Source organism: Moheibacter stercoris (assembly GCF_040545805.1).
GTDB classification, from domain to species: Bacteria; Bacteroidota; Bacteroidia; order Flavobacteriales; family Weeksellaceae; genus Moheibacter; species Moheibacter stercoris.
In genome coordinates this window covers 57,672-173,014 of sequence record NZ_JBEPMO010000004.1, presented here as the reverse complement: position 1 = coordinate 173,014, position 115,343 = coordinate 57,672, and the positions used below count along the sequence as shown (strand labels likewise).

General features: G+C 35.4%; 109 protein-coding genes and 4 tRNA genes (2 of these 113 cut by a window edge). 43 read left to right on the top strand and 70 right to left on the bottom strand.

What is annotated here, in order from left to right; genetic code table 11:
* The 5 genes from radA to panC all read right to left on the bottom strand — a co-directional run.
* Positions 1 to 1,291: the 5' portion of a DNA repair protein RadA gene (gene radA, locus ABID46_RS05270; RefSeq protein ID WP_354507803.1), read on the bottom strand. 65 nt of this gene lie to the left of the window's left edge; only the first 1,291 of its 1,356 coding nucleotides appear in the window; it begins with the start codon at positions 1,289 to 1,291; the stop codon falls past the left edge of the window.
* Between the two features lie 13 nt (positions 1,292 to 1,304).
* Complete coding sequence (locus ABID46_RS05265) at positions 1,305 to 1,757, bottom strand: DUF4442 domain-containing protein (protein ID WP_354507801.1); 453 nt, start codon at positions 1,755 to 1,757, stop codon at positions 1,305 to 1,307.
* Between the two features lie 127 nt (positions 1,758 to 1,884).
* Positions 1,885 to 2,868 carry a lysylphosphatidylglycerol synthase transmembrane domain-containing protein gene (locus ABID46_RS05260; RefSeq protein WP_354507799.1) on the bottom strand — a complete coding sequence of 328 codons (984 nt, stop codon included), beginning with the start codon at positions 2,866 to 2,868 and terminating at the stop codon, positions 1,885 to 1,887.
* Between the two features lie 3 nt (positions 2,869 to 2,871).
* Positions 2,872 to 3,222: an aspartate 1-decarboxylase gene (panD, locus tag ABID46_RS05255; protein WP_354507797.1), complete on the bottom strand. Its 351-nt coding sequence runs from the start codon at positions 3,220 to 3,222 to the stop codon at positions 2,872 to 2,874.
* A gap of 49 nt (positions 3,223 to 3,271) precedes the next feature.
* Positions 3,272 to 4,114: a pantoate--beta-alanine ligase gene (gene panC / locus ABID46_RS05250; protein WP_354507795.1), complete on the bottom strand. Its 843-nt coding sequence runs from the start codon at positions 4,112 to 4,114 to the stop codon at positions 3,272 to 3,274.
* Positions 4,115 to 4,224: 110 nt separating this feature from the next.
* Here panC and ABID46_RS05245 point away from each other — a divergent pair, with 110 nt between their 5' ends.
* Genes ABID46_RS05245 through glmS form a run of 3 tightly spaced genes read left to right on the top strand, consistent with a single transcriptional unit; the run spans position 4,225 to position 8,535 of the window.
* Positions 4,225 to 5,040 (top strand): glycogen/starch synthase, encoded by an 816-nt coding sequence (locus ABID46_RS05245; protein WP_354507793.1) that lies wholly within the window; start codon positions 4,225 to 4,227, stop codon positions 5,038 to 5,040.
* 12 nt (positions 5,041 to 5,052) lie between these two features.
* The gene (locus tag ABID46_RS05240; protein ID WP_354507791.1) at positions 5,053 to 6,681 is read left to right on the top strand and encodes a DUF4270 domain-containing protein; all 1,629 of its coding nucleotides are present in this window, start codon (positions 5,053 to 5,055) and stop codon (positions 6,679 to 6,681) included.
* 6 nt (positions 6,682 to 6,687) lie between these two features.
* Positions 6,688 to 8,535 carry a glutamine--fructose-6-phosphate transaminase (isomerizing) gene (gene glmS, locus ABID46_RS05235; protein ID WP_354507789.1) on the top strand — a complete coding sequence of 616 codons (1,848 nt, stop codon included), beginning with the start codon at positions 6,688 to 6,690 and terminating at the stop codon, positions 8,533 to 8,535.
* Positions 8,536 to 8,552: 17 nt separating this feature from the next.
* On the opposite strand, the gene ABID46_RS05230 is transcribed toward glmS, so the two are convergent.
* Both ABID46_RS05230 and ABID46_RS05225 read right to left on the bottom strand, forming a co-directional pair.
* Positions 8,553 to 10,178, bottom strand: a complete 1,626-nt coding sequence (locus ABID46_RS05230) for an Ig-like domain-containing domain (RefSeq protein WP_354507787.1) — start codon at positions 10,176 to 10,178, stop codon at positions 8,553 to 8,555.
* A gap of 147 nt (positions 10,179 to 10,325) precedes the next feature.
* Positions 10,326 to 13,712 (bottom strand): M36 family metallopeptidase, encoded by a 3,387-nt coding sequence (locus ABID46_RS05225; RefSeq protein ID WP_354507785.1) that lies wholly within the window; start codon positions 13,710 to 13,712, stop codon positions 10,326 to 10,328.
* Between the two features lie 864 nt (positions 13,713 to 14,576).
* Here ABID46_RS05225 and ABID46_RS05220 point away from each other — a divergent pair.
* The 3 genes from ABID46_RS05220 to ABID46_RS05210 all read left to right on the top strand — a co-directional run bounded on the left by ABID46_RS05220 (position 14,577) and on the right by ABID46_RS05210 (position 14,989).
* A tRNA-Cys gene (locus tag ABID46_RS05220) sits at positions 14,577 to 14,647 on the top strand.
* A 13-nt stretch (positions 14,648 to 14,660) separates the two neighbouring features.
* A tRNA-His gene (locus ABID46_RS05215) sits at positions 14,661 to 14,734 on the top strand.
* A 27-nt stretch (positions 14,735 to 14,761) separates the two neighbouring features.
* Positions 14,762 to 14,989 (top strand): hypothetical protein, encoded by a 228-nt coding sequence (locus tag ABID46_RS05210; protein WP_354507783.1) that lies wholly within the window; start codon positions 14,762 to 14,764, stop codon positions 14,987 to 14,989.
* A gap of 35 nt (positions 14,990 to 15,024) precedes the next feature.
* On the opposite strand, the gene ABID46_RS05205 is transcribed toward ABID46_RS05210, so the two are convergent.
* The 7 genes from ABID46_RS05205 to ABID46_RS05175 form a co-directional block, all read right to left on the bottom strand.
* Positions 15,025 to 15,324, bottom strand: coding sequence for a hypothetical protein (locus tag ABID46_RS05205; RefSeq protein ID WP_354507781.1), 300 nt, complete (start codon positions 15,322 to 15,324; stop codon positions 15,025 to 15,027).
* 159 nt (positions 15,325 to 15,483) lie between these two features.
* Positions 15,484 to 16,032 (bottom strand): hypothetical protein, encoded by a 549-nt coding sequence (locus ABID46_RS05200; RefSeq protein WP_354507779.1) that lies wholly within the window; start codon positions 16,030 to 16,032, stop codon positions 15,484 to 15,486.
* A 178-nt stretch (positions 16,033 to 16,210) separates the two neighbouring features.
* Positions 16,211 to 17,287 carry a hypothetical protein gene (locus ABID46_RS05195; RefSeq protein ID WP_354507778.1) on the bottom strand — a complete coding sequence of 359 codons (1,077 nt, stop codon included), beginning with the start codon at positions 17,285 to 17,287 and terminating at the stop codon, positions 16,211 to 16,213.
* A gap of 180 nt (positions 17,288 to 17,467) precedes the next feature.
* Positions 17,468 to 17,596 carry a GIY-YIG nuclease family protein gene (locus ABID46_RS05190; RefSeq protein ID WP_354507776.1) on the bottom strand — a complete coding sequence of 43 codons (129 nt, stop codon included), beginning with the start codon at positions 17,594 to 17,596 and terminating at the stop codon, positions 17,468 to 17,470.
* An 860-nt stretch (positions 17,597 to 18,456) separates the two neighbouring features.
* Positions 18,457 to 18,530, bottom strand: a tRNA-Asn gene (locus tag ABID46_RS05185).
* A gap of 112 nt (positions 18,531 to 18,642) precedes the next feature.
* Entirely contained in the window at positions 18,643 to 19,227 is a 585-nt protein-coding gene (locus ABID46_RS05180; protein ID WP_354507774.1) for a hypothetical protein, read from the bottom strand.
* A 15-nt stretch (positions 19,228 to 19,242) separates the two neighbouring features.
* Complete coding sequence (locus ABID46_RS05175; protein ID WP_354507772.1) at positions 19,243 to 19,950, bottom strand: hypothetical protein; 708 nt, start codon at positions 19,948 to 19,950, stop codon at positions 19,243 to 19,245.
* A gap of 81 nt (positions 19,951 to 20,031) precedes the next feature.
* Here ABID46_RS05175 and ABID46_RS05170 point away from each other — a divergent pair, with 81 nt between their 5' ends.
* Positions 20,032 to 20,253, top strand: a complete 222-nt coding sequence (locus ABID46_RS05170; protein ID WP_354507770.1) for a helix-turn-helix domain-containing protein — start codon at positions 20,032 to 20,034, stop codon at positions 20,251 to 20,253.
* 173 nt (positions 20,254 to 20,426) lie between these two features.
* Here ABID46_RS05170 and ABID46_RS05165 read toward each other — a convergent pair whose 3' ends face one another.
* Together ABID46_RS05165 and ABID46_RS05160 are read right to left on the bottom strand one after the other, a co-directional pair.
* Positions 20,427 to 20,867 carry a JAB domain-containing protein gene (locus ABID46_RS05165; protein ID WP_354507769.1) on the bottom strand — a complete coding sequence of 147 codons (441 nt, stop codon included), beginning with the start codon at positions 20,865 to 20,867 and terminating at the stop codon, positions 20,427 to 20,429.
* 86 nt (positions 20,868 to 20,953) lie between these two features.
* Entirely contained in the window at positions 20,954 to 21,346 is a 393-nt protein-coding gene (locus ABID46_RS05160; protein ID WP_354507767.1) for a hypothetical protein, read from the bottom strand.
* A 301-nt stretch (positions 21,347 to 21,647) separates the two neighbouring features.
* Between ABID46_RS05160 and ABID46_RS05155 the strand changes: the two genes are divergently transcribed.
* A complete protein-coding gene (locus ABID46_RS05155; protein ID WP_354507766.1) occupies positions 21,648 to 23,366 on the top strand; it encodes an ATP-dependent nuclease in 1,719 nt (572 codons plus the stop codon).
* Positions 23,367 to 23,410: 44 nt separating this feature from the next.
* On the opposite strand, the gene ABID46_RS05150 is transcribed toward ABID46_RS05155, so the two are convergent.
* The 9 genes from ABID46_RS05150 to mutY all read right to left on the bottom strand — a co-directional run bounded on the left by ABID46_RS05150 (position 23,411) and on the right by mutY (position 33,258).
* A complete protein-coding gene (locus ABID46_RS05150; protein WP_435529321.1) occupies positions 23,411 to 24,451 on the bottom strand; it encodes a DUF3871 family protein in 1,041 nt (346 codons plus the stop codon).
* Positions 24,432 to 25,301 (bottom strand): AAA family ATPase, encoded by an 870-nt coding sequence (locus ABID46_RS05145; RefSeq protein WP_354507920.1) that lies wholly within the window; start codon positions 25,299 to 25,301, stop codon positions 24,432 to 24,434. The genes ABID46_RS05150 and ABID46_RS05145 overlap by 20 nt, the downstream gene beginning before the upstream one ends.
* Before the next feature lie 354 nt (positions 25,302 to 25,655).
* A complete protein-coding gene (locus ABID46_RS05140) occupies positions 25,656 to 28,127 on the bottom strand; it encodes a DEAD/DEAH box helicase (RefSeq protein ID WP_354507764.1) in 2,472 nt (823 codons plus the stop codon).
* A gap of 51 nt (positions 28,128 to 28,178) precedes the next feature.
* On the bottom strand, positions 28,179 to 29,396 hold the full coding sequence (locus ABID46_RS05135) for a site-specific integrase (protein ID WP_354507763.1): 1,218 nt from the start codon (positions 29,394 to 29,396) through the stop codon (positions 28,179 to 28,181).
* Between the two features lie 197 nt (positions 29,397 to 29,593).
* A tRNA-Asn gene (locus ABID46_RS05130) sits at positions 29,594 to 29,667 on the bottom strand.
* Positions 29,668 to 29,723: 56 nt separating this feature from the next.
* On the bottom strand, positions 29,724 to 31,061 hold the full coding sequence (rseP, locus tag ABID46_RS05125; RefSeq protein ID WP_354507762.1) for an RIP metalloprotease RseP: 1,338 nt from the start codon (positions 31,059 to 31,061) through the stop codon (positions 29,724 to 29,726).
* Between the two features lie 60 nt (positions 31,062 to 31,121).
* Positions 31,122 to 31,679: a gliding motility lipoprotein GldD gene (gene gldD / locus ABID46_RS05120; protein WP_354507761.1), complete on the bottom strand. Its 558-nt coding sequence runs from the start codon at positions 31,677 to 31,679 to the stop codon at positions 31,122 to 31,124.
* 15 nt (positions 31,680 to 31,694) lie between these two features.
* Positions 31,695 to 32,150 carry a single-stranded DNA-binding protein gene (locus tag ABID46_RS05115; protein ID WP_354507760.1) on the bottom strand — a complete coding sequence of 152 codons (456 nt, stop codon included), beginning with the start codon at positions 32,148 to 32,150 and terminating at the stop codon, positions 31,695 to 31,697.
* Between the two features lie 67 nt (positions 32,151 to 32,217).
* Entirely contained in the window at positions 32,218 to 33,258 is a 1,041-nt protein-coding gene (gene mutY, locus ABID46_RS05110) for an A/G-specific adenine glycosylase (RefSeq protein WP_354507759.1), read from the bottom strand.
* A gap of 98 nt (positions 33,259 to 33,356) precedes the next feature.
* Here mutY and ABID46_RS05105 point away from each other — a divergent pair, with 98 nt between their 5' ends.
* From ABID46_RS05105 to lepA, 5 genes are all read left to right on the top strand, one after another.
* On the top strand, positions 33,357 to 33,647 hold the full coding sequence (locus tag ABID46_RS05105; RefSeq protein ID WP_354507757.1) for an HU family DNA-binding protein: 291 nt from the start codon (positions 33,357 to 33,359) through the stop codon (positions 33,645 to 33,647).
* 197 nt (positions 33,648 to 33,844) lie between these two features.
* Positions 33,845 to 35,413 (top strand): Rne/Rng family ribonuclease, encoded by a 1,569-nt coding sequence (locus ABID46_RS05100; RefSeq protein ID WP_354507755.1) that lies wholly within the window; start codon positions 33,845 to 33,847, stop codon positions 35,411 to 35,413.
* Between the two features lie 76 nt (positions 35,414 to 35,489).
* Positions 35,490 to 36,149, top strand: a complete 660-nt coding sequence (locus ABID46_RS05095; protein WP_354507753.1) for a phosphatase PAP2 family protein — start codon at positions 35,490 to 35,492, stop codon at positions 36,147 to 36,149.
* Complete coding sequence (locus tag ABID46_RS05090) at positions 36,146 to 36,913, top strand: nitrilase family protein (protein ID WP_354507751.1); 768 nt, start codon at positions 36,146 to 36,148, stop codon at positions 36,911 to 36,913. Before ABID46_RS05095 ends, ABID46_RS05090 begins: the two co-directional genes overlap by 4 nt.
* Positions 36,914 to 36,985: 72 nt before the next feature.
* Positions 36,986 to 38,782 (top strand): translation elongation factor 4, encoded by a 1,797-nt coding sequence (gene lepA, locus ABID46_RS05085; protein WP_354507749.1) that lies wholly within the window; start codon positions 36,986 to 36,988, stop codon positions 38,780 to 38,782.
* A 66-nt stretch (positions 38,783 to 38,848) separates the two neighbouring features.
* Here the strand turns inward: lepA and ABID46_RS05080 are convergent, their stop codons facing one another.
* From ABID46_RS05080 to ABID46_RS05035, 10 genes are all read right to left on the bottom strand, one after another.
* Positions 38,849 to 39,757 carry a C-type lectin domain-containing protein gene (locus tag ABID46_RS05080; RefSeq protein WP_354507747.1) on the bottom strand — a complete coding sequence of 303 codons (909 nt, stop codon included), beginning with the start codon at positions 39,755 to 39,757 and terminating at the stop codon, positions 38,849 to 38,851.
* Between the two features lie 4 nt (positions 39,758 to 39,761).
* The gene (locus tag ABID46_RS05075) at positions 39,762 to 40,664 is read right to left on the bottom strand and encodes a C-type lectin domain-containing protein (protein WP_354507745.1); all 903 of its coding nucleotides are present in this window, start codon (positions 40,662 to 40,664) and stop codon (positions 39,762 to 39,764) included.
* A 3-nt stretch (positions 40,665 to 40,667) separates the two neighbouring features.
* A complete protein-coding gene (locus tag ABID46_RS05070; RefSeq protein ID WP_354507743.1) occupies positions 40,668 to 41,534 on the bottom strand; it encodes a C-type lectin domain-containing protein in 867 nt (288 codons plus the stop codon).
* Positions 41,535 to 41,700: 166 nt separating this feature from the next.
* Entirely contained in the window at positions 41,701 to 42,744 is a 1,044-nt protein-coding gene (gene thiL / locus ABID46_RS05065) for a thiamine-phosphate kinase (protein ID WP_354507741.1), read from the bottom strand.
* 2 nt (positions 42,745 to 42,746) lie between these two features.
* Positions 42,747 to 43,244, bottom strand: coding sequence for an acyl-CoA thioesterase (locus ABID46_RS05060; protein ID WP_354507739.1), 498 nt, complete (start codon positions 43,242 to 43,244; stop codon positions 42,747 to 42,749).
* A 97-nt stretch (positions 43,245 to 43,341) separates the two neighbouring features.
* On the bottom strand, positions 43,342 to 43,863 hold the full coding sequence (locus ABID46_RS05055) for a hypothetical protein (protein WP_354507737.1): 522 nt from the start codon (positions 43,861 to 43,863) through the stop codon (positions 43,342 to 43,344).
* 90 nt (positions 43,864 to 43,953) lie between these two features.
* The gene (locus ABID46_RS05050; protein WP_354507735.1) at positions 43,954 to 44,421 is read right to left on the bottom strand and encodes a regulatory protein RecX; all 468 of its coding nucleotides are present in this window, start codon (positions 44,419 to 44,421) and stop codon (positions 43,954 to 43,956) included.
* Positions 44,421 to 46,865, bottom strand: a complete 2,445-nt coding sequence (locus ABID46_RS05045; RefSeq protein ID WP_354507733.1) for a bifunctional UDP-N-acetylmuramoyl-tripeptide:D-alanyl-D-alanine ligase/alanine racemase — start codon at positions 46,863 to 46,865, stop codon at positions 44,421 to 44,423. The genes ABID46_RS05050 and ABID46_RS05045 overlap by 1 nt, the downstream gene beginning before the upstream one ends.
* The gene (locus ABID46_RS05040) at positions 46,862 to 47,479 is read right to left on the bottom strand and encodes a thymidine kinase (RefSeq protein ID WP_354507731.1); all 618 of its coding nucleotides are present in this window, start codon (positions 47,477 to 47,479) and stop codon (positions 46,862 to 46,864) included. Before ABID46_RS05040 ends, ABID46_RS05045 begins: the two co-directional genes overlap by 4 nt.
* A 44-nt stretch (positions 47,480 to 47,523) precedes the next feature.
* The gene (locus ABID46_RS05035; protein WP_354507729.1) at positions 47,524 to 48,312 is read right to left on the bottom strand and encodes a S1/P1 nuclease; all 789 of its coding nucleotides are present in this window, start codon (positions 48,310 to 48,312) and stop codon (positions 47,524 to 47,526) included.
* Between the two features lie 148 nt (positions 48,313 to 48,460).
* Between ABID46_RS05035 and ABID46_RS05030 the strand changes: the two genes are divergently transcribed.
* Positions 48,461 to 48,712, top strand: coding sequence for a hypothetical protein (locus ABID46_RS05030; RefSeq protein WP_354507727.1), 252 nt, complete (start codon positions 48,461 to 48,463; stop codon positions 48,710 to 48,712).
* Between the two features lie 15 nt (positions 48,713 to 48,727).
* Here ABID46_RS05030 and ABID46_RS05025 read toward each other — a convergent pair whose 3' ends face one another.
* Together ABID46_RS05025 and ABID46_RS05020 are read right to left on the bottom strand one after the other, a co-directional pair.
* The gene (locus ABID46_RS05025) at positions 48,728 to 50,401 is read right to left on the bottom strand and encodes a DUF6909 family protein (protein ID WP_354507726.1); all 1,674 of its coding nucleotides are present in this window, start codon (positions 50,399 to 50,401) and stop codon (positions 48,728 to 48,730) included.
* A 39-nt stretch (positions 50,402 to 50,440) separates the two neighbouring features.
* A complete protein-coding gene (locus ABID46_RS05020; protein ID WP_354507724.1) occupies positions 50,441 to 51,037 on the bottom strand; it encodes a DUF3109 family protein in 597 nt (198 codons plus the stop codon).
* A gap of 125 nt (positions 51,038 to 51,162) precedes the next feature.
* Here ABID46_RS05020 and ABID46_RS05015 point away from each other — a divergent pair, with 125 nt between their 5' ends.
* From ABID46_RS05015 to ABID46_RS05005, 3 genes are all read left to right on the top strand, one after another.
* The gene (locus ABID46_RS05015) at positions 51,163 to 51,927 is read left to right on the top strand and encodes an HNH endonuclease (RefSeq protein ID WP_354507722.1); all 765 of its coding nucleotides are present in this window, start codon (positions 51,163 to 51,165) and stop codon (positions 51,925 to 51,927) included.
* An 80-nt stretch (positions 51,928 to 52,007) separates the two neighbouring features.
* Complete coding sequence (locus tag ABID46_RS05010) at positions 52,008 to 52,484, top strand: Dps family protein (RefSeq protein ID WP_354507720.1); 477 nt, start codon at positions 52,008 to 52,010, stop codon at positions 52,482 to 52,484.
* A 62-nt stretch (positions 52,485 to 52,546) separates the two neighbouring features.
* The gene (locus ABID46_RS05005) at positions 52,547 to 54,289 is read left to right on the top strand and encodes a 1-deoxy-D-xylulose-5-phosphate synthase (RefSeq protein ID WP_354507718.1); all 1,743 of its coding nucleotides are present in this window, start codon (positions 52,547 to 52,549) and stop codon (positions 54,287 to 54,289) included.
* 441 nt (positions 54,290 to 54,730) lie between these two features.
* Here ABID46_RS05005 and ABID46_RS05000 read toward each other — a convergent pair whose 3' ends face one another.
* Positions 54,731 to 56,053, bottom strand: a complete 1,323-nt coding sequence (locus tag ABID46_RS05000; RefSeq protein ID WP_354507716.1) for a DUF4374 domain-containing protein — start codon at positions 56,051 to 56,053, stop codon at positions 54,731 to 54,733.
* A gap of 10 nt (positions 56,054 to 56,063) precedes the next feature.
* Positions 56,064 to 58,475 carry a TonB-dependent receptor gene (locus ABID46_RS04995; protein ID WP_354507714.1) on the bottom strand — a complete coding sequence of 804 codons (2,412 nt, stop codon included), beginning with the start codon at positions 58,473 to 58,475 and terminating at the stop codon, positions 56,064 to 56,066.
* A gap of 139 nt (positions 58,476 to 58,614) precedes the next feature.
* Here ABID46_RS04995 and ABID46_RS04990 point away from each other — a divergent pair, with 139 nt between their 5' ends.
* The 11 genes from ABID46_RS04990 to argH all read left to right on the top strand — a co-directional run bounded on the left by ABID46_RS04990 (position 58,615) and on the right by argH (position 71,101).
* Entirely contained in the window at positions 58,615 to 60,108 is a 1,494-nt protein-coding gene (locus ABID46_RS04990) for an ankyrin repeat domain-containing protein (protein ID WP_354507712.1), read from the top strand.
* A gap of 22 nt (positions 60,109 to 60,130) precedes the next feature.
* A complete protein-coding gene (locus ABID46_RS04985; protein ID WP_354507710.1) occupies positions 60,131 to 60,610 on the top strand; it encodes a DUF2271 domain-containing protein in 480 nt (159 codons plus the stop codon).
* 10 nt (positions 60,611 to 60,620) lie between these two features.
* Positions 60,621 to 62,816 (top strand): PepSY domain-containing protein, encoded by a 2,196-nt coding sequence (locus ABID46_RS04980; RefSeq protein WP_354507707.1) that lies wholly within the window; start codon positions 60,621 to 60,623, stop codon positions 62,814 to 62,816.
* Positions 62,817 to 62,826: 10 nt separating this feature from the next.
* The gene (locus ABID46_RS04975) at positions 62,827 to 63,819 is read left to right on the top strand and encodes an FAD:protein FMN transferase (protein ID WP_354507704.1); all 993 of its coding nucleotides are present in this window, start codon (positions 62,827 to 62,829) and stop codon (positions 63,817 to 63,819) included.
* A gap of 65 nt (positions 63,820 to 63,884) precedes the next feature.
* Positions 63,885 to 64,211 (top strand): iron-sulfur cluster assembly protein, encoded by a 327-nt coding sequence (locus ABID46_RS04970; protein ID WP_354507701.1) that lies wholly within the window; start codon positions 63,885 to 63,887, stop codon positions 64,209 to 64,211.
* 30 nt (positions 64,212 to 64,241) lie between these two features.
* Positions 64,242 to 65,180 (top strand): SPFH domain-containing protein, encoded by a 939-nt coding sequence (locus tag ABID46_RS04965; RefSeq protein WP_354507698.1) that lies wholly within the window; start codon positions 64,242 to 64,244, stop codon positions 65,178 to 65,180.
* Positions 65,181 to 65,249: 69 nt separating this feature from the next.
* Positions 65,250 to 65,894 (top strand): hypothetical protein, encoded by a 645-nt coding sequence (locus ABID46_RS04960; RefSeq protein WP_354507696.1) that lies wholly within the window; start codon positions 65,250 to 65,252, stop codon positions 65,892 to 65,894.
* A gap of 246 nt (positions 65,895 to 66,140) precedes the next feature.
* Positions 66,141 to 67,124: a T9SS type A sorting domain-containing protein gene (locus ABID46_RS04955; protein WP_354507693.1), complete on the top strand. Its 984-nt coding sequence runs from the start codon at positions 66,141 to 66,143 to the stop codon at positions 67,122 to 67,124.
* Positions 67,125 to 67,303: 179 nt separating this feature from the next.
* Complete coding sequence (locus tag ABID46_RS04950) at positions 67,304 to 67,723, top strand: Fur family transcriptional regulator (protein WP_354507691.1); 420 nt, start codon at positions 67,304 to 67,306, stop codon at positions 67,721 to 67,723.
* A gap of 61 nt (positions 67,724 to 67,784) precedes the next feature.
* Positions 67,785 to 69,740, top strand: coding sequence for a heavy metal translocating P-type ATPase (locus ABID46_RS04945; RefSeq protein ID WP_354507688.1), 1,956 nt, complete (start codon positions 67,785 to 67,787; stop codon positions 69,738 to 69,740).
* A gap of 77 nt (positions 69,741 to 69,817) precedes the next feature.
* Positions 69,818 to 71,101 carry an argininosuccinate lyase gene (gene argH / locus ABID46_RS04940; protein WP_354507685.1) on the top strand — a complete coding sequence of 428 codons (1,284 nt, stop codon included), beginning with the start codon at positions 69,818 to 69,820 and terminating at the stop codon, positions 71,099 to 71,101.
* Positions 71,102 to 71,153: 52 nt separating this feature from the next.
* Here the strand turns inward: argH and ABID46_RS04935 are convergent, their stop codons facing one another.
* A complete protein-coding gene (locus ABID46_RS04935; protein WP_354507682.1) occupies positions 71,154 to 72,074 on the bottom strand; it encodes a hypothetical protein in 921 nt (306 codons plus the stop codon).
* Entirely contained in the window at positions 72,071 to 72,565 is a 495-nt protein-coding gene (locus tag ABID46_RS04930) for an RNA polymerase sigma factor (RefSeq protein ID WP_354507680.1), read from the bottom strand. Before ABID46_RS04930 ends, ABID46_RS04935 begins: the two co-directional genes overlap by 4 nt.
* Positions 72,566 to 73,097: 532 nt before the next feature.
* Here ABID46_RS04930 and ABID46_RS04925 point away from each other — a divergent pair.
* From ABID46_RS04925 to ABID46_RS04900, 6 genes are all read left to right on the top strand, one after another.
* Entirely contained in the window at positions 73,098 to 75,860 is a 2,763-nt protein-coding gene (locus tag ABID46_RS04925; protein WP_354507677.1) for a bifunctional aconitate hydratase 2/2-methylisocitrate dehydratase, read from the top strand.
* A gap of 1,322 nt (positions 75,861 to 77,182) precedes the next feature.
* On the top strand, positions 77,183 to 77,680 hold the full coding sequence (locus ABID46_RS04920) for a DinB family protein (protein ID WP_354507674.1): 498 nt from the start codon (positions 77,183 to 77,185) through the stop codon (positions 77,678 to 77,680).
* A gap of 127 nt (positions 77,681 to 77,807) precedes the next feature.
* Positions 77,808 to 80,072: an aconitate hydratase gene (locus ABID46_RS04915; protein ID WP_354507672.1), complete on the top strand. Its 2,265-nt coding sequence runs from the start codon at positions 77,808 to 77,810 to the stop codon at positions 80,070 to 80,072.
* 1,101 nt (positions 80,073 to 81,173) lie between these two features.
* On the top strand, positions 81,174 to 81,617 hold the full coding sequence (locus ABID46_RS04910; protein WP_354507669.1) for a hypothetical protein: 444 nt from the start codon (positions 81,174 to 81,176) through the stop codon (positions 81,615 to 81,617).
* Positions 81,618 to 81,624: 7 nt separating this feature from the next.
* Complete coding sequence (locus ABID46_RS04905; RefSeq protein WP_354507667.1) at positions 81,625 to 82,050, top strand: WapI family immunity protein; 426 nt, start codon at positions 81,625 to 81,627, stop codon at positions 82,048 to 82,050.
* A gap of 240 nt (positions 82,051 to 82,290) precedes the next feature.
* Complete coding sequence (locus ABID46_RS04900) at positions 82,291 to 83,205, top strand: DUF6515 family protein (protein WP_354507665.1); 915 nt, start codon at positions 82,291 to 82,293, stop codon at positions 83,203 to 83,205.
* A 49-nt stretch (positions 83,206 to 83,254) separates the two neighbouring features.
* Here the strand turns inward: ABID46_RS04900 and ABID46_RS04895 are convergent, their stop codons facing one another.
* From ABID46_RS04895 to flxA, 27 genes are all read right to left on the bottom strand, one after another.
* Complete coding sequence (locus ABID46_RS04895; RefSeq protein WP_354507662.1) at positions 83,255 to 84,442, bottom strand: DUF2062 domain-containing protein; 1,188 nt, start codon at positions 84,440 to 84,442, stop codon at positions 83,255 to 83,257.
* Between the two features lie 9 nt (positions 84,443 to 84,451).
* Positions 84,452 to 84,916, bottom strand: coding sequence for a hypothetical protein (locus tag ABID46_RS04890; protein ID WP_354507659.1), 465 nt, complete (start codon positions 84,914 to 84,916; stop codon positions 84,452 to 84,454).
* 1 nt (position 84,917) lies between these two features.
* On the bottom strand, positions 84,918 to 85,289 hold the full coding sequence (locus ABID46_RS04885; RefSeq protein ID WP_354507657.1) for an ApeI family dehydratase: 372 nt from the start codon (positions 85,287 to 85,289) through the stop codon (positions 84,918 to 84,920).
* 9 nt (positions 85,290 to 85,298) lie between these two features.
* A complete protein-coding gene (locus ABID46_RS04880; RefSeq protein ID WP_354507655.1) occupies positions 85,299 to 85,904 on the bottom strand; it encodes a porin family protein in 606 nt (201 codons plus the stop codon).
* An 11-nt stretch (positions 85,905 to 85,915) separates the two neighbouring features.
* Positions 85,916 to 86,551: a flexirubin biosynthesis protein LolB2 gene (gene lolB2 / locus ABID46_RS04875; RefSeq protein WP_354507653.1), complete on the bottom strand. Its 636-nt coding sequence runs from the start codon at positions 86,549 to 86,551 to the stop codon at positions 85,916 to 85,918.
* Positions 86,529 to 87,167 (bottom strand): flexirubin biosynthesis/transport protein LolA2, encoded by a 639-nt coding sequence (lolA2, locus tag ABID46_RS04870; protein WP_354507651.1) that lies wholly within the window; start codon positions 87,165 to 87,167, stop codon positions 86,529 to 86,531. The genes lolB2 and lolA2 overlap by 23 nt, the downstream gene beginning before the upstream one ends.
* Complete coding sequence (locus ABID46_RS04865; protein ID WP_354507649.1) at positions 87,142 to 87,915, bottom strand: polysaccharide deacetylase family protein; 774 nt, start codon at positions 87,913 to 87,915, stop codon at positions 87,142 to 87,144. Before ABID46_RS04865 ends, lolA2 begins: the two co-directional genes overlap by 26 nt.
* A complete protein-coding gene (locus tag ABID46_RS04860) occupies positions 87,915 to 88,973 on the bottom strand; it encodes a beta-ketoacyl synthase N-terminal-like domain-containing protein (protein ID WP_354507647.1) in 1,059 nt (352 codons plus the stop codon). The genes ABID46_RS04865 and ABID46_RS04860 overlap by 1 nt, the downstream gene beginning before the upstream one ends.
* The gene (locus tag ABID46_RS04855; protein ID WP_354507645.1) at positions 88,970 to 90,163 is read right to left on the bottom strand and encodes a beta-ketoacyl-[acyl-carrier-protein] synthase family protein; all 1,194 of its coding nucleotides are present in this window, start codon (positions 90,161 to 90,163) and stop codon (positions 88,970 to 88,972) included. The genes ABID46_RS04860 and ABID46_RS04855 overlap by 4 nt, the downstream gene beginning before the upstream one ends.
* On the bottom strand, positions 90,163 to 90,420 hold the full coding sequence (locus ABID46_RS04850) for a phosphopantetheine-binding protein (RefSeq protein ID WP_354507643.1): 258 nt from the start codon (positions 90,418 to 90,420) through the stop codon (positions 90,163 to 90,165). Before ABID46_RS04850 ends, ABID46_RS04855 begins: the two co-directional genes overlap by 1 nt.
* Positions 90,421 to 90,425: 5 nt before the next feature.
* A complete protein-coding gene (locus ABID46_RS04845; protein WP_354507641.1) occupies positions 90,426 to 91,025 on the bottom strand; it encodes a 3-oxoacyl-ACP synthase in 600 nt (199 codons plus the stop codon).
* The gene (locus ABID46_RS04840) at positions 91,022 to 92,146 is read right to left on the bottom strand and encodes a beta-ketoacyl synthase N-terminal-like domain-containing protein (RefSeq protein ID WP_354507639.1); all 1,125 of its coding nucleotides are present in this window, start codon (positions 92,144 to 92,146) and stop codon (positions 91,022 to 91,024) included. Before ABID46_RS04840 ends, ABID46_RS04845 begins: the two co-directional genes overlap by 4 nt.
* Positions 92,143 to 92,553 (bottom strand): acyl-CoA thioesterase, encoded by a 411-nt coding sequence (locus ABID46_RS04835; protein ID WP_354507636.1) that lies wholly within the window; start codon positions 92,551 to 92,553, stop codon positions 92,143 to 92,145. The genes ABID46_RS04840 and ABID46_RS04835 overlap by 4 nt, the downstream gene beginning before the upstream one ends.
* Positions 92,553 to 93,842, bottom strand: a complete 1,290-nt coding sequence (locus tag ABID46_RS04830; protein ID WP_354507634.1) for an ABC transporter permease — start codon at positions 93,840 to 93,842, stop codon at positions 92,553 to 92,555. The genes ABID46_RS04835 and ABID46_RS04830 overlap by 1 nt, the downstream gene beginning before the upstream one ends.
* Positions 93,835 to 94,584: an ABC transporter ATP-binding protein gene (locus ABID46_RS04825; RefSeq protein WP_354507632.1), complete on the bottom strand. Its 750-nt coding sequence runs from the start codon at positions 94,582 to 94,584 to the stop codon at positions 93,835 to 93,837. The genes ABID46_RS04830 and ABID46_RS04825 overlap by 8 nt, the downstream gene beginning before the upstream one ends.
* A 63-nt stretch (positions 94,585 to 94,647) precedes the next feature.
* Complete coding sequence (gene darH, locus ABID46_RS04820) at positions 94,648 to 95,643, bottom strand: BtrH-related acyltransferase DarH (RefSeq protein WP_354507630.1); 996 nt, start codon at positions 95,641 to 95,643, stop codon at positions 94,648 to 94,650.
* Entirely contained in the window at positions 95,643 to 96,047 is a 405-nt protein-coding gene (DarG, locus tag ABID46_RS04815) for a flexirubin biosynthesis protein DarG (protein ID WP_354507628.1), read from the bottom strand. Before DarG ends, darH begins: the two co-directional genes overlap by 1 nt.
* A 21-nt stretch (positions 96,048 to 96,068) precedes the next feature.
* Positions 96,069 to 96,524 (bottom strand): ApeP family dehydratase, encoded by a 456-nt coding sequence (locus tag ABID46_RS04810; protein ID WP_354507626.1) that lies wholly within the window; start codon positions 96,522 to 96,524, stop codon positions 96,069 to 96,071.
* A 212-nt stretch (positions 96,525 to 96,736) separates the two neighbouring features.
* A complete protein-coding gene (gene darB / locus ABID46_RS04805) occupies positions 96,737 to 97,879 on the bottom strand; it encodes a dialkylresorcinol biosynthesis protein DarB (RefSeq protein WP_354507624.1) in 1,143 nt (380 codons plus the stop codon).
* An 11-nt stretch (positions 97,880 to 97,890) separates the two neighbouring features.
* On the bottom strand, positions 97,891 to 98,796 hold the full coding sequence (locus tag ABID46_RS04800) for a dialkylrecorsinol condensing enzyme DarA (RefSeq protein WP_354507622.1): 906 nt from the start codon (positions 98,794 to 98,796) through the stop codon (positions 97,891 to 97,893).
* Positions 98,797 to 98,916: 120 nt separating this feature from the next.
* On the bottom strand, positions 98,917 to 99,360 hold the full coding sequence (locus tag ABID46_RS04795) for a hotdog family protein (RefSeq protein WP_354507620.1): 444 nt from the start codon (positions 99,358 to 99,360) through the stop codon (positions 98,917 to 98,919).
* Positions 99,357 to 100,496: a dialkylresorcinol biosynthesis protein DarB gene (gene darB, locus ABID46_RS04790; RefSeq protein WP_354507618.1), complete on the bottom strand. Its 1,140-nt coding sequence runs from the start codon at positions 100,494 to 100,496 to the stop codon at positions 99,357 to 99,359. The genes ABID46_RS04795 and darB (ABID46_RS04790) overlap by 4 nt, the downstream gene beginning before the upstream one ends.
* Before the next feature lie 86 nt (positions 100,497 to 100,582).
* Entirely contained in the window at positions 100,583 to 101,452 is an 870-nt protein-coding gene (locus ABID46_RS04785; protein WP_354507616.1) for a lysophospholipid acyltransferase family protein, read from the bottom strand.
* A gap of 14 nt (positions 101,453 to 101,466) precedes the next feature.
* Positions 101,467 to 101,718: an acyl carrier protein gene (locus tag ABID46_RS04780; RefSeq protein ID WP_354507614.1), complete on the bottom strand. Its 252-nt coding sequence runs from the start codon at positions 101,716 to 101,718 to the stop codon at positions 101,467 to 101,469.
* Between the two features lie 9 nt (positions 101,719 to 101,727).
* Positions 101,728 to 102,948 carry a beta-ketoacyl-[acyl-carrier-protein] synthase family protein gene (locus tag ABID46_RS04775; protein WP_354507612.1) on the bottom strand — a complete coding sequence of 407 codons (1,221 nt, stop codon included), beginning with the start codon at positions 102,946 to 102,948 and terminating at the stop codon, positions 101,728 to 101,730.
* A gap of 18 nt (positions 102,949 to 102,966) precedes the next feature.
* Positions 102,967 to 103,707, bottom strand: a complete 741-nt coding sequence (gene flxB / locus ABID46_RS04770; protein ID WP_354507610.1) for a flexirubin biosynthesis SDR family reductase FlxB — start codon at positions 103,705 to 103,707, stop codon at positions 102,967 to 102,969.
* 8 nt (positions 103,708 to 103,715) lie between these two features.
* A complete protein-coding gene (gene flxA / locus ABID46_RS04765) occupies positions 103,716 to 105,233 on the bottom strand; it encodes a flexirubin biosynthesis tyrosine ammonia-lyase FlxA (RefSeq protein WP_354507608.1) in 1,518 nt (505 codons plus the stop codon).
* 81 nt (positions 105,234 to 105,314) lie between these two features.
* On the opposite strand from flxA, the gene ABID46_RS04760 reads away from it, so the two are divergent.
* The 4 genes from ABID46_RS04760 (at position 105,315) to ABID46_RS04745 (ending at position 110,115) form a co-directional block, all read left to right on the top strand.
* Positions 105,315 to 106,535 carry an NAD(P)/FAD-dependent oxidoreductase gene (locus ABID46_RS04760; RefSeq protein ID WP_354507606.1) on the top strand — a complete coding sequence of 407 codons (1,221 nt, stop codon included), beginning with the start codon at positions 105,315 to 105,317 and terminating at the stop codon, positions 106,533 to 106,535.
* Between the two features lie 65 nt (positions 106,536 to 106,600).
* A complete protein-coding gene (locus ABID46_RS04755; protein ID WP_354507604.1) occupies positions 106,601 to 108,199 on the top strand; it encodes a C45 family autoproteolytic acyltransferase/hydrolase in 1,599 nt (532 codons plus the stop codon).
* Between the two features lie 3 nt (positions 108,200 to 108,202).
* Entirely contained in the window at positions 108,203 to 109,507 is a 1,305-nt protein-coding gene (flxY, locus tag ABID46_RS04750; protein ID WP_354507602.1) for a flexirubin biosynthesis putative acyl-CoA ligase FlxY, read from the top strand.
* Between the two features lie 11 nt (positions 109,508 to 109,518).
* Entirely contained in the window at positions 109,519 to 110,115 is a 597-nt protein-coding gene (locus ABID46_RS04745; protein WP_354507600.1) for a hypothetical protein, read from the top strand.
* Between the two features lie 45 nt (positions 110,116 to 110,160).
* Here the strand turns inward: ABID46_RS04745 and ABID46_RS04740 are convergent, their stop codons facing one another.
* Positions 110,161 to 111,012 carry a hypothetical protein gene (locus ABID46_RS04740; RefSeq protein ID WP_354507598.1) on the bottom strand — a complete coding sequence of 284 codons (852 nt, stop codon included), beginning with the start codon at positions 111,010 to 111,012 and terminating at the stop codon, positions 110,161 to 110,163.
* 270 nt (positions 111,013 to 111,282) lie between these two features.
* Here ABID46_RS04740 and ABID46_RS04735 point away from each other — a divergent pair, with 270 nt between their 5' ends.
* The 3 genes from ABID46_RS04735 (at position 111,283) to ABID46_RS04725 (ending at position 113,461) form a co-directional block, all read left to right on the top strand.
* Complete coding sequence (locus ABID46_RS04735; protein ID WP_354507596.1) at positions 111,283 to 112,218, top strand: ribose-phosphate pyrophosphokinase; 936 nt, start codon at positions 111,283 to 111,285, stop codon at positions 112,216 to 112,218.
* 75 nt (positions 112,219 to 112,293) lie between these two features.
* On the top strand, positions 112,294 to 112,929 hold the full coding sequence (locus ABID46_RS04730) for a 50S ribosomal protein L25/general stress protein Ctc (protein ID WP_354507594.1): 636 nt from the start codon (positions 112,294 to 112,296) through the stop codon (positions 112,927 to 112,929).
* 91 nt (positions 112,930 to 113,020) lie between these two features.
* The gene (locus ABID46_RS04725) at positions 113,021 to 113,461 is read left to right on the top strand and encodes a nucleoside deaminase (RefSeq protein ID WP_354507592.1); all 441 of its coding nucleotides are present in this window, start codon (positions 113,021 to 113,023) and stop codon (positions 113,459 to 113,461) included.
* A 91-nt stretch (positions 113,462 to 113,552) separates the two neighbouring features.
* Here the strand turns inward: ABID46_RS04725 and ABID46_RS04720 are convergent, their stop codons facing one another.
* A complete protein-coding gene (locus ABID46_RS04720; protein ID WP_354507590.1) occupies positions 113,553 to 114,122 on the bottom strand; it encodes a transposase in 570 nt (189 codons plus the stop codon).
* Between the two features lie 46 nt (positions 114,123 to 114,168).
* Between ABID46_RS04720 and ABID46_RS04715 the strand changes: the two genes are divergently transcribed.
* Together ABID46_RS04715 and ABID46_RS04710 are read left to right on the top strand one after the other, a co-directional pair.
* Positions 114,169 to 114,651, top strand: coding sequence for a TlpA family protein disulfide reductase (locus ABID46_RS04715; RefSeq protein ID WP_354507588.1), 483 nt, complete (start codon positions 114,169 to 114,171; stop codon positions 114,649 to 114,651).
* Positions 114,652 to 114,787: 136 nt separating this feature from the next.
* Positions 114,788 to 115,343, top strand: the 5' end (the start) of a protein-coding gene (locus ABID46_RS04710; protein WP_354507586.1) for a C1 family peptidase. It continues 860 nt past the right edge of the window; only the first 556 of its 1,416 coding nucleotides appear in the window; it begins with the start codon at positions 114,788 to 114,790; its stop codon lies off the right edge, out of view.

Here is a 115,343-nt window from a genome sequence, read left to right as displayed (position 1 = left end):
AGGTTTTGATTTTGTTGTATTTCGACACGAAAATCACATCATACCCTAGTTTCTCTGCTTCCAAAATTCGTTGTTCCACACGATTCACCGCACGGATTTCTCCGCTCAATCCGACTTCACCTGCAAACAAACAATTATCGGGAAGACTTACATCCATATTGGAGGATAAAATCGCACAAATCACCGCCAAATCAATCGCGGGATCATCTACTCTGATTCCACCTGTGATATTCAAGAAAACATCTTTCGCGCCCAATTGGAATCCGGCACGTTTTTCCAAAACTGCCAACAACATATTCAATCGTTTGGTGTCAAATCCCGTAGCAGAACGTTGCGGCGTTCCATACACAGCCGAACTTACCAAAGCTTGAATTTCAATCAACATCGGACGAATTCCTTCCAAAGTTGCCGCAATGGCATTTCCGCTTAAATTTTCATCTTTTTTGGAAATCAATACTTCAGACGGATTTTTCACTTCTCGCAATCCGCTTCCTTGCATTTCGTAAATGCCCAATTCCGAAGTAGAACCAAAACGGTTTTTCTGAGATCGTAACAATCGGTAAATATGGTTTCGATCTCCTTCAAATTGCAAGACAACATCGACCATATGTTCCAAAATTTTCGGTCCGGCAATCACACCTTCTTTGGTGATATGCCCAATCAAAACAATTGGAATATTGGTTTCCTTGGCATATTTGATCAATTCCGCCGTGGTTTCTCTGATTTGAGAAATACTTCCAGGTGAAGATTCCACATATTGCGTATGCAATGTTTGAATCGAGTCAATCACCATCAATTGTGGCTGAATTTCTTGTGCGTGTTTGAATATTTTTTGGGTATTGGTTTCCGTTAACACAAAACATTGATCGGATTGGATTCCGATTCGTTCTGCGCGTAATTTGATTTGTGAAGCAGATTCCTCACCTGAAACATACAAGGTTTTGGTGGTTGTCAAGTGTAAAGCAACTTGTAGCATCAAGGTCGATTTTCCAACTCCAGGTTCACCTCCGACCAAAACAACCGATCCGTTGACAATTCCTCCACCCAAAACACGATTCAATTCTTCATTGAGTGTATTGATACGGGTTTCGCCCATTTCTGAGACATCTTTGATGTTCTGAATGCTGGCTTTTGCAGAAGGTTCCGATTTCCATGATTTCTTTTCATCGCCTTTGTCAAGCACTTCTTCTACGATGGTGTTCCATTCGCCACAATTCTTACATTGCCCCATCCATTGAGCCGTTTGGCTGCCACAGTTTTGACAGAAAAAAGATGTTTTGGTTTTTGCCATGATGTATTATTCTTTAAGCAATATTCTGATTTTTTAATCGGTTTGCAAGTTTTTCTTTGTAATATGATTTTGTAGAAATATATATTTTCTTTCGTATTTCGCAAAAGATGATGTCTCCAGCTTTGTTTGTAAGAAAAGTATGAACCTCAAAATCGATTTCGTTTTGAGTCGAAACCTCATGTTTGATTTGGTCAATTTGTTCTGGCGAAAATTCAAATTTCGCATACAAATCTTCCTTCGCAGGTCGTTTGAAATATACCTCTGCCGATTTATCCCAAATCACATATTCCTTTCCTAAAATTTGAACCAATTGAATCATGGGAATCGGGTCTACTGCCGAAAACATACTTCCGCCAAAAATAGTATTCATGTAGTTTCGGTTTTTCCAACTGATGCGAATTCTAACGGTTATTTTCGTTAAATCTTTGGATATGGAAATGATTTTGCCCGTACTACGTCGGTACATAGGCGAATAATTAAATCCATATTTGAACAAATTGCAAGGGGAAATATAGCGTTGAAGAAGCTCGAAGCTTTTCTTATAAATCGACATATTGCTTGGAAAGATTTTCTACTTTCAAAAGTAATGAAAATCAAGATTTGGATATTCTTGGCATGAAATAAAAAGCCAAAATTCCGAAAATTAAAATTGAAATGACTTGAGCGAAATACAACAGCAATCCAAAATAGTTACCGACCATTTTGCCTTCATCGCCCGATTGCCCATTGGAAATATACATAGCAGTAAAAGCTAAACTCATGACGTAGGGATATCCCAATCCGCCAACGGCAGGCAAAATCATGCCCAAAGCTCCGGCAACGATAAGGAAAAATCCTTCTGCTAATCCGAAATGGGAAGTCGCTGGAAATGCGAAAAACACCAAATAGGTCATGAAAAAATAGCAAGTCCAAATCGCGAAGGAATAGAAAATAAACAATCCTCGTTTTTTCAAATGCATGATGGATTGAACTCCAATTAAAATCCCTTTGATAAATTCAGCAATTTTCTGAAAGAAAGGCAATTTTTTTAATTGATTTCGGATGAGGTAAATTCCTGTGACCAAAACAATAAATGCTACTCCAGCATAAATAAATTTGTCATAGGATTTGCCTTCACTCATGGAGAGAAATGATGTTAAGGTGTCGGCATTGAAAAGGAAAGTGAGCAAAAAGAAAAATCCTAAAAACAAGACATCAATGACTCTTTCCAGAACCACAATCCCCAAAGATTTGTCCACTGGAACTTTTTCCATTTTGTACAAAGAGGTCGCACGCGCAATTTCACCACTTCGAGGAATCGTTAAATTCATGAAATAAGCAAAAGAAATCGCCCAGAAACCTGCTTTTGCAGAAAAAGGATGACCAATAGGTTCCGACAACAATTGCCAGCGCTTGGCTCTTAGCCAATACGAGAAAATACTAATCGCCATGGACAATAGAAACCAAAAATAATTGGCTTCGGAAGCCGCTTGTTTCAAAACTTGAAAATCGGTTTGCCTCAACGTAAGCCAAATGAAAATTGCAGCGAGTACAATGGCACAGACGCTGAATAAGATTTGTCTTAGCTTGGCCGTCATGATCTAGTCTAGACGGTTGGTTTTCTCATTTGGGAAAATAATCGTAGGCTTAAAATTCTTAGCCTCTTCAATTGTAGTAAGTCCGTAGCCGATGATAATAATGGTATCACCCACTTGAACTTTGCGAGCTGCTGGTCCGTTTAAGGTAATTTCTCCAGAACCTCTGGTTCCAGGAATGGTATATGTTTCAAATCGTTCACCATTTTGGATGTCGACAATCGAGACTTTTTCGCCAACGATCATATTGGCTGCGTCTAACAAATCTTCGTCAATGGTGATACTTCCAATATAATTTAGTTCAGCACCGGTAACTGTCACACGGTGAATTTTTGAACGGACAATTTCTATCATCATAATGGGTACAAATGTAAGGAGAATTTGGAAAAGAGGTGGTTGGAATTCTTTAATTCAATCTCAAGTTGTCAATCAATCGTATATCTCCAGCAAAGGCAGCGATGAATGCACGAATCTTTTGGTTCGGTTCGATATTGGTAACAGATTCCAAGGTTTTTTCATCGGCAATTTCAATGTATTCCAATTCTAGTTTGGTTTTGGCAAATTCTTCTTCTACCATTTTTTTGGTTGCTTCAACCGAATTGTTTTGTAGAAAATCTTTCGCTTTGAGTAGGATCTGATAAATTTTGGGGGATTCTTCCAACATTTCTTCTGTTAAACGTTTGTTTCGTGAACTCATCGCTAAACCATTTTCATCGCGTTTGATTTCGACTGGAACAATTTCCAATGGAATTTTATAATTTTCCACCATTTGTTGAATGATGCGTAATTGTTGAAAATCTTTTTCCCCAAAATAGGCATGATCGGGTTGGACAATTTCAAAAAATCGTTTCACAATGGTTCCCACTCCATCAAAATGCCCTGGTCGGAATTTCCCTTCCATTTGATTTTCCAATCCGTTGAAGTCATAGGAATTGGACTCCGCGCCATTTGGATACATCACCTCTACGCTTGGGAAAAAGACTGCATCAACTCCAGCGTCTTCCAATAAAGCAGCGTCTGCTTGTTCGGTGCGAGGATATTTTTCTAAATCTTCGAGATTGTTAAATTGAGTCGGATTGACAAATACACTGACAATTGTAAAGTCATTTTGTTTTTTGGACTCTTCAACAAGTGAAATATGTCCAGCATGCAGTGCGCCCATGGTTGGAACGAATCCAATCGTTTTGTTTTTGGCTTTCAACTCTGACAGAACTGATTGCATTTCGGTCAGATTTCTTAAAATTATCATTAAGTGGTGTTAAATAATTGACATTCGCTGCAAAAATACGATAACCAATAAATATCTGATAGAAAATTCGTATCTTTGTGCACTATTTCAAGTAATTAATGAGATTGAATATGGATGGAAAGCGCATATTATATGTAACGACCGAAATGATTCCCTACTTTCCTGAAACCCCTATGTCATTGCAAGCCTTGCGTATACCCAAAGCGATGAGCGATAAAGGCGCTGACGTAAGGATTTTCATGCCACGTTTTGGAGTTATCAATGAAAGAAGACATCAGCTTCATGAAGTAATTCGTTTATCGGGAATGAATTTAATCATCAATGACATGGACCAGCCTTTGATTATCAAAGTTGCGTCTGTGCCAAGTGAGAGATTACAAGTTTATTTCATCGACAATGAAGAGTACTTCAAACGCAAGCATGTTTATGCCGATAAAGATGGTTCTTTGTATGAAGACAATGACGAACGCGCTATTTTCTTTGCCAAAGGTGTTTTGGAAACTGTGAAAAAATTGAATTGGAAACCCGATGTGGTGCATGTGATGGGGTGGATGTCGAGTATGGTTCCTGCCTATTTGAAAGAATACTATGCAGATGATTCTTTCTTCAATGAAGCCAAAGTGGTTGTTTCTTTATTTGATGATGCTTTTGAAGGTGAATTGAATTCAGGAATTGCATCGAAATTAGCGTTCGATGGTATTAATGGCGAAATAGCTACTTATTTGGAAAAACCAAATTGTGAGGCTATGACCAAAGCAGCACTCGTTTATGCTGATGCCGCTGTAAAAGGAGAAGAAATCATTCCTGAATCCATCAATCAATATCTTCAAACCAAAAATATTCCTGTGATGGATTATTGTCCAATTGAGGGAGTAAGTGAAGCGTACAAGATTTTTTACGCTGAAGAATTAATGAATCAAAACTAGACCAAATATTACATGAAGAAATTATTCAATTTCGTTGCAACCATTTTTGTTTGCACAACAGCCATTTCTTTGTTTTCTTGTGAAGATGATATTTCTGACGTAGGAAGTGGATTGCTTGATACGGGATCAACCTCCAATGTTTATTATGTAGACTTGGTATCTTATAATACAAATTCTGACTCTTTGCGTTCAGATGAACGCGTTTTAATCAACGGGATTTTAGGTGTTTACGAAGAACCTGTTTTTGGTCGTACCAAAGCGAAATTTATATCTCAAGCAAGATTGGGAACCTTAAGCCCTGATTTTGGTACCAACCCTACGATTGATTCGGTTATTTTGCATATTCCAGTTTTCACAAAGGCTTTGGAAGATGCCGATGTTGATACAACTTATGTTTACGTAGGAATTGATGAATCACCAAGTGATACGGCTACAATGGTTATCAAACGTACCTATAAATTGGATTCGATTTATGGGAATACAGATTTGCCAATGACCTTAAAAGTGAGGGAAGTAAGTGAATATTTGTATTCTCAAGATTCAACCTATTATTCCAATCCAGCATTGGGTAATCCAAATTGTCCAAGCTGTCCGAACATCAATCAAATCGATGTTTTTCCAGATGTTTTGGGTTCAACTATCGTAAAGAAATCCATTACAACCTATGAGAGAAGAAAGAAATCGGAAGCAGAAAACATTCCACCGGTAACTTTACGAGTATTGTTGAGCAACGATTATTTCAAGACAAAATTTATTGACAATCAAAATTCAAGTGATTTATCCTCCCAAGCCACGTTCATTCGTAACTTCTTTAGAGGAATTGAATTAAGCATTGATGAAAATCAAGGGTTTATGTTCAATTTCAATCCGAATATGTTCATAACTATGAGTTATTCTCATGATGATACAAGTGACGATGCTGGTGAAAATCCTCCCAAATTGAAAGGTAGTTTTGCTTTAAGTTTTTCAAGTTATTGGGATACTGTCATTGGTCACAACGTACAGATTGCTCAATTTGAACATGCGAATAGAAGTAGCCAATTTACCAATGCTTATCAGAATCCAGATATGGTAAATGGAGCCTCTCGTTTGTATCTTTCTGGAATGGATGGAACAAAAACCATCATCAAATTGAATGCAGATCAATTGAATGAAATCAAAAACAAGGTTCAAAATAACGATTGGGCTATTGTTGGAGCAGAATTAATCTTTCATTTAGATGATTCGTATGGATTAAAAAAACCACCTTATTTATTTGGTTGGAATCAATACAAAGAGGGAACAAAATGGTTGAATAAAAACTTTTCAGATATCATGGTATTTGCTGGCGGATATCCAAACAACGTAACCTTCAACCCAAAATATAATTACAAAGACAACAACAAAATCTACACATTGAAAATCACAGATTATGTGAAGAGCTTGGTGGAGAGAAATGAAGTCTTTGAAGATGGACAAATTGTGGTTAGTTTAGGTAACTTCCTATTGGCACCATCTTCTGGCTATTCGAGTGTGTTGAATGGTATGGATCCTTTCTATAATGATCGTGCTTTCAATCCTCACAGAGTAGTTTTACATGGAAATGCGTCTGAGGACGATGCGAAAAAATTAAGATTAAAAGTTTACTACACAAAAAAATAAACCAATATGTGTGGAATCGTAGGATATTTAGGGTTTAGAGAAGCTTATCCCATCATTATAAATGGATTGAAAAGACTGGAATATCGTGGATATGATAGTGCAGGTCTTGTCGTGATGAACAACAATTCTTTTGGTTTGGTTAAAACCAAAGGGAAAGTATCTGAACTTGAAGAAAAATCTCAAAATATCAATGATGGTGCAACTGTTGGGATTGGACATACAAGATGGGCTACTCACGGAGTTCCAAACGATGTGAATTCACATCCGCATCTATCCAATGATGGAAATCTTGTGATTGTTCATAATGGAATTATTGAGAATTACGATTCCATCAAAACAGAATTGAAACAAAAAGGATTTGTATTCCATAGTGATACAGATACCGAAGTTTTGGTCAATCTAATCCAATACGTTAAAAACAGTGAAAATCTTTCTTTAACAGAAGCGGTTCGATATGCGTTAAATGAAGTAATCGGAGCTTATGCTATTGCTGTGATGGAAAAAGATCAACCCAATGAAATTGTGGTAGGTCGTTTGGGAAGTCCTTTGGCAATTGGAATTGGAGAAAATGAATTCTTCATTGCGTCAGATGCTTCACCGTTTTTACAGTTTACAAAAGATGCTGTTTATTTGGATGATGGCGAAATGGCTACCATTACTTTGGGTCAAGGAGTCGACGTTCGAAAAATCAAAGATAATTTACAAGTAATTCCTGCGGTTCAAGAATTGCAGATGAATTTAGAAGAAATCGAAAAAGGTGGTTTCGAACATTTCATGTTGAAAGAAATCTACGAACAACCCAAATCGATTCGTGATACGATGCGCGGTCGTTTATTGGTAGAAGAAGGTGTCATCAAAATGGCAGGAATCTGGGATCACCAAGAACGATTTTTAAACGCAAAACGTATTATCATTGTAGCTTGTGGTACTTCATACCATGCTGGTTTGGTTGCAGAATATTTAATTGAAGATTTGGCAAGAATTCCAGTGGAGGTTGAATACGCTTCGGAATTCCGTTATAGAAATCCGATTATCAACAAGCGCGATGTAGTCATTGCAATTTCCCAATCAGGTGAAACAGCCGATACGTTAGCTGCCTTGAAATTGGCCAAAGAAAAAGGAGCTTTCATTTACGGAATTAACAACGTTGTAGGTTCTTCTATTGCGCGTATTACCGATGCAGGTTCGTACACACACGCAGGTCCGGAAATCGGTGTTGCGTCCACTAAAGCATTTACTGCTCAGTTGACGATCCTTTCTTTGATTGCAATCAAATTAGGAAAACACAATGGAAACTTGAGTACGGAACGTTTCAATGCTTTAATTAGTGAATTGGATAGTATTCCTGAATTGGTTCAAGAAACCTTGGAAACAACTGCAGAGCAAGTAATTGAAGTTGCCGAAAAATACAAAGATGCACCAAATGCCTTGTATTTAGGACGTGGATACAATTTCCCATCGGCTTTGGAAGGAGCTTTGAAATTGAAAGAAATCTCTTACATCCACGCAGAAGGATATCCTGCTGCAGAAATGAAACATGGTCCAATCGCCTTGATTGATGAAAATATGCCTGTCGTTATCATTGCTACCAAAACAGGTCATTACGAAAAGGTTGTGAGCAACGCTCAAGAGATCAAAGCTAGAAAAGGTCAAATTATTGCCGTTGTGAACAAGGGAGATCAAGAAGTTCGTAAGATTGCGGATCACGTGATTGAAATCCCGAATTCATCAGAAGAATTTAGTCCAATCTTGGCTGCGATTCCATTGCAATTATTGTCGTATTATGTGGCTGTGAAACTTGGTCGAAATGTAGATCAACCACGTAACTTAGCGAAATCTGTTACAGTAGAATAAGATAAATTTATATAGAATTAAGGTAAATCCTCTTCCAGTTCGGTAGGGGATTTTTCTTTGGATTCAACTGGAGAATTTGATGGAATTACCCAAGTTTCTTCCATATCCCACATGGCTCTTGTGGTGATTTCGGTCGGATAAACATAGGAAGCTTCAGGTTGTTTTCGTTCAAAAAAGTTTCCAGTATCCCAATGTCCGTTTTCGTTTTCATCAACCAAGATTTTAAAGTAAAATTTCGCCGCAGGCAAATAATTGAATTCAAAATAGGAAGCAGTTGTATATTGTTCGTCCAATAAGACGTCGCGATCGTTGTACATCTGCAACCAAAAGGGATGATTGGGTTTGTTTTGGATGTTTAGTTTTAAATTTCCATAATCCGTTCTTGTACGAGTTTTGACTTCAAATTGAATCGTATCATTGGTTTTACCAAAAAAGTCAGTCAAAGCATCGGGCAATATGTTCACTTCGTATCGAGACTGAATTTCCATCGGGAAATCTAAGGTGATTTTTTGATCGTTTTTGCTGTTTTTGATCAATTTCGTAGGAATTCGAATGCTATCTTTCCAGACTTTTATTTTGGATGAATCCATGGAGATAATCGGATAATTCGTGGTCAACTGAACGGGTCTTCCTGGTGCGTATTCCAACTTTCCTTTGGTATCAATGTTTAATTTGTGCTTGATGGCATTCGAATAAACGACGGATATCGTATCAGATAATTCTTGGTTTTTCACCAAAAATTTCAATCGTTTGGAATTTTCTGAAATCGAATCAACACTTGGTTGAAACCAAAATTCAATTGAATCCGATTTGGGTTGATAGCTATACTTTGCCGAATTAAAATCCATATCCAAAGATTGAATATCTATTGTTTCAGGTTGGCCTTCAAATTTAAATCGGATGTGACCATAACCTTTCTGTTCTGCTTTTCCCACTTTGTAAGGAGGAAGTTGATCAAACAATTCAATGTTGTATTCTTGATTTTGGTTGAGATCAATGATTTCATCTACAAAACCAAATTTTTCTTTGCCAATATCAAACTGCATGTTTTGGGCAACATCATCAAATGCAATCATTTGGTATTTCCCAGGGCTTAAATAATTCAAATTGAATTCGCCATCGGCATTCACTTTCGAAACATAAAAGGGTTTGGATTTTAAGACCAAACTATCGGTATAAGCAGAATCTATTTTGAACAAAGCCACAATTAAATCTTCCGATTTTTTCTTTTGATTGGAAATATTTGCTTTCCCAGAAATTTTTAAAGAATCAATATAATCTCCTGTGGAAAATACGTATTGGAAATAGGGCAGTTTGTTCCCTTCATTGTTGTCTTGAATCGCATTCCCAAAATTGATGTTGTAAGTAGTATTGGGTTGTAATGCTTCATTGAATTTTACTCGCAAGGTTTTACTAGGTGAACCAATCGGCATAAAACTAGCAGAACTTTCCAAAGGAGGTGAGATCACAATGTTTTTGGTGTGTTCTTTCAAGATGATGTATTCATCAAATTCGATTTTGATTTCTTTCAAATTGGTCGGTACTTGTAAGGATAAGGTGTCGGGTTGAGCTCCCAAAAACTTTGGTGGATCCACATCTTTTGGTCCACCTGTTGGTGTTCCTTGACGTGCGCATCCAAACAATATAAGAAGACAAAATATAACCGAAAGTAATCGCATAATCTAAATCTGCTGCAAGTTAATCAATTTCTATTTTCTGAAATCATAAGATTGTCTCAAAAGAAAAAGGTCGCCTTGTTGAGACGACCTTTTCTATTTTAAATTTGCATTTTATTTTTTGATCAATTTTTTGGTGATGGTTTTGTCATCTCCAACAATTTGAATCACATATGTTCCAGTAGGCAAATGTTTCACTGAAATCGAATTTTCAGCATTCTTATTAGCCAATTTCACTTCTTGAACACGTTTTCCACTTCCATCCAAGATGATAATTTTTTGAATGGTTTCTTGTGATTTATTCGAAATAATCACAAGATCTGAAGCTGGATTCGGATACAAGGAAATCAAATCAGAGAAATTGAAATCTCCAACAGCCATTGTTTCCGTTACCACCAATTCAAACGAACAAGTAGATTGATTTCCTGCAGCATCTTCTACCGTAAAACTAATCGTATGTGTTCCCACACCTAAATTTGTTCCCACAGCAGGAGATTGTGTTTTGTTGCTTACATCCGAGCAATTGTCGACTGCTGTAACCTGACCGTTCGCCCAATAATCTGGTAAACTAAAAGTTTCACCTTGTGCTACTACCACAGTTGCATTATCAGGACATGTTATGTTTGGTCCAACACCATCGTTCACAATCACGTTAAATGAACAGATAGCTGTATTTCCATTTCCATCCTCAACTTTGAAAGTATTGGTTGTAGTTCCTACCGGGAATTCACTTCCAGAAGGTAAACCAGCAATTTGAGTGGTTGTTGGTTGAGGTGAATAAACCCCTTCAACTTCTACGTTGTCCAACCAAACACCTACACTACTAGACATACTGTCAGATCCCATTCTCCATCTAAACTGAACATCCTGACCATTTAAAGAAGAATTCAAATTGATTTCAACAGCAATGAATCCATTTGAATTACCCGACCATGCATTTCTTCCTTGGATAGGATTTCCCCAACCTGTAGATAATTGAGTAGTATAGCCACCGCTAACGAAAGTTCCGATATTGGTTATGTCTAACCATGATGTTCCATTGGTAGAATATTCCAACACGACTCCATCGTAACCTGATTCCACATTATAATTCAATCGGAATTTTAACTTAGCAGAATTACTTGCAATTTCATATTCTGGAGAAGTTAAAGACGATAAGCTTACAGAGCTTAAATTGGCAGCAAACACTGAATTTGGACTTGAATAAGATTGATTGCTTACTGTTCTCCAATTGTTGTTTGAACCTGAGTTGGTTTGCGTCGTCCATCCGTTTGGTAAATTTGGAGCAGAAACGCCATCGAAATTCTCACTATTTCCAGCTGGACATCCATCTAAACCTTGAGGCAATTCGTACGTGACAACTGCACTACAAGAGTTATTGGAAGTATTGACCAAAATATCCTCTTGGCATTCAATTGCCAAAGCAGCCGTTACTTCAATTGTGTCAGAAGCAGAAGAAGCTTCAGCGCAATCTGATGCTGTAATCGAATAGGTGATCGTATGAACTCCTACGCCCGCAACCTCTGGATTAAAGGTGTAGGTGCCATTTCCATTATCTGTTACACCAGGACCGCTATAGGTTCCACCCATTGGTGATCCTCCACCAGCAATAAAAGGTTCAGCTGAAGCACAAACGCTTCCTGGAGCGGTGAAACTTGCTACACCAGAAGGAGTGTCAAAGGCTTGTTGACCATCTTGAGCGCTGCTCGATGAACCTTGAGTTGCACTCACTCCTAATCCTCTTCTTGCAAACACATCCCAAATTAAGCATTGGTTTGCCCCATTATATAAAAGTTGATCGGCTTCTAAAATGGCATCTCGACCATCGACAAATCCAGGGCTACATGGCTGAAGTTTCAAACCTGTCATCACCAAATTCATGGCAATATTGTTTCCACCTGTTCCATTGTAAATGTCCGAATCAAATCCATACTCATCAATCAATGCCCAAGTTAAATCCCATAGCATAGCTGCCCAAACACTACCTACTCCATGTGGAATCGATTCGGTTTTAATGCTATTATAGGTATGAGGATTGATTGACATATTGGTCGAATAGCGATGTGTACGAATTCCGTTTCCATTTGGACCTTGGTTGAATAAGTAAGTTCCAATTGCTCTTGGTGTTTCTCCTTGGTCACCTTCTTTCATCGTGACCATCAATCCGAACCAATCGCTCCAACCTTCACCCATTTGTTCACTATTTTGCAAACAAGAAGTATTGCTTGGACCACCTGTTAAACGGTTGGAAATTCCATGTCCGTATTCGTGCATGATGACAAGATTGTCATAATCTCCGTCTTTATTTTGGCAAATGAACATTTGCATTCTCGGCAATTGTCCATCAGGTGGCGTATAAAAGTTCGCATTACAAGTTCCTTCCCCATCTTGGGCTTCGGCACGTACATAATCATTTCCTACACCGCCTTTTCCATAATTATTTTGTTGGAAATTTCCTCCAAGTTCTGTAAAACCATATTCGTAGAATATGTCATGAATGATGTTATTCCAATAGAATAAATTGGTAATTGCAGCTGATTCGTATTGATTGGCATTGGTGTAGTTTTGATCAAATGGATAATCAAACAACATGGAGCTTCCAGGATTGGGTTGAAATCCAGGATTGTTTCCATCTTCATAGGCATTGACATTGTTTCCTCGCGTAGTCGTGTACTCATTTCCTACGACTCCGTTGGTGTCATGCCATCCAAAAGGAGAAGCATTTGAGTTGACAACATCATCTTCGAAAATTAATTCACGATTTCCATAGTAGGGACTTTCCAAAGGCAAAGGGAAAACGTTATAAGCAGCCCCCAACAACATATTGGTTGGTTTTTCAGAAATTTTCGCTTTTACAGATGATTGTGGATGGTGGAAATGAACCATTTCGCCATCATGATGTTCATGTGCATGGCCAAAATTACATTCATTTTTCCAACTTACTTTGTTGACGATTTGTCCATTTTCAGCATTGATTTGAACGCTGTACCATTCGTCTTTTTGAGAAGCTTCAATCGAAAGATCCCAAACCAAAACCAAATTTCCATCTTCTTGTAGGAAATACATCAGACGAGCTGGGATTTCTGATTTTGAAATTCCGGCTGTTGATAATTTCATTTTACGATCCAATGAAAAATCTTGGTGGATAATTTGTAAAGATTGAGAAAGGGTATATCCCAAATGATTTGCAGCAGATTGAACTGCTTGTACAGCGGTAATTCTTGGATTTGGATCTGATTTGAATCCTCTTTTGGCAGTACTGTTGACAAATTTTGATTTAACAGAAGAAATAGTTCCTGAATTGCCAATATGAATCGAAGATTCCGTACCTATAATTTCCAAACCATTGAAAGTTTGACGAACATAAATGTGCTGTAATCCACTATTTTTACTGGAGTAAAAGTCGGTGAGTTCAAAGTTCAAATCTTCTTGCAATAAGATTTTTCCTTGCTCTGTATTGACCAATGCTTGGCGAACAAAGTCTTGATGGGGTCGATTCATTATCTGTGCAGATAAACCGGATCCTAAAATAAGTAATCCAACCCACTGGAGTCGTAATAAATTTTTTATCATGTATTCATGTTAATTAAGTTTTAAATATAGTAATTTTCATACATACGATTCACTTGAAGATAGGAAATGGATTAACTAGCATTGAGTTCTTTTGATAAATTGAAATTAATGAGAAGAAATTTTAACATAAAATTCTGTTCATGCATGAATTAGAAATCATTTAAAACAATCATCTTTGCAAACGAAATGACATTTAATCAGACATATCGCACTACTATGAATCTTTGTAAACAAGGATTTGATTGTATGAATTCAGTAGAATATCATACAGAACAAGGGCGCTATGAACTATTTTGATTAAAAGTTGTTCTGTAAAATTCTGAAATACGAATGAAAAGCGTCCGAAATATCCAATCGGACGCTTTTTTTTTGAAGAAAAATTAAAATAATTAACATGAAACATTGGACGAATTAGATTCAGGTCATTGTAAGCAATTAGAAGCCTATCAACTAGTTGCGAAAAAGTATAATTTTCTACGAAATGTGGACAGGAAAACTCATGTCTAAATCGAATTTAAATAATTGATAATCAATTAAATAAACTCAAAATTTATTTGGAAAATTCAAAAATAGGTTTCAATTTTGCATCATCAAATTTCAAGAATAAGTAAAGAAAAATGAACACAAGAAATTCACATATCCATAATAATTTACACAAGATGTATTGTATGCATATCTGTAAGGGGAAATCTATGTGGATTCGGGAGAGAAAGTAATGCGTTGAACTTGGTTTCAATGAAAGCATACAAAGCGTCTCCCAAAAGGAGGCGCTTTTTTTATGAGAAAATAACTGATAAGGTGGCTGAAAGTTAGGCGCCAGACTGCAAATCTGGATGATGTGGGTTCGAGTCCCACCCTTGTCTCAAAATTGAAAATGGTGGCATTAGTTTATAAGGTAAAACACCTTTCTGTGAAAAAGGAGAATAGGGTTCGAGTCCCGATGTACACCCAAATTGAAAATTAAAAAAGATTGAACTATGAAAGATTTTGTAGGCATTGTATTGATTGTTTTGGCAGCTATGATTTCAGAATCGATTCGTCAATCAAAACATGTAAAAAAGGAAAAAAGAATTGACAAAGAAGAAGTCTTGAAAACGGATTCTTCTCTTTCTAATTTCTCCAAGAGTCCAAAAACATTGGGAGAAACTTATCAGATTTTGTTGGATTCAACCAAAACGAAAAAGGATTTAGATGATCATTGGTAGAGGTGTACTCCCTTCAGTTAAGGGAGTTACACTGTCTAATTCAAAACAATGGATTTAGTATCTGGTTCTTTCTTAATTTCAATTCCTCTTACGCTGAAAAATGATAATTCAACTTTTGCGGTAAATTGAATTTCTTTTTCCTCCTGATTTTTCCCTATTGCATAAAAATAGGTAGTTCGATTAGAATTTCCTTTTGGAGAAAATACGGGATTAAAAGAACCCTCTTTAAAGGCTCCAGTACTAAAAAAGCTCGTCCTTTTAAAATGGACATATTGGATTCCATTTTTAGTGAAAAATGGCTTGATATAGTTTTTCAACGTCCATGCAATAGCCATTTTGTTAATTGTATAAAGACCAATTATTGCTGATACAACTACTAGTAGGGCAATTACTTAGAATTTCATTTAAATCTTTTCTATTTTGTCTTAATTTTTGCTAGGTCAATACAAGTAGCCTTATTTTTTTCTTTAAATCTGATGTCAGTATAAGATAGATCATTTAAAATTTCCTAAAAATATATTTTTCTCTTGATATAAAATTAGAAATGTCAAAATCATAAACACACCAAAATTAATTGGCTCGAAACCTTTATTTGTTTGATAGGCAAATGAAAAAGAAATTATTGTTATTAGAACGATATAACTATACTTGTTTAAAAGGAATTCAAAAAATTTTATAAAAACTGCTGAAAATAGTATGGACAAAAAAAGGATCTTAGATAAATAAATTCGTAAATCTAATTCATGAATCCCGAATTTATAAAATTCAAATAATAATAAAACTATTGAAATTGTTAATGTTTGAAAACCTATTAAATATTTAATTTTTTTAAACAAATAGTAAATCAATATTGAAAAAATTGACATAACAATAGATGCTTTTAAATTTAAATTGAATAAGTAAAATTCATTTATGATTCCATAATCACTTTCAATTTGAATTTTTTCAATACTTAAAAAATTTAAAAGAATAAAATCAAGTACAATTATAAATAAAAAGGCAAACAGATTGTTTATAAAAGAAATTAAACTTTGAATTTTCATTATCTTGTTGTTAAAGTTTACTTTGCTACCTCAGGAAATCGAAATCCAGTTCTTATTATTACGCGCATCTCCCAGCTGTTTTAGTTTCAGCTCGTCAAACTCCGTGGAAAGTCCGGTGTTAAAGATACCGGCACTTCCTATCGGCCTGCTACTTACTATCATTTTTCTTTTTTTCTGTTCATGAGATGGAGCCGGGACTCAGGGAGCCCAATATAGACTTCTCTATATATCCCAAATAACTTCTTGAAAAATATTCCAAAAGATAAATTTTAAAAAAAGCGTATTTTTTTAAATCCTCACCAAATTCATCTGGATATTTAATTAAGTAATTATTTTGTGAAACTTCATATAATTTTTTGTGAAACTTCATAGGGGAATCAAAGTCCATTGGATTAGTTTTATTTGTTAGAAGTTTGAATGCCTCCATTGTTAAACACATAGGAGTAAATAAGGGATTTGATAGGTTGCCTAAACTTATAATATTTTTATTTTTCCTAAATGTATAATTAATTATTGGCTCATCTGGATTAAATTGATTATTAAATACAATTATATTAAAATAAGGTTCTACTTCAGTTAAATTATAATTCAATTCTTTTTTAGTAATATCAACATAAAATTCAAATCCTATAAATAAATCTTCATTCACTTGTTTTATAAATCTGTAAACATTCTTTGTTGAATGTTCTTTACTAAATCTAAATTTATTAAATGTCAGTTCGCAAAGACTTTTTATATATTCTATCCAAATGGATTTATTGTATTTATCATTACGATTTTTAAGCACTCCAAAGTTTTCTAAATCATCTATTTTAGGTTCATTAAAAATTTTCAAATTAGAAAAATGATTATCATAATGTATCTTATAATAATTTTCATTTATGAAGAATTGATTTATACATTCAATATGTAAAAGTTTATATTGAAGAAAGAAATCAGAATACTGTTCACTATTAAAATAGGGTTGCTCATTTCGCATAACTTTAAAAAAAATCAAACTAGGAAAACCATCTTCTAAACCTTGTGTAATTTGAAAAATAGGCTGACTCGCTTCTATTGATTTTTTGATTACTTTCTCTACTACTTCAAAATTTATTTTGAAAGGAATATATTCTGCTGAATTATCAATAAAAGCTATTTTTCTATGATTTCTAATAGACTCCTTAGCCTCTTGAATTAAATCATTTTGGAAAAAGTATTTATTTTTTTCTAACTGATTTTGAAAATTTTCACTGAATTCTTTATTAAAAATCATATAACCTTATTTAGTATATTAATTATAATACAATTCCTCCTGTGGATTATAATTTGGTAAAATTGATGGATCAAAAAGTGGTGGCACAATCAATGGCATTACAACCTGCTACCGCACGATTGCATCGTGTGGTCAAATAACAGCCCCTCTCGCGTACGAAAAGTCAATGCGTGCTGTGGTTTAAATATAGCGTAAATAATTATTCTGATCTTTATTCAAATAAAACTCCATTCTGGTTTCAATATCTTCTGTAAACCCTATATAAAATCGATTCAATTTGTTTGAGTGTAAAATATAGACGAGAAACATTGCAATGGATTTAGGTTACTCCTAAAGTTACAAAAGATTTGTTTTAAATATACCTTTTATAGGATTCAGATTTGAAGTGTTTGAAACCTATGCCAACAAAAAAAGACAGCTGCTTTAGCTGTCTTTTTGCTCCCCCTCTTGGGCTCGAACCAACCCCGATAGCTATCGGGGCTCTGATTAACTATATTTGGATTTTAAATCATTTTTGTTGTCAATTAGTTTTTTTTGTTCAAACTCCATCACTAACTCTGAAACACTGCCCGTTCTGTTCATGAAATAGAGCTACACAACGGGTATTTTAATTAATTTTAATATTATATAGGTAGCCACTAATCCACATGAGGAGAAAAAAAAATATTTAGTGAATATACCTTCATTTATAGAATGATTTATTTTTAGTAATTCTTTATGTTTTCCAGATAAAAATATTAAGCAATAATGAAATATTGAGCTTATTAGAATTAGTATTAAATTGTAAATTAAAAAAGTGAAAAAACCTATCTTCGGATATTTAAAATCTAAATCGATCTTTAGTAATAACAATTTGGTTAAATAAACCAAAATCATAAATATAGTAAGAAAATTCTGTGATGTTAACAAAGACATAACTAACAACGAATTTACCCTCAATTTTCCCTCCTTATCCTTTAATTTATTAAGGCAATCCGCCCATATCCTATAATATAAATTCATAAAAATTAAAGATTATAGCCTCGCTACCGCGCTTCCGGTGAATCAACAATATCAAATGGCTTTAGTTTCATGTAAAAATGTAAACCAATATAATATCGAAATGGAGTGTAATAAGCTTTAAAAACCTATACAAACAAAAAAAGACAGCTGCTTTAGCTGTCTTTTTGCTCCCCCTCTTGGGCTCGAACCAAGGACCCTCTGATTAACAGTCAGATGCTCTAACCAACTGAGCTAAGGAGGAGTGTTCCGTAATTGGATTGCAAATATAGAAAGGATTAAATTGTGTATGCCTTTTTGTATGCCTTTGTTAAAGGATAATATTATTAAATAAGTTTCTTTAAATTTTAAAATTATTAAGATTTATTGCCTTCATAAAAGAGGAATATTTGGATAAATAAGATAAGACTTAAGCCAAATGTAGGGATTATGAAAATCAAATTAAGAATAGTAGTGCAAATTAGAGATTTGGTCCACTTGGATTTATAATCTTTTAAATTAATAGAATTTTCTTTATATAAAGTGAAATATTGACTTATTTTAATAATTGGATTAAAAAGGAAATGTATTATTAAAATTATAATAATCAATATTGTAGTAAACATAACTAAGAGCATAGCAATTTTAAAATATAAATTTGGACTAAATGGATTAATTTCATTTTCATTTAAGGACCTTCCAAATTTATATTCAAAAGCTATTTGATCTTGGTGTGCTCGCATTAAAGCTTGTTGTTTTTCTATACTACTAGTCACTCCCAGCAATTCTAGAAATTCTTCATTGCTTTCAAAAGTCATTTTATGAATTTCATTTAATTCTTTTGCTTTATTTATTTGTTGTATGGTCATAATAACCATACAAATACTAATATAAGCAATCAATAGTTTTTTAAAAGTTTTAACTATGGATTTAATTTTATTAGGGGAAATATTTAGCTTCATTTTTTTATGTTTATATTAGTTGTTTTCATCTAGAATTCTTAACCCAATATAATTGTTTTTTTGTTTTATAATTGCCTGGTTTTCTTCGTTGTATTTTAAATAATATGCAAAATGAATTATTCTATTTTTAATTAATAATATATTCATAGTACCAACCATTATTTTTTCTTCAGCCTCCATATTGTATTTTAATAAAAAAACCAGGGTATAAAAATTTTCATTTGTTTTATATGATTCTAATAGTATTGGTTTATCAAGCTCTAATTCACTTTCAACTTCCTTCATTTTTCCATTAACATAATCCCAGTTTTTACTAACAAAACCTTCATTATGAATATTAAAAATTTTTTGTAAGTCCTTAGAATTAGAAAATTTGTTTCTATAATTTTTTACACTATAGATTTTAAAATAATCACTGTCATTAAAGGTTTTGTAATTTTCTTCTTTATATGATATGTCATTTACAAATGCGGCTATAAGTTGATTACTTGGATGTTCATTAGACTCTAAGAAATCAATCAAATCAGAATGTTCATTATTGTAAATATTTTTGTATCCATTAAATTCTGGGATACATACATCAATATCACCAAATTGAACTCCATAAGTACATGGTTTTAGAACTTCTTCTACTATAGGAAAATCTTCCTCGAGATTTTTATTTTCAATACCATTATTACAGGAGAAGAAAAGAATAGTTAAAGCATATAAATTTGTTTTCATAGGATTATAATTTAGGTTGCCATTTATGGCATTAAGTTCAACAAAGATAAAACTTTACTTCACTTGTCAAATATGTCAAGTGTGGATAAGTCTGATATTTTAAAATCTGTAGGTCTAAAAATAAAGAAGTTAAGGGAAACAAAAGGACTGTCTCAGGTAGATTTAGTTGGTAAAATGCAAGGTAATATAGATACAACAAATATATCAAGAATTGAATCTGGTAGAACTAACCCAACTCTATACACCCTATATAGAATTGCAGAAGCTCTAGAAGTTAAAGTAAATGATTTAATTGAATATTAGACTTCCCTAATACTCTATAAGTAAATATTAATAATTGAAAAAGCTATTAGTATATATGTGGATTAATCATTAACATTAAATAAAATTTGTATTATATTATTAATATTTTGAATTACTTACATATAAATAAATTAATATTTTTTTAATAATTTGTTCTAAATTATATAGTTGGTTTATTTGGTAAGAATACCCTCTTTTAAAAAACTATAATATCCATTTTTTGAAACTATTAAGTGGTCTAGTAATTTTATGTTGAGTAAATTACAAGCTTCTTTAGTTGTTTTTGTAATTTCTAAATCATTTTTGCTAGGATTTAAATTTCCAGATGGATGGTTATGTATAAGTATAATTGCTGAGGAATTAGTTTTTAAAGCAATTGACAGAATAAGTCTTATATCAATAATAGTACTTGAAACACCTCCTTTTGAAAGATTGTAGATTCCTAAAATTGAGTTGTTATTATTTAGCAATATGATTTTGGCTTCCTCAAAAAGTTCAATGGTGTTTAAATTCCAATTTTTTAAAACAACAGAATATAAATCCTCAGTGTTTGAAATCTTAATTTTATTAAGTTTATTAGTTGAGTATGAAACTTGAATCTCTGATATTTTCATAAAAATAAAATATTAATAAAAAATCCGTCCACTTTTATAAACATCTATATATAGCAATATATGTTAGTGGACGGATTTAAATGTTTTTAAACAAATGAATGTTCTAAAGTTGAATTAGGTTTCATAATTGTGGAAGAAAACTCATTGCTATCTTTATTCTGTAGAGCACTAGGGGAATCTTGTGGCTCTGGTGAATAAACCCATCTATGAGCAAGAAGGATTTCTTCTCCTGTTTCTTCAATCACATATTCATAAGGTTCACTGTCAACTTTTATAATTGAACCTTCTAATTGGGTTCCAATCAATCCTTGACATGTAGTTTCATTAAATGTGGTTGGAATAGATGCTTTTTTGGCTGTTGCATAGAACATTCCTGTGGTTTTGGATTGGGTCATATCTATGCCACCTTGTAGCTCTAGTACAAAGAATGATGTACCATCATCTTTTAGTCTTTCTTTGTAGTTAACAATTGTTACCATTGGTTTAAAAATTTTTGAGTTAAACATTGTCCCAAACACAATAGAAGAAACAAGAAAAATAAAAGTTCAGCTATCACCTTGAATTTTATATTTCTGCCTGAAAAAAACTTTTCTATATTATTTGGGTATGGGGAAGTTCCCCATTTCTAGAATGGGTGGGGGTGGTTTATGATGGGGGTTTGTGTGAATATAATCCAAGAGTAATAAATTTTATAGAAAAATTAAAAGCTTAATAACCAATAACAAACTCAAATGTTAAATTGTATATTTGAAAGTTTGAAACTACTTAATAATACCTACTATGATATATAAGAATTTTACTATTGAGAATTTTAAAGGAATTGAGAATGTTACTATTAATCTAATTAAAGATGATTTAGTACTTCTTTTGGGGTTAAATGAATCTGGCAAAACAACTATCTTAAAAGCCATAGAGACTTTTGATTATTTAAATGATGTTGATGATGATAAATTCTTTAGGTCAATTAGAAACAAGTCTGATGTCAATTCAAATAATTCTGCTAAAATTACTGCCACAATTGAGCTAGATGAGAAAGTAACTATAGATGAGTTTAAGGGATTGATTAAAAGTGCAACAGATAAAGAAAAAGAAGTTCAAAACCTAGAAGCATTTTTACATGATATTAATAAAAATAAGCAAGTAGTCATATCAAGAATTATTCCTTTTAAAAAAGGAAATCCTCAAAAATACTATTATGAATTTGAAACAGAGCACCCTTACAAAACAAATAATTTTTCAAGAGTAATTGCACAAGAATTTGTTAGAAAATGCCCCTACATTATTTACTTTGAAGATTTTAAAGATAGAATCCCTGAGAAAATATTTACCTCTCGCACTAATGATGCATTTAATGAAGATTGGTATGATATTATAGATGGTCTGTTTTACAATACAAACAAAGAATATTCAATTGAGCAGTTTAAAAAGTTATACTCAAAATCTAACCCAAGAGAGAAGGATGCGATTACTGTATTGAAAAGAGTTAATAAAACATTGAATCAATCATTTTCAGATAAGTGGAAGGAGCTCTCAGGGGTTAAAGATATAGAAGAAACTGAATTAGCATATAATTCTTCACGAAGTTTTTTTGAGATATCAATAACAGATACTGATGGAACTACATTTTCTGTAGATGAAAGAAGCAAGGGGGCTTTATGGTATTTATCCTTTTTAATGAAAACAGAATTTAGAAGGAAAAAATTAAGAGTAAATTCAGGAAAGCCAATATTTTTGATTGATGAACCAGCCTCTAACTTGCATTCAACTGCACAACAAAATATGATTGGAGACTTTCAAAAACTTGTTGAAGATACTTCTGTAATTTATAGTACTCACAGCCAGTATTTAATATCTTTAGAGAATATCAAAACTACTTATATAGTAGAAAGGAAAGATGGAGATATTTCCAGTACTTTATGGTCTAACTTTATTAAGTCTAATCATTCAAACATAAGCTATTACCAACCTCTCGCAAATATCTTAAATATAATTCCAAATAATTTTGACATCCCTTGGAAAAAGGCTGTAATAACAGAGGGCCCATCAGATATGAATGTCCTCAATGTTATTTTTGATACTATTTGTAATAAAAAGAAAGACTTTGTTGTATATCCAGGAACTTCAGCTAATAATTTAGCCCCATTAATTTCTTTAAATTTGGGATGGGGTGCAGATTTTAAAGTATTGTTAGACTCAGATAAAGAAGGCAAAAAAGCCAAAGAAAGGTATCTCAAAGAATTTGACCTGCGAGAAGACCAAATAGCTGTTTTGCCCCTTCAAGACCATACAATAGAAAATTATTTTACTAAAGAGGAAAAATTAGCTATTTATAATTTAGCTTTTGATACAGTAAAGCAAGATAAAGTAAATAAAAAAGAGTTTGCTGGAATGTTCTCAATATTAAACCCCTCTAAAGAAAAGAAGAAAAAGCTCAAAAAAATTCTTGAGGATGATACTATTAAGAGATTTGAAGACTTATTTAGAATATTAAACTGCTGAAAACTTAATTAAAAAAGAACCCCAGTTTTACTGAGGTTCCAAACTCAACTCAAAAACCAATGATAATCAGAATTACCACTGATAGCTTTACCAATACCTTGATTGAATTCAAAAGCATTTAAGTTCCTTTCTAAAAAGGTATCAATGTAACTGCTCTTATTGGCTTGAGTGAATAAATTGTACACATTCCACAGATTGATATTTCCGCTTTCATCTTTACAAAAACTTTCATCCTGATAATAATCTTTAGCAATGGTATTAAAGTGCCCATCTGTAAACATTAACTCAGGAATTTCAGATTTCAGTTTCTTAGGCAAATGTTGATATAACCTAGCTCTACCAACTAAAGTAGCAAATTGGTGTTCTGTAAGAAATTGCTGTGATAGATCTTTCATCTGGTTCAGGTGAGTTTCAGCTTGGTAGCTTTGGATAATTTCCAAAACCTTAGCTTGTAATTCTTGGTAGGAACTTACCCTTAAGTCTTCTACAAATCCATCACTACTCACACATAAATTGCAACAAACCATATTCTGAAACCCAATGAAGAACTTGAACTTTTCAAAGGTCCTTCTATTGTACAGATTTTCCTGATTATAAGCTCTAACTCCTCCTATAGTTAGGGATAATTGATTTCCATTGATAGATTCAGAAATACTTGGAACCCTGATAATAAAAGCCATCCTCTCATAATAAATGGTTTTCTCGTGCTCTAATAGGTCTTTTGCCTGCTTATGGATTGCATCTGGAATCCTGCCTTTAATCTGATGAGAAACCCTGATTTCAGGTAGCTCTATGCTGTGATGAGGAAATGCTTTTGCAATGGAATTTTGAGCAATTTCAATAAATTCCTGATGTGCCAGAGTCTTTTCATTATCCTTTGAGAAAACAGGAATAATACAATCTTTCTTTAGGTGTAATAAATCCACTTCTTCTGTATTAGCTTCAATAAAAGGTTTTGATTTGAAAGGCTTCACATACTCTATGTTGTTAGATAGAGTAGGTTTATCTTGCACAGGGTGGAGTTCCATCATAGTAGTATTACTATCTATTATGTTGGGAGTTTTTTCAAATGTGATGCTGTCCATTTTGAGAAATGTTTTTAGGGTTAGTTAATTGAATGAGTAAAGCTTTTTTAGCTTCAAAGTCAGGTCTTAGAATATCCTGAAAATCTGGATATTTCTTATACAATTCCAATAGCTCTGCCATAGAATTACACTGCTGTATTTCTTCATAAACTTGCTCAGAAGTTACCTCTGCTACATCAGTTCCTGTGTTGCACCAATCCAAAATCCTTTTTCCTGTACCCTGATTAATCACAAATTCAGGTTTGCCCATAAATACCCCTGTTCTGTCTTTAGAAGAAGTAGCAAAGTGCTTAATATCCACATCAAATACAAGGGTAAACTCATAATCCAAACCATCTTTTTGAACTGCCTTCAATCCCACCTTTTCAGGAACAAACTTTCCATCCTTTTGATTCAGCACATAATCCTGCTTAGTTCTCATTGTAGCAATGATATGAGCATTGGATTGCAGGATTTTATCAGTAAATGCTTTTTGTCTTGGAGTAACTTTTGCCCAATTGGTAAAGCTATTTCCTGCTAGTTTACTGTGAAAGTCAAGCAGTTCATCCCAACAGTGAGAAATACTGTCAATAATAATTACTTCCATTCCTGCTTTTTCACATACATCTATTGCTTCAATGTATTTTTCAGGTGTAAAAGGTGGTGATAAGGTTAATACATTGTAATTTCCTAATTGTGCATATAAATCTGCACTTCCATTTTCTGTGTCTATAATGGCTACTTTTGTTAAGTCTCCATTTGAAAGTCCTTGTGCAAGTAGTAAACTTGAATAAGTTTTGCCTGCACCAGCAGGTGCTTGAAGAGCCATTTTTATTTTGGCTTTTTTTCTTTCTGATTGTCTTAGTTGCATAAAAAAATGTGTTTTAAAAATTTGATTTTTTAAAGAAAAAATAGGATATGTGCATAAAAAGCTATTAGCTATAAAATGCTGAATATTAGCGCGAAATGCTTGGAGAAGTCCTAAAAAAATTGTAGCTTTGTGCATCAATAATTTGATTCAAAATCTACAACGAAGTTGACCTCCTCCATAGTTCGTGCGTTGTAAAATCAGAAGATTTTTAAGGTTGGGAAGATTTATAAAGAAACCCTTATAAGAATTAGATAATACTCTATAGAGTAAAATATAAATGATGTAATAAATTGAAAGTACGTCCATTTTTTCTTTTATCCATATATAGAGTGAAATAAAGGTGGACGGATTAAATTAATTTTTATTTAAAATTGATTTTATAGTTTCAGTACCTTCTTCTATCATTTCAGTAGTAAAGAAACCTTCAGGGAAATCATAGTCAGGTTTTATAAGCCAATTAAAAACTTTATCTGGATTTGGTAATTCTTTAATTTTGGTAATTTTTTTAACTCTTTCTCTTTTACCTGTTGGTAGTCTATAAAGTTCAGTTTCAAAGAATAATTTTAAGATTAACTTATAAATTTCTTTTTTTTGAGATGTTAAAGTTTTGCCTTTAAATAGTTCTGAAAGATTCAGCATACCTATCATAATAGGATTTTCTTCTGTAGAGAAAAAATTTATCAAGTTTTTAAAATTCTCTTCTTCATTAAGAGGGATAAAATCTTCTGAGGGATCTTGAGATAAATAATTAATATTTTCTCCTTTTACTTGTAGAGAATTGATTGATTTTATCATTCTTTCTCTTAACACATTCAAATATTTAAAAGACTCAATATATGCCTTATTATATTGTGAATATTCTTTTGAATCAGAATTTAGTGAAAGAGAAATTGATTCAGATAAATAATTGCTTAGTAATTGGTTTGTTTCATTTATATCAGTGTAATTTTTTCTTTTATATTTTCTTACTAGATTTAACAATACAGCTTCAAATTGTTTTGATGTTTTGTCTTTTCCATTCTTTTTTATAGTTTTAAATTTGTCACCAACTTTAAAGAATATTTGGGTTTCTTTAAAAATAGTGTCTTTTAAAACCTTAAAATATAGTGGGTCATTTAGGTAGATAAAATAACTTTGATGAGTTTCTTCGTAGTAATATGTATTATAGAAGTTTATTAATTGGCTTTCCATATTATTTTCATCTAGAACTAAAACTTTTTTGGAAATTATAGTATTTAGAGTGCAGTTAATAAACTGATTGGTAATTGCGCTATATGTAATATAAGCTGATAAATCACCACCAAAGAATTGAAACTTATTTGCTAGATAAATTTCTCCATCCTCAAGAACAAATAATTTAAATTCAGGAAATTCTAGCCTTACTTTGTTTACTCTATTTGTATTTTGAACTAATTGAATTTCATTAATTACATTACCCTTTAATTCATTTGAATAAAATTCATATAGTAAATCTCTTTGCTTCGCTAGAGAATTATATTCTATTAGTTCTTTTGTGTCCTTTTGGTTACAAATATTTTCATAGACGTTCTTAAAAAAAGTAAATTTCTTCTTGTCATTAGAAAATGGTAAGGAAATATAATTAATTTTATCTGGTAGAGGGAGTAATAAATGAATTTCACCTTTTTTTCTTTGTCTTGCTAAAGCTTGAATTATGGAATTTATCCCATTTGAAAATATTCCATAAAAATTTTGAAATGGCATTTTTGCTCCATTTGGAGGAAATATAATTACAAATGCATGATTGTCTTTTTCAATACTAACTCCACTTTTGAAATTGGTACCAACATTACATAAATTTGGATTATATCTATTTTGAGGTGAAGTTTTTCCTTTTTTTGAATCTTTTATAAAATCTGAAGTACAATTATTGATTTTATCATATTTTTGGTATAGAAGTTTTCCAGCCCCTTCAGTCTTATTTTCAATTATTGAAAGTGATAGTGTTTTAGAGAAACATAGGATGTCAATTTCTTTATCCCTTTTAATTAAATCTTGAATTAAATTGACAAGTTCAGGTGTTTCATTGTTGAAAAATTGGGAGTTGCAGTAGTGAAGATTTAGATCACTTTGATTCTCTTTATTTCTAATTCTTAATGATTCAATAATTTGAATCTTGTCATCAGTTAATTCAGCAAGATATTCAATGACAATTTTTGAAGCTTCATTAAAAGTAGCACTTATTACATAGTTTTTATGTATTGAATTTTTCCATTTCCATAAATTGAATATATATTTCTCTTTAAAATTATGTATGGCATCATGTATTTCATCATAAATAAAGATTACTTTTTTATTTGTTTTTTGGCAAAAAGAAGATAATGTGTTAATATACTCTCTCTTTGCTTTAGAATTTATTAATGCATCATCACCTGGGTTCCCTAATAAACAATTCGCAGTTACTATGTGAATACTTTTTTCTAGATAATTAGGACATTTTTCAGTTCCTAATAATTCATATCTAAATATATCCTTCTCTTGAATATCTTGATTTATTAATTTTTGGTGATATTGTTCAATTAAGCTAACAAATGGGGAAACAATGAAAACTAAATAATCTTCATTTGATTTAAAATATTGCTTAACTATTTCAATTATTGAATAAGTTTTACCTTGTCCAACTGCTGCATTTATAACAATAGTGTTTTTGCTATCTAATTCTATAGAGGATAGAAGTTCTGTTGTAATAAATCCTTTTTCATCGGGTTTTATTATTTTCTTTGCATCAACTTTAAATTCTGGAAAATCTGTAGAGTTGATTTCTTTAAACTCAATTGGGTAATCTTCAAAAGGAGAATTTTTAAACATATAAAAAAAATAATCTGTGTTGTAAATTTAATACAACACAGAATTATAAATTTATTTATTATCAAGTTTATCTTTTAGAAATTGGAAGTGTTGACTTACTTTTTCTTGAACTACTTTCCCATAATATTCCTGAGTAATTGTAATCTTTGAATGACCTAAAAGTTCAGATACAATTTCCATAGGGATATCATTGTATAGTAATATAGTGCTAGCAAATGTTTTTCTAGCTACATGATGTGTCAGATTCTTTTCAATTCCAATAATGTCAGCAATTTCTTTTAAATAGGAATTGAATTTTTGATTGCTAATAATTGGTAAAAGAGTTTCACCATTGAGTTCTTGTTTGTATTTCTCAATTACCTTAATGCATTTTGGGAGTAGGGGAATTGAAATTTCTTTTTGAGTCTTTTCCCGAATCATTTTAACCCAATAATTACCATCAAAACCTTTAACAATATGTTTTTCTTGTAGAGTTGCCATTTCATTATATGCCAATCCTGTATAACAACAGAAAATAAACATTTGAGCTACATCATGTAATCTTTTCTGTTTAAAAACAAAATTCTCGAGTTTTGATAATTCATCTACAGATAAAAAAGTAATTTGATTTTTTACAGCTTTTGGCTTGTGTTCACTAAAGGGGAAAGAATCAATTATTTTAGATTCTACAGCTGTTTTAACTACTTTCTTTAATCTTTGTAAGGCTTTGTTAATGGTAATCTGTTTCTGAAGTTTAATAATCTTTAAATAGTATTCAAATTCTTGAATAAATTCCATGTCTACATCTTTTAATTGTAAATCACTTTGTTTATACTTCCAAAGAATAAAATCCTTTAAATCAGAAAATATATAGTTGAATTTATTCCATGTTGTTTGCTTTATTTCCACATCAATTAAACTTCTATATTTATCTAAGAAATTGGAATAATGAGAAATTATACCAATATTTTTTTTTGATGGTTTCCCAATATATTGGAAATAAATATCTTCTATAGATATAGAGTTTTCCTGAATTTGAAGAAACAAAAAAGCCTGATTAATCTTATTTTTAATCAAGCTTATTTTATTATTTATGGAAGTGTTTTCTTCATTTTTGGGTTTAGCTTTTTGAAGTTTACTATCCCAATTCTGGTGATTAATAAAAATTCCAGTAGATATTACTTTTCTTTTTCCTAAATAAGTAATTCTACATCTTAGTGGAGTTAATCCTTTTTTATTTGTTCTGCGTTTATCCAATATAAATAGGATATTCAAATTATTCTTATTCATAATAGATTGAAAATTTATGTATGCCTTTTAAAAAATTATGTAGTCCTTTTTGTGTACTTTTTTAAAGAAGCATAAAAAGAAAGTTTTAATATTTAGTAGCAAAAAATAGAGTTGAAAAGTAAAGGGATTTCCTTTTAATATGAGGGGTGTTAAATTAAAAAAGCACCTACATTTCTGTAAGTGCTTTTACCTTTTTGCTCCCCCTCTTGGGCTCGAACCAAGGACCCTCTGATTAACAGTCAGATGCTCTAACCAACTGAGCTAAGGAGGAGTGTTCCGTAATTGGATTGCAAATATAGAAAGGATTTTTTAACCTCCAAATATTTTTTACAAAAATTTATCGCTAATTAAATCCCAAATATCCTTACCGAAAATTAACGCCATCAAACTCAATAAGATAATCATTCCAAAAGTTTGAACAATTCCCATTGTTTTATCGTTTAATTTTCGTCCAGTGATCATTTCTGCTAGGGTAAAAAGGGCGTGGCCTCCGTCCAAACCTGGGATCGGAAGTAAATTTACAAACGCCAACCACATCGAAAACATCGCGGTGAAATTCCAAAAGAATCCCCAATCCCATGTCGATGGCAATTGCCTTGCGATTCCGATAGGACCTGCGACTTGTTTGTAAGCTTCCGTTTTAGGTTTGATCAATAATTTTAAGTTCTTGATGTTGTAATTCAAAATCGTAAAGGATTCTGTTATCGCAACAGGAATGGCTGACATCAAATTGAATTTTTCTGTGACAATGATGTCTTTATTTAGATTCGCACGATGGAATACGCCAATTTTTGCTGAGTCAGGAATATTTACTTCCACTAATTTCAATATACCTGCGCGCTCAACTTGCATGACCAATTTGTTGTTCTTGTTTTCTTGAATTTGAGCTGTGAAATTGGTAATATTTAACGGATTTTGGTTGATCGCTTTGATAATGTCTCCTGATTGTAAACCTGATGTTTTTGCGGCAGAATTATCCAAAACCGAATCAATCACAACACCATTGTGTTGAGGAAAAATAAAATTATTTCTTCCTTCTGTTGATAGAATTTGTTTGATTTGTTCATCTTGAATCTGCAATTTGACTTGCTGACCATTACGGTCTACTACAATTTCTTCACTCAACATTATATCCAACGTCAAACGATTGAATTGTTTTTGTTCTTTTCCATCAACAGTAAGAATTTTATCTCCATCTTGGAATCCAATTTCTTTTCCTAATTGACTAAAAACCAACCCATTTTCCTGGGCTTTGTCTACTGAAAGATAAGTCATTCCATTGGCTGTAAACATTATCGCATAAATAACCCAAGCCAAAATAACATTGACCGTTACACCACCCAACATGATGATCAAACGTTGCCAAGCTGGTTTGCTTCTAAACTCCCATGGTTTCGGTTCCGATTTCATTTGATCGGTGTCCATGCTTTCGTCGATCATTCCCGCAATTTTCACGTATCCGCCCAACGGTAACCATCCGATTCCGTAGGTTGTATCTCCAATTTTCTTTTTGAATAACGAGAAATAGGGGTCAAAGAATAAGTAGAACTTTTCTACTTTGGTTTTGAAATATTTGGCTGGGATGAAATGTCCTAATTCGTGAAGGGTAACTAAAATGGACAACATCAAAATCATTTGTCCAGCTTTTATGAAAAATTCTTCCATTTAATAAATTGTCTTCTAAAATTTAAGCTGCAAAAATACAATAATAAGTTGGTTCAGAAATTATTTCCAACGAAGGGTTTCAATTAAACGAACCACATCTCGTTTTAAATATTGAATCGCAGGTTGAAGGGAGTCATATTTGGGCTCTGTTGAGAAATAAACCGATCCACTGATGAAATTATTTGTGCTATCGGTTGCATGAAATTGTAGGTTAATCGCGGAATCTCCACCCAATTCAAACAAAGTTCCGTAGACCCTTTCCTCTTCAAACACGAACTCTTGTGGTGCAATATAGCTTGCTTTGGTCGTTTGTTCTTGCACGAACTTTTCGCTATCCTTGATTTTATTCACCAAATCTTCTTTACTATTTACGGGGAAATAGGTAATATATATATTGGCTTTCATTTTGGGATAATTCAACACAAACCAACAAGGTTTATTCTTTTCTTGAATTTGACTTTGATTGGATTGTTCAAATGTGAAAGAACAATCCGTTTTCAAAGATTCATACTTCGGTTCAGGGTATTCTAAACGTACTTGCCCCAAAGGTTTGATGGTATAATCTTCTTTGCACGAAATCAATAAAATCGTGAAGAGTATAAAAAAAAGGTATTTCATTTAGTGTTTCATCTATTAAAATGGCAAATCATCTGGTTCATCTGCAGAAGATGAAAATGAACTTGGCGTTTGCGTTGAAGGCTTCTCATTGGATTGTTGAAAAGATTGATTAGGCATTTCTCCAGATGAAGCTGACTTCGTGTTCAAAAATACAACTTCGTTGGCAATAATTTCAGTTGTATATCGATCTTGATTGGTGTTGTCTTGCCATTTACGGGTTTTAAGTTTTCCTTCAACGTAAACTTTGTCACCCTTTTTCAAGTATTTCCCACAAATTTCAGCCAATTTATTACGGACAACAATGTTGTGCCATTCCGTTTGGGTAACCTTTTCGCCAGTTTCTTTAGAAGTGTAGGATTCACTCGTAGCAATAGGAAATCTCCCAATGCTATTCATTTCATCGAATTGATGCATTTTTACTTCATCTCCTAAATTTCCGATTAAGATTACTTTGTTCATCGTTCCGTTCATGTCCCTGCTTATTTGAATTAGTCTAGGGTAAAGATACTAAAATCCTTGTTTCCTTTGGAAAGGAAAATTAATTCGGATATTCCGAATCCAAATATTTTTCCATGGGTTTCGGATATGGATATTGATGAATTTCTTCAATGGAAATAATTTCTGAATTGAATTCTTTCTGCAAACGAATGAATTCCTCTTGATCTACATTGGCCTTCCAGAAAGAAATATGCAATTTCTGATGGGACAAAAGATGAACTTCTTCCTTCATTAATCGAAAAGGTTTCGTTGTATTGAATTCTTGAAATTTGGAAGGAAAAGATTCTTCTGTAGGCAATTCGATAATCGGAAAATTATACAAATTCAACCAAACATCCTTTTCTGTTCTTTTTTTAATCAAAACTTGATCGCCGTTAGAAATATCCAAGAAATGCAAAAATCGATGCGTAACCTTCAGTTTTTTGGATTTGATGGGTAATTCAGAAACTTTCTTTTTAGCAAGTGCTTCACAAGATTGATTGACGGGACAATTCATGCAATCTGGATTGGTAGGTGTGCAAATCGTCGCACCCAGTTCCATAACAGCTTGATTGAAATCACCAGGTCGCTTTTGATCAATGATTTCTTTTCCCAAATTGAAAAAATAAGTTTTTGTTTTGGGTTGTGAAATATCTAACTCAATATTGAAATAACGCGCAAAAACTCGAAACACATTTCCATCTATTGCCGGAACAGGCTCATTAAAGGCGATAGAAGCAATGGCTGCAGCCGTATAATCTCCAATTCCTTTGAGTTTTTTTAATTCTAGAAAATTCGATGGAAATTCTCCATTTAATTCAGAATTTATGTAATTTGCGGTGAAATGTAGATTTCTTGCTCTTGAATAATAGCCTAGACCTTGCCAAAGTTTCAAAATCATTTGTTCGTCTGCTTCGGCCAAAGATTTTAAAGTAGGGTAATTCTCGACAAATCTGTTGTAGTAGCCAGTTCCCTGAGCGATACGTGTTTGTTGTAAAATGATTTCTGAGAGCCATATTTTATAGGGGTCAAATTGGTCTCTCCAAGGTAGATTTCGTTTGTTTTTATCAAACCAAATCAATATCAGGGAGTTAAAACTCATAAATATGATTAGAATTCTTTTTTTGTTTTAGGACAAATGTTATATTTGCAGCCGTTTCTTTTAATTAGCAAATTTAGCAACAATAATACATTTTAATTATGACGAAAGCAGAAATAGTGGGTAACATTTCTACTAAATTAGGTTTAGAAAAAAATGAAACCCAAAAAGTGGTAGAACACTTCATGGAGGAAGTGAAAAACTCATTAGAGGCAGGAGAAAACGTATATTTGAGAGGGTTTGGATCTTTCACCATTAAGAAAAGAGCAGCAAAGACTGGGAGAAATATTTCTAAGGGGACGTCTATTGTAATTCCTGCTCACCACGTACCGGCTTTTAAGCCAGCCAAAACTTTCATTGAAAGCGTTAAAACAAAAGTTAAAGTAAAATAAATTAATATGCCAAGCGGAAAAAAAAGAAAAAGACATAAGGTAGCTACGCACAAGCGTAAGAAAAGACGTAGATTAAACAGACACAAAAAGAAAAAATAAACTCTGTTTAATTTCTTTAAAAGACTTGCACTTTCCAGTTTTCAGAAAATTGGAAAGTGCTTTTGTTGTTTGTTTCATATTCGTTTAAGTATTCATTAATGAATAAAGAATTAGTTGTTTCTGGTGGGGAAGAGTTTGTCCAAATTGCTTTGTTGGAAGATGGACGTTTGATGGAGTTGCATCAGGAAAATGTTGATTCAAATTTTGCCGTAGGTGATATGTATTTGGGAAAAGTCAAAAAATTGGCCCCAAGTTTAAATGCCGCCTTCGTAGATATTGGATATTCAAAAGATGCATTTTTGCATTATCATGATTTAGGTCCTAATGTAAAATCTTTATTGGCCTATACCCAATTGGTTGGAAATGGAAAATTTAAATCGCCCAACTTAAAATCATTTCGAAAAGAAGAAATGATCCATAAAGATGGGACGATTGACAAAGTTTTGGCAGCGGGTGACAATGTTGTCATTCAAATTACCAAAGAACCTATCCATACCAAAGGACCTCGTATTACATCTGAAATTTCCATAGCAGGTAGATACCTTATTTTAAGCCCTTTCTCTGAAAAGGTTTCCGTTTCCCAAAAATTAAAATCCAAAGCAGAGCGTGATCGTTTGGTTTCTTTGGTGGAAAGCATCAAGCCAGAAGGTTTTGGGATTATTATTCGAACGGTTGCAGAAGGGAAAAAAGTAGCTGAATTACAAGCCGATTTGAATTATTTGATGAACAAATGGCAAACGGTTTTTAAAAATATCCAAAAGAAAAAGTCTCCTATTAAATTATTGAGTGAAATGGATCGTGCTTCGGCTATTTTGCGTGATAATTTTAACGAAGACTACACCAAAATCACCGTAGACGATGATGAATTGGCCGACGACATGACCGAATATTTGGATGTAATTGCTCCAGGGAAATCTGGATTGATCAAAGTTTCCAAAGATTCAGAAGTTCCTTTGTTTGAGCGTTTAGGAATTGAACGACAAATTAAATTTTCATTTGGTAAAAATGTCACCATTCCTCAGTCCAAAGGTGCTTATTTGGTGATAGAACATACAGAAGCTTTACATGTTATTGATGTAAACTCTGGAAATATTTCGCGAAATTCCAATAATCAAGAAGATTCGGCTTTGGCTGTCAATAAAATTGCAGCATCAGAAGTAGCGCGACAATTGCGTTTGCGTGATATGGGAGGAATCATTGTAGTGGATTTTATTGATATGACCAATAATGCCAATAAAATCGAATTATATGAGCATCTCAAAACCGAAATGCAAAAAGATCGTGCAAAACATAAAATTTTGCCTCCAAGTAAATTTGGTTTGATTCAAATTACACGTCAACGTGTACGACCTGAATTGAACATCAAAACCATGGAAGAGAATCCCAACGAAGAGGTCAATCAAGTGGAAGCACCAATTGTTTTGGTGGATAAAATGGATCAAATTTTACGAAATATTCTAGAGAAAAAAGGTCGAAAAATAGATTCAATTTCTTTGCATGTTCATCCATTTGTAGCTGCTTATTTGACAAAAGGTTTTAATAGTATCCAACTTAAATGGTTTATCAAACACAAAAAATGGATCAAAATTGTTCCGAGAGATTCGTATAAGTATTTGCAGTTCAATTTTTTGAATAAGAACAATACCTTGTACAATGAATCGAACTAAAGCAAACTTTGACTAAATTTGTATTATAAATTTTACCAAAATTGTTTTTTTCAGTTACTTTGCCACAAATATTAAAATGGACCAACAACAAGATTTAATAAAGAGGCTTTGGCCTTTCTTTTTATTATTTTTCGTGATAAACTTCACAGGCTTGTTGGCTATTGCCTATTTTGGTAAGGACGATTTACACTTGTATTTCAATGCAAGATTCCACAATTTAATTTTTGACGAATTCTTCAAATACTATACAGACGTTGCAACAACCTATGTGTTGATTGCAACGCTTTTGTTTATCATCTGGAAAAAATCTTGGCGACACTTTCTATTTTTAGGTGTTACCGCCTTATTTTCAAGTTTTGGTAGTTCGGCAATTAAGCGTTTGGTCTTCGAACACGGACATAGACCTACGCATTATTTTGAATTGAAGAATATTACGTTGCGTTTGGTAAATGGAGTCGAATCACAGATTCCCTATACCTTTCCTTCGGGTCATACTGTTTTAGCGGTTATTTTATGTTTTTATTTGTGTATGCAAACACAAAATAGAATTCTCCAATTTACCTTGGCTTCCTTAATGGGCTTGGTAGCAATTGGACGAGTTTATCTTTCCAAACATTTTGTCATTGATACGATAGGAGGAAGCTTTTTGGGATTATTTTTTGCTATCTTAGGGTATTATTTGATTTGGAATTGTTCCAATTCAAGCTTAGACCGTAAGATAATCCCAATAAAATGAAAAAGAATCTTTCTATAAGTGTAATTGAATTTGATATTGAGTGGGAAAATCCACAAGCCAATCTTGAATTTTTAGAGGATCAACTCGAATCCATCTCCACAGATCTTGTCATACTTCCTGAAATGTTTACCACAGGATTTTCGATGAATGCCGGAAAAATTGCAGAAGAGCCTTTTGGTAAAACCTATCAATGGATGAAATCCAAAGCTGTTCAAGGAAATTTTGCCATTTGCGGAAGCGTTTCGACCAAAGAAAATGAAAAGTTCTACAACCGAATGTATTTCGTGACACCAAACGAAACCAAAGTTTATGATAAGAAACATTTGTTCGGATACGGTAAAGAAACAGAAGCTTATTCGGCCGGAAATGAAATCATAACAGTAGAATATTTGGGATGGAAATTTCGATTGATTGTCTGTTATGATCTAAGATTTCCCGTTTGGTGTAGAAATTCCGATGAATATGATGCCTTGATTTGTGTAGCCAATTGGCCAGCCGTTCGTGTAGAGCCATGGAAAGCTTTGCTAAAAGTGCGTGCAATCGAAAACATGGCTTATGTCGTAGGAGTGAACCGAATTGGGACCGATGATTATGATTTAAAATACAATGGAAATTCCAAGGTATTTGATCCAGTTGGTGAGGAATTAAAACCAAAAAAATCTGCCCAGAGTCTACTCCAATTTGAAATTTCGAAAGAAATTATTGAAAACTACCGTAAGAATTATGGGTTTTTAAATGATCGAGATCAATTCGAACTGAAATAAATCTATTTCAAGCATTTATTCCTAGGATAAAAAAGCAAAAAATGATGTATTTTTGTTTTCTTATTTGAATCAATGAAGAACATCCGAAATTTTTGTATCATAGCGCATATTGACCATGGGAAAAGTACCTTGGCCGATCGATTATTGCAAATTACCAATACCGTAACTGAAAGAGAATTACAAAATCAGGTGTTAGATGATATGGATTTGGAACGTGAGAAAGGGATTACCATTAAATCTCACGCAATCCAAATGGAATACGAACACAATGGTGAAACCTATGTATTGAATTTGATTGACACTCCAGGTCACGTAGATTTTTCCTACGAAGTTTCTCGTTCAATTGCAGCTTGCGAAGGAGCATTGCTTATTGTAGATGCGGCTCAAAGTATTCAAGCTCAGACGATTTCAAATTTATATTTGGCTTTGGAGAATGACTTGGAAATCATTCCGGTTTTAAATAAAATTGATTTGCCAAGCGCCAATCCAGAAGAAGTAACGGACGATATCGTCGATCTTTTGGGCTGTGATCCAGAAGATGTTCTTCGAGTAAGTGGAAAAACAGGTGAAGGAGTTGAGCAACTCTTACACACCATCATTGAAAAAGTTCCGCCACCAGTTGGTGATCCTGAAGCTCCGCTTCAAGCCTTGATTTTTGACTCTGTGTACAATCCGTTTAGAGGAGTTGAAGCTTATTTCAAAGTTGTAAATGGAGAGATTAAAAAAGGTCAAGAGGTTCAATTCATGGCAACGGGTAAAAAATACCATGCCGATGAAGTGGGTACGTTGAAATTGAAACAAGTTGAGAAAAAATCGATTAAAACGGGTGATGTTGGATATATTATTTCGGGAATTAAAGAAGCAGTTGAAGTAAAAGTTGGGGATACGATCACGTCAGTTGAAAATCCCGCTATTTCTCCAATTGATGGATTTGAAGAAGTGAAACCGATGGTCTTTGCGGGTATTTATCCGGTTGATACAGAAGATTATGAAGATCTTCGTTTTTCGATTGAAAAATTAAGATTGAACGATGCTTCTCTGACATTTGAACCCGAATCTTCTGCAGCATTAGGTTTTGGTTTCCGTTGTGGATTCCTAGGAATGTTGCACTTAGAAATTATTCAAGAGCGTTTGGAACGTGAATTTGATATGAATGTGATCACAACCGTTCCCAATGTTTCTTATTATGCCTATACAGAAAAGCATCCTGATAAAAGGATTTTGGTTAACAATCCTTCTGAATTGCCAGATCCTTCTGGTTTGAATAGAGTGGAAGAGCCCTACATAAAAGCTTCCATCATTACAAAGTCTGATTTCGTTGGACAAGTCATGAATCTTTGTATTGAAAAAAGAGGAATCTTGAAAAATCAGAATTATTTGACACAACATCGTGTGGAATTGATTTTTGAATTGCCTTTGGCGGAAGTTGTATTTGATTTTTATGATCGATTAAAATCTATCTCAAAAGGATATGCATCTTTTGACTATCATCCGTTGGATATGCGCGCTTCTAAATTGGTGAAAGTTGATATTTTAATCAATGCAGAACCTGTTGATGCTCTTTCCGCTTTGATTCACGTAGATAATGCCTATGGAATTGGGAAAAAAATGTGTGAAAAATTAAAAGAATTGATCCCAAGACAGCAATTCGATATTCCAATCCAAGCTGCTATTGGAGCAAAGATCATCGCGCGTGAAACCATCAAAGCTTTGCGTAAAGACGTAACCGCAAAATGTTACGGTGGAGATATTTCTCGTAAACGTAAATTATTGGAAAAACAAAAAGCAGGGAAAAAGAAAATGCGTCAGATCGGACGTGTAGAAGTTCCACAATCTGCTTTCTTAGCTGTTTTGAAATTGAATGATTAGAAGTTCTATCGATATCTAATAAGAGGCTGTCTTTTGAGACAGCCTCTTATTTTATGAGAAGAATATTTATTGTTCAAATTCGATGATTATATCACGCCAAGGAGAACTCCATCCAGAATTGCTAAATTCGCAATCAATGTCATTCCATCTTCTTTCTGAATTTTGAGCTGCATTGATAACGTGTACACATCCTTCATTTCCACCTTGGTTATTGGGTTCTCCACTATTGAAAAAGTTTTCTGTATAACTTGAATTCCCCCAAAAAACTTTGGACTGTTCACCTGTAATCCACGTAAATTCGGTTGGGTTTCCAGAAAAGTTTACTTTGTTGTAGCCAATCCAAATCGAATTGGTAAGATTATAGCCAGTTCCTGAGTCGATAAGGTTGGTTTTCACCCAATTCCATTCAGCCAAAGAAGTGAAAGTTATCAGATAACCACCTCTTGATTTCGCTGCCTCGAAAGCTGTTTGCCAATCAAATCCTGTGCTTCCTCTAAAGGCGCAATACCAATGTCCATTTCCATTCCATTGTTTACAGCCATAACCATTTCCAGTTGTTCCACCTTGTCTAAAATGAATTCCATTATGAATAAATCCCGTTGAATTTCGAATTCCATCGGCGTTGTATCCCAAGTAATTTCTTAATTCTCCATTGGTGGTTACTTCAATGATTTCTCCTTGTTTGGAAGGAACCCATTGATTTACGTTCCAATAATAATAGCCAGGTTGTAATGCTGTTTGCTCGTTTCCATTCAATGTTGTGGTGTTGTATACAATCAATCCATCTGCTGGATTGGGAATGGTAATATTATCGGTTCTATTTTCCAAAGCAATTCTTGGCCCTAAAAATCCTTTATTTGGAACTGCAACGTCTAATAATGTGGAATTATCTGGATTATTCGTTCCGATTCCAACTTGAGAAAAACCTATTTGAACGCAAAATGATAGTGCAAATGCGAAGAGAGTTTTATACATATTCTTATTGGTTAAATTCAACAATTATGTGAGAAGTTAAAGCAGTACAAACTTGAGAGGTCCAAAGTCTATTTGCATTTTGACTTAGACTTGAAACCATTGTACATCTAGGATTGGCATTTGTTGAGGCAGCTTGGGGTTCGTTTGGTAAGAAATGAGATTGCGTAGATGCATTATTTGACCAATTATTTTCCCAAGTTTCATCTGTGATCCAACGGTATTTTGGCATTAAATTTCCTGGAGTTTGCAATTTAACATAACCCAACCATATTGAGTTATTCAAAATTGTTCCGCCCATATTGCTGGCATCATTGATGACGTTGTTTTTGACAAAATCCCATTCTGCATCAGAAACAATCGTAACGATGTAGCCGCCTATGTTTCTTACAGCATTAAAGGTTCTTTCAAAATCTTTGGTTTCTGAAGCTGTATAGGCGCAATAAGTATGGCCGTTTCCACCGTTGGAAATTTCCCACTTGACACATCTTTGTTTGGTGGCTGTTTCACCATTTGGAAGATTAAAACTATTGGGAGCACTAGCACCAATTCCCGTAGGGTCATATCCTAAAAACTCTTTGTTGATGTTTTGGATGATGGTTCCTTTTTCGACAATTCCCCCAAGCTTTTTCCATTCTTGATCGGTTTCACTCCAATAATAATATCCTGGGTCAACTTTGCCTGTTAAATTCGCATTGTAAACCAACAATCCATCTTGAGGTATTGTGACAATTGGATCAGTTAAGTTTTTGTCTATCAAATTTACAGATGATAAAACAATTCCTTTATTGTCTGCGTCGATTTGGAGTTCAGCAGATGGATCTTCATCCTCAGTAGGTACGTTGATGTAAACTTGTGCTTGTGCAATCCAACTAAGGAAGCACATGGCAAGAATGTATAAATTTTTCATTTTTTAATTATGAAATTCTACAATGATATAGTTAAATGGTTTACCGTTGATTTCAGATAAATTACAAGCATCGTTTTTCCAATCTCTATTAGAACTATCTGAAGTAGCACTAACATAAACACAGCCGGTAGCACCATTGGGTTCTCCCGTAGCGTAGTTTGCTTGGATAGTTGCCTCGTTGGACCAATTGATGGTAGATTTTTCTCCTGTCACCCATAAATATTCTCTCGAATTACCAGGTAATTGGATGGAATTATATCCTAACCAAACATTGTTTTCGGAATTCTCGGCAGTGCTAAGTAGGTTTGTTTTGATGAAATTCCATTCTGCTTCAGAAGTGATGGTGACCAAATATCCTTTTAAATATTTTGAGAAATTAAAGGCTTGTTCCCAATTCACAGGACCATCCATGGTATACCCACAATAGGTATGGGGAATAGCGCCATCATACGTGTCGGTAAATTGATAGCATTCTCTTTTGAGTGAAGTTGCACCGTAATAACTTAATTCGGTTAAAGCATACTCGTAATCACCAGATGGAACATACCCTAAACTTGAAGCAAAAATGTTTTCGGAAATATTCTGAACTAATTTCTCAGTTCTATTGTGAAATGGTTCCCACTTTTCATTGTTCCAATAATAATATCCAGAACTCATTTCGGCATTTTCAGTTGTATTGAAAATGAGTAAACCTTTTTTAGGTTCCGAAATGATAGATTTATCTCGTTCATGGGTTAAAGCAATTCTCGGAGCTAAAACACCCTTTTTACTATCCGACATGTCAATAGCTGCAGATGAATGAACAGGTTCTGTATTGATTCCTACCTGCGCATAGTTGAAGTATGACAGAATGATGATACATCCTAACAAAAAATCTTTCTCATACTAAATTAAATTTCCCCTATTAAATTTTATTTTAAGTGGTTTGTTTAGGTAGGCTAAATTACAAATAAACTTTATAAAGTTGGTATTGATATTGTTAAAAGTAGTTAAATAAATCTATCGTTAAATTCCTTTAAATGAATTATTTATTTGATTAAAAACTTGTCCATCCTTGAGCTGTTAAAGGAACAGCGGATTCACTGCCGTTTAAAATTAAATAATTGTCGGCATTTTGTTCAGTTGTATGACCAATCACTGTAAGATTTGGATTTCCTTTGATCTTAGGAAAGTCAGATTGAGAAATTGTAAACAACAATTCATAATCTTCTCCTCCATTTAAGGCACAAGTAATAGGGTTGATGCCAAATTCTTCCGCAGTTTTGATCACCATAGGATCCAAAGGAATTTTTTCCTCATAGATTTTAAATCCGTATCCGCTTTGTTTTGACAAGTGCAGAATTTCAGACGATAATCCATCCGAAACATCGATCATAGAAGTTGGTTTTACCTCTAATTCAGCCAATAATTCCACGATATGTTTCCCAGCTTCGGGTTTCAATTGTCTTCCAACAATGTATTCATATTCTTCCAAACTAGGTTGCATATTGGGATTGGCTTTGAATACTTCATTTTCTCGCTCTAACACTTGCAATCCTAAATAAGCTCCTCCTAAATCACCCGAAACCACCAACAAATCGTTGGCATTTGCACCGTTTCGGTAACATAAATCTTCCGTTTTAGCTTGTCCAATTGCTGTGATGCTCAAAACCAAACCTGATTGTGAAGAGGTAGTATCACCACCAACCAAATCAACATTGTATCTTTTGCATGCGATTTTAATTCCTTCGTAGATTTCTTCTATTGCCTCCAAAGAAAAACGATTGGAAACAGCAATGGAAACCAATATTTGCGTAGGAACAGCGTTCATCGCATAGATGTCGCTCAAATTAACTACGACTGACTTATAACCCAAATGTTTCAACGGAACATAGGCCAAATTAAAGTGAACCCCTTCTACCAACATATCGGTTGAAACGACGGTTTGTAGGCCATCAAAATTCAAGACTGCGGCATCATCTCCGACTCCTGTTTGAGTAGATTCTTGTGCGATTTGGATAGATTGAGTCAAATGATCAATTAAGCCAAATTCGCCCAATTTTTCCAATGAGGTTAAGGGATTTTCTTTATTGTCTAACATAGTTAAAATGTTTTTGGATCTATATTTTGGGGTTGTACCGGTAAATTTTTTAAATCGGAGTAGCTCAATAAACGTACCTTTTCAAGGTCAATGTTGGCATTGATTTTATCCAACATTTCTGTTGGAGGTGCCAATTTTTTTCGTTCGATCATCGAAAACCAAACACCAAAAACGCGAGAATAGGCGATATGGGTTCCTGTTTTTTTGTCGTATAAATTATGTTCGAATTGAAAAATATCTCCTTCTTGAGAATTACCAGTAACTTCGACACTGATGATGATTTCTTGTCCATCATGCGCTTCGCGGAAAAAAGAAAATTCTTCTCGTAAAATAGCGGGGCCAATTTTACTTTTGGCTAAATCAGCTAAGGTAATTCCGCAATGACGTAAAAATTCAATTCGAGCAAAACTCGTGAAATTCATATAAGAAGCATTTGCCAAATGCATATTGGCGTCCAAATCAGACCATCTTACTTTGGTCTCTGCATAAAAAGATTTCATTTCAAAAATTTAAGGGACAAAGATACAAACACTCCAACAAAAAAATCCGCCTAAATTGATTTAAGCGGATTTTGATCAGAATGAATATTCGATATTTTTATTGTTTGGTGTAAACAAACGTCAAATCTTTCTCAATTGTTTCTCCGTTTTCTTCATCTTCAGATGCTACGAAACCGTTTGTAACCGTAAAAGTTAAGGTATTTTCTGTTAAAGTCGCATTAAACGAAGCTCCTTCAGAAGTCATGGTTACTGTGTTTAAGTTTTGAACCCAAGTAAAGGGAGTTGTTTCGATTTCCTCAAAACACTCGCTAGTAATCCCTTCGTCTGTCAAGGTTAAATTCGCATAAGAATTGGATGTGCTAATTCCAGTTTGATTGGGTGAAAATGCCAATAATTCATTCTGATAACATGCCGTTTCGGCCATGAAATCTGTCGTAGAATTTCCATCACCATTGATATCATAAGGTTCAGCAATGGTCATTGCAGTCAATTTCCAATTTCCTACCAAAGATGTTAAACCTGTTTCTTCTTGATAAGAGTCATCTTCCCAAGGATCGCAAGAGTTCAAAAGGAAACTTCCCGAAACCAAAGCAAGACCTAAAATGATTGATTTTTTCATGTGTTAATGCAAAATTTGCCTAAAAATAAACCTTTTTAGGATATTATTGAGAATATTAACGTTTAATCTATCGAAATAGTATGACTTGGGTTATTTCTTAGAAACTTCCTCAATTAAATGAGATTCATATCCTTTTTGAAGCAGATAATTTCTGATTTTGACTTTCTTTTTGAAACTTTCTCGTTCGGATTGTAGTGATTCAGCTTTTTTCTGATAAAGTTTTTCGGCCGTTTCAAAATAATCATTGGGATCAATTTCTTTCAGTCCCATTTCAATCAATTTGGTAGGAATCATTCGTTTTTTCAATTCCATTTTGATTTTATTTTTCCCCCAATTTTTTTGATAGAATTTTCCTCTTGCGAAACTTTTGGCAAAACGTTCTTCGTTGAGAAATTTGTTTTGAATCAGATAAATGATGATTTGATCTCGAGCTTCTGGAATTAAGTTGAATTCACGAAGTTTATTGTCAACTTCCCATTGGCAACGGTCTTGATAAGCGCAATAGGAAGCGAGTTTTTCTTGGATTTCTTGAACGGTGAAACTTTTGTTCTTTTCCATCATTCTCTGTAATAAACCCTTTTGACACGTGAAGAAATAGACGTCAACACTTCATAAGGAATCGTGCCCATTGCCTCAGCGACATCCGTTATACTCGGATTTTCACCAAAAATAATGACTTCATCTCCTTCTTTGCACTTAATATTTGTCACGTCAACCATCAACATATCCATGCAAATGGTTCCAATGATTGACGCCAATTTTCCATTGATGTTGACTTTACCTGTTCCGTTGCCCAAAGTTCTTCTTACACCGTCTGCATAACCAACAGGTAATGTTGCAATTTTGGTTGTGGATGAAGCTTTGAATCGTCTGCCATAACTTACTGTTTCGCCTGATTGAATTTCAGAAATTCTTGAAATGACCGTTTTAAAGGTGACGACATTTTTTAGTTTCTTTTGGGTTTCCTTATCCTCAGAAATTCCATACATCCCAATTCCCAATCGAACCATATCGTATTGGTGTTCTGGGAAATGAATGATTCCTGGAGAATTGATCGCATGTTTGATGGGATGAAGGTTCAATCCTGCTGAAATCATTTCGTAGCCAGCATCAAATTGTTTCAATTGATGAAGCGTATAATCCCTTTCATCTGGCATATCGGCTGTTGCCAAATGGGTAAAGACAGATTGAATTTTGACTAATTTTTCATTTTTTAAAGATTCCATCAATTCTGGAATTTGTTCCAATCGAAATCCCAAACGATTCATTCCTGAATCAATTTTAATATGAATCGGATAGGCTTCGGTGATGGATTTTTCTTTGAGATGTTGGATGAACAATTCCAACACGCGCAAACTATAAATTTCGGGTTCTAGCTTATAATCAATAATCGCAGAATAGCTACTTTGTTCTGGATTCATCACAATAATCGGCAGTCTGATTCCTGCTTTTCGTAATTCTACTCCTTCGTCGGCATAGGCGGCTCCCAAATAATCAATGTTCTGATGTTCCAAAGTTTGCGCAACTTCAAAACTTCCCGTTCCATAGCTATTGGCTTTGATCATCGCCATCATTTTGGTTTCGGGTTTCAATTGAGATTTATAAAATTTCACATTGTCAATCAAAGCTTGGAGATTGATTTCCAAAACCGTGTCATGTGATTTCTTTTCTAAAAATGCTGAAATTTTTTCCAATTGAAATGGTCGTGCGCCTTTCAATAAAATGGCTTCATTGTGAACATTTTGGACGGATAATGTCTTCAGAAATTCATCGGTGGTCGCAAAAGTTCTCGCATTGGTTTGAAAAAGATGTTTATATGTAGGAATAAATTCTCCAATTAAAACCAAATCGTCAATTTCGTAGGCATTGACCAAATTGGCTACTTTTTGGTACAAAATATCTTTGTTTAAATTGCTTTGCAAAACATCGGTCAACACCAAACTTTTTCTGGGAAAGGATTGTTGCGCCAAAACATCCAAAGCAACTTTGACAGAATGCAAATCGGAATTAAAAGTGTCATTGATGACGATGCTATCTCGAATTGCTTCTTTGATTTCCAAACGCATTTCAATAGGCAATAAATTGGAGCAGTTTTCTACATAGTTTTCAATTGGTAAGCCCAAAGCATGAATGGATGTAAGAACAGTCAAAATATTTTCAAGAGAACCTTCATCTTGAAACGGAATATCTACGTTCAATGATTTGTCCTCAATCTTAATCTGAATGGTTTTTCCAGCAGAATTGGATTGGATGGATTGAATTTGAATCGAATCTGTTTCAGCATATCCAAACGAATACAATTCAACATTTGGAAACATCGCTTTTAATTCTTCTTGTTGAATACAATCGGAATTGAAAACTAAAGTTTTTACATTTTGAAATAATTTCAATTTTTCTTCGCGAATCGCCAATTTAGAATCGAAATTTTCCAAATGAGCAGTACCTAAATGGGTAAGAATTCCAATCGTTGGTTGAATGATATCTTCCAGGAGTTCCATTTCACCTTTTTTCGAAATTCCGGCTTCAAAAATTCCTAAAGTATGTTCGGAATTGATTTGTAAAATCGATAAAGGAACTCCTAATTGCGAATTATAACTTTTTGGACTTCGTACGATGTTGAAATCATTCCACAACAATTGGTTCAGCCATTCTTTGACAACGGTTTTCCCATTGCTTCCCGTGATTCCGATAATAGGTAAATCAAATTGATTTCGATGAAATTTCGCCCATTGCTGTAAAGCTTTCAAAGGAGATTTGACCTCTAAAATTACGGCATCATTTAGTTCTTCAACTAACTCAGAAACGACAAAAACTCGAATTCCTTTGTTGTAAGCATCTTGAATGTATTTATTTCCTAAGTTGTTTAGGGCAAAGAAGATTCCGTTTTGGGGTTGGAAAATGCTACGTGAGTCAAAATAAATTTCATTGATCTCACCCGTCGTATTTCCCTTAATGCTAGCTGAAATAATTTCTGCTAATTCTGTGATTTTATATGGTTTCAAATTTCTTTATTGGAATCTAAATTCTCGTTTAAATTTTCTTTCTTCAATTCATCAAAGAAAGCTGTTCGGCTCAAAGGTTCGTATTCATCTTTTTCACCTAACTCCACTAATTTATCACTTTTTATCTTTCGATGCGAATAATGAGCCAAGTTTCCGGTTTTGACACAAATCGCATGTACTTTTGTTACATATTCAGCCGTAGCCATTAAATAAGGCATCGGTCCAAAAGGTCTACCTTTGAAATCCATGTCCAATCCGGCAATGATTACGCGTTTTCCTTCATTGGCCAATTGATTGGCAACTTCAATGATTCCATCATCAAAAAATTGAGCCTCATCGATTCCCACCACCTCAGATTCTCCAGCCAAAATCAGAATGTTATAAGCCGATTCTACCGGTGTAGCGTTAACTGAATTTTGATTGTGCGAAACCACTTCTACTTCATCATACCTTGTATCCAAAGCAGGTTTGAAGATTTCTACTTTTTGTTTGGCGAATTTTGCACGATTGATTCGTCGAATTAATTCTTCTGTTTTGCCCGAAAACATGGAGCCACAGATTACTTCAATCCAACCACTTTGTTTGGTGTGATTAATGGTGTTCTCTAAAAACATAGAACAAATTTAGGGATTTTAAATCGAGAAAAAGGTATCGTTATTTAACCGAAAACTTCGTTTAAGACTTTGGCCAATCTTAATCCAGCTTTCAACAATTGTTCTTCCAAAATAGCCACATGATCATAGTTGTATTTGAACCATAATTGATCTCCAGGTTTAACAGTCGAATACAAATGTTCAGTCTTTAAATACGAATCATATAACCAATCTTCTAAACTTCCTTCAACCAATAATTTGTTGTATTTCTTATCGCGAAAATCCAAAACCTCCACATATTCGGTGTAGCTATAATTTTGGAATTCAATCAAATCAGAATCCCAAACTGCGTGAATGTTTGTTTTTTTGCGGAACCATTCCACTTCAATTTTATTTCCACCTAAATCTTCTTGTCTTCCAATGTGAAAAGGCTGGTGACCATCTGCCACTAAATGCAACAAGAAATATAGATTTTCCTGATTTTTTTGAAGCGAATTTTGTTTATGGTTTTTTAAATCTTCAATTATCAACTTTGTGCGCTTGTATAAATTTTGATCGGTTGAGTTTTCTAAGGATTGATCAAAAGCAGTTCTATCCATTCCTGCTTCAAAATTGACGAAATGCCAAGTATCAGCCATTTTCCAATCGGGATTTGACTTGATGAAGTCTGCCCAGTTTGACCAATAGGCCAAAGGTTGGTTTCCGACTAATTTTTTAATGTTTCGTTTTGCTTTACCTGTTAAATGATTTTCGGCAATTTCTGCAATGACTCTATGGCCAGTTGTTCCCCAAGCAGAAGCAACACTTGATGTTAAAATTGCAACGAAAACAACCAAAGATTTGATAAAATTCATGAGTGTAAAAATATGGCGCAAGGTACGTATTTAACAAAGGATTTTGATGTTTAAATCATCTGAAAAAGGTCAGTGTTTTGAACTCAGATTTTATTTGGTTATTTCAATTTGGCATAGTATTAGAAACTTAGCTTGAAAAATGTACGATATGAAAGCAATGTTAAAATATGGATGGTTGGTTTTTGCATTTATGATGTTTGCCTCATGTTCGGCTCATATCAAACGCCCTAAACCACCTAAACATCCGAAAGCAACACATGCGCGAGTTCATACAGGAGCTAAAGGTGTAAATAGTCATGCTCCAGGTCAAATTAAAAAAGTAACAGGCTCAAAATCGGCTCGTCCTTATGCACCTGGGCAATTGAAGAAAGGTCCAGTAAAACCGAATCATAGAAAATAAAAAAAAATATTGGGATTAAGCTCCCAATATTTTTTTCAATATCATTTTGGTGATGAGGTAAGTAGGCTTTACACCTGTTAGACCCAAACCACCCGAAGCTAGTGTGCTTCCTGTTTCTAACGGATTATCGGATGCGTAATACGCGTATAATACTTTTACGTCTGGTGAAATGTGATGGCGAATTTTGGAAGCGATTTGAATTGCCTTTTGGTAATGTCCACCTTCCATTTCCAATCCAATCGCAGACCAAGAGGAATCTTTGAAATATTCCAAAACATCTTTGTTCTGAAGCGATGTTCCCAATACGGTAATCATTGGACCTTCGTACACACCCAAACGACTTCCTTTGAAATCTTCTGCGGTTAATTCATTTTTGAAAACATAATTATCAGTTGGTCCTTCGATCACATGAGAAGTTGGAACCATGATGTCTCCTTTTTTTCCAGTCAAAATTCCGGCTTTTCCCATGATGGAAACCGAATGAACGTTCATCATTGTGGAAGTTCCTTTGGATTTATAAGGTTTCAACAATTCGTCCATCACCTCAAATGCTTGTTCCCCAAATGCATAATCCATCACGATTAATACATCTTCTGGAGCCGTCTTCAAAGTTGAAAATGCTGTATTTTTCAGGTCAACCTTTTTCAAATCGATGATTTGAATATCGATGTTTGTTCCTGATGTATCTGGAATGAAAATCATTCCATTGTTGATGGAATAATGAGAAACGGTATCGCGTAATTCTTTGTTTTTACTGGAAGAAAGATCTTTGTAAATGTCAAATTCATTGACATCTTTGAATTTCAACTTCATTGCATCAAATGCATACACCATGTTGGAAACACTATGCATATTGGCACTGATGATATGCAAAGGACGACTCATTAAACCATTTTCACTCAAGGTTTTTTTAATGGTGTTTGCCCATTTTTCGCCCACCATATGATGACCAATTCTTTCTCTCAAAATAGGTGAGAAGGTTATTTCTCTTCGTTTGAAACCAGTAAAATCTTGTTGGGAAGTTTGTCCCATCCAATAAATGATTTTGAAGAATTTTTCTTTGTCCGTTTCGGTACTGAAATACTTATAGGCGTTCACCGTTTCGTTGTATGTTCTACCTAAAATCGTCGAAAGATGCATCAAAGCTACATCTCGATCTTTGGTCGATAATTTCATGTCGCTCAAGGCAATTTCTTCAATTTTTTGCCAAACTCGACTCATCTTTTGGGTTTGCTTGTTGAAAGCACGTTCACGAATTTTGTCTGATTCGTTGTACAAAAAGGTTAAGTGAGTAAGGGTGTCATAAATTTCAGATCGACCTCTCGTTACCTCAATATTCATTTGGTCTTCATCTACTCGGTAACAAATTCTTCTTCTTTTGGGAGGAATAATCGGTTTGAATTTGGTGAAATCTACTCCCTCGTTGGAAGTGAAATGAATATAAGGAGTTTCGGTAATTCCGTCTGGTAAACGATCTAAAACATAGAACAATCCATCTAATTCCACTTTTTCAGGATCTGCCATTGACCCATAAATTTCGGGGTTCAATTGCAATAATAATTCTTGAATCATTTTTCCTGATTGCCCCGTTGGGCGATACGTTCCTCTATGGAACATATGTCTCATAGTGATGTATAATCGATCAATCGCGGTTGTGGATTGTCTTGCTCTTGTAACGTTTTGAATCATATAGTTAGAGTTAAGTTAAAAAATTGCGAATAGGAAGGTTTAGAAAAACCAACGTTTCTTTCCTTTATTCGCCTGATATTCTTGGTCGACTTTCAGCAATTCGTCGTACCATTCTTGTCCAAATTTGCGGATGAGTGCATCCTTTAAAAAATGAACCACATTTACTTTGAGTTCTTTTCCCAATGTACATGCATCTGAACAAATGTCCCATGCATGATAATTTACGGCGGTGAATTTTTTGTATTCTTTTAGTCGAATTGGATAAAGATGACAGGAAATAGGTTTTTTGTAATCTACCACACCATCTTCATATGCTTTTTCGATTCCGCATTTGGTAATGCCATTTTGGTCGAAAATAACATAGGCACATTCGCCTCCATTTACCAAAGTAGTTACCCAATCTCCATCTGAATCGCGTTCATATTTCCCATTTTTTTCAATGGCTTCAATGCCTTCAGGACGTAAATAAGGTTTGATATCTTCGTAAATATCATCTAATATGGGTAATTCATCTTCATTTAGTGGAGCGCCAGAATCCCCTTCCACACAGCATATTCCCTTACATTTGGAAAGATTGCATACAAACTCTTCGGACAGAACATCTTCAGAAATCAAAGTATCGCCAATCTGAAACATAAAATCTTGTTTTTATTGACGCACAAATATAAGTCCTTTTTATTAGGTTTTGTACCTTTGTTTTATTATTTCCACTAAAACTGGTTATAAATTTTCGTACAATTTAATTTATAAGGGGATAAATTATGGACAAAGAATTTAAAAGTTTTATTGGTGAAGAATGGAAAGAAGTGAATTTGGGATCGAAATACGTAAAAGATTATACGTTAGAGATTTCCAATTTTGGAAGGGTGAGGTCTTATACTCCAAAAAAAGGATTAAATCTTTTGGGAGGAGGAGATGTCAATGGGTATAAAGTCATTCGTTTGAAATTTTTTAAACCTAGAACCGAAGAAAACCAAAAACTTCTGGATACGTATTTAACCAATATTAGAAGCTTAAAAAAAGAATTGAAATTGGCAGAAAAAAATCAATCTGCCAAAGAATTTAACAAAATTCAAAAAGAACTAGAAAAAGTTCAAAAAGCAAAGGATAAATTTTTGCGCAAAGACAACAATGGTCGTGCAATCTATTATCAAGCTTTGGTTCATCGTCTGGTAGCAGAATATTTTTTGCCTACGCCAAAGGAAGATGAGAACATTGTGGCGCATCTTGACTTCATCAAAACCAACAACAAATTCAACAATTTGAAATGGATGAATCAAGAAGAAAACATGCAACATCAGCAGAAAAGTCCACATGTGATTTCGGATTACAAAAAGCGTAAAAACCGATTTTTCCCATCTGAGAAAAATTCAAAATTGACGGAAACCAAGGTGATGTATTTGAAAAAATTGTTGAATGAGGGCAAACCAATGAAACAATTGGTGCGCATGTTCAAAGTGACCGAAACACAAATTTTACGCATCAAAAGAGGAGAAAATTGGGGCAGAGTTAAAGCCTCTAAATAAGGATAAATGTCAGGCTTGAATTTCAGAGATTGGTGTAAATATTGTGTAACTTTATAGCAATAACTTAAATTTAGTCAATTATGAAATCTAAAATTGGAATCGGAACCAAAGACACCCAAGCCATCACAGATATATTGTCTCCTTTGTTGGCAGATGAGTTTGTTTTGTATTTGAAAACTCGAAATGCACATTGGAACGTAGAAGGGCCAGATTTTCATGCCGTTCACGTCTATTTTGAGCAGTTGTATACCGAGTTGGAAACAATCATAGACGAAGCGGCAGAAAGAATCCGTAAAATTGGTCATTATGCTCCTGCGACTTTCAAAGAATATTTGAAATTAACGCATTTATCTGAAAAGCAAATTGAGAAAAATGATAGCATGAGTTACATTAAAAATTTGCTGATGGATCATGAGTCAATCATTTTATATCTACGTGAAAGTTTGTCTTTGATTGCCGATAAATTTGAATATGATTATGGTACAGAAGATTACTTGACGTCTCTTTTGGAATACCATGAAAAAATGGCTTGGATGCTTCGTTCGCACCTAAAATAAAGGTAGAATTGGGAATAATTTGATTCTTTTTCAGAATTGATTCTTACTTTTACCCATTCAAAATGGAAGGATTATTAGACCACATCAATTCGACTAAGGATTTACGAGAAATTCCTAGAATTCAGTTGCCAAAATTAGCCAATGAACTTCGAGATTTCATTTTGGACACTTTGGCTGTAAAACCTGGTCATTTGGGTGCAAGTTTGGGCGTTATAGAATTGACTATAGCGCTTCACTATTTTTATAACACACCAGTAGATCAATTAATATGGGATGTGGGGCATCAATGTTATCCGCATAAAATCTTAACAGGTCGTAAAAATCAATTTGATTCTTTGCGACAAAAGGGAGGAATTTCTGGATTTCCTTCGATTATTGAAAGTGAATTTGATGCCTTTGGAACTGGTCATTCATCCACTTCCATTTCGGCTATTACCGGAATGGCAATTGCCGATCGATTGCAGGGGAAAACCAATCAACATATTGCTGTAATTGGTGATGCGTCGATTGCTTCGGGTATGGCATTCGAAGGACTAAATCATTTAGGAAGTACCGATTTGGATGTGCTCATCATTCTGAATGATAATTCGATTGGAATTGATCCTTCGGTTGGTGCGCTGAAAGAGCATTTCTTTGAATTGGAAACTGGATTGAATCATTCTTTCTTTGAAGATCTTGGGTTTCATTACAAAGGAGTTGTAGACGGACATGATTTTGACTCCTTGTTTCAATCTTTGGAAGAGTTAAAATCTTATCCTAAACCCAAAATTCTTCACATCAAAACCGTGAAAGGAAAAGGCTACGCCAATGCAGAGGCCGATCAAGTGAAATGGCATGCGCCAGGACTGTTTAACAAAGAAACAGGCGAAATTTCCTCCTCAAAAGGAACCAAAATTTCCTATCAAACAGTTTTTGGAGAAACGATTTCGCAATTGATGCGTAACAATCCAAAGATGGTGGCCATTACGCCCGCTATGTTAACCGGAAGCAATTTGATTCAAACGCAAAAAGAATTTCCAGAACGTGTTTTGGACATTGGTATCGCGGAACAACATGCGGTAACTTTGGCTGCTGGAATGGCGAAACAAGGAGTAATTCCGTATTTGGCAATTTATTCGACTTTTTTGCAAAGAGCCTACGATCAAGTGATTCATGATGTGGCATTGCAGAATTTACCGGTTGTTTTTTGCATCGATCGTGCAGGATTTGTGGGAAGCGATGGAGCAACGCATCATGGTATTTTGGATATTGCTTTTTTGAGATCCATTCCCAATATGGTCGTTGCAGCTCCGATGAATGAACAAGATTTTCAAAATCTATTGTATTCGGCGCAATTCGCTACAAGTCCAATTAGTATACGTTTCCCAAAAGGAAATACTGAAGTTGAGGCATTGAATTTGAACTTTCAATCAATTGAAATTGGAAAAGCGGAGGAATTGAATTCAGGAACGGAAGTTGCGATTTTGACGTTTGGAACTATTGGAACAAGAATTCAGAAGATTTTAAATGAACTGTATTCAGCCAAATTTGGACACTATAAATTTTTGTTTGCGAAACCTTTGGATACCGAAATGCTTCGTCAAATTTTCACTCAATATCAGACCATCATTACCTTAGAAGATGGTGTGTTGAAAGGCGGATTTGGGGATGCTGTTTTGGAATTTGCCAATGATGCGAATTTCAAAGGAAATATTATTCGTAAAGGATATCCAGACGAATTTTTGGAACATGCTACCGTAGAAGAATTAGAGGAAATGGTTGGATTGGATGAGGAATCCATTTACTCATTATTAAATTCTTTGTAACTTCATTAAATGAGGTTTAGTTGTTTTCTTGTTTTGTTATTGTTTCTTTCTTGTTCCAAATCAAAGAAATTCAATTCAGATTTATGGATGCAATATGAATCGGGAGTTCATGAGAAAAATCGAATTCGAATGCTAGACGATTTCGTATTGAATCACTTAAAACCATAGCATAGATTTGGTATGAATGCTTCGACTTATCGAGAGATTACTCAATTAATCGGGCAACCAGACTCTTATTTTACAACACATGGTTGACTAAATTTCTAGTAGAAGAAAAATTTGAATATAATCTAGATCCAAGTGGTTATGTTCATCTGGAAGTATATTTTAGTAAAGATTCCTTATTGCAAAAATGGGTTGTTGTCGAAACGGAATTTGAACCATAAAAAAAGGACAACATTTCTGTTGACCTAGTATCTATTTTGTTAAATGTTTTCTTGATTAGAACACACCAATGTAATGGTTTCCTGGTTGGTTAATCAATTTCGCACCTTTGGTCACTTCACCTGTTTCATTGTTGATGATGTAAATGTTTCCATCTTTTCCAACTGGTGTAACCGCAATGTAAACTTCATTTCCATCGACTACAAAACCTTGGTATTGTCCGAAATCTAAGTCAGCATCGTATTGAATTCCTTCCACTTTTTGAGCTGTTCTATTGTTTAAGTTAACTCGAGCGATAAAACCTTGGTCGTTTGCTGAGGTATATGTATACGCAACATACGCAATACCATTTCCAGCATATCTCCAAGCATCAACATAAGTTCCTTGAACGCCTAACGCCAAATCCAAACTAAATACGTAGTTATTGTCGTATTGGTTATCTGGAGTAATTCTCAAAATATGAGATCCGTTTGTTCCTCTTTGAGTCGCTTGATAAATCGCACCATCATTGGCTACGAAACTGTTGAAACTACGGTATCCGCTTGTATCACCATTGTCAACTGTAGAAGTAATAACGGTTGGATTTTCCAAAGACGGATAATCAACTACCACAGATTTTGAACCTAAACGAGTAAATCCTGATTCATTTTCTCCTGTTGCCGGATTGGTTTTACGCATCCAAGTTCCGATGATTAATTTGTTTCCTGCACTGTTTAAAGTAGGTGCGTCAAGACGGAAGATGTGGTGTCCAATTGCTTCCTCTTCTGGGGTTAAAGGAATTTCGTATTGTTTGTATCCAGAAATTAAAATATTCTGTAAATCCAAAGACAATACAGTTGCAGTTCCTCTTGTGTAGGCGTATTGATCTCCATTGGTCACAATTTGAGGAGTTGTAACGTTTACAGCAATTCCTGTTTTATCACCATCAAATAATTTATTCCATCTTGGAGAAGTTCCAGCATATTGTGAAATGTTTACAGTCGCTCCAGATTGAACGAAATTTGCTCCACCATTCACATCATAGGTCATAAACGTTCCACCGTTGGCTCCTGTATAGGAAATGTTGAATAATTTCGAACCATCAATTGAGGATTGCATACGAGCGGTACGATTGGACAAAACAGGAAATCCATTTTGATATACGTTGACAGAATAATTCGGATTCTTTGCATCTGCTTTGGAAATCGCATACACCATTGTTCCTCCGTTTCCATCTCCAGGAGTTTCTTGCATCAAAGCTCCAGCAACAGTAATCCATCGTCCGTCCACTGATGGAATTTCTGGATTGCTACCATTTCCATCATCGCTGCTACAGCTAGTGACAGCCAATGTTCCGGCAATCATTGCCAAACCTAAAATTGATTGAATATTTCTTTTCATCATTTGTGTATTAGAATTTATTTAGGATATAATTAAATTTCAAATAAAAAGCTCTTCCTGGTTTCTGAACTGCATAATTGTCAAATGCTTGTTCGTTGAAAATATTTCGTGCATCAAAACTGATGATGAACTGATTGTTGGGGAAGATGTAACTCAATCCAATGTCTTGAATGAATTGAGAAGGAGTTTCGGTACTATGTGATTTTAACCAAGTCGTTTTGAACGATTGTACAAATCCGAAATTATAATTCAAATTCAATCTGGCATTTTCTTGAATCAAATTGAAGAATGAATATTGTACGTTTCCATTGGCGGTAAAGAAAGGTTCGTTTGGCAATTGTTGGTTGTATCGTTCCAACTGATTTCCATGTTGATCATATTTAATTTTGTACAAGGAATTGAAACGTGACATGCTCAACAAGACGCTTAAATTTCTTCCATAATTGTACCCTAATTCTGCTTCAAATCCCACGGATTGCGTCTTGCCTAAATTTTCAAATGGCAAAGTTTGGATCGCATCATTGTTTCGGTCATTGATCTTACGAACGATTTTATCTTGGGTATTGCGTAAGAATCCAGAAGTTGAGAAAGAAACTTGGTGGTTGTGGATTTTATAAGGTCCAACTTTGAATCCTAAATTGAAATTCTTACTGATTTCTGGACGAATGGATGTGTTTTCCAAAATGTTTTCGCCCGGATTACCAAAAATTTCTGTTTCATTGGGCATACGAACGGCTCTTTCAGCAGATGCCAAAATCACAATATCATTTCCAAATAGATACGAGGCTGCCATTCCATATCCAGCGATTTCAGTTTTACTGGTTTCACGAATTTCTTCACGAATTTGATCACCACTTCCATTAATCAACAAAACTGGATCCATCTTTTGGATTCTTTGAATGTAGTATTTTCCAAATAGGTTTGCTTTGAATTTGTTGTCAAAAGCACGAAGTTCATAGGCTAAGGAAGAAATATGTTTGGATAAATCTCTAGTTCCTAAGAAATTTCGTTCTAGCAAAGGTTTCATATCATCACGTTGATCGCGATCCATGTCGAAATACATTGCATTCATCGAAATTTTATGATTTCGGTTGAACGAATAATCCAATCCAGTTCGCAAACTTATTGTTTGACGATTGATGTGATTCAAGGTTGGTGCTCCCTGCTGAGCTCCATTGGGTGTCAAAATTGGGTTTCCGTCCAATCCCAAAGCGATGTTTCCATCCCAATTGTAATTGTATTTTACGGTATCACTTACCAATTCTTTTGCATCACTGAAAACTCCATTAAAATTGAAATCCAATCCTTTCGTTAAAAAATTTCGCTTGCTATAGACTAAACCAACCACGTTCGCATCGGCTTCTGTATAACGACCTTTGTAAGGTTTGGTCATAAATTGCCCATGTTGAATTTCATTGTAATCGTGTGAATTATTGTAAGTTATCAAGAAATTGTCAGCCCAATCCACTTTAGTAAAGCCTAACTCAACTCGAGCACCATAGGATTCGTACGCATCATTAAAACGTTTGGCTTTAATTTTTTCTTGTCTACCGTTGGGTAAAATCGTATAAACGTGATCGCCCCAAACTTCATAATCATTGTCTGAATAATTATAAAAACCAGATAGTTTGGTTGTAAATCCCGATTCTGAACGATAAGTTCCAAATAAATTGGATTGAAAGGTATTAAAGGATCCATAGGAAACCGACGCATTCAAAGTATTTCTTGCACCTTCTTTCAAAATTACATTGATTGCTCCACCCAATGCATCGTCCGTTAAATGTGTCGGAACTACACCTTTGTACACTTCAATTCGTTCAATTAAGGCAGGCGGTATGCTATTCAAATTAAAAGAAGATCCATAGGTTGAAATGGGTAAACCGTCAATGAAAATTCGAACCGAACTTCCCGACATACCATTTAAATTATAATCAACTCTAGCCCCTAAACCTCCATTTTGTCTTATTCTAACTCCGACAGTTCTATCCAATAATTCATTGGTTTGAATGTTTCGTACAGCAGCATCTTTTGTTTCAATAACATTCATGGCAAATCCTTCACGTTCCTTTTTGGATTTAACCGAACGAACCACAATATTCGCTGCATCTAAATTTACGCTACTTATAGGTGAAAACTCGATATCAAAATTTTGATTGGGTTGAATCAACGAAATTGCAATTTCTTCTCTTTGATCAAATTTGCGAATCGTCAATTTGTAATCGCCAAATGGTAAATTGGTGAACTGATAAAAACCAGAAGAATTTGACGTAGTTGATTGACTAGTACTTTTGTTTTTAATACTAACGCGAACGGACTCTACTGGCGATCCAGTTTCATCGGTAATAATTCCCGACAATTGATTTTGAGCAATTAGTATTTGCGTTGAAAAGATGAGAATGAAGACTAAAAAAAGTCGAAACATTGTTAAAATTTTCAGCAAAAGTATCCCTTGTCTAGAATTAGTCCAAATAAAAATGAATAATATTTATCATGATTTTTTTTATCTAACAATTGGTAGATAGTACTAAATTTGCACTTAATTATATTTATTCTAAATAAAAATGAAGAGAATTTCCGTGATCAAAGCCTCCCTATTAAGCCTATCTATGTTTTCTATGAGTTTGTTTGGACAAAATAACTCAATGTTAAATGGCGAATTCTGGAAGCAAAATCCTTCTATTGAAATAATTAAAGGAGAGATTGCTAAGGGAAATAGTCCTTCTGAAGCAAATCGTGGAAACCATGATGTGGCAAGTATGGCTATTAATAACAATGCCTCACTTGAATCTATTTTGTTTTTGTTGAAACAAGAAGGAAATCCATTGGATAAAGTTACGCACGATGGTAGATATTATATTCATTGGGCAGCGAGCAAAGGAAATGTTGAGTTGGTAAACTATTTAATTCAGAATGGATCAACCATCGATAGAACAGATGATAAAGGAGCAACACCTCTTGCATTTGCTGCAGGAAATGGTCAGCTAAATCCAGCTGTTTATGAGTTATTCTTTAAAGCGGGGATCGATCCAAAACAGAAATATTACAATGGTGCTAATCTTTTATTGTTAGCCATTGGAGCAGATAAAGATTTGAAGTTTTCTGACTATTTACAATCAAAAGGTTTGAGTTTAAAAGATACCGATGATTTGGGGAGAACAACTTTTGACTATGCAGCTAGAAACGGAAATCTTGATGTTTTGAAAAAATTGGTTCAGAAAGGTGTTCAACCAACTGGTCATGCGTTGATTTTTGCTTCTCAAGGAACTCGTTCTCATGCCAACGGTTTAGACGTGTACCAATATTTAGTGGAAACGATGAAACTAGATCCTAAATCGCAAGGGGAAACAGGCGAAAACGTTTTATTTAATTTAGTTCGTAAAAAAGAGCAGGAAGCGATTATATCTTATTTTTTAGAAAAAGGTGTTGACGTAAATGCAGTCGATAATAATGGAACTTCAGCTTTTATGATGGCTTCTTCTACCAAAAACTTGGAATTGGTAAAATCCCTAGTTTCATCTGTGAAGGATATCAATCAAGTCAATAAAAATGGGGAATCCGCTTTGTTTTTTGCTGTTCAATCTAGTTCTCCCGAAATGATCCAGTTTTTAATCGATCAAGGAGCGAAAACTAATTTGGTTGGAAAAGATGGAAATCTTGCTGCTTATTTGGTTCAATCGTATCGTGCGCCACGTCCCAACGAAAACAATCAAGAATTCTTGCAAAAATTGGAATTGTTGAAAACAAACGGTGTTGATTTTGTTTCGGCTCAAAAAAATGGTTCGACTTTGTTGCATTTAGCTATCGCGAAAAACGATGTGAATTTATTCAAAGCATTGGAAAATTTAGGAATCAACATCAATGCACAAGATGAAGATGGTATGACGGTTTTGCATCGTGCAGCCATGATGGCAAAAGATGATTCTATCCTAAATTATTTAATCGGATTGGGAGCTGACAAAACAATTTTAACAGAATTTGATGAGTTGGCACATGATTTGGCAATGGAAAACGAATTTTTAAAGGATAACAATACAAATCTGGATTTTTTGAAATAAAAACTCCATAAAAATTATAACAATGAAATTAGTTAAAATCATATTTTTCTCTCTCTTTTTATTTGGAATTAGCACCCAAGCTTTTGGTCAAAATGCAAAATACAAATGCATGTTGCAAATGACCAATTATAAAGGTTTGGAAGCTTATGTGGCTGTTTCTTTGGTGGATTCCAAAGGAAAATACATCAAAACTTTGTACATGATGGGTCCAGACAAACAATGGTACAATGGGTTCAAAGAATGGGACAAACAATTGGGGAAAAAGAAAGAAAAATTGGATGGAATTACAGGAGCTTCTGTTGCTGCAGGTAATAGAGCCACTGCAACCTTTACCTTAAATGAATCTGATTTTGGGAAAGGTTACAAATTGCGATTTGAATCTTCTGTGGAAGACCAAAAATATTATGTAACCGATGTTGAAGTTCCGATGACCAAAGAGGGAATCACCCAAAAGGTTGAAGGAAACGGATACATCCGTTATGTGAAATTAAACAAAGTCTAGGACACTGCTTATGACACTATCCGTTTGGCGTTTGTCGCATTTAGCGTTAGCCGTGGTTTCCTGTCTTTTTCTTATAATGGCTTCCATCACGGGAGTCATTTTGGCTTTTGATCCCGTTAACGAAAAAATGCAACCTTACAAAGTTGACGGATTTGATACCATCACTTTGGCGCAATCTCTTCCTGTTTTGAAGGAAACTTATACGGAAATTGCCGAATTGAGTGTCGATCATAACCAATTTGTGACTTTAGATGGTTTTGACGAAGAAGGAAATAATTTCAAACAATTCATCGATCCTTTGACTGGGAAACAATTGGGTGAACCACAACCCAAATCGGAATTTATCAATTGGGTGACCGCTCTGCATCGATCTTTATTTTTAAAAGAAACGGGTCGATTTTTAATCGGTTTGGTCTCGTTTTTATTGATGCTGATCACCGTTTCGGGACTGATTCTCATCATCAAACGACAAAAGACGTTCAAAGCATTTTTTGGAAAAATTCAGAAGGATTCTTGGGCGCAATATTTCCATGTGGTTTCTGGGCGATTATTGCTAATTCCAGTATTCATCATAGCATTGACAGGAACGTATTTGTTTATGCTTCGTTTCGATTGGATTCCAACGCAGGAAATTCCTGAAGCCGAAATAGGCGAAATTGTTGATCGTTCGGAAGAACAAATTCCTTTGAAGGATTTTGCAGTTTTCCAAACCATACATTTATCAGAAGTTGAAAAAGTGGAATTTCCATTTTTTGAAGATCCTGAAGAATTTTACAAACTGAAATTAAAGGATCGTGAAATTGTATTGGACCAATTTACGGGTGAGATTCTAAGCGAAACCGAGTATCCGCAAACCAAAATATGGGAAGATTGGAGCATGGATTTGCATACAGGTCGTACCAATTCCATCTGGGCCATTATTTTGGGAATCGCTTCGCTGAATATCTTGTTTTTCATTTATTCAGGTTTTGCCATAACTTTAAAAAGAACCAAAACCAAAATCCGAAATAAATTCAAATCCGCCGAAGCAGAAGTAATCATTTTGGTAGGTTCAGAAAATGGTACAACCTTACATTTCGCTCAGAAATTTCATCAACAATTATTGGACAAAAAGGTGAAATCCTATTTAACCGAAATGGATAAATACGAAATCTATCCAGCGGCTCAAAAAATCATTGTGATGACTTCGACGCATGGTTTGGGAGACGCGCCATCCAATGCCTTGAAATTTGAAAAACTTCTAACGAAAAACCCGCAACCGCAAAATGTGAAATTTTACGTTGTCGGATTTGGATCTAAATCCTACGAAGATTTCGCTGGTTATGCGGTAAAAGTGGACAATTGGTTAAGCAATCAATCATGGGCAGAAAGAGAAATCGAAGTGTTCAAAATCCATGATAAATCGGTCAATGAATTCTTGAATTGGGTGAAACTATGGAATGAAAAGACCGAATTGGACATCACAACTTCAGCTTCTGTTTATCAGATGAAACAACCGAAATTGAATTCATTCAAAGTGGTATCGGTAGGAAATCCGAAAAAAAATGGCGATGTATTCCAAGTTTTACTGGATACTCGACAAAAATTTGAATCGGGCGATATTTTGGCTATTTATCCAGGAGAGGAGCAAAAAGAACGTTTCTATTCGATTTCCAAATCAGGAAAACAGATCAAATTGGTGGTGAAATTCCATGAATTTGGATTGGGTTCACAGTTTCTGAAAAATCTGAAACTAGGTCAAATTCTAAAAGGAAGAGTTTTGGACAATCCATCTTTTCATTTCCCTAAACAAGCATCAAAAGTTGTTTTAGTTGGAAATGGAACCGGAATTGCTCCCTATTTAGGAATGGTTGAGGATAATAAAAACAAAGTGGAAACGCATGTGTATTGCGGATTTAGATACAACAATGAAACCTCAAAATCTTATGCAGATTTTCTTTCAACCCAGAAAGAAAAAGGTCATTTGAAGGATTTCCAATTTGCCTTTTCGCGTGAAGAAAATAAATGCTACGTCATGGATTTGATCAGAAAAGATGCAAAGTTTTTTGGAGAATTATTGATCAATAAGGGTTCGATTATGATTTGTGGTTCGCTTGCTATGCAGCAAGATGTAGAAGCTGTTTTGAATGAAGTGACGATGCAATATGTTGGCAAACCGCTTCAAGAATTCAAAGATTTAGGTCAAATTCAAACCGATTGTTATTAAATCAATTCCTATGAAATATTTCTGGATGATATTCTTGATGTCCATTGGAATTCAAGCCCAAGTCAAAGAAAGTCGTGATACGATTTTAATGGGAAGTCGTTTTAGCATTACAATCATCGACGAAAATCTAGAAAAGGCCAATCAACATATCGATTTAATTATTTCTGAAATTGTCCGAATCGAAGAAGCAATTTCCGATTGGAAACCAAGTTCTCAAGTATCCAAAGTCAATCAAAACGCAGGAATTCAGCCCGTAAAAGTAGATGAAGAAGTTTTTAATTTAACCAAACGAGCCCTTTATTTTTCTGAAATTTCCGATGGTGCATTTGACATCAGTTTCGCGGCGATGGAAAAAATTTATGATTACCAAGAAGGTTGGATGGAGGAATTTCCATCGGATTCCATTCGGTTAAAAGCCATCGAAAAAGTTGGGTATCAAAACATCGTTTTAGACGAAGTAGAGCAAACAATTTTTTTGAAACTTCCTGGAATGAAAATCGGATTTGGAGCAACTGGAAAAGGATATGCGGCTGATAAAGCAAAAGAATTTGCCCAGAGTTTAGGCATCCAAGCAGGAATCATCAATGCCTCTGGCGATATGGCTACTTGGGGAATGAATCTGAATAATGAATTTTGGAAAATTGGCGTTCAAAATCCGAGGAAACCTCAAAAACCATTGGATATTTTAAAGGTTCAAAATGCTGCTATGACAACTTCTGGTTCCTATGAGAAATTTGTTTTAATAGGTGATAAAAGATATTCGCACATCATCAATCCCAAAACAGGAATTCCTGCAATAGGATTGATTTCCGTAACGGTTATTGGCCCCAACGCAGAATTTGCCAATGGATTGAGCACTTCTATGATGGTTTTGGGTATGGAAGAGGGTTTAAGAGTACTAAAGGAATTTCCAGCGTATGCTTCTTTGATGATGACAGACGAAGGGGAATTAAAGCGTTCTTCCAATTATCGAAAAGTTAAGCGTAGTTTAAAAAAGGATTAGTCTCCCCCATTTGAAATTCGATTTGATGGAAAATAATCATGTAAATTTGTAAAAAATATAGAATCATGGCATTATCAGAAAAAGATTTGGAAAACATGGGAGAAATGATGGTTCAGAAATTTAAAACCATTTATGATCCTGAAATTCCAGTTGATATATACGAATTAGGTTTAATTTACGATGCATTTGTTAACGCAGAGGGTCAAGCCAAAGTTTTGATGACGTTGACTTCACCGAATTGTCCCGTTGCAGAATCTTTGCCGAATGAAGTGAGAACGAAAGTGGAAGAAATTGAAGGAATCACGGAAGCAGAAGTAGAAATTACATTTGATCCACCATGGGATCGAGATATGATGAGCGAGGAAGCTAAGTTTGAATTGGGTATGTTGTAAAAAATTCCTAATTTTCAAAAAATTAAACTTATGAATCCATTTGAACTTTTATCCCAGTTTTCATCCGTAATCTATATCTTCTTCGGAATCTTCATTTTGAGTATTTTGGGATTGTTTTTTATTGTCAAGCAACAAACAGCTGTGGTAGTAGAACGATTCGGAAAATTTCAAAGTGTCCGAAATGCAGGATTTCAATTAAAAATTCCTATTGTTGATCGAATTGCAGGAAAGATTTCCTTAAAAGTTCAACAATTGGATGTGGTGGTAGAAACCAAAACGAAAGACGATGTATTTGTCAAGATGAAAGTTTCGGTGCAATACATGGTCATCAAAGACAAAGTATATGAAGCTTTTTATAAGTTAGACAATCCATATGCACAGATTACATCCTACGTATTTGATGTTGTTCGTGCTGAGGTTCCAAAATTGCGATTGGACGATGTATTTGAGAAGAAAGATGACATTGCAATTGCCGTAAACCGTGAAGTGCAAGAAGCGATGAATACCTATGGTTACGATATCATCAAAACCTTGGTTACAGACATTGATCCAGACGAACAGGTGAAACATGCGATGAACCGTATCAATGCTTCGGAACGTGAAAAAGTAGCCGCTCAATATGAAGGAGATGCTCAACGTATTTTAATCGTAGAAAAAGCCAAAGCTGAAGCAGAAAGTAAACGTTTACAAGGTCAAGGTATTGCCGATCAAAGACGTGAAATTGCGAGAGGATTAGAAGAATCTGTCAATGTATTGAACAAAGTCGGAATCAATTCTCAAGAAGCATCTGCTTTGATCGTGGTTACCCAACATTATGATACCCTTCAGTCAATTGGATCTTTGAATAAATCGAATTTAATCTTATTGCCAAATTCACCTCATGCTGCAGGTGATATGCTAAATAATATGATTACTTCTTTTGCGGCTGCCAATCAGATTGGTGAGGAAATGAAAAAAAATAAAGAGTAACCCAATCTTTCAATTTAAAATACTTATCAATCTTTTGAGTTTTGACTCGAAGGGATAAAAATAACCTACATGAAATTAAAATTATTCACTCTTTATTTGCTCTTTTTTGGGTCAATTCTTAGCGCTCAAGAAATACTAAAAACCAATAAAACTATAGACACATCAGTTCTGTCGAATGATTTAATGGATAAAATGGCGGAGGAAACATGTGAATGCGTTAAAAAACTAGATTTTTCAGGAATGCCTCAAAATCAGATTGAAATGAATTTAGGCATGTGTATCTTACAAAGTATTAGCTCGAATAAAATTGAAGTTGAAAATCAATTAGGTGCATTTTCTATTACCTCTATCATGACGGAAGAATTTGGGGAAAAAATGGGTTTGCAAATGCTTTCATTTTGTTCAGATTTTTTCATCAATAATTTTGCAGATGAGTATATGAATGAGCAATATTTTTCAGAGCTTTCAGTCGAATTGGGCAAAATTAAATCCATTGAAAAAAAACAGTTCAATACAGTAAATTTACAAATGTATGATGGCTCAATCCTGAAATTTATTTGGTTATGGGATTTCGAAGGATCTGAAATTTTGACTAAAAATCAATTCAAAAATAAATGGATTAACATAATTTATTCGACAATTGAATTGTACGATCCAGAAATAAAAAAATATATTCCTTATCGTGTAATTGAAGGGATGTCCTTTGGCGAATAATTCTTTCTCATACGATCAATTCATAGTCGTTTGAAATGGATAATGGAGAAATTCAAATTCATTTCTTGCATGGAATTATAAACAAAAAGGAACAAATTAGCAATACAAAAGGGATGAAGAGATTTGTTCCTTTTTTTTGTGCTTCCATTTTCATGAAATTATTATTTGGATTTATAATAGATTATTACTTAGTGTGTTTCAAATGAAATTTTTACTAAATTGTGTCTAAATTAAAATCTTATTTTTATGAAAAAACATTTATTCTATTTGTCTTTATTGTTGGGCGGTTCTATGAGTTTTGCTCAAATGGCTGAATCGAGTGTAGGAGCAACTTTTGACAGTTCTGTACCAGAAGTTGTGGTGGAAGGAGTACAAGAAGGAACTCTTTATTCCAATGGTCCATACTACAATGTAGAAGGAAGTCCAAACGTAAGTTTGTTGGAAAATTCAACTTTAGGTATGACAACTTTAGGAGCTGGGGCTTCAAATGCAACTGGATTTTTAGTGGCAGATGATTGGGAAGTAACAGAACCCGTAAGTGTAGAAAGTTTCCAATTTTATACCTATCAAACAGGTTCTACAACAGCTTCAACGATTAATTTTGTTTCTGTAACCATTTACGATGGTGAACCTGGAGCGGGAGGAAATATCATTTACGGAGATGAATTCGAAAACTTCTATGCAACATCCGATTTTACAGGTGCTTATAGAAGAGCGGAAACTTCGCCGAGCGACAACACAAGACCCATTATGATTGTTACAGCTGAAACTCCAGACTTAGTTTTGCAACCAGGAACTTATTGGATTGCTTTTAACTTTGGTGGAACATTAGCTTCTGGGCCTTGGGCTCCTCCAATTGCTATCTTAGGTGAATTGAATACAGGAAATGCAAAACAATTTAATCCTGATACAGCTTCTTGGGCTAACTTAGAAGATGGAGGGTCATTTACTCAACTAGGTTTGCCTTTTGAAGTAAACGGTGAAACATTAGCAGCAGTTAATGATATGTCTTCAAATTCTATCAAAATTTATCCAAACCCAGTGACCAATATGTTGAATATTTCTTCGAAAGGAAACATTCAAGATGTTAGCATTATGAACATGAGTGGACAAGTTGTCTTGAAGTCAACAGATTCACAAATTAATGTTAGTTCATTAGCGAAAGGAGCTTATTTGGTAAGAGCTACAGTTGACGGAAAAGTGAAAACAACTAAATTTGTCAAAAAATAATTGAATTTATTTCAGAGTAATGCCGAGTTCTAACTCGGCATTTTTTATTTCCATTTATAAGATTGAATTCTTTTAATTGAATAATTCAAGCAGAAAATTCTTTTTCTAACAAATTTTTGTGGATTGGAATTGCCTTTTCAAATCATTGCCAAAGGCCAAATTTTCACTAAATTTGAATCATGTCCAATTTACCCGAAAATATTCTAAAAAATCGAAATATTCTGCCAACTGCCATGCGTTTGTTGGTGTTGAAGAAATTTCAACAAACCGAACATGCTTTAAGTTTAACGGAATTAGAATCCGAATTGGATACTGCCGATAAAACAACGCTGTATCGAACCCTCAAAACTTTTGAGAAAAATAAATTGGTGCATAGCATCGAAGATGGTTCCGGAATTTCCAAATATGCATTGTGTGATTTGTCTTGCGAATGTCTTCCAGAACAAGCGCATATTCACTTTCATTGTATGAATTGTAACGAAACTTTTTGTGTGAAAGACCAGCCCATACCAAGCATTCAATTGACGAATTCTTTCAAAGTTTCCGAAGTGAATTTGATGCTAAAAGGAATTTGCGAAAATTGTCAGAAAAGAGCATGAAGTAAACTTTGCAATAGAATTGCAAACGATCTCTTCTAATTTTGGTGAAAAATCAATCATAATGGGAAATCAATGTTGCTCAACAGAAGATAAAATTCAATTAAAACAAAACCAAGAACATAATGATCACGATGGACATGATCACGACCATGGCGATGCCTCTTCGTTCAAAACCTATATTCCAGCAATTCTAAGCTTGGTGTTGTTATTGTCCGGAATCGCGATGGATTATTTTGATCAACCTGCCTTTTTTCAAAATGAAACCGTTCGAATTATTTGGTATACGATTGCTTATTTACCCGTGGCTTTTCCTGTGATCAAAGAAGCATTTCAAACCATTGCCAAAGGCGAATTTTTCACGGAATTTACCTTAATGACCGTTGCGACAATCGGTGCGTTCATTTTAGGCGAATATCCAGAAGGAGTTGCGGTAATGTTGTTTTATGCCGTTGGCGAACTTTTTCAAAATGCCGCAGTAGAAAAAGCGAAACGAAACATTCAAGCTCTATTAGACGTTCGTCCGGAAGAGGTAAACGTTTTTCGAAACAACCAATGGGAAGTAATTCATCCCGAAAAGGTGGAAATTGGAGAGAAAATTCAAATCAAAGTCGGCGAAAAAGTTCCTTTGGATGGCGTGATGTTATCTGAAGTTTCGAGTTTTAATACCGCTGCATTAACAGGTGAAAGTAAACCAACTTCGATTAAAAAAGACGAAACTGTTTTGGCAGGAATGCTCAATTTGGAGAAAGTGGTAGAAGTTCAGGTAACCAAAAAATTTGACGATAGTTCCTTGGCGAAAATCCTTCAATTGGTGCAAGAAGCCAATTCGCGAAAAGCGCCTACCGAATTATTCATCCGAAAGTTCGCCAAAATCTATACACCGATTGTCTTTGCTTTAGCCGTTCTAATTATCATTTTGCCGTATTTCTTTGTTCAAAATTATGAATTCAATACTTGGTTTTATCGTGCTTTGGTCTTTCTAGTGATATCTTGTCCGTGTGCTTTGGTGATTTCGATTCCGTTGGGCTATTTTGGAGGAATTGGCGCAGCATCACGAAACGGAATTTTAGTCAAAGGTTCTAATTTCTTAGATCTTTTGGCGAAAGTCAATACGATTGTGATGGACAAAACCGGAACTTTAACGGAAGGTGTTTTTGAAGTTCAAACCATTCAACCCAATGGAATTTCAGAATCGGAATTTTTGGAAACGGTTGCTGCTTTGGAGAAAAACTCTACGCATCCGATTGCCAAGGCGATTGTGGACTTTCATCCGACTAAAACTTCAGCTGAAAATGTAGAAGAAATTTCCGGCCACGGATTGAAAGGAAAGGTAAACGGAAAAGAAGTTCTGGCAGGAAATGGTAAACTGATGAAGAAATTTGGGATTTCCTATGATGCCCAAATCGATGAAATTGTGGAAAGCATTGTATTGGTAGGAATCGATGGGAAATTTGCAGGATATATCACGATTGCCGATAAAATCAAAGAAGATGCCGCCAATTCCATTCAACTGATGAAAGAAAATGGTGTGCAACAAACTTTGATGTTAAGTGGTGACAAAGACTCGATTGTTCAAAAAGTTGCAAAAGAATTGAACATTACAAATGCTTTCGGAGGATTATTGCCCGAAGGGAAAGTGGAAAAATTAGAAGAATTAAAACGAAATCCAGAAAATGTGATCGCTTTTGTAGGCGATGGAATCAACGATGCGCCAGTTTTGGCATTGGCCGATGTAGGAATCGCAATGGGCGGAATGGGTTCTGATGTCGCAATTGAAACAGCCGATGTCATTATTCAAACCGATCAACCTTCCAAAATTCCGATGGCGATGAAAATCGGTCGGAAAACCAAACAAATCGTCATTCAGAATATTGCCTTGGCATTTGGTGTAAAAGTTATTGTTTTGATTCTAGGTGCGGGCGGCTTGGCCACAATGTGGGAAGCGGTTTTCGCGGATGTGGGTGTTGCTTTCTTAGCGATTTTAAATGCAATTCGAATTCAGCGTATGAATTTCTAAATAAATAGTTGATTTCATTTTTTCCAAACCGAATTAGCCATTAAATTTGCCTAACACAAATTATACAAACTTCATTTATGAAAATCTGGGACAAAGGATTCTCCGTTAACGACAAAATCGAAAAATTTACTGTAGGAAAAGACCGAATTTTAGACGGTTATTTAGCGAAATACGATGCAATCGCATCAAAAGCGCAAGCCAATATGTTGGCCAAAGTTGGGATTATTTCCAATGAAGATAATGCGAAATTGCAAGTTGCACTAGACGAAATTTTGGTTTTAATCGACAATGGAAATTTCGAAATCGATGAATCTTACGAAGATATTCATTCCAAAATCGAAGCGGAATTGATCATCAAAACGGGCGATGCTGGAAAAATGATTCATACCGCTCGTTCGAGAAATGACCAAGTTTTGGTAGCGATTCAATTGTTTTTACGCGAATATTTGGGTGAAACCAAAGCCAAAATTTTGGAATTGATCGACATTATGGTTCAAAAAGCGGAAGAGCACCAAAACGATTTGATGCCTGGTTATACGCATTTCCAAGCCGCTATGCCAAGTAGTTTCGGGATGTGGTTTTCGGCTTATGCAGAAAATTTATTGTCGGACTTGTACTTCTTCGATGCAGCGTACAAAGTAGCTGACCAAAATCCGCTTGGTTCAGGTGCCGGATTTGGAACAAGTTTCCCAATTGACAGAAAAGCAACCACTGAAGAATTAGGATTTGGTGAAATGGCCGTAAGTGCGGTTGGAGCTCAAATGTTACGTGGAAAAACCGAAAAGTCGACTGCGGTTGCGATCTCAATGGTTTCGGGAACGCTTTCCAAAATGTCCTACGATTTGGTGATGTACAACAGCCAAGATATGGGCTTTGTGAAATTGCCGAAAGAAATGACCACTGGTTCGTCGATTATGCCGCATAAGAAAAATCCAGATGTTTTCGAATTGACACGTGCACATTGCAACCGTTTACAAGGATTACCCAACGATATTATTTTAACGATTAACAATCTTCCGTCAGGGTATCACCGTGATTTTCAGATTTTGAAAGAAATATTGTTCGAACCGATGGTTCAATTCAACGATATTTTGGATATATTGATTTTTGCTTTGCCGCAAATTCAAATCACCGACGGATTTATGGATCAAGAAAAATACGATTCCATTTATACGGTTGAAAACATCAACCATTTGTTGCAAACCGGAACTTCTTTCCGCGATGCATACAAAATTGTAGGAATTTCTGTGGACGATGGAACCTATGTTCCACACAAGGAATTCAAAACTTCTCACATTGGAAGTATTCACAATTTAGGATTGGAGGAAATCAAGGAAAAAATCAAACGATACAAAGGATAAAATTCTGAAATGAATTCAAACCTCACAGGTTTTCAAAACCTGTGAGGTTTTTTTATAACCCAAAATCCAAAGCAATTTGATCTTTTTTGGATAATATATATTCTTGAATTTGTTTACTTTCTCGACTATCTTTTTTGGATTCATTTCCTGAAAAATTCACTACAATAGAATCGTTTTCTTTTTCGAAGATAATCTGATTAGGATAAGCGATTTCTGAATTTTCAAATATTATTTTGCTGTCAGCTAATTCCTTAATTTGGTAAGGAATCAATTCTTTTTTGGTTTGAACTTCCAAATATTTTAAAGGTGAACCAACTTCATACGCAACCGATTTCTCCGCCATATTTCCCAATCTTCTAGCATCCATTTCTTTGTTTCTTAAAATATAATTCCCTTCTTTCTTTGCAGGCGTTTCACCACGAAAGGCAATGATTTCTTGTTGGGAATCTTGCATTTGAACTTTGGATTCTTTCGCCATCGCAGGAGCTGGTGCACTAATTTCCATTGCTTCCTCGTAAATAGGAGAAGGTTCAGGTTCAGAAACTGCTTTTAATTCTTGCAAAGGAGTATCCATTTTTTTGGATTTGATTTCCAAAGGTTCATTTTCAATAATATCAGGTGCAGTTGAATGCGTTTTTGTCGTGGCAATTTGATCTTTCTTTTCTTCCAATTGGTCCAAAATTTCCGTTGCAGCTTCAGGTGTCATTTCAACTTCTTCTAAAGCAATAGATGTTGAATTTACCGTTTGGTCTGGCGAATAATTTTGGTTGATGAGAATAAATCCGGCAAGTGAAATTCCCACAACCGCACAAGCTGCCACTGCATATTTCCAACCATTCGATTTCTTTTTGGAAATATTTGGTCGTTCATCCAATCGTTCTTCAATTCTATCCCAAATTAAATCGCGCGGTTTTTCATCCAAACCGTGTTGATTCTCTCGGAACAAATCTTCTATGGGATCATTTGTGCTCATGAGGATTGGGATTGATTAATTCCATATTCGTTCAACAATACTTTTAATTTCTCTTTGGCTAAATTCAATTGCGACTTCGAAGTTCCTTCAGAAATCCCCAATTGTTCAGCAATTTCGTTGTGTTTATATCCTTCAATTACATAAAGATTAAAAACAGTTCGACATCCGGTTGGTAAAAAGTCCAACAATTTCAAAATATCTTGCTCATACAAATTCTCCAAAGCCGAAGCTTCTTTCTGAGGTTGAATGTTCGATGTTTCCAAATAAATGGTAAAATCTTGCTTTTTACGAAGTTCCATTAAACATTCGTTGACAAAAATTCGTTGCATCCATCCTTCAAAATTTCCTTTTCCTTCGTAGGAATCGATATGATCAAATATTTTCAAAAATCCTTTCACCAGTACATCTTCTGCGAGTTCAACATTCTTCAAATACCGTTTGCATACACCAAAATAGCGTGCACTATACTTCTCGTATAGCTGTTTTTGCACAATCCGATCGCGGCGTTTGCAACCTTGTATGTAGTCCACTTCTTTCAGATGTTTCTTTTTTCTATTGTTAAAGATGCAACTTTTTTAGAAAGGGTTGGTTGAGTGGTAAAAAAAAATATTTATTCCTGGATTTGCGAGGGAAAACGACGAGGTACTTATTCTACCATCTCCTAATTGATTAGAAACGAATTGAATTGGTCATTTTTAAAAACACTAGAATAATTTGAATTTCAATTAAGAATCTTCATTGTCAAAATGATAAAATTTGAAGATTTTTTAGAGAATTTGCTAAATCTTTACATATAATTTTATAATGATTCTAAATTATTGAATAATAACTAAAAATGATTCGGCGATTTCCGTTATTTTTCTTTTGATTGATGTAATTTTGCGCCAAATTTCAACCGATTGAGTTTTATTGATTTAATCGATTATTAGAAAGACTTTCAGGGACTTATTCCAGAAAGTGTTTTTGAAATTAAATTTTTACGGTTGACCAATCAACCATTCATTTAAAAGTTTAGATAGAATTATGAGCCTTTATCAGGAATACATCAAAGAAATTGAAGAAAGAAAATTAGAAGGTTTACATCCGAAACCAATTGATAGCGCTGAATTACTAAGCGAAATTATTGCCCAAATCAAAGATACAAGCAATGTCTATCGACAAGATTCTTTAGAATTATTTATCTACAATACACTTCCAGGAACGACTTCCGCGGCATCAGCCAAAGCAGCGTTTTTGAAAGAAATCATTTTAGGACAAGAAGTAGTTGCTGAAATCACACCCGATTTTGCGTTTGAATTATTATCGCATATGAAAGGTGGACCATCTATTTCGGTTTTATTGGATTTGGCTTTGGGTGAAAATGCAGAAATCGCAACTCAAGCAGGAGAAGTTTTGAAAACCCAAGTTTTCTTATACGATGCCGATACGGCTCGTTTGAAAGCGGCTTATGAAGCAGGAAATGCAGTAGCAAAATCGATTTTAGAAAGCTATGCAAACGCAGAATTCTTCACCAAATTACCTGAAGTCCCTGCAGAAATAAAAGTCGTTACTTACATTGCCGCAGAAGGAGATATTTCAACCGATTTACTATCGCCAGGAAACCAAGCGCATTCTCGTTCTGACCGTGAATTGCACGGAAAATGTATGATTACTCCAGCTGCGCAAGAAGAAATCAAAGCTTTGCAAGCCCAACATCCAGATGCTTCTGTGATGTTAATCGCCGAAAAAGGAACAATGGGAGTTGGTTCTTCTCGTATGTCAGGAGTAAACAACGTAGCGCTTTGGACTGGTAAAAAAGCTAGTCCGTACATTCCATTTGTGAACATCGCACCAATCGTAGCAGGTACAAACGGAATTTCTCCAATTTTCTTAACGACAGTTGATGTGACCGGAGGAATTGGAATCGACTTGAAAAACTGGAAAAAGAAAGTTGACGAAAATGGAAATGTGGTATTGAACGAAAACGGTGATCCAATTTTGGAACAAGTTTATTCGGTTGAAACAGGAACTATTTTAACCATCAATACCCAAACCAAAAAATTATACAAAGGAGAAGAAGAATTGATCGATATCGCGCGTTCATTGACTCCTCAAAAAATGGAATTCATCAAAGCGGGTGGTTCCTATGCCATCGTATTTGGTAAGAAAATCCAAACATTTGCTGCAGAAACTTTAGGAATTCAAGCTCCAACAGTTTTTGCTCCAGCAAAAGAAGTTTCCATTGAAGGGCAAGGATTAACTGCAGTTGAGAAAATCTTCAACAAAAATGCGGTAGGCGTAACACCAGGTAAAGTTTTACACGCAGGATCTGACGTTCGAGTAAAAGTGAACATCGTAGGATCTCAAGATACAACCGGATTGATGACAGCGCAAGAATTGGAAGCAATGGCAGCGACTGTTATTTCTCCAACTGTCGATGGAGCTTATCAGTCTGGATGTCATACCGCATCGGTTTGGGACAAAAAAGCACAAGCCAACATCCCGAAATTGATGAAATTTATGAACGATTTCGGTGTGATTACCGCACGTGACCCAAAAGGGAATTATCACTCAATGACCGATGTAATCCACAAAGTATTGAACGATATCACCATCGATGAATGGGCAATCATCATCGGAGGAGATTCACATACACGTATGTCCAAAGGAGTTGCTTTTGGAGCAGATTCAGGAACCGTAGCTTTGGCTTTGGCAACTGGAGAAGCAGCAATGCCAATTCCAGAATCTGTAAAAGTGACGTTCAAAGGTCAGATGAAAGAACATATGGATTTCCGTGATGTAGTTCACGCTACCCAACAACAAATGTTGAAACAATTCGCAGGTGAAAACGTATTCCAAGGTCGTATCATCGAAGTTCACATCGGAACTTTATTGGCTGATCAAGCCTTTACGTTCACCGACTGGACAGCAGAAATGAAAGCAAAAGCTTCTATCTGTATTTCTCAAGACGAAACCTTGATTCAATCTTTGGAAATCGCGAAATCACGTATTCAAGTGATGATTGACAAAGGAATGGATAACCACAACCAAGTTCTTCAAGGATTGATTGACAAAGCAAACCAACGTATCGAGGAAATTAAATCAGGCGTAAAACCTGCTTTGCAACCCGATGCAAATGCAAAATATTACAAAGAAGTTGTCATCGATTTGGACATCATCGAAGAACCGATGATTGCCGATCCAGACGTACACAACGAAGACGTTTCAAAACGTTATACCCACGATACCATTCGTGAATTATCGTTCTACGGTGGCGACAAAAAAGTCGATTTAGGTTTCGTCGGATCTTGTATGGTGCACAAAGACGACTTGAAAATCGTTTCGCAAATGTTGAAAAACATTGAAGCCGAAAAAGGAGAAGTGAAATTCAACGCGCCATTGGTCGTTGCTGCGCCTACCTACAATATCATTGACGAATTGAAAGCCGAAGGAGATTGGGAAATGTTGCAAAAATATTCCGGATTTGAGTTCAGTGATTTGTTGCCAAAATCCGAAGCACGTACCCAATACGAAAACATTATGTACTTGGAGCGTCCCGGCTGTAACCTTTGTATGGGGAACCAGGAAAAAGCCGAAAAAGGTGACACCGTGATGGCGACTTCCACGCGTTTGTTCCAAGGTCGTGTGGTAGAAGACAGAGACGGTAAAAAAGGCGAATCCTTGTTGGCTTCCACGCCAGTAGTCGTTTTATCGGCTATTTTAGGTCGCATTCCAACGATGGACGAATATAAAAACGCCGTTGCAGGAATCAACTTGACGAAGTTCAAACCGATTTCAATGAATTAATCAAAAGATAAATAATACAATACAAAGAGGTCAATCATTCTGGTTGATCTCTTTTTTTATTGGGGCGACTCCCGTTGCGATTCATTGCGAGGAACGAAGCAATCTGTGGAATCATCGCAACGGGACCGCGCTGTCCGTTGCAAGTCCTCGTTCGCCAATAAATTTAGATATAACCAAAAATTTCGGGAGTGCTCACTGTGGGCTTTCCACTGCCATCGCTGCCGCGAGATTCCTTAAAATAAAATAAAACGGTTATTTCGTATTTAAACACAGATTATTATTCGACTTCTCCGAAGTCGGGAATCTGCATCTTTCTTATTCCTACAGCTATTTGACTTCTCCGAAGTCAAAATATAATGTTGGAAAATTTATGTTTATCCAATCCTCATCTCGGAGATATACTAAAGCCATTGCAATCCGAAGCCAATTTTAAATTTTATGATTATCAAATCCTCATCTCGGAGAGATGAAATAGCTGTAAAATTATATGATTAGGAAAAAGAGACTGTCTTTTGAGACAGCCTCATCGATTAAACCAAAATATCCAACGAATAAATTGAATGAATCACAGATTTTTATTCGACTTCTCCGAAGTCAATCTTAAATGTTGAATAGATTAAAAGGTTGATGATTTTACAATAATCCTAATCTCGGAGAGATGACAAAGCCATTGGAAAATTTAATGTGGTAAAAGCAATCTCTCCGAAGCCAATTTTAAATTTTATGATTATCAAAACCTCATCTCGGAGAGATGAAATAGCTGTAGAATTATATGATTAGGAAAAATCGACTTCAAAGAAGTCGTATCGATTCAACCAAAATATCCAACGAATAAATTGAATGAATCACAGATTTTTATTTGACTTCTCCGAAGTCAATCTTAAATGTTGAATAGATTAAAAGGTTGATGATTTTACAATAATCCTCATCTCGGAGATATACTAAAGCCATTGCAATCCGAAGCCAATTTTAAATTTTATGATTATCAAATCCTCATCTCGGAGAGATGAAATAGCTGTAGAATTATATGATTAGGAAAAATCGACTTCAAAGAAGTCGTATCGATTCAACCAAAATATCCAACGAATAAATTGAATGAATCACAGATTTTTATTCGACTTCTCCGAAGTCAATCTTAAATGTTGTAAATTTATGATTATCAAATCCTCATCTCGGAGAGATGAAATAGCTGTAGCGAAATAGGTTGTTTGAAAATACGACTTCAGAGAAGTCGTATACATTTAACTTTTTATGAAGAAAAAATTCATCTATTCTTCAAATACTTTTGCCTAACTTGGATTCAAAATCCAAAAAATAGAACAATGAGCATACAAAAAGCATTAGCGAGTGAAATTCATCACGAAACAGAAAACACCATTCGCATTTTAAAAGTCTTACCAGAAGATAAATGGGATTTCAAACCCCACGAAAAATCAATGACCTTAGGCGAATTGGCCAACCACGTTCTAGAACTACACGGATGGGTTTCTTTTGTATTTACCAAAGACACTTTTGATTTCCATACCGATTATATTCCCTCAAAATTCCAAACGGTAGCCGAAATGTTAGCGAAATTGGAAGAAATGAAAAACGAAAACTTAGCCGTAATTTCCAATTTATCCGAAGAAAATTATTTATCGAATTGGGCATTAAAATCTGGGGAACATACCATTATGGAAGCGCCTAAAGCAGCTGCTTATCGTTTCGTGATTACGAACCATTTAGTTCATCATAGAGGGCAATTAACGGTGTATTTGCGTATGTTAGATGTTCCACTTCCAGGGATTTATGGTCCATCGGCTGACGAAAAGCAATCTTAAAAAAATTAAAATTTCAATTCATTTAGAAAGAATTTAAATAAGCCTTCTTAACATTTAGCTAAGAATGAGAATTGGGAATATTGCGTAAATTGTATGTTTGTTTAACAACTTAAAGAATTTAAATACTATGGCATTTGATATAGAAATGATCAAAGGGGTTTACCAACAAATGAGAGAACGTGTGGACAAAGCACGTGAAGTGGTTGGTCGTCCTTTAACCTATTCAGAAAAGATTTTATACGCACATTTGTTCGATGGAATGGCTACACAAGCTTACCAAAGAGGAGAGTCTTATGTAGATTTTGCTCCAGACCGTGTAGCGATGCAAGATGCAACGGCTCAGATGGCTTTGTTGCAATTTATGCAAGCAGGAAAGACAAAAACAGCGGTTCCTTCAACCGTGCATTGTGATCACTTGATTCAAGCAAAAGTAGGAGCCAAAGCCGATTTGCAAGATGCCATCCATAAATCTTCTGAAGTTTTTAATTTCTTGGAATCGGTTTCCAACAAATATGGAATCGGATTCTGGCAACCCGGTGCAGGAATCATTCACCAAGTGGTGTTGGAAAATTATGCTTTCCCAGGTGGAATGATGATTGGTACCGACTCGCATACGCCTAACGCAGGTGGATTGGGAATGGTGGCCATCGGAGTGGGTGGAGCTGACGCGGTCGATGTGATGGCGGGAATGGCTTGGGAATTGAAAATGCCAAAATTAATTGGAGTGAAACTAACCGGAAAATTAAACGGTTGGTCTTCTCCTAAAGATGTCATATTGGAAGTTGCTGGTTTATTAACCGTGAAAGGTGGAACCGGTGCGATTGTCGAATATTTTGGTGATGGCGCGGAATCTCTTTCCGCTACCGGAAAAGGAACCATTTGTAATATGGGTGCAGAAATTGGTGCAACAACTTCGATTTTTGCCTATGACGATGCTTCCGAACGTTATTTGCGTTCAACCGATCGCAACGATGTAGCCGATGCTGCCAATGAATTAAGAGAGTATCTACGTTCCGATCAAGAAGTGTACAATGATCCAGAAAGATTCTATGACCAATTGATTACGATTGATTTGGATAAATTGGAACCAAGATTAAACGGTCCTTTCACGCCCGATTTGATGACGCCTGTTTCCAAAATGAAGGAAATTGCGGGAATCAATGGATGGCCAATGACGGTAGAATGGGGATTAATTGGTTCCTGTACGAATTCTTCTTACGAAGACCTTTCGAGAGCTTCTTCCATTGCCAAACAAGCGGTGGAAAAAGGATTAGAAACCAAAGCAAGTTTTGGAATCAATCCGGGATCGGAACAAGTTCGTTATACGGCGGAACGTGATGGAATTTTAAAACCTTTCAATGATCTCGATGCGGTCATTTTCACCAATGCCTGTGGACCTTGTATTGGGCAATGGGACAGAGAAGGAGCCGACAAAGAAGAAAAAAATACCATCGTGCATTCGTTTAACCGAAACTTTAAAAAACGTGCCGATGGAAATCCGAATACCTATGCATTTGTAACTTCACCCGAAATGGTGGCTGCGATTGCCATAGCAGGAAGATTGGATTTCAATCCGATGACCGATACATTGACCAATAAAAACGGAGAACAAGTCAAATTAGATCCGCCAGTGGGAGATGAACTTCCATCAAAAGGTTTTTCATACGAAGACAATGGATACCAAGAACCCGTTGCCGATGGGTCAAGCGTACAAGTTGTAGTAAAACCCGATTCGGAGCGTTTGCAATTATTGGAAAGTTTCCCTGCTTGGAGCGGTCAGAATATTATGGGCGCCAAATTATTGATCAAAGCATTTGGGAAATGTACAACCGACCATATTTCCATGGCGGGACCTTGGTTACGTTTCCGTGGTCATTTGGACAATATTTCCAATAATACCTTGACAGGTGCCGTAAATGCTTTCAACCAAGAAACAAATAAAGTATTGAATACCTTGACAGGCGAATACGGTGCTGTTCCAGATGTGGCGCGTGCGTACAAAGCCGCAGGTGTTCCAACGGTAGTCGTAGGTGACGAAAACTATGGGGAAGGTTCTTCCCGTGAACACGCAGCGATGCAGCCTCGTCATTTGGGAACAGTTGCGGTATTGGTTCGATCTTTTGCACGTATCCACGAAACCAATTTGAAAAAACAAGGAATGTTGGCGTTGACCTTTGCGGACAAAGCGGATTACGACAAGATTCAAGAAGCCGATACGTTTAACTTCATCGATTTAACCGAATTTGCACCTGGAAAACCTTTGACCATTGAATTGGTTCATGCCGATGGATCAAAAGATTTGATCAAAGCAAATCATACCTACAATGCTGCACAAATCGAATGGTTCAAAGCAGGTTCAGCCTTGAATTTGATTAAAAAACAACAAGCTTAGTAGTAAGTATTAAGTACAAAGTATCAAGTAGTAAGATTTGCTTGATATTAAATACAAAAACATTTATAAAATTGTAAATCCCGTTGGTGAAAGCCAGCGGGATTTTTTGTTTTAATACGTATATTGTTGCTATTTAGAACTTAACTAGCGCTCGTTTGAGCGATAGCGGAAACGAGTGTTAGAGTTAGAAAGCGTTTGCAACGCAAAATAAAATAGCATTATGCAAATTTATATAATTTTGAAAAGTCTGCGTTAAAGACTTAGTAAAAATAGACACGCGTTGCAAACGCGCGCCAGAGGGGGGCGGCTGGTGCAGCCTATGATAATTCACAAGCACAACAAGCATTTAGATCTACAAATAATGGTTCAGTTATAAAACCTCAATTATAATGAAAATTTACTATTATATATTTTATCAATTATATAAATTTTGGGAAATTGTATCAATTCCAAGATTCTGGAGTGATTATAAAGCTATCATATCAATTTGTGCAATAGAAATATGGCTGATAGCATCTGTTGTTAAATTTTTTTATATTGAATATTTTATAAACTTTTCTTATATATATTTATTGCCCTTAATTATTTATCTAGTGGTCTTTAATTTCACTTTATTTCATAAAAAAAAAGCTTGTAATAAATATTTTAATGAATTTGAAAAAATACCAAAATTTAAAAATATTATTGGAACTATTATAGTATGGTTATTAATAATAACCGTATTAATAGTTTACTTTTTGTCTTCATATAAATTACAAAATAGGTAGAGGGTAGTGTTGTAGGCTCCCTTTATTGACATAAAGGCAAATGATGGAGAAATTAAATAGAATTAACCAACTGAAATGGAACAGATTAGAAAAACATCATATAGTACAAGTAATTCTGTATCAAATGATTCAAAAATTCGAATCGATCTGCGTAGAAAACACATGCTTCTATGAAGCAAGAATTTGTAAGGATTAATAGAAAAAAAATATATTTGTCTGGTCTAATATTTTAGACAGATATGATAAAAGAATTGTTCTTTGTTGAATTGATATCACGGACGATGACGAAAGTAATTGGCTTGATTATACGCAAACAGGTTTAGATATTGTTGGATTGATTCCTGGATTTGGTGAAGTGGCTGATGGTATAAATGCTCTTATTTATCTTGGTAGAGGAGATTATCTTAATGCTTCTTTAAGCGCTGGAGCTATGATGCCATTTGCAGGCTATGCAGCCACTGGAGCTAAGTTTGCAAATAAGGCCGCTAATATGGGAGCTAAGTTGCCAGTAGGTAGAAGTGGTAATGTATTAGAAGAATTTACGAAGGGTGTTACTCGAAATACATCTACAACTATTAATGGAACCAAGTTTACAGGTCACGCACTTGACCAGATGCAGAATAGAGGGGTAATTTCACCTACTGCTGTTTTGGATGTAATTAAAAATCCAGGGAGAGTATTGGAGGGTAACACGCCAGACACTTCTGTGTTCTTAAGGGATAATTTAAAGGTAATTACAAATAAATCAGGTGATGTAATAAGCGTTATATGGCAATAGATTTAATATGATACTAAAAGGAGATATAGGGTATTTAGAACTTGAGGTTTTAACCAATAAAATATCGGGATCTGATGATTTTTGGGAAGAAAATTGGCTTTATACTTCTGTTAAAGGCAATTTTCCTGGATTTACAGCAAACTATGATTGTAACCTGCGAACGGACGATTTGAAAAGATGCTATAATGATGTTATAGGCTTGATAAATGGTATTACAAATAATGCAAAACTTACTACTTTGGAAGAAGGAATTGAACTTTCTTTTCAAAAAGATAAATTTGGGAGTATCCAAGTGAGCGGAAAGTTGACAGCTACAGATTTGACAAGATGTTGTTTAGAATTTACTTTTGTTACAGATATTCAGACTGTAATAAGTTTTAATTCCCAGCTTCACAAAATACTTATTGAATATCCGATTATAGGTAAACCGTAAAATTACAAAATCTCTCACTTGGGAGTGTGTTGTTTGTGTAGAACACAACACAAAATCAGCGGGATTTTCTATTTCGTCGATAAATTATTGCCAATCGTCGACACATAACTGATTTTTCTCATATTTTATAAAGTTTAGCACGGATTTGGTATTAGTTGGTTTAAGTTTCAAAAGAAGGTTTGTCAAATGAAAAATGGAAACACAAAACTTCGATGAACGAAACCATAAAATTTAGAAAAGATGAAAACATTTAAATTCTTTTTAGGCGCATTCACCATCATGGCGAGTTCAATTTTGGTCGATGCACAAGTTCGATCTACTGGAAATTCCAACAGAGGAAATTCAGACAAAGCGACCGTGACTCAAACACCAAGTCGTTCTACTCAAACTGCTCCTGTTAGAACTGCTCCTAATTCGAATTCATCTATTCGTAGCAATGATTCGTCTGTAAAGACGCAGCCTACAAGAACAACCCAACCGGCAGTAGCAACGCAGCCGACTCGTTCAACCAATAGCAATGTTCGTACAGAGCCAACTCGCGCAACGCAAGAAACAAGAAGCATTCGTTCTTCTGAAAATACAGTGAAACCAGTTCGTGCAACACAAAATGGGAATACTTCTCAGAGCGTACGTAACAATAGCACCAAATCAGAAGAAATCAGAACAGTTCGCGTAGAACAAGTGCCAAAAGCAGAAACCTTTGAGCGTAGATCGGTTCGATATGAAAACAATAACAACAATTCCGATGGTGTGATTTATTTGTCAAACAATCGTCGTGAGCATGTTCACAAAGTGAAATACAATCAACACGATTATTATATGGACAACGGGTATTACTATCAATGGTACAACAACAATTACCGTTTGATTCCAGCGCCAATCGGATTTAGAATGAGCTCTTTGCCATACGGATATCACAATATGTACATTGGAGGAACGAATTATTACTACTTCAATGGAACCTATTACAACTATTACGATAATTATTATCACGTAGTTCAGCCACCGATGGGAGCGATTGTATACGATTTACCGATGTATGCGCAAAGAATTTTCATCAACGGTCGTAAATACTACGAATACTTTGGAGTCGTTTACAAACGAATTCATTATTACGGAGAAAGAGTGTATCAAGTAGTTGGATACCTAAATTAGAATAGAAGTTTATAACATTACGTGAAAACCCGGCGATTGTCGGGTTTTTTTATATCGAATGAATTTTTTGCGTTTTCTTGGAACGAATTCCTAGCACCAAATAACTGATCAGTCCGAACAAAACAGCCGAAACACTAGCCAAAATTAAACTACCAACGAAATATTCAGCCAAATGAGTCGTGATGTATTCTTTGTAGGATTCGATGGCGTTCCATTGAAATTTGTTGAGTTTAGGCGTTCCCAAAAAGAAATTTCCAATGCTCAAAGAAGCATAAATAATCAATGGGATCATCGGTGGAATGCTAACATTGGAAAAGGCAAAAGCAATCAATTTGTTCAATCGTAAAACATAAGCCAAAAACAAAACAATCACGGTTTGAAATCCCCAAAGTGGCGCAATGCCAATGAAAACTCCTAACGCAACCGATAAGGATTTCTTCAAGTTCGAATCTTCGCTATGCAAAAGATCTTCTAAAAAAAAACGTTTGAAACCTTTCTCCTGGAACTTTCGGAAGTAATCTCTGGGTTTGATGTACAACAAGGTAATCAATACCAAATAGGTATTCAAAATGCTAATTCGTGTGAAATCTTTGAACGGTCTGAAATGCGAAACTCTTTCTGATTCGTCATACAAAACTTGGATCGGAACATTTTTGACCGGAATTCCTGCCCAAGCTGCTTTGACGATGACTTCAATTTCAAATTCAAATTTTCGGGTGAAATACTTGAGATTTTCCATTTGTTTAATCGGATACAAACGAAATCCCGATTGCGTATCACGCAATTTATTTCCCGTTTCAAACCAATACCAAAAAGTGGAAATTCGATTGCCGAAACTACTTTTTCCGGGAATTCCTTCTTGCTCCATATTTCGATCACCGATCAATAAAGCTTCACCATTTTCTTTGATTTCGTTGACAAAAACTTCGAAATCTTCTGGGAAATGTTGTCCATCGGAATCTATCGTAATGGTATTTTGGTATCCCAACTTCAAAGCTTCTTTGAATCCCGCACGTAGGGCCATTCCTTTTCCTTGATTTTTGGGAAAATGAATTTGATGAAGTTGACTAAATTTCTGAAGAATTTCGGGTGTTGAATCCGTTGAACCGTCGTTTACAATGATCACATCAGACGTATAAATCAATGTTTTCAGAATGACGCGTTCTAAGGTTTTTTCATTGTTATAAGTAGGAATGATTACGCAAGATTGGATAGTAGAGAGTAAATTTTCGTGCATCAATTCATTCTATTTTTTACCGGAAAATTCCGCAAAATAGCCATTGATCATTTTGACCAAATCTTTGTCCTGAATAGTGGGCAAAGCATCTTTGATAAATTTGCGATCAGATTCTATATGCGTATTGTACTTGAACATTTTGGGTAGGTTTTCTTGAACGCTTAAACGTATCAATCGAACTTCTACATTGTTGGGAGATTTTTTGATGGCATCATCGATCCATTTGATTCCCGATTTTACCTTGGCAGATCGTTTTGTCAAAGGCTCAAATCTTGCCAATAAAGTGATTCCAGCGCCCTTGTAGGCCATCATTTCAGCTTTGTCAGACGAAGTCGTACCATCAACTAATTCATAGAAAGCTTTGGCTTTTGCTTCAGATTCTGTAGCAGCTCTATAGGAGGTTCTGATTTCGGAATTTTGCGCGAAAATCAAATTTCCAGCAAGAAAAAATAGGACAAATAAAAATGGGTTCATGTTAGATGGTTTTATAAACACCTCCAAATTTCAATGCCGGATTTTCATCGATCAATACAGTGCTTTTGATGGAATAATCTCCATTTTCATCTGTATCGATAGCCAAATCAAATCGAACATCTTCATTTTGTTGAGGATTGATGATGGCCATAAACTTCACATTTCGTGCCATTTTCAACATCAATTTTTTCCCCAAATGTTCCTCTGATAATTCTTTGATGATTTGCATGGTACAAACCCCAGGTGTCACGGGGTGATTCGGGAAATGACCGTCAAATATAGAATGCTCCTTATCAATCTTCACCAAAACCGATAAGCCGTTTTCATTTGTATTGGATTCAAGTATTGTATAAAAATTGTTCAGGAGTTTCATGTTCTAATTTTATTTATTTAAATGGAATTTATAAGCGATACCAATTTGGAAAACTTGGTTCAAACGAGATTTCTCATCGTCCCAATTGATGAAATTCATCACATCTTGTAATCCTTGTTTGTATCGAGCTTCCAAAGTTAAGCCAAAGGGTAAATCATATCCCAATCCGCCTACCAAAGCAAAATCAAAAGGTTGTGGGTCGGACTCTCCTATGAAGTTTCCTTCATCGTCGTAAATATCATCTCCAACCCAATCTGAAAAAGTATCGTTTACCTTGAAATTGAATTCGGGTCCAGCCAAAAGATGGAATCCTTCAACCAGATATAATTTATTGATTACACCGATACTAAAATAGGTTAATTTCAAATCTTGATTGGAATTGTAGATGCCCTTAGAGCCTTGCATGGAAATTCCCATTTCGGGCTGTAAGGCATAGCGTTCAGAAAAATGAATGCCAAAAGCTACTCCTCCATAAGCACCCATGTACGAATCGCCTTCCACATCAGAAACATTGGCAAGGTTTAAACCCGCTTTGGGTCCAAGCCAAAGCTCAACTTGTGCATGAGAAATTCCAAAAATAAGAACTAGTAAGAAGGAGTAAAGTGATTTTTTCATATTGTTTTAGGTTATTGAATTGGTAGCAAATGTAAGAAAATTTTTATCGGCATATTTTCATGTTGGATATCAAAATTGGGCAAAATTTCTTCAGAGGAAATTAATTCTATGCGTGTTTTGAGTTTGTTTTTGGCGAAATGAATTTCGTTTAGTGAATCTTCTTTCAACTGATAATAAATGGCATTTTGACCTGCCAGAATGGTATTTCCGTTTGAAACAAAAGTTTTTAGGATCGGATTGTTTTCGGAAAAAATCATACTGAAATCCTTTTCCAATAAGTTGAGCAGCATTTTACGATTCAATTGTTCGATGGCATAATTCAATTCTAATTTTTGATTGATCAATTCAAAATCCAATAATTTTCCGCCAAATTCATTGATCATCGCAAAGCGAAAATGATTGAATCCTAATCGTTTGGCGACCATGATTCCACCAAATTGATTTCCAAAGGCTTCAATGGAAACTTTGAAGCTGGCTTCTTGAAAATCTTCCAAATAAGCTGGAGTATAAGTTGAAATGGAATTTTCCTGAACTTGAAAATTACGCGTATAGGTTGAACAAGAATTTAGGGAAAAGCCTAGAAAAAGAATGCATAACCCAAACCAAAAACGACGAAGGTTTGATTTATTTGAAACTAAATTTTTCATCGGAAATGCTTGCATTTTTCTTTTGATTTTTGAACTCAATCAAGGTATAATCCAAAGAAGGTTCAGTGGTTTTAATTTTTTTCAAAAGATAAGTTTTTCCGTCAAAAGTCAAGTCAATTTGTTTGATGTATTTTTTATAAGTCGCATCGGTAGGAACCATTTTCGCAATATAATCAGCACCCGATTTGGAATAGCTAATATTGAATTTGGTCTCATCCAAAACGCCTGAGCCATTCACAGTTCCCAACATAATTTTGTTTAAATCTTTCAACAATTTGCTTTTGGAAAGTTCGGTTTCTTTTTTCTTTCCATTGTCATTGACAAACATTTTTTCATGGTTGAAAATCACATAGTAGTGAAAAGGTGAACTATATTCCCAACGAATTTTGTTTTTGGATTTGAAATACAATTTCCCGCTTGATTTCACATCGTTTTCCATGAAATCCAAATGTTTGGTTTGGGTAAATTCGCTTTCCAAACTTGTCAAGCCTTTGGCGGTATTGTCGATGTTTTGTTTGAGGGATTTAATTTCAGTAGCAGACAATTGTGCTTGAACAAAATTTCCTACAAATAATAAGATAATCAGTAAACTAAACTTCCAAATAAGATTTTTCATCGAGCAATTCATTTAGACTCACAAAACTAAGGTTTTTGTTGGCAAGTTTTGTCAATAACTGTTCCAAAAGAGGTTGGATTCGTTCATGAGAATCATGCAACAGAATGATGCTTCCTGCTTGAACGTTTTGTTCAAGTTTTCGTACGATGGCATCTACATTCTTTTGCGCTGTATCAAAAGTTCGATGATTCCATCCAATGCTGGTCATTTTCGTTTGTTTAAGCGCTAAACCCAAATGAGGAGTCGTAATCCCGAAAGGAGGTCGAAACAATTTGGGTGTTTTGCCAATTATTTTTTGAATGACCAAATTGGTTGATTGAATCTCCTGAATCCATTGATTTTTGGATGAAAATCCGATCGTATTGCTATGCGAATAACTATGATTGCCAATTGTATGACCTTCTTCGAAAATTCTTTCTACCAAATACGGATATTTCTCTGCGTTTTTTCCGATTAAGAAAAAACTTGCTTTTGCTTGATGTTGTTTTAAGATGTCCAAAACCAATGGCGTATAAACCGGATGAGGTCCATCGTCAAATGTCAAGGCAATTTGGTTTCCGACTTTGTTTCCGCTATGAATGGATGAAACGAATAGGTTCCACCTTATTTGCGAGGAAGCAAGTGCGGTAAAAATTAAAAAAACTAAAAACAGTAAAAGGATGATGTACCAAGGAAATTCTAAATACCAAAAAACTCCTGTAAACAGAATGGCATCGAAAAGTAGAATGTAAAAAATTAACGTTCGCATTATTTTCGAAGGATAATGGCACTATGATTTTGTCCTCTTCTTTGGTTGTAAAGCAAGATGGTCTTGTATTCAGATCGGTTGATGTTATTCCAACGAAGATTTTTTGGAATCTCTTGACGATTCAAAATTTTCAGTCCAATTTCAACCGCGATGGATGTTACAGTGTCAAATTCTCCCAAAATATGTTTGTAGACAATTTGAGGTGTTTCCGCAAAACTTGTTTTGGAAAGAGTTTGATAGATTTCTTCATATTTGCTATCTCCATTGTTGCCCAAAATGACTCCATCAATATCTTGGATCTTTAAATTATTTTCTTTCAAAAATTCTTGCACGAATTGAGCAGGATTTTGGACATCAAAAGCTGTTTTGACAGCCGAAATTTTCCCTAAATACTGCTTAGGTTTTTCAACCGAAGCGACAAGAAATCCAGCGCCTTCTGAAACAATTTCACCATCAGAATTTGATTTTAAATCAATCGGAATTTGAAACCCTTCTTTTTTTAGCCATCCGTATTTGGACCAGAAATCGGTGGTTTTTTCTGATATTTCATCCAATCCTCCAATTAAAATCGTTTGATTGGGATGTTCGTTAAGATACAATTGTCCATCCAACAAGGCCGATTCAAACGAATTGGAATTGTTGGTATACGTCATATTGTAACCCTTGCAACCCAAAGCCAAAGCAACCGTTGCAGCCGCCATATTGTGTGTCGATTGGATAAAGGGAGTCGGATTTAACATTCCGCCTTCTTCGTTTTCCCAAAGTGCTTCGACAAATTTTTCGGAATCGCGTAAACAACCTTCGCCTGTTCCTGTAATTACCGCATCAATGGTTGGGTTTCCCGCTTGTGCAATCGCTTTTTGGGAAGCATAAACGGCCATCCGCATGCTTTTTCCCATTCTTCTCAATTGAAGCGCAGGAATGAATTCTTTGTAATCGGGATTGATGACTGGAATTCCATTTTCAGCATATTCGGTTATTTCTTCAAAAAAATAACCTTCTTCCGTCGTTTTTTGAATGCTTATGGAACATGCGCTATGGATGTAAATTTCTTTCATGATGGATGAGTGAAAATCAAACTGCTACAATTTCCTCCGAAACCTAAAGAATTGGATAAAACCGTTTGAATTTTTTTGGATTTTATTTCGGTTTGAGGAACTAAATCAAATTCTTTCATGGGCGTTTGAAAATTCAAATTGGCAAAAACCACTTGATTTTTTAGAGCCAATAATGAAAATACCGCCTCAACCGAACCAGCCGCAGCCAAGGTGTGACCTGTAAAAGCTTTGGTGGAACTAAAATCGGGAACTTGATCGAATACGCGTGAAATGGATTGACCTTCTGACAAATCATTATTGGGAGTTGCGGTTCCATGAGCATTGATGTAGTCAATATCGGAAGGATTTAGATTGGCAACTTCCAAAGCCGTTTGGATTGCCAAATAAGCTCCTTGACCATCATCGGACGATGCCGTTTGGTGAAAAGCATCGTTGGCATTTCCATATCCGGCTAAATAACCCAAAATATCTTTTGAGCCTGCTGATTTTTCTGATTCCAAAATAATGTAAGCCGCTGCTTCTCCTAAATTCAAACCTTTTCGGTTGTCGTCAAAAGGTTGGCAAAATTCATCGGAATAAATCATCAAAGAAGAAAATCCGTTGATGGTAAAGGCCGATAAACTATCGGTTCCGCCCACAACAACACGGTCCAAAATTCCTGCTTTGATCATGCGAGCGCCCAACATAATGGCATTAGCAGCCGAAGAGCAAGCAGTACTTATGGTCGTGATATAGTCCTTAATCCCTAAAATTTCGGCAATTTGTTCGGCATGAACTCCGCAATTTTGGGTTGGGATATAGTTCGTATGATTTTCGGTTTCTAAAAAGTCGAAATAGTATTTTTCGGTCGCATCCATTCCTCCGACGGTTGTCGCAGAAATGAATCCGGTTTTCAATCCATCGTTCAAATCAAGATTTGCATGAGAAATGGCTTCTTTCGCAGCTTTTAGGCCCAAAAGCGTACTTCTTGTGTAGGCATCTTTTGGGTTTAATCCCAATTCGGAATACAATTCTTCATTGGACAATAGAATTTCTCCTACCCATTTCTCTTGATGAATCAAAGGATCTTGGACCGAATATTTTTGAATGCCATGTTGATTATTCAACAAAGAATATTCGTTTTCCGGCACATTCTTTCCGATGGCCGAAACAATACCCATTCCGGTAATGGCGATCGGTTGATTTTTCATTAGATCGTACGGTGAGCTTCGATGTAATCTGCCATTGTTTGAACAGTTTCAAACACTTTACGTCCTTCTTTTGGGTCGGCCAATTTGATTCCGTATTGTTTGTCCAATAAAACGATCAATTCCAAAGCATCGATGGAATCCAATCCCAATCCGTCACCAAATAAAGGCGTATCGTCTTGTAAATCGTCTATGGTTATATCTTCCAAATTTAATTGGGTAATGATTTTCTCTTTTAATTCTTGTGTTAAAGCACTCATTTTTATCAGTATAAATTCGTTACGTTTTCTATTGTATGTTGGTTTTTTCCATTTTCACCAACTAAATAAACCACAGCATCTAAGTGGTTTTCTTCGACTTCCACCCAACCCATCAGTACTTTATCGGCTTTGTTTTCTTGCAAGAGCATTTCGCCATAAGGAACAAGGGTTTCCGGGGAAAACTTGTCAAATATAAGGAAAAGATTCTCACTAAATAATTGATGACGAATGCTTATTTCGCCCAAGGCAATATTGGGAAGTGTATAGACAAAAACCGCTGGACTCGCCATGGAATCTGCCGAATAGATAGAGTTTGCGTGTTTTTCGTCTGAAACCCAACTCGAATTCCGGTTGGACAAAACAATCGCGGTATTGGTTTGGTAAATCTTGATTTTTTTAGCCATCATTTCGACTGCTAGAAATGCTGTTTTGCACAACAAATCCATTTTGTGAAATTTCGGATAATTGGCATCTGAAAGTCGATAGATTTCTTTCAAAAATTCAGAAATGTTTTCTGCTGAATTTTCCAAAATCAATTCACCATCGCAAATGATTTGTACATTTGTTATTCGACAATAAGATTCTATGAAATTGGGCTTTTTCATGTTAATTTTTGAAAGATTGTTGCAATATTACTTCCGCCAAAACCAGCTGCAGTTTTCAAAAAAGCATTGATTTCTTGGGTTTTATTTTCTTGTATGATGTTGACCGGTTCTGAGGTTCCTTGGTTGTCAAATCCGTAGGATTTTATCAAGGTGTTGGTTCGAAGCGAATGAATGCCCATGATGATTTCCAAAATTCCACTCGTTCCTAAGGTATGACCAAAATAGCCCTTCAAACTATTGGTTGGAACTTCTAGTAAACTAGATCGCTGATAGGCGATGGATTCCATTTCGTCGTTGTACAAAGTGGCAGTTCCATGCGCCGAAATATAATCGATTTCAACTCCAGAATCTTCCATTGCTTTTTGGATGCTTCGATACAAACCTTCTCCCGTTCTCGAAGGTCCAGAAATATGGTTGGCATCGTTGTAATTTCCGCTTCCTAAAATTTTCACCGAATTTACCGCTGGATTTTTCGTCAAATAAACTGCGCCAATCGCTTCTCCTAAATTGATTCCAATTCGATCAGCATCAAAAGGTTTGCAAAAGGTTGAACTCACCGCTTGAAAGGATTCAAATCCCGAAACGATGAATTTGGACACTTCATCTGCGCCAATCACAATCGCATCTTCATAAACTCCTAATTGAATCCATCTTTTGGCATATTCAATCGCCAATGAACCCGAAATACAGGCATTGGAAACGATTTGAATTGGATTTGGAATTTGAAAATAAGATTCAATTTTCTGTGTCAAAGAAGTCAAATAGGCTCTTTCTCTCGGGAAATTTTGGTTTGGATTGTCCAAAACTGAAATATTTCCTTTGGTCGACGATAGAACAATCAAAGTTTTGTCAGAAATTTTAAGTTGATTGGATTCAAATAAATTCTTCAAACAAAGAATTATTAATTTTTCTAATCTTGTATAGGAATCGTCAAGGTTCAAATGAGAAAACCATTCGTCCTTTTCTTCTATGATGGCAGCGTAAAGTTCGTTTGAACTAAAATCTGAATTAGGATGTTTTTGGATGGCTGTTTTTCCTGATTTGATTTCATCAAAAGCCAATTGACTTCCGATTCCGAAAGGAGTAATCAAGGAATCTGCTGAAATGAAAACATCCGTCATAACAATTGATTTTTTCGTTTCCACTCTTCAAAAAAAGGCGGATAGGATAAAAATAATTCTCCTTTTTGATCGGTAAAAACCTGAATGGTTTCGCCTGTAGCCACCAATTTTCCTTCTTCATTAAAAATCTTGTAGGTGAAATGCAATTTCGAAGCCATTTCATCTACATAATTTGTTTCTATCCTTGCCCAATCTCCATGTTTCAATGGAAATTTATAATCCACGGTACATTTCACAATCGGCGCAAAAAGCCCTGCATGTTGAATGTCTTTATAGGAAATCCCAAACTCTTCGCCAAAAGCTTCCCGTCCGTCTTCCAAATAGGTCACATAATGCCCATGCCAAACAATTCCCAAAGGGTCTGTTTCGTTGAAGCGAACACGAAATTTTGAAGTATGAGTCAGCATTAAATCCAGTTGTTACGTTTGTTAATCCAAAGTGAAATCACAAATGTGATGACAAAAAACAAAAATAGAAAGAATAATTCCTTCGAAACGTCAAGAAGACTTCCGTTTCGAAGAATAATATCGTAAAATGCGGTAATCCCCCAATTCATAGGAGAGAAAACAGCAATCTTTTGCATGATTTCGGGCATCAAATAAACAGGAACCCAAATTCCACCCATAGCCGAAAGAATAATGGTGAAAATTGCTCCAAATGGCGCACTTTGTTCTTGGGTTTTCATGATGGTTCCAATTAAAATTCCCAATCCAATTGCGGCCAAAGAGGCAAAAAGTACAATGATGATCATAGGGAAAATTTTCATCCCAGGATTGAATGCAATTAGTCCTAATTTTGGAAAAAGGAATTTGGCAATCAACAACATCACTGTGAATTGAATCAAACAAATGATCAAATAGGTGATGATTTTACCCGATGCTATGGTTGCATACGAAACTGGACTGGTTCTGATGCGTATATTGGTTCCTAGATTTTTTTCTTTGACGATGTTGATTCCCAAAGGAACGATGATGAAGAAAATTCCAAACAAAATCCAAGCGGGAACATTGTGCTGAACCGTATTGGGCATAACAGCATTTTTTCCTTTTTGGGCTATGATTTCTTCGAATTGAATAGTCGCATCATGCATCATATTTTCATCAGTTTCGATTCCCATTTGATCTTCAAAAACCGAATAAATTTTTTTGGATTCAATTTTGGAAATTAATTTATCAATGTCATTTTTGACAGCAGATTTAAACGTCTCGCTCACTGCTGGATCAAAATAAAGTTTGATTTTGGAAGTTTCTGAGGTAGAAACTATTGATTCGGTTTGTGAACTGTCGGTTTCTTCCATTGAAAACTCAGACAAAATTTTCTCGACATTGGTGTTGATTTTTTCGTTGAGATTGTCCGATAAACCTTCTGGAATAATCAAAGCAATTTGGTATTTTCCATCGCTGACCAATTGTTGCGCAAGATTTTCATCGATCTTTTGTTCTTTCCATTGACTGATCAATTTCAAGTTGTCAGAATTGGAAATATTTTCTTCTACTGTTTCGCCAATTTCACCTTGATCGTTGTTGACCAAAACCAGTGACATAACCGTTTGGTGATTGTCTTGAAAAGTTGATTGTTGAATCAATGTAATCACAATTAGTAAAATGGCTGGCATGATGAATAAAATGCCCAATCCACCCCAATCGCGAAACAATAGCAGGATTTCTTTCTTGATGGAAGCTAGTAATTTATGCATCGTTTCTAATTTGATTTCCTGTTAATTCCAATAAAACTTCTTCCAAGTTTTGTGCACCTTCAACTTGATGAATTAAATTTTCTGGACTTCCTTCTGCCAAAATTTTTCCTTTGTCAATGATGGCAATTTGGGTACAGAAATTTTCCGCTTCGTTCAAATGGTGCGAGGTATAGACAATCGTGGTTCCTTTTTGGTTTAAATCATTTAAAATCGAAATGATGACCTCTTTGGATTGAATGTCAACCCCAACGGTGGGTTCGTCTAGAAATAAAATTTCGGGTTGATGAAGAATTCCTGTTAAAAGGTTGATTCGACGTTTCATTCCTCCTGAAAAGTCTTTGATAGGTCGATTTTTGTAATCCAAAAGGTTGACTTTTTCTAATCCTAATTCAATCCGTGACTTTAAATCATTTCCTTTCAAATTGTAAAGACTTCCAAAAAATGATAAATTTTCATAAGCCGTTAAAGTCGGATACAAAGCATATTCTTGAGGAACAACTCCGATTTTCTTTTGAATGGCAGATCGATTATCGCCATAATTCAATCCCGAAACCAATAATTTTCCAGAAGTCGGGGATAACAATCCACACATCATGGAAATGGAAGTTGTTTTGCCAGCACCATTGGGACCCAGTAAACCGAAAACTTCCCCTTTTTTGACATCTAAAGAAAAATCCTTGATGACAAAGGTTTTTTTATGGTCATACGACTTCGTTAGATTTTGGCATTCAATTGCATTCATTGGGAGCGAAAGTAAATAAAAGATTTGAAATCGATTTGGTTAAAGGATTTAGTAAGCTGATTTTTAAATGCTTTTTTTGAGTTTTTGAAAGAATTCTTTTTCACGATCTGCTAAGCGAGACAATTGGTCTGATAACTTCTCGTAGATGTTTTCTTCGCCGCTTCTGTTTTTGTACACTCTTGAAATGTTTAGTGCAAAATCACGCCATTCGTCTCCGATTTCCGTCATTTCTTTGGATAATTCCTTCAAGGAAGGATTGTTTAAAATTCGCGAAGATTCTTCTAAAAAGGCAGCATAAATAAAGCGAAATCCGCCTCCACCTGTTCCGATTTCCTCTTGCATTCTGATCAATTGACCCAGATAATGATTGGTTTTTTTGGTTCCAATCGATTTCGGCCAAGTTTTGATTTTTTTCGCTACCCATTTCATGGCTTTTACTCCAACAATCGGTACGGGCGCCAACATATCCTTACAGGTTTTTTTGATTCCCTTTTTGATAGCTTGTTCCCAATCGTATTGCGTAGGAACCGATTCTAAATAATACAAATGTCCTTTTGGAGGCAAAGCTCCTTGCGCAAAACGTACCTTTTCCAATTCTTTTTCGGTCAAAGAAGTTGTTTTGTCCATCACTGGATCACTGATGAGGTAATTTCCATTTTCCTTTCCAAAAACAACCAAGTTATGGGCATTGAAATGAAAACGATATTCGTCTGGAAAATACGTCAAATTGTACACACCCACTTGCAATCCAACGGGAATTCCTTGTGCTAACTTTTCGTCCAAAACTTTTTGAGCTTCTTGGTGCGATTTGAACTTTTTGTGCACGACTTTGATACCCAATTGTTTGGCGAATCTTCGAAAGATAAATCCGGGCATCGGTCTATAACTAAAGCCAGGAGCGAAATTAACTTTCAGAAATGGTAAGAAAACAAAAAACAAACCTGCTCCAATTCCAAAAACCATAGGTTCCGAAACTTTCACACCTTGATGGTTCATTAAATTGGAAATCACGCCATTTTCACAATGAGCGGATTGTTGGTGTTGAAAATCGATTTGCATTAATTGGGTTTATAATTTTTTAATTCCTCAACGGAAATATTAAATACGTCTGCGTATTTTATTAAAGTTTTGTTTGATAATTTTTGAAAACGCTTCGGATTGAAATGTCGTTTGACAAACCAACGATGAATGCCAACATAGGAAGCCAAAATAGGCAAATCCATACGATGCAATTCCATGAAATAGGCGATAGGACTTAGCTTTCCTTCGGCGATTTGCTTGTTGGTTTCTTGAACTCTTTCTTCAATCAAACGCATGGATTCGTCCAATGCAGCGGTTTTTACATCCCACCCCGAACTTTGGGTGGTTGTATAATTTCCGTTTTCATCGACTGCATAACAAAGTTCGTTTACTCCAACTTTGGCTAAACTACCTTCATCTTGTGGAACTTCGTCTTTTTTCATGGCTGATCGTTTGCGTTAAAATTACAAATCTCGTGTTTGAAGAATCAATTTCATTTCGGCGGAAAAAGCCAATTTTTCGTTGACTTTTGTTTCGGCTTTTACATTGCAAATTTTCAAATTTTCTGTGTCATACACAAGTTCCGTGGAAGTGGTTGTATGCAATTCATCTCCCAATTCAGGTTGAAATTTAATTTCCATCCAAGTGATATTGCTGATGAATCCAACAGAATCTTTTCCTTCACCCCAAAGATTTTCATTTGAATTTTTAAAAAAGAATTTCAAAAACACAAAACTACTTTGGGCTGCATTTTCCAATAAACCCAATTCCGAAAAAAATCCGTCGGTAAAAAAAAGACAACTTTCTTCAATTGTATATTGCGTTTCCGCTATCAAACCGTCCACCAAAAGAACTTTGTCGATACACAAAATCGGTTTTCTGTGCGGAATCAAATCTTGAATGTCTGGATAGTTTTCCATTTGCTTTTCTAACTTTATAGTGAACTTTGTGTTGGCTTTGTGAGCTTTGTGGTTTCAAATTAGACCATAGGAATTGACCACAAGGGGCACAAGGATTTTTCACAAAGTACACAACTTTTTCTCATTTTCTACGAAATGTTTAAAGTTCAATGTTATCCTAAATTTCTATCCAAACTGAACATCCATCCTCCATCCTCAATCTTCCAACTCTTTTAACACACTGTCAAAACTGCACAGGAATAGGCAAATCGTCCGCTTTCTGGAATACAAAGTAAGACTTTCTGACCTTTTTGCAATTTGCCTGATTTGATCAATTCGTCGGTTACAATGAAAATCGAAGCGGCACCGATATTTCCAACTTCTGACAAATTGTAATACCATTTTTCCACTGGGAAATCCAATCCAACAGCTGCGAATTCTTCTCTTAATCCGTCTTTGAAATAATTGGAAGAAATATGCGCCAAGACAAAATCCATATCGTTGGGGTCCAAGTTGTGTTTGTCAAAAGACGCTCTCAAAGATTGAGCTCCTTTTTTCAAAATATATTCGTCCAACAATCGCGTATCTTGTTTCAAAGCAAAAATGGATTGATTCAACCATTCGTCAGAAGAATATTCTGCCCAAGATTTCAAGCTTCCATCTTCTTGTTTTTCGCTTCCCGAATACATACAAGCTTCCAATTCGTGTGCATAGGAATAAAAATCAATGAATTCAATACGAAGATTCAATTGATTTTCTCTTGGTTTGTTTTCCAAAAGAAAGGCTCCAGAACCGTCAGAAAGCATCCAACGCAAGAATTCTCGTTTAAAAGCTACAATAGGTTTTTCTTCTAAAAGTTTTAAATTTTCTACCTCATGGTTGAATTTGTCTGCGGTCATCCAAGCAGAAAAGCGTTCCGAACCAGCTGCCACTGCATTGTTGACAGCTCCAGCTTTTACTGATAAATAGGCATAATTCAAGGCATTCATTCCTGAATTGCAAAGTCCCATCGAAGTATTGACTTCTATAGAATGGCTGGGTTTCAATACGCCATGTACCATGGAGGCATGAGAAGGTTGAATTTGGTCTGCAGAGGTAGTACCACAAGACAATAATTGCATATCTTCTTTGGTGAACTGGTCATCAAAAAGACCTTCCACTGCTTTGGCGGTAATTTCAGCATTGGTATGCGTGAAATTTCCATTTTTATCGAGTGCATAATAACGGGTTTTGATGCCGTTGTTGCGTAAAATTAGTGCTTTCGCTTTAGAGGGTTTACCGTTGACCAAACCTAAATAGTCTTCCATTTCATCATTCGACACAGGTCCATTGGGAAGATAAGTAGAGGATTTGGTGATATAAACTTCGTTGCTCATTTTATAAGTGATTAGATTCCTTGATAATATTTAATATCTCTTTTTCTTTTCCACCAAAAGATTGGTGTTGTAAGATTAAACAATAATAAAACAATTGGAGAAATTACCCAAATTGCTGCAAAAAGATAAAACGTATAGACTTTTAACCAGAATTTTCTTTGGTTCGGATTTCGCTTGATGATTCCCGAAAACACGGTAAACAAACGATTTCCTACTTTCTCAACTTTGATCAAGAAAGGGCGTATTTCCACTGCGCCATTGTCGACCAATTCTTTTTGCAGTCCATCATAATTTTCTTTCTGAGCATAAGGCAAAATGATGTTTCCATATTTGGATGCTCCATCTATTTCTTCGTCGGCAATTCCCGCTTTTGGCCATGGTTTTGGGGAGACTTTGTTTCCAGTTTGCAACCAATTCAAAATGGTAATCACACTTGTGTAATTGTCGTGACGGTCAACTAGCGCGATGTTTCCTACCAATTTTGCATTTAGTTCTTTGAAATAAACTTTTAATTTCTCTTGAGAAAGCATCCACATATTTCTTGTTCCAGATACCGTAATGATGGGTTTGCCAGAAAGCAATTTGGGTGCAAATGATGATTTCAGAAAACTTATGATGGGAATGGAAGGCGTTAAAAACCAAACCTGATACCCGAAAATGATTAAATCATAGTCTTTGTTAAAAATCTCATCGGAAGGCGGTTCCAATTCGACAGGTTCCATCAAATAAGATTCTGGAAAGGTGTCAAAAAAGACATCCTTGGACCAAGGAAACGGAAAAGGTTTTTTGGGTTGAATTTCGTAATAGGTAACGGTGAATTCTTCTTGTTTATCTCGAAATGGTTGTGTAATGTTTTTGACAATTTCCTCTAATTGACCCGTTTGGGAATAATAGGTTACGAGAATATTTTTCGCCATTTTTAAATCGATTTGAGATGTAAATTTACGTCAATCCAATAGTAAAAGCGTTTTGAATTGATTTGAATTTTAAATTTTATAAAGATTAAAAATAGAGAATTTTTATGGGAATATGATTATTTATTCGGTATCTCTTGCTATGATCGTTCTCATTTCGCCATGAGCGATACGTTTTCCATTTAAGAAAACGTCACCTGAAACCATTGTAACGCCCATTATTTGATTTAGAACGGTAATTCTAGTTTGAATTTCTTGTCCAACCAATGGCAATTCTAGTACATCAATATTTTTGATCGAACCAATATATCCAACAGGCGCAGGTTCATTTTTTAAGTAGAAATTATAGCCTTGATGCAAAGCGATTGTTTGTGCAAAATGTTCAATTAAGCCTGCTTCAGAAAGTTGTTTCCCGTCATCTACCAAAATATGATTGGCAGGAACAGTAAAACCAGATAAAATTTCTTTTTCTGTATGTTCATAAATCGTATCGACCAAAACAAAAGGCGGTCTCTGCGGAATCAAATTTAAAATTACTTCTGGTGATGAAACGATAGATTCTGTCATACAACTTCTAATAAGCCGTAAACATAAGAAAATCTACCGCTTTCAGGAACAGATAAAAGGATTTTTTCACCCTTTTTTAACATTTTCGAATGAAATAATTCTTCCAATTGTAGATAAATGGAGGCTGAACCTATGTTGCCAAATTTCTCCAAATTCACAAACCATTTCTCCAATGGAATGTTGATTCCCGCATTGATGAATCCTTCGTTTAAGCGATCATGGAAGTAATAAGAAGAAATATGCGGAAGGAAATAATTAATTTCTTCGGCTTTAATATGATGATCATCTAGAATTTGTTGAATGCTTTGAGCTCCTTTGCTGATGATGTGTTCATCCAAAAGTTTGATGTCTTGTTTGATGGCGAAAATGGATTCGTCTAACCAAGTATTAGGTTCCAAATCACTCCATGAAATCATGTTGCCATTTTCATCTTTTTTAGCGCCAGCATACATACAAGTTTCCAATTCATGCGCATAAGAAACACCTTTGATCCAATGAATTTTCAAGGAAATTGAATCTGGATTGGGTTGATTGCTCAACAAGATGGCACCAGCACCATCTGAAAGCATCCATCGTAAAAAATCTTTTTCAAAAGCAATGACAGGATTTTCTTCTAATTCTTGAAGACTTTCCGCTTCATTGTTGTATTTGTTGGCCTTTAGCCAGGAAGAAACTCTTTCAGAACCTGTACAAACTGCATTCTTGGAATTCCCTGTTGCGACCGACATAAATCCGTATTTCAAGGCATTCATTCCAGACGTGCAAATTCCGATGTTGGCATTGAGTTCCATTGGGCGATTTTGCCACAAACCATGAACCATTGCGGTATGCGATGGTAATGTTTGGTCTGGAGTGGAGGTTCCACAAGATAAAACTTCAATTTCTTGATCTGAAACTTTTGAATCTTGCATTAAATTTTGAATGGCTTCTAAGGTTAAATCTGCATTGTTATGCGTAGGATTTCCATTTTCATCGATGGCATAATGACGGTTTACAATTCGATTATTGCGTAAAACAATTGAACGCGCACGAGATGGATTTCCATTGACGTACCCTAAAACTGACTCCATTTCGTCATTGCTAATAGGTTTGTTGGGTAAAAATTTGGAAATAGCTCTAATGTAAACGTCTTGCATTGATGGATTTTCAAGTGTTATTTTAGTAATGAATTCTTTTTTAAGAATTTAAAAGAAGCGCAAAGATAAGATTTAAACGAAAAAAATTAATCCTTTTTCCAAAAATCATAATAATTGAACCATTGGAGTGGATATTTGGCCAATATCTTTTCCATGCTTTCTGTATAGGCTTCTAACAAGGATTGCGCATCTCTATTTTTGAAATTTGCTTTTCGAGCATACAAATGATAGTGCTTGTTTCGTTCACGCATCACATACACAAACAAAACGGGCGTTTTCAAACGGGAACTCAATAAAAAGGGTCCGGCTGGAAATTGGGCAAATTCACCTAAAAGATTTGCTTCAAGGGTTTTGGTATTGGGGAAAAATCGATCTCCCGTGAACACAATCATTTGCTTTTCTTCAATCACACGATTGATATCGAAAATATGGGATAAATCGTCTTTTACTATGATGAATTCGACTTTGGGCTTTGCCATCACGCCATCCAAAACAGATTTGATGGCTTCGCGTTCTTCATCTGTTGTGACTAGATGAATTTTTTTATCAAATTCGTCCATGAAGTGTTGAGCCAATTCGAAATTTCCTACATGCGCACTGATCATGATACCTGCAGATTCATCTTTTGCTAATTGATGGATGTTTTCGATTCCATCAAATTCAAAGGTGAATTTATTTTCCAATCCAGCTGCAATCGCAACTTTGTCAATAATGGTTTGACCAAAAACGAAATTGTTTCGATAGGTATTGATCCAACTTTTCCATCGCGATTGACGATGTTTGGTTCGGAAATAGGAGTAAATGATTTTGGTCTGTTTGCGATTGAACACAAAGTAATAAAAAGAAACAAACGCCAGCAAAAAGTATGCGGCGTTCAATCCTATATTTTTTATGAGAAAGATAAAAATCTTATATCCAGTCGTCGTTCCCTTTGACTTACCTTCCCATTCTGCCATTGTAAAAAGTAGATTTAAGCGATAGCGTGAAATTTTTCTTCAACAACATTATACAAGTCTTCAAACGTGTGGATGTTTTCAAAGTCTTTTCCTTCTAATTTTACTCCAAAATTTGATTGAATAATCACGACCAAATCTACATAGTCCAAACTGTCCAAATCCAAAGATTCTTTCATGTTGGCATCAGGGCTAATTACTGCAGAATCCACCTCAAATTCATCCACCAAAAAATCATTGATTGTTTGAATAATTTTTTCTCTTGTCATAGTTACATTCTAGTTTTTGATCTTCTTCACGATCAAGGCAGAATTGGTTCCGCCAAATCCGAAAGAATTCGACAAAAATACATCAAAATTTTGGTTTAACGTATTTTTAACTAAATTCAAATTTTTTGCAGCATCGTCCACTTCTTCCAAATTGATATTGGGCGCGATGAAATCATGTTGCATCATCAACATCGAATAAATCACTTCACTCGTTCCAGCCATCCAACATTCATGTCCTGTCATGGATTTTGTGGAACTAACATACGCATCATGACTGAAAAGTTGATCAATCGCTTTGGCTTCATTTGCATCGCCAATTGGAGTAGAAGTAGCATGCGCATTGATGTAGTGAATGTCTTCGGGGCGCATATTGCCTAAATCCATTGCCATCTGCATGGCACGCATGGGACCATCCACATTGGGCGTGGAAATATGGTCACCATTGGATGAAAATCCATACGAAATGATTTCGCCCAAAATAGGAGCGCCTCTTTTTACGGCTGATTCATATTCTTCTAAAATGATGGTTCCTGCGCCGCCACCTGGAACCAATCCATCTCGCTTCTTATCAAATGGTCGAGAAGCTTTTGTAGGCTCATCTTCACGAACTGAAAACACACCCAATCCGTCAAAACTTCCCATCGAATATAAATTGGTTTCTTGTGCTCCACCGCAAATTACAATGTCTTGCAATCCTTGTTTGATCATCATAAAACCCAAGCCAATCGAATGCGATCCACTTGCACAAGCTGCGCTAATGGTCATATTGATTCCTTTGATTTTATAAATCGTGGAAAGATTCATGGTTACTGTGGAATTCATCGATTTGAAAATGGCCCCAGAACCAACCAAAGTTGTATCCTTTTTTTGGCGTGCAATTTCAATGGATTCCCAAACGGATTTCGAAACGGAATCATTACCATATAATAATCCAACAATATTGTTGTCAAAAAACTCTTCTGTAATTCCTGCGTTTTTTAAGGCTTCTTGGGTGGCAACAAAAGCATATTCACTTTCTTCACCCATCGAAATACGTTGGCGACGATTCAAGTCTTTTTTTAAATCGGGAGATTCTACAAATCCAGTTAAAGCAGAGCGATAGCCAAAATCTTTGCGTTCAGGGTCATAGATGATTCCTGATTTTCCTTGAAATAAGGAATCTTTAACTTCTTCTAAATTTTTCCCTAAACAAGAATAAATTCCCATTCCTGTAATGACCACTCGTCTCATTTGCCCTAAAAAAAAATATTATGCGTAAATTCCGCCGTTGATGTTGATGGTTTCTCCTGTGATATAAGATGCTTTTGGGGACGCCAAAAAGCAAATCAAATCTGCTACTTCTTCAGCTTTACCGAAACGATTTAAAGGTACAATTTTTTTCAATTCAGATTGATCCAAATCACTCGTCATATCGGTTTCGATAAAACCAGGAGCCACCGCATTTACGGTGATGTTTCGTTTGGCGATTTCTTGTGCCAATGCTTTGGTTGCCCCAATTAATCCAGCTTTTGCAGCCGAATAATTCACTTGCCCCGCTGTTCCCTTCATTCCCGAAACAGAGGCTACATTGATGATTCTTCCGTATCGATTTTTCAATAAATCCTGAATGAGATTTCGGGTTACATTGTAAAACCCATTCAAGGTTGTTTGCAACACTTGGTTCCAATCGTCCGATTCCATCCACATCAGCAATCCATCTCGAGTAATACCAGCATTGTTGACCAAAACTTCGATTATCGCATCGGGATTGGCGTCTTTCCAGGCATTCAATTTTGCATTCACATCCTCGGCATTGTTGACGTCAAATTGGATGATTTCTCCTTTTCCGCCAGCATCGCAAATCATTTTTAAGGTTTCCTCGGCAGCCGATTGGTTGGATTGGTAATTGATCAAAACTGGATAGCCCAATTCTGTTGCGATTTTTAGGGAAGTTTCACGTCCAATACCTCTGGAACCTCCCGTTACCAATGCATATTTTAGTTTTGTCATTTTGAAATTTATTTCATGATGAATTCCTTCACTTTGTTTAAATAAGGCGTTAAGACCATATCTTCACTAAAGGTCGGAACAATTGTTCGAATGGCATCGTAAGTTTCTTTTCCTTTTGGGGATAATTTCTCTTTACAACCCAACTGATCAATAGCTTGAATCAACGTGACCAATTGAATGGAAATAACTTCAAAGGAATTTTCAATTACTTTTTTCGTCAACAAAGCAGCATTGGTTCCCATGCTGACAATATCTTGATTGTCTTTGTTGTTGGGAATGCTGTGAATGTACATGGAATTGGATAACGTCTGATTTTCAGCCGTTGTTGAAGTCGCAGTAAATTGCGCTCCTTGCATTCCAAAGTTGAATCCTAATTTCCCTAAATTCACAAATGCAGGAAGCATTTCATTCAAGGAAGGATTCAATAAATAGTTCAATTGACGTTCTTGCAACATACTCAATTTTGTAATGGCAATACGCAATTTGTCCATTTCAAAGGAAACATAATCTCCATGGAAATTTCCTCCATGGTAGACATTTTGTGTTTCAATGTCCACAATCGGATTGTCATTGGCGGAATTGACTTCCTCAATCAAAATCTTTTTCGCGTTCTCGATGCATTCGTAGATTGGACCTAAGATTTGCGGCACACAACGGATCGAATAGTATTCTTGCAATTTGTCTTTGAAGATGCTTTCTTGATTTTTTCCATTGTACAAATGCTCTTCTCTTTTGCGGATCAATTGACTTCCACTTAGAAAATCGCGCATTTTGGTTGCCACCACTTGTTGACCCGAATGGCGTTTCGTAGCATTTAAGGTTTCGGAAAGGTGATCATCATAAGCTGCCATGATTTCATTGATCAAAGCCGAACAAGAAATCGCCCAATCAAACAATCTTTCTGCATAAATCAAATTCACGATACCAATTCCTGACATGATAGAAGTTCCATTCATCAAAGCCAAACCTTCGCGTAAATGAACTTTCAAAGGTTCTAGCCCTTCTTTTGCAAAGACTTCTTGGGTTGGTTTCTTAACACCTTGGTGATAAACTTCGCCTTCACCGATCAATGCTAAAGCCAAATGGGCCAATTGAACCAAATCTCCACTTGCGCCAACGCCTCCATGTTGGTAAATGACCGGATAAATATCGCGGTTGATCATTTCCTTCATCAATTGAATTGCGGTAAGATGAATTCCAGACCTTCCCAAAGAAAGTGTATTCATTCTCGCCAGCATACTTGATTTCACATACAACAAGGGAAGTTCTTCTCCCATTCCCGTACAGTGACTACGAATTAAGTTATATTGAAGTTGAATTTTTTCCTCTTCATCTATTTTATATTGAGCCATCGGTCCAAAGCCCGTATTGACCCCATAAATTATTTTATTTTCAGCGAATTTTTGTAAAAACTCATAACTTTTTTCCACTCTATCTTGAAGGGAATCAGTTAATTCTACTTTGTCATTGCCAAACAAAACGCCCTGAAACTCTTTCAGGGATATCATACCATCTAATTGAATCATACTAAATTAGGTTTTTTTAGTAGAGTGCCGACAAATTTAAGAATATCTAACTAAATTTGGTTGAAAATTAAGACATAAACGATGAAAACAGAAAACGTTGACGTTTTGGTGATTGGCGCAGGCCCCTCTGGCGCGGTTGCAGCTTCCATTTTACACAAGAATGGAATTAAGGTGAAGGTTGTCGAAAAACAGAAGTTTCCAAGATTTGTGATTGGTGAGAGTTTAATCCCTCGTGTGATGGATCATTTTGATGAAGCAGGATTCATTGAAGGTGTCTTAGAAAAGAATTTTGAAAAGAAATTTGGAGCGCGATTTTTACGTGGCGAGGAAGTTTGTAATTTCGATTTTAGCCAAAAGTTTTCCGAAGGTTGGGATTGGACTTGGCAGTTGCCTCGTGCGGAATTTGACAAAACCTTAACCGATATTTTAGAAAGTCGCGGCGTCGATATCGAATTTGAAACTGGAGTCGAAAACGTAGAATTTCATGGAACAGATTCTATCACCACCGTAGTAAATGCAGAAGGAACCAAGCAAATTCATGCAAAATTCATCATCGATTCAAGCGGATATGGTCGTGTGTTGCCAAGGTTATTGGATTTGGATGCACCGAGTGTTTTGGATCCGATGGCAGCAATTTTTGTTCATGTCAACGATAAAAATAGACCAGAAGGAGTAGAAGGAACGCAGATTACCTTTGATGTCCTTTCACAGAAAAATTGGTTTTGGGTAATTCCTTTCTCAGATGGCGTTTCTTCGTTAGGATTGGTTAGTCCGAAAGAATTTTTGGAGTCTATCGAAACCGATGACTTAACCGAAACCTTTCACAACATTATCAATCAATCTGACTATTATAAAGAACGATTCAAAGGAGCTGAATTTTTATTTGAACCCAAAAAAATCGTTTCCTATTCGGCAGCAGTGAAAAAATTATACGGTCCCGGATTTACCTTAACAGGAAATTCGGCAGAATTTTTAGATCCGGTTTTCTCATCGGGCGTTTGTTTTGCAACCGAGTCGGGAGCTTTGTCCGCAAAATTAGCCATCAGACAATTAAGAGGCGAAACGGTGGATTGGGAAACCGAATACGAACAATACATCATGTATGGAGTCAATGTATTTCGTTCCTATGTGAAAACATGGTACACAGGTGAATTGCAAAAATTATTTTTCCATCCAGAAGTAAACGAAGATGTCAGACGTAAAATTTGTGCAGTTTTGGCGGGTTATGTTTGGGATAAGGAAAATCCATTTGTTGCCAAACACGATCGAGCGGTTCAAGCCATTGCCCATGTATTGATTTGATGAATTTTCCTCTTAAATATTTTGTTTGTGTTCTAATTCTTTTCGTTTTTTCTGCTTGCGCGAATTTGAAGAATATTCCGCAGGTTGCAGTAAATGAAAGTTTAAATTTTGAACGAATTGAAATTGACAAAGATGCTTACCTAGTTGGAAACAATCGTTTTCAGAAGAATCCCTTTGGAATTTGGGAATTGTATTTAGAAGGAAGTCCTTATGAGCGCGGAATTGCCAATGGGAAATTAGCCGAAGAATACATTTATAACCAAGAAAAAGTCTTTGTGGATCGCGTAAAAGAATTGGTTCCTTCCAAATTTCAACAAGGTTTGGTTCGCGGATTTTTGCGCTTTTTTAACCGAAAGTTGGACAAACACGTAACAGACGAATACAAAGAAGAGATTTTTGGAATCTCGCAGTATACTTCCAAAGAATTTGAATTTGTGGCTCCCAATTATTGGCGAACCCTCTATTTTCATGCCGCACACGATATAGGACACGCCTTGCAAGATTTGGCTATGGTGGGTTGTACGTCCTTCGCAGCTTGGGGAAATCAGTCGGCGGATGGGAAATTGATTTTGGGTCGAAATTTTGACTTTTATGTTTCGGATGAATTTGCCGAAAACAAAATCATTGCCTTCATCAATCCTACCGATGGACACAAACATGCGATCCTTACTTGGCCAGGAATGATTGGCGTTGTTTCAGGAATGAATGAAAAAGGCTTGACGATTACGATTAATGCGGGAAAATCATCCATTCCATTGGTGGCGAAAACCCCGATTTCTATTCTGGCAAGAGAGATTTTACAATATGCCTCCAATTTTGAACAAGCGATTGAGATTGCTAAAAAGCGCGAAGTTTTTGTGGCGGAATCCATCATGGTGGGAAGTGCAGAGGATGGATCTGCGATTTTGATTGAAGTTTCACCCAAGAAAATGGATGTTTTTCAAGTAGAAAATTCAGCCGAATTATTGGTATGTTCTAACCATTTCCAAAGCAACTTATACGAGACCGACAAACGAAATCTAAATGCCATCCAAAATTCCCATTCGCAATATCGATTTGATCGTATGAACGAATTGGTAGAAAAAAATCCGCCAATTACACCTGAATTGGCAGCCGAATTTTTGCGTAACCAAAATGGTTTGAAAGATCAAAATATTGGGATGGGAAATGAGAAATCCATCAATCAACTTTTATCACATCATGGTGTGATTTTTCAACCAGAAGATCGTTTGATGTGGGTTTCGGCCAATCCTTTTCAATTGGGAGCTTTCGTCGCTTATGATTTGGATGAGGTATTTCAAAAAATGGAAAATTCAACGAAACCTTTGACTTTATATGTGGACTCTTTGACGATTGCGGAAGATCCTTTTGTGCATTCGCTGGAATTGAAAAACTATGAAGAATTCAAGAAGAAATTACAATACATCCAAGAGAAAATCAATACCAAAGAAAAAATAGAAGCGTCGGATTTGATTCATTTTATCGAATTAAATCCCGAATTTTGGAAAGCGCATTTTATGGTGGGCGAATATTATTTTGTCCAAAAAGAATATGAAAACGCATTGATTCATTATCGAAATGCCTTGGAAAAAGAAATAACGACTGTTCCTGATCGTGAATTTTTGCTTAAGCGAATTCAAAAATCAGAACGAAAACTAAACTAAAGAATGATCAATTTACCTGAAATAGAAACCCAATCGGAATTTGAAATTGAACGATTTCAAGAACAAGAATTGAGAAAACAATTGTTGTATCTAAACGAGAAATCACCTTATTATTCGGCTCTTTTTGCGGAAAACGAAATCGATATATTGGACATCAAAACCATTCAAGATTTGGCCAAAATTCCCGTTACAACCAAAGATGATTTGCAGAAACACAATGATCAATTTCTTTGTGTAGACCGAACCAAAATTGCCGATTATGTGACAACTTCGGGAACTTCAGGTGATCCGGTTATGATTGGTTTAACCGATTCCGATTTGGATCGTTTGGCCTACAATGAAGCACTTTCGTATCAGTGTGCGGGTTTAAGCGAATCCAGTATCATTCAAATGACCACCACCATAGATCGTCGATTCATGGCAGGATTGGCGTATTTTTTAGGTGCTAGAAAAGCAGGAATTGGAGTTGTTCGCGTAGGTTCTGGAGTTCCAGAATTGCAATGGGATACCATTCAAAAAGTAAAACCTGACACTTTGATTTGTGTTCCTTCTTTTTTGTTGAAGATGATCGAATTCGCGGAAGAAAAAGGAATTGACTATCGTCATTCAAGCATCAAAAAAGCAATTTGCATTGGCGAACCTTTGCGAAATCCAGATTTTTCGGACAATGTTTTGGCTACAAGAATCAAATCGAAATGGGATATTGAATTGTATTCAACCTATGCTTCTACCGAAATGGCGACCGCTTTTACGGAATGCAGTCATGGAAAGGGAGGTCACCTACATCCGGAATTAATTATTTGCGAATTTTTGGATGATCAAAATCGGCCCGTTGCAGCTGGAGAACCAGGCGAATTGGTGGTGACGACATTGGGGGTTGAAGCAATGCCGCTTTTGCGCTATAAAACAGGTGATGTTGTGCAGGCGTTTTATGAACCTTGTGGCTGTGGTAGAACGACCATGCGATTAGGACCCTTGATTGGTCGCAAACAACAAATGATCAAGTACAAGGGAACTTCTCTTTATCCGCCTTCCTTGCAAGATTTATTGAATGATTTTGAAGAGGTGAAACATCATGTGATTGAGGTTTATTCAAGCGAAATCAATGAAGATGAAATTTTGGTCAAGGTATTTTGTATAGAAGAATCCGAAGAATTGCAAGACAGAATTAAAGACCGATTTCGAGCGAAAGTTCGGGTAAGTCCCAAAATTCAATTTATTGCAGAACAGGAAATTATGCGCATAAAATTTCCTGAAAACTCAAGAAAAAGTATCACATTTGTAGACAAAAGAAAATCAAATTTATAACAAAGAATACTATGAAAACAAGACTATTTTTAACCTTATTTGCGGCATTTACCGTGTTGGTTTCTGCTCAAAAAATGAAATTTGAATCGGGTGATTTAACATTTTTAAAAGGTCAAACCGAATTGAATGTGGAAATGAATTTTGACAAAACTACTTTCTACAATGAGAAAATGTCAGAAGAAGAATACATTGCCAAACGAACCAAAGAAATTGGGGATGATAAAGGAAAGGCTGAAGCGGACAAATGGTTGACCGATTGGGAAAAATCCAAAGGTGATTTTGGCGACAAGTTTATCGCTTCTTTGAATAAAAATTCCAACATCAAAGCGGCTAAAAATTCAAGTGCACAATATACCGTGATTGTGGAAACGACTTGGATTTATCCAGGATGGTTTGCAGGTGTCATGAAGCAACCAGCAAAAGTGAGTACACTTTTAAAGTTTGTTGAAACAGCAAATCCAGGAAAAGTTTTGGCGGTGATCAATAGTCAAAATGCTCCGGGTGATGGGAATTTTGTGGGTGTTGCCAACAACAATGACCGTATTGCGGAAGGATATGCCAAAACAGGAAAAACTTTGGCTGGAATGGTCAAAAAAGGAATGAAATAAAAATATACTATCTACAAATATAAAGCCGGAAGTATCCGGCTTTTTTTATTGTCCACAGTGTTGCATGTACAAATTATAAAGATTGAAATATGGGACATAGGAACGTTTTTCCATGACTTCATATTCAATCATTTGTCGTTGGTCTTTCGGATAAGACTTTATCAGCTGTCCTTCTTCTTTTGTAAAGGATGAGAAGGAATTTTTTAAATCTTCTATAAAACCAGAGGAAATGGTTTCAAGATTTTTCATGAAATAGGGACAGTTACGGAAGGCTTGTTCGATCGCTTTTTTTGCATGGTTTTGATGGGTATCAAATTTGTAGATTTTATGGGGTAAATAGAATTGATAGGCATAATCTTCATTTTCAAATTGAAAATATACATCGCTCCATGAACTTCTTTTATAATTTTGCCAAGTAAAAAATCCGTACAATTTCAATTTTCCTTCTTTCAGTAAAGGCGCCCAAATTTTTCGGTTAACGGTATCCATACGTATGGACTCTTTGTTTTCGTCTAAACTTGGACGTATGAATTGAAGAGTTTGGTAGGTGCTGGAAGTTCCGTCTGGATTGTTGACGATAACAAAGTCTATGGAATCATCTGGGAATTGCTGTTGTTGCCCATCGTCATAGTTTTCTTTGTAGGTAATTTTCTTCAGAACCGTTGGGAAATTGGCATATCGTGATGCCATGTCAAAGGTTGAGGTTCCGGTAAAATATTTTGAGCCTTTTTCGTCGGATTTTGATTGTTTGTCACTTTGGGCAAACTCGTCATAAATCCAACCTTTGAGGGTTTCGCCATTTTTGAAATGGATTTCAGCTTTTTGAAAATCGCGCTGGATTTGTCCAAATGAACAAAGTGAGATAAGTAGAATAAGGGTTAAAAAGATTGTTTTCATGGAATGAGAAGAATGTTGTATATGTTTCAAATATAAGATTCCGATGGAAATTTTCTGGAAAATACTTTCAGTTTTTCTCTGATAACGAATCTTCTAGCCCCGATAGCAGTGGAAATCCTTTTTGAGAATTCAAAAAGATTGCAACGTATAGCGGGAATAGCTCCAAAAAAATAGAATTTCTGAAAAATTAAATCTAGATTTCTTTAGCATTACGCGCGGATTATTTTTAATTTTGCAGCTTCAATTCACACTTTTTATACATAGAAAATCATGCAACAACAAGCTTTATTATTTTCAACACGTTCAAGCGAAGGTTTGGCTCAGAAAATTGCCGATCATTATGGCGAGAAATTGGGAAATTTGAAAATCGTTGATTTTAGTGATGGCGAATTTCAACCTGCTTTTGAACAATCGGTACGTGGTGCACGCGTATTTTTAATCGGATCGACTTTCCAGCCAAGTGATAATTTGATGGAGTTGTTGTTGATGTGTGATGCTGCAAAACGCGCTTCAGCAGATAAAATTACAGCAGTGATTCCTTATTTTGGGTATGCGCGTCAAGATCGTAAAGATGCTCCTCGTGTTCCAATTGGAGCGAAATTGGTTGCTAAAATGTTAACGGCTGCAGGTGCGACTCGTGTAATGACGATGGATTTACACGCTGATCAAATCCAAGGATTTTTTGAAATTCCAGTCGATCATTTGTATGCATCAACGATTTTTATTGATTACATCAAAAGTTTGAATTTGGATAATTTGACGATTGCTTCTCCGGACATGGGTGGTGCAAAACGTGCCAATAACTACTCCAAACATTTGAATGCCGATATTGTGATTTGTCACAAGGAACGAAAAGTTGCCAATCAAGTAGAAAATATGTTGTTGATTGGAGACGTGGAAGGGAAAAACGTCATTTTATTGGACGATATGATTGATACAGCTGGAACTTTGGCAAAAGCATCTGAATTAATTATGGCAAAAGGCGCAAAAAGTGTACGTGCTGTTGCTACTCACGCAGTCCTTTCTGGAAGCGCCTATGAGCGAATTGAAAACTCTCCTATGGTAGAAGTGGTTGTAACAGATAGTATTCCGTTAAAAAATAATTCGGTTTCTAAAATAAAAGTATTATCTTGCGCGCCACTTTTCGCTGATGTGATGCATATGGTACATGACAGAAAATCAATTAGTTCGAAATTTATCATTTAAAATTTTAGACGATAATTTTTGATTTGACGACGAAAACGAGAAGTTTTAAAACTATTAACAAATAAATAATAACAAATGAAATCAATTACAATTCAAGGTGTAAAAAGAGAAAGCGTGGGTAAAGCTTCGACGCGTACCTTACGTAATGCTGACCAAGTACCTTGTGTTGTTTATGGTGGAAATGAACCTTTGCATTTCTCAGTAGATGAGAAAGCTTTCAAAGGGTTGGTTTATACACCGGAAGCACACACTGTTAATTTGGAATTGGCTGATGGAACTAAAGTTGCTGCAATTTTGCAAGACATTCAATTCCACCCAGTAACAGACAAAATCATTCACGCTGACTTCTATCAGTTGAGCGATGATAAGCCTGTTACAATCGAAGTTCCTGTACGTTTAACAGGTCGTGCTCGTGGTGTGGTAAACGGAGGGGTTATGCGTTTCAATATGAGAAAGTTGAAAGTAAGAGCTATCCCTGCAAACTTACCAGACGAAATCGTAATCGATATCACGTCTATGCGTATTGGACATAAAAAATATGTTGATTCAATCCGTAACAACGATTACACCATCCTTCACCCAGATAACGCGGTTATCGTTGCGATCAGAACGTCTAGAACGGCTGTTGCTGATACTGATGATGATGAAGATGAAGAAGCAGCAGGAGATGCTCCAGCAGCTGAAGCAGCATCAGAAGAAGGTGCAGAATAAGAATTTATTCTTCTATACAATAGAGACTCCGGCTTTACAGTCGGAGTTTTTTTTATGTGGATAGTTTCCGCAAATCTCTTACTTTCGCTTTATGAACGAATTGTTTTCAGACGAATATTTTATGCGCAAGGCATTGGACGAAGCTCATGCAGCTTTTGAGCGAGATGAAATCCCTGTAGGTGCGATTGTAGTGTCCAACAACAAAATCATAGCAAAAGGACATAATCTTACTGAAACCTTAACCGATGTGACGGCTCATGCTGAAATGCAATCCATCACAGCCGCTGCCAATTATCTAGGTGGAAAATATTTGATAGATTGTACCTTGTATGTGACACTCGAACCTTGTGTGATGTGTGCAGGAGCTTTGTATTGGAGTCAAATTTCCAAAATAGTCGTAGGTGCGCGAGATGAAAAAAGAGGATTTCTACAAGCAGGTGTGAAGTTGCATCCCAAAACAGAAATTACATGGGGAATTATGGAAAACGAATGTTCAGAGTTGATCAAGGTGTTTTTTAGACAAAAGAGGTGATATGTTTTCAATTAGTTTAAATCTCTTTTGAAATAGCATTACTAAAAATAAAAAGCTGATTTTACAAAAAGAGATAAATAATTGAACTTGTTTAAACTTTTAACAAGATAAGAGCAAAAGCGAGATAATGCCAATTTAACCAAGAAGAATCTAAAGAATCAAACCTGATTAACAAAGTTCTAAAACTGTCGATCCAAGCAAAAGTTCTTTCATTGACAAATCTTTGGTCGTAAATATCTTGGTTGAAAAACCGCTTCTTTCCTCTTTTCTTTGTTTTCCTATTGCGCTTGTTTTCAACAATATTGGCATACATCTTTCTTCTGTGAATGGCTCTTCTAAGTTTCTTAGAATCAAAAACTTTGTCTGCATTTTGAATGCTATTCTCTACACAAATCCCACGGTTTTTCAAATCTTTCATCATTTGTGCATATTGTGGAACTATTTGGTACAAATCATTATGATTTCCACTAATGATACCGCCTGAAGCAATAGGAATACCCTTTCCATCGGTCATAATCAAAATATTGGAAGTTCTTCCTTTCTTGTGATGTTGATAATCAACACTCTGCGCTGATTTTTTAACCAAGGTGTGGGTGCCGTCAAGGTTCAATTTTTCGGTATCTAACTTATCTTTTTGTATTTCCAGATAGGATTCAAACATTTCTTTAAAAACACCTTTTTTTACACCAATGGGAACTCGTATAAAAATGATGATTGATCTGCATACGCTTGCAAGTCCAACTTTAAAATCAACATCAGAAGTCCATTATCTTCAATCAAATGATTGGGAAATTTCATTAAAAGGCTACAATGGATTTCAGGACACTCAACTTCTTGATTTTGAAGGAGAAGTAATATTCATCAATTTTTGGGGAACTTGGTGCGGACCTTGTGTCTCGGAAATGCCCAGTTTGCAAAAATTATATAAAGCCAAAGGGAAAGAAATGAAATTTGCATTTATTGCTATGCAGGATAAGCCGGAAAAAATCAATTCATTTATAAGGAAAACAGGTTATACGATGCCGATCTATGAAGTAAATGCTAAATTTTCTTCAGAGATTCATCCCAAAGCCTACCCAACTACTTATATTTTAAATAGAAAAGGAGAAATGGTACTTTTTGAGCGTGGAGCGGCGGATTGGAATGCACCCGACGTTCATCATTTACTCGAAAAACTAATTGCAGAATAATCGACTTAAAATAGGATGGGAAAGTGTTGGTAACTATGACATTTTACCATAAATACACGGATTTTTGAAGATTTTATAAGATTTTATACATCAAAATTTAGTATGATTGCATTTCTCTTAAACTAAATTATTAATCATGAAATTAAAATTTTCAGGAATCTTATCCTTTTTTGTCATCATTGTATGGGCGCAAACTCCTTATTCGACAGGGCTGATAATGGATGATAAGGCTTATGATAATACTCCATTAAAAGCACGAAATGTAGGATTTCAGGATGTCGTAGCCGACATCACTTCTGTATCGTTAAAAGAATTTGTTCCAGAAATTAAAAACCAAGGCTATTATGGAACTTGTGTGGGTTGGTCAACTGCCTATTATGGAAGATCAATTCTAGAGTCTAGAATGAATAACTCTAAATCAGATTCGAAACTATTTTCTCCACTTTTTACCTATATGCAATCCAATGTGGATGATGATTATAATTGCCAAGGTGGTGCTTACATTAATCGAGCTTTAAAATCAATGGTAGAGGATGGTTCGGCTTTTTTTTCCGACTTTGATGATTCCTGTGGAGATGAAATCTCAACTTCGGTGGTAGAAAAAGCAAAAGAATATCGGATCAAAGATTTTACCCGATTGTATGGTGCATCTGAATCAAAAGAAGTGAAGATAGAATCCGTCAAAAGATCAT

Coding starts and splice junctions, on each gene's coding strand:
- ABID46_RS05265 (WP_354507801.1), bottom strand. CDS start 1,757: ATGTACCGACGTAGTACGGGCAAAATCATTTCCATATCCAAAGATTTA.
- ABID46_RS05260 (WP_354507799.1), bottom strand. CDS start 2,868: ATGACGGCCAAGCTAAGACAAATCTTATTCAGCGTCTGTGCCATTGTA.
- panD (WP_354507797.1), bottom strand. CDS start 3,222: ATGATGATAGAAATTGTCCGTTCAAAAATTCACCGTGTGACAGTTACC.
- panC (WP_354507795.1), bottom strand. CDS start 4,114: ATGATAATTTTAAGAAATCTGACCGAAATGCAATCAGTTCTGTCAGAG.
- ABID46_RS05245 (WP_354507793.1), top strand. CDS start 4,225: ATGGATGGAAAGCGCATATTATATGTAACGACCGAAATGATTCCCTAC.
- ABID46_RS05240 (WP_354507791.1), top strand. CDS start 5,053: ATGAAGAAATTATTCAATTTCGTTGCAACCATTTTTGTTTGCACAACA.
- glmS (WP_354507789.1), top strand. CDS start 6,688: ATGTGTGGAATCGTAGGATATTTAGGGTTTAGAGAAGCTTATCCCATC.
- ABID46_RS05225 (WP_354507785.1), bottom strand. CDS start 13,712: ATGAATCGACCCCATCAAGACTTTGTTCGCCAAGCATTGGTCAATACA.
- ABID46_RS05210 (WP_354507783.1), top strand. CDS start 14,762: ATGAAAGATTTTGTAGGCATTGTATTGATTGTTTTGGCAGCTATGATT.
- ABID46_RS05205 (WP_354507781.1), bottom strand. CDS start 15,324: ATGGCTATTGCATGGACGTTGAAAAACTATATCAAGCCATTTTTCACT.
- ABID46_RS05200 (WP_354507779.1), bottom strand. CDS start 16,032: ATGAAAATTCAAAGTTTAATTTCTTTTATAAACAATCTGTTTGCCTTT.
- ABID46_RS05195 (WP_354507778.1), bottom strand. CDS start 17,287: ATGATTTTTAATAAAGAATTCAGTGAAAATTTTCAAAATCAGTTAGAA.
- ABID46_RS05190 (WP_354507776.1), bottom strand. CDS start 17,596: ATGTTTCTCGTCTATATTTTACACTCAAACAAATTGAATCGATTTTAT.
- ABID46_RS05180 (WP_354507774.1), bottom strand. CDS start 19,227: ATGAAGCTAAATATTTCCCCTAATAAAATTAAATCCATAGTTAAAACT.
- ABID46_RS05175 (WP_354507772.1), bottom strand. CDS start 19,950: ATGAAAACAAATTTATATGCTTTAACTATTCTTTTCTTCTCCTGTAAT.
- ABID46_RS05165 (WP_354507769.1), bottom strand. CDS start 20,867: ATGAAAATATCAGAGATTCAAGTTTCATACTCAACTAATAAACTTAAT.
- ABID46_RS05160 (WP_354507767.1), bottom strand. CDS start 21,346: ATGGTAACAATTGTTAACTACAAAGAAAGACTAAAAGATGATGGTACA.
- ABID46_RS05155 (WP_354507766.1), top strand. CDS start 21,648: ATGATATATAAGAATTTTACTATTGAGAATTTTAAAGGAATTGAGAAT.
- ABID46_RS05150 (WP_435529321.1), bottom strand. CDS start 24,451: ATGGACAGCATCACATTTGAAAAAACTCCCAACATAATAGATAGTAAT.
- ABID46_RS05145 (WP_354507920.1), bottom strand. CDS start 25,301: ATGCAACTAAGACAATCAGAAAGAAAAAAAGCCAAAATAAAAATGGCT.
- ABID46_RS05140 (WP_354507764.1), bottom strand. CDS start 28,127: ATGTTTAAAAATTCTCCTTTTGAAGATTACCCAATTGAGTTTAAAGAA.
- ABID46_RS05135 (WP_354507763.1), bottom strand. CDS start 29,396: ATGAATAAGAATAATTTGAATATCCTATTTATATTGGATAAACGCAGA.
- rseP (WP_354507762.1), bottom strand. CDS start 31,061: ATGGAAGAATTTTTCATAAAAGCTGGACAAATGATTTTGATGTTGTCC.
- gldD (WP_354507761.1), bottom strand. CDS start 31,679: ATGAAATACCTTTTTTTTATACTCTTCACGATTTTATTGATTTCGTGC.
- ABID46_RS05115 (WP_354507760.1), bottom strand. CDS start 32,150: ATGAACGGAACGATGAACAAAGTAATCTTAATCGGAAATTTAGGAGAT.
- mutY (WP_354507759.1), bottom strand. CDS start 33,258: ATGAGTTTTAACTCCCTGATATTGATTTGGTTTGATAAAAACAAACGA.
- ABID46_RS05105 (WP_354507757.1), top strand. CDS start 33,357: ATGACGAAAGCAGAAATAGTGGGTAACATTTCTACTAAATTAGGTTTA.
- ABID46_RS05100 (WP_354507755.1), top strand. CDS start 33,845: ATGAATAAAGAATTAGTTGTTTCTGGTGGGGAAGAGTTTGTCCAAATT.
- ABID46_RS05095 (WP_354507753.1), top strand. CDS start 35,490: ATGGACCAACAACAAGATTTAATAAAGAGGCTTTGGCCTTTCTTTTTA.
- ABID46_RS05090 (WP_354507751.1), top strand. CDS start 36,146: ATGAAAAAGAATCTTTCTATAAGTGTAATTGAATTTGATATTGAGTGG.
- lepA (WP_354507749.1), top strand. CDS start 36,986: ATGAAGAACATCCGAAATTTTTGTATCATAGCGCATATTGACCATGGG.
- ABID46_RS05080 (WP_354507747.1), bottom strand. CDS start 39,757: ATGTATAAAACTCTCTTCGCATTTGCACTATCATTTTGCGTTCAAATA.
- ABID46_RS05075 (WP_354507745.1), bottom strand. CDS start 40,664: ATGAAAAATTTATACATTCTTGCCATGTGCTTCCTTAGTTGGATTGCA.
- thiL (WP_354507741.1), bottom strand. CDS start 42,744: ATGTTAGACAATAAAGAAAATCCCTTAACCTCATTGGAAAAATTGGGC.
- ABID46_RS05060 (WP_354507739.1), bottom strand. CDS start 43,244: ATGAAATCTTTTTATGCAGAGACCAAAGTAAGATGGTCTGATTTGGAC.
- ABID46_RS05055 (WP_354507737.1), bottom strand. CDS start 43,863: ATGAAAAAATCAATCATTTTAGGTCTTGCTTTGGTTTCGGGAAGTTTC.
- ABID46_RS05050 (WP_354507735.1), bottom strand. CDS start 44,421: ATGGAAAAGAACAAAAGTTTCACCGTTCAAGAAATCCAAGAAAAACTC.
- ABID46_RS05040 (WP_354507731.1), bottom strand. CDS start 47,479: ATGTTTTTAGAGAACACCATTAATCACACCAAACAAAGTGGTTGGATT.
- ABID46_RS05035 (WP_354507729.1), bottom strand. CDS start 48,312: ATGAATTTTATCAAATCTTTGGTTGTTTTCGTTGCAATTTTAACATCA.
- ABID46_RS05030 (WP_354507727.1), top strand. CDS start 48,461: ATGAAAGCAATGTTAAAATATGGATGGTTGGTTTTTGCATTTATGATG.
- ABID46_RS05025 (WP_354507726.1), bottom strand. CDS start 50,401: ATGATTCAAAACGTTACAAGAGCAAGACAATCCACAACCGCGATTGAT.
- ABID46_RS05020 (WP_354507724.1), bottom strand. CDS start 51,037: ATGTTTCAGATTGGCGATACTTTGATTTCTGAAGATGTTCTGTCCGAA.
- ABID46_RS05015 (WP_354507722.1), top strand. CDS start 51,163: ATGGACAAAGAATTTAAAAGTTTTATTGGTGAAGAATGGAAAGAAGTG.
- ABID46_RS05010 (WP_354507720.1), top strand. CDS start 52,008: ATGAAATCTAAAATTGGAATCGGAACCAAAGACACCCAAGCCATCACA.
- ABID46_RS05005 (WP_354507718.1), top strand. CDS start 52,547: ATGGAAGGATTATTAGACCACATCAATTCGACTAAGGATTTACGAGAA.
- ABID46_RS05000 (WP_354507716.1), bottom strand. CDS start 56,053: ATGAAAAGAAATATTCAATCAATTTTAGGTTTGGCAATGATTGCCGGA.
- ABID46_RS04995 (WP_354507714.1), bottom strand. CDS start 58,475: ATGTTTCGACTTTTTTTAGTCTTCATTCTCATCTTTTCAACGCAAATA.
- ABID46_RS04990 (WP_354507712.1), top strand. CDS start 58,615: ATGAAGAGAATTTCCGTGATCAAAGCCTCCCTATTAAGCCTATCTATG.
- ABID46_RS04985 (WP_354507710.1), top strand. CDS start 60,131: ATGAAATTAGTTAAAATCATATTTTTCTCTCTCTTTTTATTTGGAATT.
- ABID46_RS04980 (WP_354507707.1), top strand. CDS start 60,621: ATGACACTATCCGTTTGGCGTTTGTCGCATTTAGCGTTAGCCGTGGTT.
- ABID46_RS04975 (WP_354507704.1), top strand. CDS start 62,827: ATGAAATATTTCTGGATGATATTCTTGATGTCCATTGGAATTCAAGCC.
- ABID46_RS04970 (WP_354507701.1), top strand. CDS start 63,885: ATGGCATTATCAGAAAAAGATTTGGAAAACATGGGAGAAATGATGGTT.
- ABID46_RS04965 (WP_354507698.1), top strand. CDS start 64,242: ATGAATCCATTTGAACTTTTATCCCAGTTTTCATCCGTAATCTATATC.
- ABID46_RS04960 (WP_354507696.1), top strand. CDS start 65,250: ATGAAATTAAAATTATTCACTCTTTATTTGCTCTTTTTTGGGTCAATT.
- ABID46_RS04955 (WP_354507693.1), top strand. CDS start 66,141: ATGAAAAAACATTTATTCTATTTGTCTTTATTGTTGGGCGGTTCTATG.
- ABID46_RS04950 (WP_354507691.1), top strand. CDS start 67,304: ATGTCCAATTTACCCGAAAATATTCTAAAAAATCGAAATATTCTGCCA.
- ABID46_RS04945 (WP_354507688.1), top strand. CDS start 67,785: ATGGGAAATCAATGTTGCTCAACAGAAGATAAAATTCAATTAAAACAA.
- argH (WP_354507685.1), top strand. CDS start 69,818: ATGAAAATCTGGGACAAAGGATTCTCCGTTAACGACAAAATCGAAAAA.
- ABID46_RS04935 (WP_354507682.1), bottom strand. CDS start 72,074: ATGAGCACAAATGATCCCATAGAAGATTTGTTCCGAGAGAATCAACAC.
- ABID46_RS04925 (WP_354507677.1), top strand. CDS start 73,098: ATGAGCCTTTATCAGGAATACATCAAAGAAATTGAAGAAAGAAAATTA.
- ABID46_RS04920 (WP_354507674.1), top strand. CDS start 77,183: ATGAGCATACAAAAAGCATTAGCGAGTGAAATTCATCACGAAACAGAA.
- ABID46_RS04915 (WP_354507672.1), top strand. CDS start 77,808: ATGGCATTTGATATAGAAATGATCAAAGGGGTTTACCAACAAATGAGA.
- ABID46_RS04905 (WP_354507667.1), top strand. CDS start 81,625: ATGATACTAAAAGGAGATATAGGGTATTTAGAACTTGAGGTTTTAACC.
- ABID46_RS04900 (WP_354507665.1), top strand. CDS start 82,291: ATGAAAACATTTAAATTCTTTTTAGGCGCATTCACCATCATGGCGAGT.
- ABID46_RS04895 (WP_354507662.1), bottom strand. CDS start 84,442: ATGCACGAAAATTTACTCTCTACTATCCAATCTTGCGTAATCATTCCT.
- ABID46_RS04890 (WP_354507659.1), bottom strand. CDS start 84,916: ATGAACCCATTTTTATTTGTCCTATTTTTTCTTGCTGGAAATTTGATT.
- ABID46_RS04885 (WP_354507657.1), bottom strand. CDS start 85,289: ATGAAACTCCTGAACAATTTTTATACAATACTTGAATCCAATACAAAT.
- ABID46_RS04880 (WP_354507655.1), bottom strand. CDS start 85,904: ATGAAAAAATCACTTTACTCCTTCTTACTAGTTCTTATTTTTGGAATT.
- lolB2 (WP_354507653.1), bottom strand. CDS start 86,551: ATGAAAAATTTAGTTTCAAATAAATCAAACCTTCGTCGTTTTTGGTTT.
- lolA2 (WP_354507651.1), bottom strand. CDS start 87,167: ATGAAAAATCTTATTTGGAAGTTTAGTTTACTGATTATCTTATTATTT.
- ABID46_RS04865 (WP_354507649.1), bottom strand. CDS start 87,915: ATGCGAACGTTAATTTTTTACATTCTACTTTTCGATGCCATTCTGTTT.
- ABID46_RS04860 (WP_354507647.1), bottom strand. CDS start 88,973: ATGAAAGAAATTTACATCCATAGCGCATGTTCCATAAGCATTCAAAAA.
- ABID46_RS04855 (WP_354507645.1), bottom strand. CDS start 90,163: ATGAAAAATCAACCGATCGCCATTACCGGAATGGGTATTGTTTCGGCC.
- ABID46_RS04850 (WP_354507643.1), bottom strand. CDS start 90,420: ATGAGTGCTTTAACACAAGAATTAAAAGAGAAAATCATTACCCAATTA.
- ABID46_RS04845 (WP_354507641.1), bottom strand. CDS start 91,025: ATGAAAAAGCCCAATTTCATAGAATCTTATTGTCGAATAACAAATGTA.
- ABID46_RS04840 (WP_354507639.1), bottom strand. CDS start 92,146: ATGACGGATGTTTTCATTTCAGCAGATTCCTTGATTACTCCTTTCGGA.
- ABID46_RS04835 (WP_354507636.1), bottom strand. CDS start 92,553: ATGCTGACTCATACTTCAAAATTTCGTGTTCGCTTCAACGAAACAGAC.
- ABID46_RS04830 (WP_354507634.1), bottom strand. CDS start 93,842: ATGCATAAATTACTAGCTTCCATCAAGAAAGAAATCCTGCTATTGTTT.
- ABID46_RS04825 (WP_354507632.1), bottom strand. CDS start 94,584: ATGAATGCAATTGAATGCCAAAATCTAACGAAGTCGTATGACCATAAA.
- darH (WP_354507630.1), bottom strand. CDS start 95,643: ATGCAAATCGATTTTCAACACCAACAATCCGCTCATTGTGAAAATGGC.
- DarG (WP_354507628.1), bottom strand. CDS start 96,047: ATGAAAAAAGACGAAGTTCCACAAGATGAAGGTAGTTTAGCCAAAGTT.
- ABID46_RS04810 (WP_354507626.1), bottom strand. CDS start 96,524: ATGGAAAACTATCCAGACATTCAAGATTTGATTCCGCACAGAAAACCG.
- darB (WP_354507624.1), bottom strand. CDS start 97,879: ATGAGCAACGAAGTTTATATCACCAAATCCTCTACTTATCTTCCCAAT.
- ABID46_RS04800 (WP_354507622.1), bottom strand. CDS start 98,796: ATGGCGAAAAATATTCTCGTAACCTATTATTCCCAAACGGGTCAATTA.
- ABID46_RS04795 (WP_354507620.1), bottom strand. CDS start 99,360: ATGACAGAATCTATCGTTTCATCACCAGAAGTAATTTTAAATTTGATT.
- darB (WP_354507618.1), bottom strand. CDS start 100,496: ATGCAAGACGTTTACATTAGAGCTATTTCCAAATTTTTACCCAACAAA.
- ABID46_RS04785 (WP_354507616.1), bottom strand. CDS start 101,452: ATGGCAGAATGGGAAGGTAAGTCAAAGGGAACGACGACTGGATATAAG.
- ABID46_RS04780 (WP_354507614.1), bottom strand. CDS start 101,718: ATGACAAGAGAAAAAATTATTCAAACAATCAATGATTTTTTGGTGGAT.
- ABID46_RS04775 (WP_354507612.1), bottom strand. CDS start 102,948: ATGAGACGAGTGGTCATTACAGGAATGGGAATTTATTCTTGTTTAGGG.
- flxB (WP_354507610.1), bottom strand. CDS start 103,707: ATGACAAAACTAAAATATGCATTGGTAACGGGAGGTTCCAGAGGTATT.
- flxA (WP_354507608.1), bottom strand. CDS start 105,233: ATGATTCAATTAGATGGTATGATATCCCTGAAAGAGTTTCAGGGCGTT.
- ABID46_RS04760 (WP_354507606.1), top strand. CDS start 105,315: ATGAAAACAGAAAACGTTGACGTTTTGGTGATTGGCGCAGGCCCCTCT.
- flxY (WP_354507602.1), top strand. CDS start 108,203: ATGATCAATTTACCTGAAATAGAAACCCAATCGGAATTTGAAATTGAA.
- ABID46_RS04745 (WP_354507600.1), top strand. CDS start 109,519: ATGAAAACAAGACTATTTTTAACCTTATTTGCGGCATTTACCGTGTTG.
- ABID46_RS04740 (WP_354507598.1), bottom strand. CDS start 111,012: ATGAAAACAATCTTTTTAACCCTTATTCTACTTATCTCACTTTGTTCA.
- ABID46_RS04735 (WP_354507596.1), top strand. CDS start 111,283: ATGCAACAACAAGCTTTATTATTTTCAACACGTTCAAGCGAAGGTTTG.
- ABID46_RS04730 (WP_354507594.1), top strand. CDS start 112,294: ATGAAATCAATTACAATTCAAGGTGTAAAAAGAGAAAGCGTGGGTAAA.
- ABID46_RS04725 (WP_354507592.1), top strand. CDS start 113,021: ATGAACGAATTGTTTTCAGACGAATATTTTATGCGCAAGGCATTGGAC.
- ABID46_RS04720 (WP_354507590.1), bottom strand. CDS start 114,122: ATGTTTGAATCCTATCTGGAAATACAAAAAGATAAGTTAGATACCGAA.
- ABID46_RS04715 (WP_354507588.1), top strand. CDS start 114,169: ATGATGATTGATCTGCATACGCTTGCAAGTCCAACTTTAAAATCAACA.